This is a genomic window from Catenulispora sp. GAS73, assembly GCF_041262085.1.
Classification (GTDB): Bacteria; Actinomycetota; Actinomycetes; order Streptomycetales; family Catenulisporaceae; genus Catenulispora.
The window spans coordinates 115344-230165 of the sequence record NZ_JBGCCM010000020.1 but is presented as its reverse complement, the minus strand read 5'-3'; the positions used below and the strand labels follow the sequence as shown (position 1 = coordinate 230165).

The following is a 114822-nucleotide window of genomic DNA, read 5'->3' as shown; positions in this document are numbered from 1 at the left end:
GTTCAGGGGTGATGAGCCCGAGCTCATCGTCACCATCGATCCGAACGTGCCTTCCCGCTACGAAGCAACGGACATGATGAGCGGGATCGGAAGCGCTCCCGCCGCGACGTTGTTGCAACTTGTCGGTGACGAACGCATGCCCGACCTTATTACGTACCTGCCGCGAGGGCGGCAGGCGGCCGAGGAATGGTGGCCGAAGGCTCGTCGAATTTACGAGTACTACCTCGAAGAAGACTGGGTACGGTTCAACAAGGCTGGCCGCTCCATGCTGGGTGACAGCTGGTCTGATCCGGCAACAACCCATGAACGCGCTACAGCAGCCCACCAGGTGCTTGGAATCGTCTTGAAAGCGATTACCGATGATGACGATCCTGCAGCATCGAACTTCTTGCGTCGATGGCTGAAGAAGCATACCGGCGCATTGAATCGCACGTCATACAGGGCGTTCGCTCGTGCAGATGCTGACTCTGGCGAGCTTGCCGTGATGCAGCGACGGCTTTTCGATGTACTGGATCTATTCATCCAACGATTCGACTCGTGGCAGATGGGAATCCTTCGCAGGATCGTCCCCGATCAGCGATTGCCTCTGCTGGGCGACCTGACGCTATTTCGCGACGAGTTTGACATTCTTCGTGACCTCTATCAACAGGCCTTTGAAACGGTCTGCAAGACGCTGCGCTATCCGGTGGCTGCTCAGAACACCATCAAGCGCGGCGACCCGAGTGACTTTGGCGGCGTCGTACCGCAGACATTGACTCGCAAGGCCAACCCGAAAGACCTCGCGGCCTTCGAGAAGTTGGTGAACTACGAGAAGCTACAATACGTCGCTCAGATCCCCGGCATGGAGGGATGGGTCGGGCTGCTGGACAACAAGACCAGGAACGCCATCGGCCACGCGACCGTGCGTCACGACCTAAGGACTGGACTCGTGGTGAGCGACACGTTGCCAGCGGGCGTGCACTACCTCGACGTCGCCTCGGATGTGTTTGGCATCTTCGATGCACTCTGCATTTCGCTACAGGTCCTGCGCGGAATCCGCATCGTTTCTTCGCCGGACTTTGGCAAGGAAACCAACGACGTCGAGGCAAGCGTACGGCGAGCGCTGGGGCTGCCGTCGAGCTAAGGCCTGTTTGAGAACCCCCGGTCGTGGCTGGGGCGTTCAGGTGCTGCGCTGGGCGCGCCGGGCGGCCGGCCTGATCCTGGTTCGGCTCTGGCCGGTACGGGGTAGCCAATCGCCTGCGGCGCGGTCGCGTCGACTTCCACCTCCAGGTGAAGGTCCCCGAGTCGGGCCTGCTCGACAGCGATCAGTTGTGCGCTGGTCAGCGGGAATTGCAGCGTCGGGCGCTCGATCCGGCCGCCCGGTCAGCCCGCCACCAACAATCAGCCGGTTGAGATATCCCCCGTGGTCCCGGTCTTATGAGGCGGAGCGCAGGTAATCAGGAGCAGATTTGCTGCCGACGAGCCGGCCAGCAGGTGGTCGGTTGGGACGGTCGTGATGGCCGCTCGCTGGCCGCGGACGCGGGTCTTTGCAGCCTGCCCATCCCGCGGGCGACGCGATGGTGGCCCTGCTGCACGGGGCACAGCCGCCTAGTGGCCTGGTGGCAGGCCGCCGAGCTTCCTTAGCTCGGCGTCGATCAGCCCGATCGCGACATTTGCTAGTGGACCTTGTGCCTTGGCGAACAGTCCGCGGATCCGGGATGCGTGAGCAGCGGCGCGGGCCGGGTCAGACTCGTTCCCGAGCCTGTCGAGGGCGTCGGTGAGCGTCTTGCGCTCGTTCTCGTCGTGGAACACCAGTGAGGCGGAGCTGGCGCGCAACTGATCGGTCAGCAGGGCGATCGCCGCCGGGTCGAAGCTGACGATGAGGTTGCCGGTGCCGCTGTGCAGATTCGTGACTGAGCCGTTGATCACGGTGGAGACTGTCACTGGCGGCGCTGATTGCTCAGCGTTCTCGTCAGCGGCTGCCTCGGCCTGTTCGGCGTCATACGCCTCTTTCCAGCCTTTCACGGATCCTCCGAACTCCTCGATGCAGCGAACGCCGTCGCGGGTGAGGGTGTAGAAGCGGGCAGTCCGCTCGAGCCGCCCCGTAGGTCGCTCCTCGAACTGCACCAGGCCGGCGGCAGTGAACTCGGACAGGGTGGTCTCGACGTCTCGGCGCTCATGAAGCCATTCCCCGGCGTAGGAGCACCAAGGGCGCCGTATGCGGCCCCAGGTTTCGTCCCAGCCGAAGTCGACTTGTACGGTGCCGTCGTGGTACAGGCCATTGAGCATGATGGTTCGGCATATCTGTCGCCTGGCCGTCGGATCTAGTCGGCGGAGCTGGACCAGGTGGTCGTGGGCATCCTCGCCAGCCTTGGTGAGCCGGGTCAGCGTCTGGGGCCGGCGGAACCGGCGAGGCCGCGTTTCGCGGATGGTCAAGCTGGCCTCAGCAAGACAGCGCAGTGCTCTCCTGGCGACGAACTCGCTCGTGCCGAACAGCGCGAAAGGGCTGATGTATGAGCTGTCTGCGTCTCCGACAAACTGGATTGCCGTGCTGAGCACATCATCAAGATCCCATCCGCGCTCCAGTGCGGCTTGAACGTCCCCCACGTCTTGATGTTATCGGCCAATTCAGGGTGCTGTGTTGTACTGTTGCCGACTCCTGGGTGATCGCACGTTCCAGCGGCCACCACCGCCAGCGATGCCGCAAACCGGCAAATCGGCTGGGGGATGGTGGTGATCTACGCGGCAAGGGCGACGGAGAGGGCTGGTTTCGCCCAGGTCCGCCCCGCTATCCTGCGGCCTATATCAGGGGTCTGGGGGGAGTTACGCGATGCCCGCTTCATCGCCGTCATCCGGTTCGAGTGCTGTTGTGGGAAACGTGCTCGTCGTAGTGGCTGTTCTCGGCTACCTGGCATGGCTGCGATTCCGTTGGTACCCGCGGCGCCAGCGGGAACGGAGACTGCCGGACGAGTGGTACCGGGAGGCAGGGATGGCCGCGCTGGCCCATCTGTACCCGAACACTAACGAGGGCGGGTTCGCGGACCTGCGCGGGCGGCTTATCGATCAGAAGCTCAGCGGCTATGCCGTCGAGCGGATCATTCGGCTGCTGATGGCCGACGGTGTCCTGCACCGCCGCGTCGAGGACGGCGTGGAGCAGTTCGCTCTCAACAGCGCACAGCCCGAACCCCTCGCGGCCACCGCGCCATCGCCCGCCGTGAGCGGGCCGGCAAGCACCGCGCCCGGCCCGCCGCCGGGCATCGTCTTCAACTCCGGAACCTTGTACTACCAGCACAACGGCGGCACCATACAGTCCGGCACCGCGAACACCTCCACCCATAGCCAAGCCTCAGGCGGTGAGTCTGACATGCGGCGCCTAGCCGAGCAGATCGCCAGTGCCCTGCGCCAGGACGCCGCCGGTTCCACTGATCCGGCGATGGCCCAGGCCGCGCGCCATGCGGCAGCCGATGTCGAGCAAGCAGCCAAAACTGGCGACAAGAACCGCTGGGATGGTGCGCTGGACCGGATCCAGAAGCTGTCAACCGCGGCCGGCCCCGTCCTCACAGCCACGACGCAGGTCCTCACCCTGATTCTCGGCAACAAGGCGTAGAACTTGACCGCGACCAACCCTCGTGGCGGCCGCCAGGGCCCGCAGGCTGCGCTGCCTGATCGGTCGCGTTCGCGTGCCGTCCTCATCGGCGTCTCGGCGTTCCGCCATCCGACGCTGCCCGACGTGCCGGCCGCCGGCAACAGCCTGCACGGCATGCACGACGCGCTGGTCGACCTCGGCGGCTGGCCGCCCGAGCGCATCGAGGTTCTGGACAACCCGTCGGACTGCCGCAAGGTGGGGAGCCTCATCAGCGACCTGGCCGTCGACACGGACGAGACGCTGCTGCTGTACTACGTCGGGCACGGGCTGATCGCGTCGACTTCGGCACAGTCACTGTGCCTGGCCGTCGCGGACACCGATCCCGCTCACCCCGAGAAGTGGGGCATCGAATACTCCCTGATCAAGGAGGCGTTCCGCGGCAGTCCGGCGGCCGTTAAGATCGCCATCCTGGACTGCTGCTACTCCGGCCGGGCCATCGACGCCCTGTCCGGCGGCGGGCTCAGCACCCTCACGGAGGCATTGGGTGTCTACACGCTCACCGCCTGCGATACCGACCAGATTGCGAGGGTTCCGCCGCTGGCGGAGCAGGACACTGCGTGCACAACCTTCACCGGAGCCTTTCTGGAGGTCCTGCATGAGGGCGTCCCGAGCCAGCAGGATGTTCTGACTCTCGCGGCGATCTACCCCGAGGTGCGACGCCGGCTGCTCGCCCGCGACCTCCCCTGCCCGAACAAGAGCGCCACAGACACGGCTGAACACCTTCCCTTCGCAGTCAACAGACGACGAGCCGGACTCTCCGGTGCCCCGGCCGCGACGCCGACCGCTGTGAAGCAGCTGAAAGGCGTTGGCATGATGCCCTCTTGGCTTCGCGACTTCGCTGAACCCGGCATCGACCGTTCGACACGGCTGTTGAGCTTGGACGCAGCCGAGCGCGGGCGCACCGCCGGAGACGGCGTAAGCCGGCGGCCGCGGTTGGAAGGCGAGGTGGACGTGCGAGAACTTGCTGCGTTGTTCGGCCTGTCTCGGCGCGATACCGCGCGCCTGGCGCGCCGCCCGGAGATCATCCAGGCCCTGGGGAACCGCGCGGTCAAGGACGCCGAAGATCTGCTGCGCGACCTGGCACGGCAACGCGTGGACCTGCCGTTCGACCTGCCCTTGCTCTGGCAGCCGCAGCGGAGGGCACCGGCGGCGGCTTTAGACGAGACGCGGCTGGTGGATGGGTTCTTCATCGCTGTCTGGCGTGCCGAGCTGGGGCGGGTTTGCGTCCTGTACCGGTGCGATGACCTGGCCCCGCGGGCGCTGGACTACTCAGCGGTGCTGGCCAGCCTCGATGCGCGGCTTTTGGCTGTGGAGGCGAAGAAGTTCGAGCTGCATGGCCCGCGGCTGCTGATTGTCGAGGCTGAAGCCCCGGAGCAGACCTACTACGCCAACTGGCGCGATCTGGCAGAGGTACTTGGCCGCGACATCCCGTGGTGGCCGCGCTCGATGCGTAGACCAGCACAGATGGCCCAGTGGGAGCCTGATGGCAGCCCGGCGGCGTATGAGCCGACCACCCACCGCGATGTCGCCGCGCTCCTGGATCTGGCCGACCGCGAGCCGGAGGGTTCGCCGGCACGACTTGCCGCCGTGTCTTTGGCCGCCCAGTGGCATGACGAGGCGTTCTCCGCCGCCACCGACGAGATCGCGAACGCCCTCAACGCCCCGCAGTGGAAGGGCTGGATGCTGGCCGCCAGGCCTCTGCGACACCGGGCGCCGCATTTCATCCGCAGGATCCCCGAGGCGGAAGTTCGACGGGGATGGGGCCAGATCGCGTGCAGGACAGACCATACGGCCTGGGCTTGCGTTCAACTCGCCTCTGAGATGCACGGCGGAGGCGTCTTTCCCTTCGGCGACCACATCGAGATCGCCGCGAGTACGGGCCCGGCCGCGGAATGGGCCTCACGTCTGGTGCCGACCGAGCCGACAGCGGTCCTGGCCTACCTCGACGGCGCCAATGCCATCGACGCCTTGAAAGACCCGGCCACCGGCCTTCCCGTCGCGCAGCGACGGAACACCACAGGAGCGCCGGCAGCGATGTACAGCACGCTTGCCACACAGCGGCTGCCTACGACCAGCCCCCTAGCCCAGTTCATCGTCGATGACGTGATCTGGATCCGCACCCAGGATGGCGTGCTCTACCCGGCCCCGCGCCTATACGGCGAAACGCTGGGTTTCGGCTACCGCGGACCCGAGGCGCGGCGGCTCGCCCAACTCATTGAACGGCTGCTGCAGGACATCACCGCGCCGGCCGCCGCCCTGAGCGACCAGAGCGTGTCACTCGGCTTGCTGCAAGGAGCGACCGGCGGCTGGGACGATGGCGAAGTCCTCAGCCGTACCCAGTTGCTGCTGGCCGTCCAGAGCACCGGTCGCGTGGACCCGGCCCTGTGACCGCACAGCCCCATACTGACTCAGTATCCTGCTAGCACGCACCGCCGCGCCGGCCACCAGCCGCCGTGTCCGCAAGCGGGGAGCCGAACCGAGGTAGCACAGTCACGAACTGGGGGGATTTGCGATGGTCGCCGTCACGCTACGGACCGACGGACGCGGCAGCACCAGCATGGAGGAGCTCTACCGCTGGCTGCGCGGCGAACGGTCACTGACAGGCCTGGTCCGAACCGTCCAGGAACCGCCCGGCGAGCAGGACCTCGGTGCTGGCTCCAGCGCGCTGGAGATCGCAGTCGGCTCCAGCGGCGTATGCGTCGCATTGGTGGGGTCCCTCAACGCATGGCTGCAAAGCCGACGCTCCGAGGTGTCCATAGAGGTCACCGCAGCCGACAAGAGCGTCAAGGTCAAGGCCAGCAACGTCGATGAGGTGACAGTCCTGCTCACCGAGGCCATGCGGATCGCCGAGGGCCGTGAACCCTGACGCCGCTCGGTCCGCCGCGATCCTCATCGCCGTTGCACAATACGACGATCCCGCCTACCCGAAAATCCCGGCCGCAGCCAGCAGCCTTCAGGCCATGAAGGCGATGCTCGTCGAGGCAGGAGGGTGGACGCCAGAGTCGATCAAGCAGCTTCCGAGCCCAAGTGACAGCCGCAAGGTCATTACCTTGATCGAGGACGTCGCGAAACAGGTCACAGATACCCTCCTGCTCTACTACGTCGGCCACGGCGTGATCTCAGGAGATCAACTGTGTCTGACGCTCGCCGACACCCAATCCATCAACCCGGGCGCCTACGGAATCGAATACCCGCGCATCCGGGCCGCGCTGCGGGACAGCCCCGCTCGCGTCAAGATCGTGATCCTGGATTGCTGCTTCTCCGGGCGCGCGATCGAGGCGCTGGCCGGCTCCGACCCGCCGCCGGACATCCACGGCACCTTTGTCCTGACCGCCAGCGACGGCGATCACGGCGCCCACGTGCCGCCGCCGCACCGCCAAAGCGGGGTGTGCACGTCGTTCACCGGCGAGCTGATCAACCTAGTTCAGACCGGGATCGAGGGCGGGCCCGACCCCTTGACGCTGGATGTCATCTACCGACACCTGTACACCCGACTCGTCAACCGTGGACTGCCCAAGCCCCACTTCAGCAACGGCGGAACCGCAGCCGGCTACCCCTTCGCACGCAACCGGTCGGCTGTGCGCGCCGTGACGCCGAAGACAACAGAGACCGAGCCGGCCAGTCGTCGTCGCCGGCCGGCCCCTACTCCTCGCTGGCTGCGCGAATTCGCCGAGGCGGCCCAACCCCACACGCCGCGCGACCTGCCGTTAGAAGCCGCAGCTGGCCTAGGGAGCCAGCACGACACCGACCAGGGTCTTGAGTATTCGCATCGCCCGCAGAGGACCCTGCTCGAAGGCAAAGCATGGGGCGGCCTGACTGAGCTGGGCGAACTGCTCGACACCGGGACCGGCTATTCACAGCTGAGCTTCCATCCCGCCCTACCTGAGCCATTGCTGGGCACCGGAGGCAGAACCACCCTGGAGCCGGCGATTCGGCACCTTGCCGCGCACGATCTCTACCTCGCCGAGGAGGCGCCGCTGTTGTGGCGCCCCGCAGGCCAGGCAGAGCCAGCAACGATCGTGGCTACCGCCGTGCGCGGAAGCTTCTTCCTATGCCTGTGGCGGGCACGGGCCGGACTCATCGCCGTGGTCTACCCCTGCGACTGCGAAGACATCTACACGCAGGACCCTGCGGACTACTGGCAGCTAGCCCAGGGGCTGCCGGAGCGGCCGGACACAATCGCCTGCCTCAACACCGATTTCGGACTGTGGGGGCCGGAGTTCACCGCAGTGGATGCCCGACACCCCGGTCGCTACTACCGGGCGACATGGCCGGACTTGGCTGGCGCGCTCGGGCGCGACGTCCCCTGGTGGCCGGACACCCTACGCCGGCCCGAGCGGATGACCTCCTGGTGCGCTGCACCGGAACCTTTCACCACGCACTACTACGAGGTCACGACGAACCTTGACGTCATGGCGCTGATCGAGTTGGCGGAGGCGGAACCCGAGGATTCTGCGGCGCGGGTGGCAGTGTTGCACCTGACATCAGACATCCGCGACCGCGCCATGACCGACTGCCGGATCCAGACCAGCTCGCTCGAGGATGCCGCGGGCCGCTGGACCGGTGCGGTGCTGGCAGCCCGGCCGCGGAAACGCGGCTTCAAACAGTTCGCTGGCGTCCCCGCTGAACGCCTGCGCGAGGGATGGCAGGTCATCGCACGACGCCCCGACCATCTGGCCTGGACCAGCCTGCGCGTCGCCAAGGCCTGGAACGGCGGGGCCAACATGCCATTCGGCCGACCCGTTACCGTCCGCAGCACTTCGCCGGCCGCGAAGGAATGGGCGGCCCGCCTGGTGCAGTCCGACCCCACCGCCGCTGTCGCCTTCCTGCATGGCTACGACATCGCCACGGTCCTGACCGACCCGCGCACCGGCCTGCCCGCCGTCCACGGCGGCGGGGAGCCTCCCTTCCCCTGCCACACACTGCCCCCTGACCGCCTGCCCACCACCAGCCCGCTGGCCGAAGTCATCCTGGACGAGGTGATCTGGATCCGCACCGCAGACGGAACCCTGTACCCGGCGCCGCGGCGTCACGACTACGGCCCGGCGTTCGGGTACGACGGCACCGGCCCAAGGGTGCTCGCGGTACTGATCGATCGCCTACTCGACGACATCGGCGCCGACGGGATCGACATCATGGCCGATTCCATCTCGATCGGCCTACACGAAGGCGCGACCGGCAGATGGGCCGCCGGTGCGGTGCTCACCCGCGGCCAGCTGCTTCTGGCCAGGCAGAGCACGGGCCGATTCCGCCGATGAACGACAACCATCAGACGGTCCGCCGCAGTGCGACATCGCGCACATCGTTGGCGGCCTGCGAAATCTCGCGAACATCCCGCACGGCGGCACGCAGCTGCCGATCATCCCGCGCGGCGCGGCCGGAGCCGGAGCGTGCCGCCGGACAGTCGCCCGCCCGCCCTGGTACGGGGATGCACGGTGATGATCCTGGTCTACGTCGGCGATCGCGTCGGCCGCTGTATCGGAGATCCTGCGGGAGTACTGCGACGATTTCCCTGGAGGACTTGGTGCGCTTCGTGGCCGGTCGCCGTGCTGCCTGATCGCTTCCGCTCGAATGCCGTCATCATCGGTGTGGCGAACTACGACGACGAGGGCTTCCGCGATATCCCGGCCGCAGCCAACAGCGTCCGGGCGATGCAACACGTTTTGCACGGGCTCGGCGGCTGGCCGGCCGACCGGATCAAGGCCATGGACAGCCCCTCAGACTGCCGTGCCGTGGTCGACGAACTTCACGACATCGCCGCGAACACCGAAGACACCCTGCTCCTGTACTACGTCGGCCACGGCGTGCTCTCCTCCTCATCGATGGACCTGTGTCTCACCGTCAAGGACACCAAAAGCGGGCGCCCTGATCTCTACGGCATCGAGTACAGGCGGATCAAAGAGGCCTTCAAAGACAGCCCGGCGCGGGCGAAGATTGCCATCCTCGACTGCTGCTATTCCGGCAGGGCCATCGACGCACTGGCCGGCGACGCCCTCCAGGAGTTCACCGCAGCTGATGGCGTCTACACCCTGATCGCCAGCGACCAGATCGCACACGTGCCGCCACTAGCCGATCAGGACAATGCCTGCACCTCCTTCACCGGCGAGCTAGTAGAGATCATCCGAGCAGGCCTGCCTGTGCACGGCGACGTGCTGTCCTTGCACGACATCTACCGCGAGCTCAGAAGGCGCCTGCAAGAGCGCGGGCTGCCGAGGCCCAATCAAAGCGGCACCGACCTGATCGGGCAGGCCCCCTTCGTAATCAACCGGGACCGGGGAGAGCTCGCTCCAGGTGAAATTCCCGAATGGCTTCGTGCCTTCAGTGAAGGCGCGGTGCATGAAGACGCACTGCCAGACGTCGAGGACGGAACCTACGATCCGGGGTTCGGCGACGATGTCAGCCTGACGGAGCTGAGCTCGCTGATCGACGTCGACGTTCGGCGTCTACGCCAGGCCCTCGGACACCCCAAGACCCGGTGGTTCCGCCGGGGCAGGGACGCCGCCGACAGGGTGGTCGATCTTGAGGGTGCGCTGCGAGATCTCGCGGAGTCCGTCCCGGAACTGGCGGAGCGAGTCCCGCTGCTGTGGCGGTCCACGTCGCTGATGACGCCAGCCCGTCTGGAAGCCTCAGTAACCCGCGACGGCTGCTTCCTGTCCTTGTGGAAAACGCAGGCCGCGCGGGTGTGCATCGCCTACCCGTACAACCTTCCGGCCACGATGAGAGAGCCGCGCGACTACATGCAGTTGGCCACGGCACTTCCGGTAATGCCGGATGTCGTCGTGGTCGTTCTCTACGAGCACACGACCTACGGAGTCGACCTCCACGCCGTTGACACCGCGCATCCGGATCGCCGCTACTTTGCAAGATGGGCAGACCTGATCCGCATCCTGGGGCGGGCCCTTCCCTGGTGGCCGCCAGCGCTGCGCCGCCCGGCGGACATGGCCCGATGGGCTCCAGGCCAAGCCAAGTCGTCGACCTATGAGGTGGTGGTCCGCTCCGACGTGCCTGCCTTGATTAGGCTCGCCGACACCGAACCGGACGGATCCGCGATACGCATCGCAGCAATCGCACTCGCCGTCGAACTCCGCGACATCTTGATCGAGCAAGCCCTCACCGACATCGAGGACATGGAGACCGACGACAGCTACTGGGCCGGCACCGTCACGCCGGCCAGGCCCGAGACGCTAGGCCACAGGACGTACCCGCCCGCGCCCCCCGACGTTATACGGGAAGGATGGCTGGCCATCTCCCAGCGGAACGATCAGCTGGCCTGGGACTGCATGCAGACGGCGATGCGCGAATACGGCGAGGAGTACTTCCTGTTCGGACGGCGCTTCCATCTCGACAGTCCCGCAGCCGGAGCTGCGGCCGAATGGCTCGCGCGCCTGGTTCCGTGCCCCCGGACCGCAGCCCACGCCTTCGTCTCCGGAGAGGACGCAGCGGAGACATACCTGGACCCTGCCACAGGCATGCCGGCGGCCCGGTTCGACGGAACTCTGGCTTATCCGGATGTCATGACTTACTCCAGTGCCGCCCCGCACCGCCTGCCGACCTCGAGCCCGCTGGCCGAGGTGATACTCGATGAGGTCATCTGGGTCCGCACGCAGGACGGAGTCGTTTACCCGGCGCCGTGTTCGGACTACCGTCCCCACTTCGGATACAGCGGCAGCGGGCCCTCCGCCCTGGCCATCGTCCTGGAAGCGCTCCTGAAAGACATCGACAGCGCCCCAAGATACCGAGACACACCCACCGTCTCCGCGGGACTTTTCGCGATTGCCCAGAAGAAGTGGCGCCCCGGCACTGTGCTCACGCGCGCCCAACTACTGGCACTCCTTGAGCGCACCGGCCGCGAGCACAGCCGATAGCTCCGAGCTTCCGCCCGAGCGGGGTCCGGCGGTTATGGAGGGTGAGGGCGCTGCTATGCGGACAGGCGTCTAGTCAGGGCCTCATCGACTGACTCGACTGTCGAGAATCCCAGTCCCATCCTCCGTGCGAGCTTGTCAGCGGAGGGTCCGTGGACGGGCTTCAGGGACCGAGGAACGATGAGCTCGAGCCGCTTCTCTGGCACATTGTGCTCGGCCAGCAGGACTCTAACGGGCCAAACATCCTCGGCAGTGTGCGGAGAGAACCGCAGTTGCAGACTTCCCCGTTGTGATGCAGGGCTGCGGATCGTGGTGAGGAGTTGGTCTTCGCGGTAGCTCCAGTACACTTTGGCGTCGGCCGTCATGGCCAGGCCGACTTCAGGGTCGCACAGGGCACGGATAAGGGGACGATATCTGCTAGCCAACCCTGGGGCGAACAACATGTCGATGACCAGGTTATCGATAGTCGGTCCCTGGGCTCCATTGTTCCAGGCATTGACACAATAGGCGCCGGTACGATTCAGGGCTCCGATCCGGCGCAGCAGTCCGCTGGCGACCCACCCTGTGTTCGAGCCTTCATCGGGCTTGCGCACGATCTGGTACATGTGATCTGGCGTGTGAGGGAGGACTCCGGGCCGATAACCCGCCCAGTTGGGCCGGCCACTCGGCCAGGCGTAGTTGCGGGAAAGGACATCCAGGCCCTTGCGCCACTTACTCGGTCGTGGACCGCGGACTGTCAGACGGGCTGAGTCACGCCACGCCAAGTGGAGTCCGTCGCGGTCGACACCGTCCACTCGCAGTTCAGGGATCCCAGTGCTTGAGCAGTCGTCCGGCGAACACGTCGAGAGCAGCAGTTCGAGGAATGGCCAGACGAGATAGTCGCCGCCGAGCGTCACCGTTAGGCCGGCCTCGGTAGGAGACGCGGCTGATAGCAACGCTACGTACCCGTAGTAGTTGGCCGGATAGATCAGATTCCAGAAAACCAGCGATTCTAAAAGGAGTTGGTCGCCGACAGCGGCCGGAATCAGCGGAGAACCTGGATCTGCCGCGAGCACCCGAGCTAATGCCTCCCGGTACGGCTCTCCGGTGACGCCGCTGCGTTGCTGGGCCTTGTGACGCAGGGAGTGGTTCGTCACGTCTGTCCCCTTCGGGCGCTGCCGACCTCAGCGCACGTAAGGGCATGCGCGTAGTGCACCGCGTTGATGCGAATGGAGGGCTGAGACGTACGTCAATCTAGGGATGTGCCAGCGCTCCGGTCGGTGGTGCGCCCATCCTGGCCTGCCCTGCAACCGCGACTATGAAAACACGCCGCTGGACAGGTGGGCAAAAAACGCTAGGCCAATGGAGTGCAGCGCTGTCACGGCCCACATGTAGATCGCGGTCGATCACAGGCCTGTGGATAGCTGCCATCTGTGTGCCTCGCGGGTCGGCTTGTAGCTGTTGTGCTGCGGCGGAGCTGCGGGCTGTGGCCTTCTTCGACGGCGTGCAGCCTGTGGTAACCCTCGCCTTCACCGCAGGCTTCACCTCGCATAGTTCGCGTTTGGCCATTTGTCGCCTCGCCCGACACCGCCGACAGCCGCCCGGCCGGTGTCGGCTCGCATCAGTTGATCGATCCTGGCCATTGCCCGGGCGCCGACGCGTCCAGGAGTTTCAGTGTGAGCGGGATCCGCAGACCCCGGCACAGTCGGCCGGGACGCGTTCGCCGATCAGGGCGAGGACGATGAGGACTTTTCGGGTTCCTTGGCGCAGGGTGCTGATAAGGCCGTAGTCTAGCCCTGCCCTCCTGATGGAAAGGAGGTGGTGACAGTGGTATCCAGGTTGAAGCGAAACCAGGTCAAGCTGATCAGTCAGCTGATCCAGTTGGTTCAGACCATCCTGCTACTGCTGACGGGAAGGTAGGACCGCCGCATCACTAGTGCGGCGGTCCTACCGGCTCGGCGGACCCGGCCCAGGGGAGTGAACGCTCCGGGCCGGGTTTCGTCGTTTCGGAGAGTAGCCATAGCTGGCATGGCCTCGCGACGCCGTATGAATACAGCAAGCAAATGGTTGATAGCGGAAAGCAACGGTCGAGCAGATGGCACGCGCCCTGCTCCGCATAGAGCCTAGCCTCCCCGGCCGCATCACTGCGGCACTACACCGAAACCGCTTGCGCATCTGCACGTGCAAGAGCACGAGCGGTTCACGGAATGCCAAAGGAGTACCGCGCGAGTAGCTTTGGTGCGGACAGCCGACTCTGGTTTGTCGGTGGAGGTCAGTGAGCGGCGTTGTAGCGAGCCATCAGGTCGGTTGGGATGCGGCCCCGGTCGCTGATTTCCACACCCTCAACGTTCCGCAGCCATTCACGGACGTGCTTGGTGTCGCGGCGGACCGGGCCGGTGCCGTACTTCCGCCGGCCGGCGGCCGCAGCGTTGTGGGCGCTCACCTGGGTTGCGGCGCCGACGTACTTCTCAAGTGCCTTGCGCAACGCCTTCTCATGCGCCTCGGACAGGTCGATCTCGTAGGACTTCCCGTCGAGGCCGAACTTCACAGTGTTCGCCCCCTCGGAGCCATCGAGGTCGTCGTGGAAAACTTCAATGGTGCGCTTGGCCATGAGGTGACCCGCCCTTCTTTTCGCGTTGACCGCTTCGGTAACCAGGAGAGCGTATACAGATTGCGGAATCAAATCCAGATCAACTTTGGGGTTGGAATGCTCAAGACGGCGGATCGTCTGCCTTGCCCTCTAGGTTGTGCTGTTTACAGCGCGCCCTGTTTATCAGACGCCCACTGGGCAGTGTGGACGTTGTGAGTCGCTGCGGGGTTTTGTGCTAGATGTGTGCAGGGCGCCGAATGCGCGGCAGAGCGACGGGGCTGCTGGCTTATCGGCTCGCTCGTGGATTCGCTGCTTGTCTGCCGGACCGCTACTGAGGCTCTCACGCCACGTGAGTCCGCTGCGGATTCGCGTTCGGCCTCGACATCGCGAGGGCGCCGCTGCCACCATCCGCCGTGACCGCGGCCGGTGGATAACGGTCCCGACGGGCTTTTCGGCGCTGCCGCGCGAGGATGTGGGGGTGCAGCAACATCGCGGAGCCGGCTGCACGATTTCCCGGACACCTCGCATGGGCCCAGATTCGGTCGTAGCTACAGGCAGCACATCGGGTTGCGGCCAGCGGGGGCCGGGGGTTGTAGAAGCGTCGACCGAACCGGCGACGGCGCTGCGGTGACAGCCGCTGTTCGGCGCCCAACGCCGACGTCACGGTCTCCACCGCTCACCGGGCCAAGGGCCGGGAGTGGAATACGGTGCGCATCTTCGATGACTTCCAGCCGCCTCTGGACTCCGAAGAGTTCGACGAGGACGGAGAGCCGGTCCCTGGCCCGATCGACGATGGCGGGGACCGGCTGGCTTACGTCGCGGTCACCAGGGCTCGCCGCCGGCTCGATCTGGGCGGCTTGTCCTGGATCGATGGCCATCCTGACGGCCGCCCCGGCCAAGGGCCCACCGCGGCCGGGTCCGGCCCGGCAGCCGTGATGCCGGAGATGAACGTCTGGGAAGCGTTCGGGCGAGCCACGGAAGCATCGCGCCGGCGCCCCCGGGGCTGCCCGGGCCGGTGCCCGCAGCTACCGAAAAGGCATCGCACCCGTTGCTGTCAGTCATCATGCTGGAGTCATGGACATCGACCCGAAGAAGCTGGCAGATCTAGCGGCCAAGCTGTTCCACACCGGGAACACAGAGCTGGCAGTGCGGCTCGGCGAGGCCCTCGAACTCACAGACGCCCTGCGGGAACTGGTGCCCCTTGTCGTCGCGACCGGAACGTCTTACGAGAGCCAGTCCGCGGAGGACGTCGCGAATGCGACTCCGGCCGGCCTGCGCCTGGACCAACAGACGCGCTCCCGCCTGCAGGAAACAGCCCGTGAATGGGAAACCGCAACCTTCACGGCATTTGACTCTCTCCAGCTCAACACGACCGCCGTCGACTCACTCACTGCGGCTGAGGCCGCGGCCGACCCGGTCGGGACTCTAAACTCCTTGATCGATCTGCCGACGGCTATCGGAGCAGCCCTTGGCAGTCTGCCCGCCGCAGGCTTGGCCTCGATCGACGAGATCCTCTACCTGAGCTCGTTCATGCAGGCCAGGACCCGATCGAGCCGCACCCCGATGCTGCTCCGAGCGTTGTTTGTGAACTCGGTCGGCACGATCGAGACCCTGGTCACGCGCATGGTCCACCTTCTGCTACACCACACAGACCCGACGACCTACCCCTCGCTGACCGATCCCGCGCTGGATCTGCAGGCGCGGAAGATGTGTCGCGGCTCCGTGGACACCTGGTGCGATGTCCTGGTCAACAAGTTCAACATCGCCAAGCTGGCAGACGCCGTCGACTGGAAGGCGCTCAGCACACTCTGGGAGGACCGCAACGTCCTGGTCCACCGCGGCGCGATCGTCGATGCCAAGCACAGTGCGAAAACCGGCGCGCAGGTCGGCACGATCCTCACCCCCACAGCGGACGAGGTGGGCGAAGCGATCGACGCCATCGGCGCGGCCCGCTACGCAATCGTTCTGGCCGTCTGGGACTACATGGAGCCCGGTATGGGCGCCAAGCTGGCTGGTCAGACGCATGTGGTGGTCCTGGAGAGCCTTCACGCCGGCCGATGGCGCCAGGCTGAGGGCCTTGGCCGCGTCCAGGAGCTGTTCGCTACCGACCCACAGAGCGCAGCGACGGGACGGGTGAACCGCTGGCTCGCCCTCGACCGCCTCATGGGAGCCGAGGAAATCCGCGACGAGGTCCAGACATGGGACCTGACCGGGCTTCCCGCCACATTCCAGGTGGCCCGGCACGTCCTCCTCCACCAGGACGAGGACGCAGTTCGCCTCATTCAGGTTTTGCTCGCCGAAGAAACCCTCACCATTGTCGACCTTGCCACCTGGCCGTTGTTCGCTCGGCTGCGTGATGAGGGCCGGCTCGCAGACAGCCTCAGCAACACGCCAGCCGATTCCCTGGACCCGTGACGGAGGGAAGACGGCGATTACACCCGCGGGTCACTGGCCAGCCGCGACCGGCTCGGGACCGATCCGTGCCTGAACGTCCCTAGGGTCAATGCTTCCGACCGCAGCCTGCACCGCTTCCCATTCGACGTCCTCGGCACCGTGAATGCGTTTGGCCAGTTGGTTCAGACCGGCTGCGAGTGGCCCACGTGTTGGTCGGATACCGTGGGGGGCAACTACAGGGGAATCGGGGGAGGATACGTATATGCGTACGCGGCGTTTGCTCTCGGAGCAAGACCTGCCGCCGGGTGACGGATTAAGTTTCCATCTTGAGCTGTTGGCGAATGATGTTTGCCTCCCGCACCTACGGCCGGAGTTCTTCATCGATCAGAGCTACCAGCATGCCGGTCCGGGTCCGCAGCAGCTCGTATCGGTCGGACTTGGATGGCAGACGGCATGCCAGGTTTGACGTGATCATTTCTGCTGGCTTGTTTGAGAGGCGCTGGTCCATCCGGGACGAAAGATCTAGGCGCTTGATCCGTGAAGAACTCCGCATCCTGAAAAAGGCTTGTCCTTGGTCATACTGATTCAATCCGCAGAGAACCCGCGCTCCTCCGGGTTGAGTTCAGTACGCGGTGAGCTTCTTGATCGCGGGAGTCACAGGCCCTTGCCCTCGACGCTGATGCTTGTCCGAGCCATCGGGGCGTTGCCACAGTTGGGTCGTGACCCGCCACGAATACGAACCGACCGACTCCGGCCCTTCGGACACTCGCAGGATTCGAGTCGCCAGGAAGGCAATGGCCGACGCTGCCATCGACGAGGCTCTCAGGCTCGCTGCGTGCGCGCGTGAGTCTGGAGACCGCGATGCTGAGGCTCAAGCCGTATTGATGCTTGCCAGAGTGTTCCGCGAGGCGCGTCGGAACGCTGAGGCTTCCGCCGCCTACAGGGAAGCCCACCAATTGGGAGCAGGGACGGGAGATGACGGCTTGTTCGATTGGTTCTGGCCTGAGCGCTACTCCTCTTTTGACGAGGCACGCCACGGACAAAAGACCACTGTTCGCCTCGATCCTCTAGAGATTGAGGTCCTGGTCGGCTACGTCGCCGTGAAGACGATCGGTCCGTTCCTGGAAGCGTTCGCGAAGAAGCTCGGCGAACAGTTCGCCGAGACGCTCGGGCATGCCTTGGGCCGACTCCGCCTGCTTCTAGACCGTCGCACGAATCATCGTGAACTGGACATAGCTACCTCTAGTGGGATCACACTAGTCCTGCCTGACCCGCTTCCCGACGAGGCGCTGCTGGCTCTCCTTGATCTCGACGTGACTGATCCTGAACTCCAAAGAGCCAGGCTCTATTGGGACAAAGAAGCATGCAAGTGGCAGCAAAGCCCCCAAGAGGACCCAGACCCGACCTCTGCCGATGGGCGCCGAGGACGGCGCCAAAGACGTATCGATGACCTCTGATACTCCGGGCCACCCACGCTCTGGCGGAGGATCAACCAGAGGCATGACCGAGTTCACGTGCTGACCCGACCGGCGTGGCGAGGCGTCACCATCGCCCGATCGTGCGCCTACTTGCCTAAAGAGAGCTCGGAGTGCGGCCTGGGCGGCGTGCTAACCAAAATCAGCTGACCGTGGGCAACGCTCAGACAGGTGGCCTCGGGGGCTGCACGGATCGCTCCGCTCGGCACTCTCCCGGGCATGAAACAGACACACGACACCACGCCCGCCCACGTCAACGCCTGCGCGCTGGGCACCGAAGAACTCGTCGCCGGGTTCTTCGCCCTCACCGCCGCCACCTCATACATCCAGGCGTTCTTCAAGACCCTCGGCGAGGAATCCGCGAAGTCCACCACGCAGGCCATCAGCCGGGCCCGCCGGCGCACTCGCCACCTAGAGCTCGCGATCCCGGTCGGCATGACGTTCGTGGTCCTCGTTTGGCCGCAGGACGGCGTCACCGATGAGTCTCTCCTGGCTCTGCTCGACCTCGACATCCCGATCGAAGGTGGCACGTTCCGCTGGAACCCGGACAACCGCACCTGGGAGAAGGACCAGGCCGACGTGGCAAACGCTATTCGGTGAACGCGACGAACGAGTCAGACACCCGGTCAGCGCGCTGACCGGTCACGCCGGGTCACGACCGTCGATCGTGGCCCGGCGGACACTCTCACGACAGTCAGGGGCTTGCGGGCCAGGTAAACCCGACTTGGCTGTGCAGCTTGTTGCGGCAGGTCTCGAACCATGCTGCGCAGGTATCCAAGGTTTGACGCGCGGGCATGCCCGACAAGTACCGTTCATAGTTGGCGAGCCCGTGCGGATCCGGACGACCCGGCGCCGGAAGGGTGGCCGCCGGTCGCAACACGAACTCGAACATCCGCACGGGTGGAGTGAACGGAGGGGTGATCCCGTTGACACTTTCCACGGCGAGTGCACGCTGGTGGCCCAGACGGTTGCGCGCATAGCGGGCACCCCGAAGCACCAGCGCCCCAGTTTCACCGGACAACTTCTCATAGTCCGCTGCGCACAGCTCCGTGAAGCCCTCGTCGATACTTACGGCCCACCACATCGCCTCTGCGAGGGGGATGACCACTCTCTCGGGAAGAGCATCGGCGCCATGCTCCTGGAACCTCACCCGCGCCTGATGGAACCCAAGGATGGCCGTCTGCAGCATGAACCGCGGATCGTCGGCGGCGTCGCTCATGCGAGCAGAATACGGGCTCTGGCATCAAGGCCGGGATCGCTTTCGAAGAACCCCAGGCTGGGATCCGCAAGAGGCACTTGTCGCTGCACTCAGACGAGGAACAGCCCATCGCGGCCAACCTTTCGCACCAGACTCGATCACCCACAAACACCGAGGTCAACGCCATCTTCGAGATATGTAGCTATATATCTTGGAGGTTGCCCTACAGTGGCGTCATGCGACAGGAGCTACGCCTGACGCGGACCAGCCGAGCAGTCCTGCAAACCCTCGTCGAGGGGTTCGAGGACGATCTTTGGGGTCTGCGAATCTGCCATCTGACCAAGCTGCCATCCGGCACCGTCTATCCGCTACTGGCCCGGCTCGAAGATCTGGGCTGGGTTACGACGCACTGGGAGAACGACGAGCTCTCGGCACCCCGAACGACCGGACCGCGTCGACGTTTCTATCGGCTGACCCCAGATGGCCTGGTCGCCGCCCGCGCATCGCTCGCGGAACAGACCACGGCCGCCAAAACAACACAGCTTCGCGGTCTCGCCGTGGACGGCCCACGATGAACGACGACTTCTTTGACTACGGGCCCCAGCACAGGATCTTGGCCCACGCGGTAAGCTCCACCGGCAGTTTGTTCGCGCCTATGCTGCGCGACTTCATGCGCGACTGCGGGAAGGCGCCAATCGTGGTGCTTCCCTCCATGCCCGCTAAGGAAGCTTCCGACTGCCGCCGCTGGATCCGCGAGGCCGGCGGCACACCCCTCATGGTTGACGAGTTGGGGGCCGGGGCGGAGTTCCTTGATGACCTTCCGCTCCCCAGGACCTTGAAGACGTGGCTCGGCTTCGCCGTCTCGCATGATCTCCTGCCGCGTGTCAGCGACGAATCAGTATTCGAGATCATCGCCTTGACCGCCCGCGGTGCGATCGAAACGATCACGCTCTGTTACGACACCGAAACACGTGAACTCTGCATCCGAGGGCGCCACACAACAGCATTTACTCTGACTCCGCAAGAAGCAGGGCTGACGGAATCGGATCAGGAAGACAACATCGTCGATCAGATCGATCATCGACATGGTGCTGGCCTCCTCCGCCACGGCCAACAGGCAGGCGAAGCAACTGCAAGAGGCCTTGCCAGAGCAGCAGGCCTGATCGCCGGCAACGAATGGGCTCGCGACGCGTGGCTAGGCGACCTCGACTGCGGCCCCGTCGGTCGTGGGACGCCCTACCCCACCTGGCGAAAAGTGATCTATGCCGCGGGCCTGCTGGTCGCCACCGCCCCGGTCATGCGGTTTCGGCGACTGAGCGCCCAGATTCCCGACCTGGCAATCAGACTCTTCGACCGGTGGCTATTCTCCAACGCCGCCGGGTGCACTGTTGGTGCGGCGCTCGCCTGGCTCGGCGTCCAGAGCTTCCAATCAGCTGCGGCGGCTGGCAGCACCAAGGCTGGGATCACCGCCACAGCGACGACCCTGGGCATCGTCGGTCCCCCGATGGCTTGGACGATTGGCTGGCTCCGTCGACGGCGTCGGCCACGTCGGCCAAGGGCGCCTCGCCGCTAGTACCTACTTGTCTGCTCACCACTGATCACGGAGGGGGAGGCGGGGTCGTGGGCATGAATCGCGGGCCGGGAAGCTACGCTCACCACGGGACGATCGCGTCCACGACCAAGAAGCGAAATACCCATGCGATCTTAGGTGCGCGCGAGCCCAGAAATCGGGCTGTCGAACTCCGACGAGGTCCTGGCGAGTTCTCGGCCGGCCGTCAGGAGAAGAAGTCTTCTTGCAGGTAGATGGCAGTTTTCGGAGTTCGACCCTGGACCACACCCTGGACCATCGCTTCAGAGGGTTCGCAGGACGCCGATTCTGTGGGCCGAAAATCCACTGGAGCGGGCTCGACAGTCAGGGCCCGTATACGTCGAACCGGAACGCAGCCGGAACGCTCCCTGGACCATGCCTGGACCAAAAGATCAACGACCCGTCAGGTTGTCTAGACCACTTAAGATCCAAAATGGAAAATCCCAGCTCAGGTACCCAAGCTGGGATTCACTACGGGTGCGCCGCCAGGGACTTGAACCCCGAACCCGCGGATTAAGAGTCCGCTGCTCTGCCGATTGAGCTAGCGGCGCTTGATCTTGCCGGTGTCGTGTTGACGGGTGAAACATTAGCAGATCTCCGGGGGCGCTGGTGACCACCCGGGGGGCGTCGCGGCGGCCGGGTCCGGGGGTCCCGGGCGTGGTCGGCGGGGGCGTGGCCGGGGTGTGGGGGCGGTGCTTGGGGGTCTGCGGGGGTGCCTCAGCCCTCGGCGCGGAAGCAGCCCTTCAGGTGGTCGTCGACCATGCCGGTGGCCTGCATCAGGGCGTAGGCGGAGGTTGGGCCGATGAACTTCACGCCGGCCTTTTTGAGGGCTTTGGCCATGGCCTTCGACTCCGGGGTTTCGGTCGGGGTCTCGCCGAAGGTTTTGGGGCGGCGGTGGGTGGTGGGGGCGAAGCTCCACAGGTAGGCGTCGAGGCCGCCGGGGAGGTCGCGGACCAGGCGGGCGTTGTTGATGGCTGACTCGATCTTGGCGCGGCTGCGGATGATGCCGGGGTCGGTCAGGAGGCGTTCGACGTCGGTTTCGGTCAGGGCCGCCACGGCGTCGATCTGGAAGTTGTGGAAGGCCGCCCGGAAGGCCTCGCGCTTGCGCAGCACGGTGATCCAGGCCAGGCCGGCCTGGAAGCCCTCCAGGCTCAGGCGCTCGAACATCGCGTCGTCGCCGTGCAGGGTGCGGCCCCACTCCGTGTCGTGGTACGCCGCGTAGTCGCCGCCGGTGCCCGCCCAGCCGCAGCGGGGGAGGCCGTCTTCGCCTGTCACGAGATCTTGCACGGTGGCCATGCTAGGCGGTGGGTCCGACAAGGTGTGGACGGCGCGGTCCTCCGGGTGCCCTCGGGTGCCCTCACGCCTCCTCCGAGCTCCACTTCACCGCGTGTTCGACCAGCGCCAGCAGGACGGTGACGGTCGAGGCGCGGTCGCGGGCGTCGCAGATCAGCACCGGGGTGGACGCCGGGATGGCCAGGGCCTCGCGCAGCGCGTCCTGGCTGTAGCTGCGGGCGCCGTCGAACTGGTTCACCGCCACGACGTGCGGCAGGCCGCGGTGCTCGAAGAAGTCGATCGCGGCGAAGGCGTCGGCCAGGCGGCGGACGTCGGCCAGGACCACCGCGCCGATCGCGCCGCGGGCCAGTTCCTCCCACAGGAACCAGAAACGCTCCTGGCCGGGGGTGCCGAACAGGTACAGGATCAGGTCCTCGGCCAGGGTCAGGCGGCCGAAGTCGAAGGCGACCGTGGTCGCGGTCTTGGCCGGCACGCCGACGGTGTCGTCGATGCCGCGGCCGACCGAGGTCATCTCGGCCTCGGTGGTCAGCGGCTCGATCTCGGACACCGTACCGACCAGCGTGGTCTTGCCCACGCCGAAGCCGCCCGCGACCAGGATCTTGGCCGTTGTCTGCACGATCGTCATCGCCGCCGCCCCAGTCCCCCCGAACATAAAGATCTGGAGAATAGTAGTGGACGATGATGTTCGACAGCATATTGGCAGTCCCGCGCCGGAAGTGTAGAACGTTAGCAGGGCCGCGTCACACCGTCGCCCGGCCCGCGGTTTCGCGCAGCGCAAGGAGGGCCCGCATGCCCACGCCGATCGACTACAGCGAACGCATCCCCAACAACGTCGGGCTGGCCGGCGACCGGCGCCTGCAGAGGGCCCTGGAGGGCTGGCAGCCGAAGTTCCTGGACTGGTGGCGCGATCTGGGCCCTGCGCTGCCCACCAAGGACGTGTATCTGCGCACTGCGGTGGCCGTGGGCCGGGACGGCTGGGCCCACTTCGCGCACGTCCCGATGGAGCAGTACCGCTGGGGCATCTTCCTGGCCGAACGCGATCCACAGCGGGTCATCGGCTTCGGACGGCACAAGGGCGAGCCGGCTTGGCAGCAGGTCCCCGGCGAGCACCGCGCCGTGCTGCAGCGGCTGATCGTCATCCAGGGCGACACCGAACCCGCCTCGGTCGAGCAGCAGCGCGTCCTCGGCCGGACCGCACCGAGCCTTTACGACCTGCGCAACCTCTTCCAGGTCAACGTCGAGGAGGGACGGCACCTGTGGGCGATGGTCTACCTGCTGCACGCCTTCTTCGGCCGCGAAGGCCGCGAGGAAGCCGACCAGCTGCTGCTCCGGCACTCCGGGGACCACGACAGCCCCCGGATACTCGGGGCCTTCAACGAGGCGACCACCGACTGGCTCCAGTTCTTCATGTTCACCTACTTCACCGACCGGGACGGCAAGTACCAGCTCGGCACACTCAAGGAGTCAGGGTTCGACCCCTTGGCCCGCACCTGCGAGTTCATGCTCAAGGAAGAGGCGCACCACATGTTCGTCGGGACGACCGGCGTGCAGCGCGTGGTGGAGCGGACTGCCGAGCGGATGGCCGAGCACGACACCGAGGACGTCCTGGCGTATGGCGCCATTCCCTTGCCGATCATCCAGCGTTACCTGAACTTTCAGTTCTCCGTGTCGCTGGACCTGTTCGGATCCGAGCAGTCCACGAACGCCGGCACGTACTACAGCGCCGGCGTGAAGGGTCGCTGGCAGGAGACCCGGCGGGACGACGACCACGTCCTGATCGGCACCGAACGCCCGATGACAGTGGTCGAGGACGGACGCTTGACGACGAAGTCCGTCCCCTCCCTCAACGCCCTCAACCTGGACCTACGCGACGAATACATAGCCGACTGCGCCCGAGGCGTGAAGCGCTGGAACCAAGTGCTGGCGGAGGTCGGACTCCCGCAGCGGCTGTACTTGCCCCACGAAGGATTCCACCGCAAGGTCGGCGCCTACGCGGGACATCACCTCAGCCCCGACGGCGAAGTCCTCGACGCGGCCACGTGGCAGGCCCGCGCCGAGGACTGGCTGCCGACGCCCGAGGACCGCGCGGCCGTGGCCTCCCTGATGCGGCCGGAGTACGAGCCGGGACGCTTCGCCGCCTGGATCGCCCCGCCGCGCACCGGCATCAACGAGCAGCCGGTCGAGTTCGACTACGTGCACCTGGCCGAGGAGGGCATCGGATGACCTCTACCTCTACCTCTACCTCTACCGCTGTCGACTTCGACACCGCGCCCGACCGGTACCGGCACTGGACGCTGCGGATCGACGGCGCCGTCGCGACGCTGAGCCTGGCCGTCGCCGAGGACGCCGGGCTGGTGCCGGGCTACGCGCTGAAGCTGAACTCCTACGACCTCGGTGTCGACATCGAGCTCTACGACGCCGCGCAGCGCCTGCGCTTCGAACACCCCGAGGTCCGGGCCGTCGTGATGACCGGCGGCCCGGAGCGGATGTTCAGCGCCGGGGCGAACATCAGGATGCTGGCGCAGTCCTCCCACGAGTGGAAGGTGAACTTCTGCAAGTTCACCAACGAGACCCGGTGCGGGATCGAGGACGCGAGCGCGCACTCCGGGCAGACGTGGATCGCCGCGGTGAACGGACCGGCGGCCGGCGGCGGGTACGAGCTGGCGCTGGCGTGTGAGCACATCGTGCTGGTCGACGACGGCTCCACGACGGTGTCGTTGCCGGAGGTGCCGCTGCTCGGGGTGCTCCCCGGCACCGGCGGTCTGACGCGCCTGACGGACAAGCGGCACGTCCGGCGCGACCGCGCCGACGTCTTCGCCACGAAGACCGAGGGCTTCCGCGGCGCGACGGCGCTGGAGTGGGGATTGGTCGACACGATCGCCGCACCGGCGCGCTTCGCTTCGGAAGTGGCGCGCGTTGCCGAAGAAACGGTGAGTCGGTCGCGTCGGGCTAGAGATGTCGAGCCTGGGACAGGCACCCAGAAGGGGATCGCGCTGACACAGTTGGCGCGCGTCGTGGACGAGGACTCGCTGTCGTATCCGCATCTGACCGTGCAGATCGACCGGAACGCGCGGCGCGCGGACTTCACACTGCTCGGGCCCAGCGAGGCGCCGCCCACAGACGTCCACGCTCAGGGCGCTGATTACTGGCCGCTGGCGCTGACCCGGGCGCTCGACGACGCCGTCCTGCGCATGCGCACGAACGAGCCGGAGATCGGGACGTGGGTCCTGCGCACCCGCGGCTCGGTGGACATGGTCTCGGCGTACGACGCGCAACTGACCGAGCTGGCCGACGACTGGTTCGTGAACGAGGTCCGGCACTACTACAAGCGGACGCTCAAGCGGCTGGACGTGACCAGCCGGAGTCTGGTGGCGGTGATCGATCCGGGCAGCTGCTTCGCCGGGCTGTTGCTCGAAACGGCGCTCGCCGCGGACCGGCAGTACATGCTCGACGGAGTGTTTGAGGACGTTGACCCCGACGCCGAGCCTGCCACGCTGGTGGTGACGGCGGCGAATCTGTCCGCCTGGCCCACCGCGAACGGCTTGAGCCGCCTGGCCACGCGCTTCTCCGGACACGACGGCGGCCTGGAAGCCGCGGCCCACGTCGGGGAGCGGCTGAACGCCGCCGCGGCGATGGAGCTCGGCCTGGTCACCTACGCCCTCGACGATCTGGACTTCGAGGACGAACTCCGCGTGGCGCTGCAAGAACGCGCGGCGCTGTCCCCGGACGCGCTCACCGGTCTGGAGGCGAACCTGCGGTTCCCCGGCCCGGAGACCATGGAGACGAAGATCTTCGGCCGGCTGACCGCGTGGCAGAACTGGGTCTTCGTGCGGCCGAACGCCGCGGGTCCCGGCGGCGCCCTGGCGCGCTACGGTTCCGGAGTCGCGGCGGAGTTCGATCGCCGGCGGGTGTGACCGCGCGGCGCGGTGAAACGTGCGGTTTCATCTGTTTAGGGTCTATGCATGCCCTTTCTCAGCGATCTCGCTCGTCGTGCCAAACTCCAGTTCTTCCTCGGCCAGCTGCCGAAGGACGCACGCATCCTCGAAGTCGGCTGTGCCGACGGCTGGTTCGGGGAGTACGCCGTGCGCCACGGTTGGACCGATCTGGTCGGCGTCGACATCGTGCGGCCGAAGGCCGAGCTGGGGCACGAGTTCGTGCACGGCGACGTCAACGACTGGCGGGAGCTGGGGCTGCGGGCGGAGTCGTTCGACGCGGTCGTGGCGTTCGAGGTGATCGAGCACGGCGACTTCTTCACGGCGATGGCCGATCTGCTCAAGCCCGGTGGCAAGCTGATGGTGACCACGCCGCTGCCGCACATGGATTGGGCGTGCAAGCTGATGGAGCGGGTCGGGATGAACCAGCGCCGGTCCAGCCCGCACACCCACCTGATCTATCTGCGGGACCTGCCGACGGTGTTCCGGCCGAAGCGCTTGCAGGTCAAGGGCGGCGTGTCGCAGTGGGGCGTCTTCGAGCGGGCGTCGCATCAGCGGGGGCACTGCACCGTCGTGGTGGACATCCAGAGCATGCAGCCGATTCCGGCGGCCAGGGCGGTGAGCGGTGCGACGGTTCCGACCGAGGGGGTCCACGCACCAGCGAACGGGTCCAGCGGGGCGAACGGGCCGTTCTGAAAGCGGTTCATGGCCAGGGCCAACCAGGAGAGGTGGCAGACGGCCATCACGACGAAACTGGTGCGCAGGAACCGTTGTTCGGCCTCTGCCGGGATGGCGCCGCGCGGCACCGAGCTCGCGGCGACGATCCACATCCCCGCCACGAACGGCATGAAGTAGCGGCTGACCTGGGTCCAGCCGAGGACTTGGACGTACTTCAGGTCGAGCGCCGTGGTGAGTAGGAGCGTGGTCACGCCGATCGCGGTGACGACCAGGCGCGATCGGCGGGGCGCGGTCAGCATGGCAAGGCCGACGAGCACGGCGATGACGCTGGACCAGAGCAGGACGAGCCAGGCCGGTGCGAAGTAGTCGTACTGGCCGGCCACGGCGATCGTGCCGCGCAGCCATTCGTCGATGCGGACGTTGAACACCGCGGTGATGTTCTCCAGCAGGGTCGCGCCGATGAAATGGTGGCCGCGGTCGGCGTCGACGGTCGAGACTTTGTAGTACTCGAAGTTGCCGGAGGCCAGGTTCCAGGCCAGTCCGCCGATGGCGCCGATGGTTAGGACGGCGAGGCGGGGGCGCCATCCGCCGATCGAGCGCAGGCTTCGCAGGTGTTCACGGTTGGTCAGCACGGCGGCCAAGGCCAGGGTCGCGGCGCACCAGACCGGGCCGAGGGTGCGGGTGGTGAGGAGGATGAAGCCGGCGATTGCGGCCCAGGTGGCGGCGTGGCGGGTCTGGCGGTTGAGGGCTTCGGTCTGGTCGGCGTGGTCGGTCTTGTCGAGCTGATCGGGCTGATCGGCCTGGTCGGGCTGGTCCGGGCGGCTCAGCAGGACGACCACGCAAGTCCAGAACAGGATGCCGGCACTGATCTCCAGGCCGTTCGGATTGACGGCGCCGGCCAGGTTGAGGGCCGAGGGGGTCGCGGCGGCCAGGACCGCGAGGAGCAGGAGGCGGGAGCCGGCGAGGGCGGCCGCCAGGGTCGCGGCCGTCGCGAGGAGCGCCGCGTTCATGGCGGCTGAGACGACGCGTCCGGCGATGACGCCTGTTTCGTTCGGCCACCAGCGCATCGGGAGGCCGACCGGGAGGTAGTACAGGGGGCTGTAACGGCCGGTCCAGGAGTTGGCGGTGACCGGCTTGGCCGCCCCTGTCCAGCGTTGGCAGGAGGCGTCGACGCTCGGGTGGAACATGCACTCGCCGTTCCACGGGACCAGGCTTTCTGGGACGGTGAACATGGCGCCGGGGCGGTTGTAGATCGCGTGGCTCTGGTGGCCGAGCCATTGGCCGGTGGCCACGGCGTAGGCGCGTTCGACGTGGGCGATCTCGTCGGTGTTGCCTTCGACGGGGAGGGCGAGGGCCCAGGCGGTCGCCGTGAGGAAGAACCCTGCGAAGGTGAGGAGCCAGGTGCGGCGGCCGGTGGTTGTTTTGCGAGGCTTGGCGCCGGGTTTGCTCGGGCGGAGGCGTTCTGGACGCAGGTCGGTGGTCGTCATCGGGCGGGTCCGTCCAGTGTGATGTAGGACAGCACGCCCGGGTTCCAGGGGGAGAAGACCGGCCAGGCCATCGCGTGCCCGGTGGGGCTCGCGCTGGTGCTCATCTGGTAGGGGGTCGGGATCGGGGCGAGGTGTCGGGGCGCGTTGGCGTAGTTCAGGCGCCAGAGCCAGCCGGCGACGCCGCCTGCTTCGCGGGCCTGTTGGATCATCGGCATGACCAGGGCGCGGTCGGAGAAGGAGTCGGAGATCTGGCAGTCGCAGTAGTAGGCGATGGTGCCGACTTCGCCGGGGGTGGCCACGCCCGCGGTGCCGGCGGTGCGGCCCACGGCCTCGCCGACGGCTCGGTACTGGCCGGGCTGGCCCCAGTTCGTGGTGATCGGCATGACCGGCCAGGTGGGGCCGAGGCTGGCGAGGAAGACCAGGATCGGCATGGTCAGGGCGGTGGCCAGGGCGATGGAAGCCAGGGGTCTGCGATCCCACAGGTGCGCGATGGTGGCGGCGGTCCAGAGGCCCAGTGTCGCGATGAGCGGTGCGTAGTACCAGTGGTACGGCGCGACGCCGAGGAGGCTGTAGACGGCCCAGTGGACGACGCCGGCCAGGGCCAGGAGGGCGAACGGGCTCAGCGGGGAGGCGCGGCGTGCTTTGGGGAGCAGGCGGCGGAGCGGGTCGCCGGTGATGTGCAGGTGGCGTCGGAGGCGCGCGATGCCGAAGGCTGCAAGCGTCAGCAGGCCGACGGCGACGCTGAGCAGGGAGATCGTGGCGGCCACCGGATACATGCGCAGGTAGAGGACGAGGCCGTCGGAGAAGTACCAGTCGCGGCCGAGCTTCGGCCAGCCGCCGAGGCCCATTTTGATGAGCAGGGTGTCCGGCAGCGCCGAGCCGAGGAACAGCCAGCTCCACAGCAGCCACGGCAGGAGCAGGGCCACGGCGGCCGCGAGGAGGCGGCGCCAGCCCGGCCACAGGGCGCGGGTGCCGAGCGCGACCACGAGCGGCAGGACGGCGAGGTCGCCGCGGGTCAGGGTGAGGAGGGCCGCCACGGCGCCGAAGGTCGCGGCGCGCGCCGTCACCGCCGCGGCCAGGAGCGCGGCGATCGCGACGACGGCCACGGCCGACTCCAGGCCCGTCGAGGAGACCACGAAGGGGTTCAGGAGCGTGAGGACGACGGCGACGAGGGCGGGCCGGCGCGGCAGGCCGCGGGCGGCGAGGGTGCGCTCCAGCAGGACGGCGGTGCCGGCGGCGGCGGCGACTTGGACGACGCCGACGGCGAGCACGGGGTCGCGGACGAGCAGGGTGACCACGGCGAGGACGAGGACGTTGAGCGGGGACGTCGCGGTGTTGCTGACGCGCGAGCTGATCAGGCCCCAGTGGCCGTGCAGCGCGAGGCCGCGGGCGAAGGCGAGGGTGATGTAGCTGTCGTCGATGAGGGCGGTGTGGCAGGCCGCGAAGACGAGGGCGGCCAGCGTCGCGGCGGCGACGGCGGTGGGGAGGGCGCTGCGCGGGTCCGGGGTGGTCCTGCGGCCCGGGTCGCCGGCTCGGGGGGCGATCGGCCAGGCGGTGGTGCGGGGCGTGCGGGGGACCAGTTCGGGGACGTGCATGGGGGAGACAACGAGGTGGGGGGCCGTTGCGACACGTCGCGGCGGGCCGGTCGGGTGAGTGACCTACGGCCGGTAGCCGAGGGCCGCGTCCGGACGCAGGCTGATCAGCGCCTTCGACGCGATGGAGACGACGATCCCGGCCACACCGACGGCGAAGAGGATCACCGTCGCCGCGGTCGGACCCTTGAGCAGCAACCAGACACCGTTACTGCCGATGAGGGCGCCCGCCATGCCGATCAGGAAGTTGGCCCAGAAGCGCACGCGGCTCCGCAGAACCACGGTCTCACCCTCGGTAACGCTGACCACGAGCGTCCGCGAGGCGAACCCGGTCTGATTCACCCGCACGCGGTGCACACCCGGCTCCACCTCGAAGTGCCGGCTGTCGCCGTTGCGAACCTTGCCGACCCGTTTGTCGTCGACGCGCACCCCGAACCGAACCGTCCAGCCGCTCCACGCTGATTCCCTCATGACGACGATGCGGCCGGCCACCAATGCCTCCCCAGTTGGTGCGCACAGCATAGGGAACGAATCTGAAACCGCCATCCCCTACCCGCCGTCGAGCGCGTCCCACCCCCGCTGGGCGGCTGGGTGCCACTCGGCGTGGCGGGCGTGGAAGATCTCCACTGCCTTGGTGCCTGTCCAGTCGGTGGGCAGGAGTTCCTGGGGGAGGCGGGGGTCCAGGAAGGGGAAGCGGCGCCATTCGTGGACTAGGCGGGTTTGGGTTCGCATTGCTTGGGCGTCGGTGGTGGGGGTTGTTGTGCTGAAGGTGGTGATGAAGGCTTCGTAGTCGGCTTCCAGGGTGCTGAGGTTCCAGGCTCGGGTGACCATCGCCTGTTGGCTGCCGATGGTGCCGTGGGCTGCTGTGAACGACATCGCGCCGTGGGCCAGGTCGAGGTCTTGGAGGACTTCGCGCGCTTCCTGTTCGCGGGCGGGGTTGGGGTTGATCCAGATGCCGGGGTCGGGGGTGCCGAAGCCGGCCCAGGTGAGGCGGGTGCGGAGGCGGTGGCGGAGGTCGCGGCGGGTTTCGGGGACGGTCACCAGGAGCATCAGCCAGCGGCCGTCCCAGGGCGGGGTGTTCGGGGTGCGGCCGAAGGTGAAGATGCGGTCGGCGCCCTCGGTGAGCAGGTGGCGCCCTTCGGGGGTCAGGGTCCAGCGGACGCGGCGGCCTACGCGTTCGGAGGCGATCCAGCCTTCTGCGGACGTGCGGGCCAGCGCCTGGCGGGCCGCCTTCTCCTCGACGCCCTCGGTGCCCAGCGCCTCGACCAGGGTCGATGTCCACGGCGGCCGTTCGCGCGGCAGGACGTACTCGCCGAGCAGCGTCATCAGCAGCGAGCGTGCGCTGACCGTGTTCATCTCGCGACGCCGGGTGACGCGCGGCAACGCCTCGGACCCCTCCATGACGCACCACGGTACCGGTGCGCGGCGTCGATTTTCTGTCGAGTGCACGGGTTTCCGTTGCCTTGTGATCGAAGGCGGGGGAGAGGTTGGGCCTGTGAATGAAATGGTGATGGGAGGTGTAGGGGAGAAGTTCGTCAGGACTTGATCGAATACGCGCCTGGGGTGGTCTCGCTATGTCCGCTTTTACTGCGGATTCCGCGGCTGGGGACCCTTGACGCTCGTTACGTCCATCACTTTTCATAGCCCGAACACACGGGTTGCTCATGACCCGGGTTCCCCAGGCATGGAGGCGGTAGCGGAGTATGACCGAGATCTTGGCCCGGCCCTCCGCCTCGGAGAATTCGGAGAGCTCGGAGAGCTCGAAGAGCTCGAAGAGCTCGAAGACTCAAGCGGCCGCCGATGGCGCTCCCGCCAAGCCCGAACTCGCCCGCTCCCTCGGCCTCGTCGGCGCGGTCCTGCTCACCCTCTCCTGCCTGACCCCGGCCAGCTCCCTGTTCGTGATCGTCCCCGGCCTGTTCGCCACGCAGGGCACCGGCACCGCCCTCACCCTGGCGATAGCCGGCGTCCTGTGCGTCGGCGTCGCCTTCTGCTACTCCGAACTCGGCACCCTGATCCCCTCGGCCGGCGGCGAGTACGCGATGGTCGGTTCGCTGCTGGGCCGGGTCTCCGGCTGGCTGACCTTCTTCCTGGCCGGCGTCGCGGCGTTCATCATCCCGCCGATCATCGCCATCGGGACCGGCAAGTATCTGCACGCCGCCATCCCCGCGCTCCCCGTCAGCGGCGCCTACACCGGCGCGTTCGTAATGGCCGCCTCGACCGTCATGGGCGTCTTCGACCTGCGCGCCAACGCCTGGATCACCGGCGTCTTCCTGGTGCTGGAGGTGATCGCCGCCGGGCTGGTGGCCGTGCTCGGCTTCGCGCACACCCACCAGGGCGCCGGCGTCCTGCTGCACCCGGTGGTGTCCGACGGACAGCACTCCACCGCGCTGCCCTTCGGCACGATCATGGTCGGCCTCGCTGTCGCCTTGTTCGCCCTGCAGGGTTTCTCGACCGCCGTCTACCTCTCCGAGGAGATCCAGGAGCCGCGGCGCAACGTCTCGCGCGCCGTGCTGTGGACGCTCGGACTCGGCGCGGTCGTGGTCGTCGTCCCGACCGTCGCCATCACCCTCGGCGCGGGCGGTGCCAGTGCCCTGACCGGCGCGAACTTCGACCTGATCGGGCTGGTCAAGAGCTGGAGCGACTCCGCCGTCGGCGCCTTCGTTGCGCTGTGCATCGCCGCGGCCATCGTCAACGCGGCGATCGTCATGGTGATCCAGAACTCGCGCATCCTGTTCGCCTCGGCGCGCGACAAGGCCTGGCCGGCGCCGGTGAACCGGGCGCTCGGCACGGTCTCCGCACGCTTCGGGGCGCCGTGGGTCGCCACGCTCGCGGTCGGCGCGCCGGGCACCGCGCTGTGCTTCGCGCCGGTCGACACGCTCAACGGCATCACCGGCGTCGCGGTGACCGGCCTGTACCTGATCGTCGCCGTCGCGGCGCTGGTCGGGCGGCGCGGCGCGCACAAGGCGAAGGGCGCGTGGCGGATGCCGCTGTGGCCGGTGGTCCCGGTCCTGGTCGTGGGCAGCCTGGTCGGCATCCTGTTCGAGCTCTGGCGTACTCAGCCCTCGGATCTTTACTGGACGCTCGGCGCCACCGCGGCGGCTGCGCTCTACTGGGTGTTGTACCTGCGCCCGCGCGCCGCGACGCGCTGGCTGATCGACGCCGACCCCGGCCGGCAGTGAGCAAAATGGGAACTCCCGGAACTGGGAAAACCCATTCCGGGGGATAGCCGGATCGCTACGATGCGTAGCTGTGGGGGACGACGATCAGGTCGAGGCCGGTGCCCGAGCGCTGGCCGCGCGCATGCTGGAGCGCACCGAGGAGTTCGCGGACGCCGTCACTGCGCGGATCAACGCCCTCATCCCGGTGTACGCCGAACGGGTGCCGATCGCGGATCTGTACCGCTCCGTCACCGACCACTATCGGGTGATCTTCGACGGGCTGCTGGACCCGGACCTCGACGGCAACGCGCCGGCCGACATGGCCGGGCGTTCCCGCGCCGCCGAAGGCGTGCCGATGTCGGCGGTGTTCGAGGCCTACCAGATCTCGCTGTCCTTCATTTGGGAGCACCTGGCCGAGGCCGCCGAGCGGGACGAGGTTCCGCCGCGTGTCGCGCTGCGTGCCGCCTCCGCGCTGTGGGGGCGGCTGTCGGGGTTCACCGACGTGATGTCCGACAGCTACCGCACGGAGCTCGCGGCCCGGATCCGCAGCGAGGAGCAGCGCCGCTCGGCCCTGATCCAGGCGCTGCTGGAGGGGCACCTGTCGGAGCCGCAGGTGTGGGAGGCCGCCGACGCGCTGCGGCTGCCGCACCAGGGCCCGTACGTGGTCATCGCCGCGCGGGTGGCCGGCGCCGGCGAACACGGCGTGAGCCGCGGGATCGAGGAGGGTCTGCAGCAGCAGAGCATCACCTCGGCCTGGCGGCTCCTGCACGACGTCGAGATCGGCCTGGCCAGCCTGCCGCGCCCCGCCGACCAGCTGGACGTGCTCATCGACGCGCTGGCCACCGGCAGCGTGGGCCGGGTCGGGGTCAGCCCGCTCTACGACGATCTCACCGGCACCGCCCAGGCCCTGCGCCTGGCCCGCATCGCGCTGCGCGGCTCGGCAGGCCCCGGCAAGGTCGTGGTCTTCGGCCGCGACTCGCTGTCGGTGGCGGCGGCCAGCGCCCCGGACGTGATGGCGCGCCTGTCCCGCGCGATCCTGGCCGGCCTGGAGCCCATGCCGGCCGAGGACCGCGCCATCCTGCTGGACACCTTCGGCGCCTGGCTCGACCACGGCGGCTCCGCCGACGAGGCCGCCCGCCGGCTGTACGTCCACCCCAACACCGTGCGCTACCGCCTCCGCCGGCTGGAGGAGCGGACCGGCCGGACGCTGTCGGATCCGCGGCAGGTCGCCGAGCTGAGCCTGGCGTTCGAGGTGGATCGGGGGCGCGTGGCTTTGCTGGCGGAGGATGACGGTGAGCGGCAGGACGGGATCGGGGAGCAGCGGTGAGCAAGGTGCTCGCTTCCGCATGCAGACTCCGGCCCAGGCAGCAGCCGCCGCCGCAGTGGTGGTGGTAGCAGCAGCCGTAGCCGCATGCTCAGCGCTCACTTCCGCACGCAGACCCCGGCCCGGGCCGCTGCCGCAGGGGCTTGCTTGGTGCTTACTTCCGCAGATAGATCCCAGTCCGAGCAGCGGCCGCAGCAGCTGCAGCGCGCTCGGCGCTCACTTCCGCACGTACACGCCGGCCCGAGCCGCAGCAGCAGCCGCACGCTCGGCGCTCACTTCCGCACGTACACGCCGGCCCGAGCCGCCGCAGCAGCAGCCGAAGCCGCACGCTCGGCGCTCGCCGCGTCGAGCGCGTCGCCGCTGACCAGGAACCGGTAGTACAGCGGCGCCGACACCGCGCGGATCACCTCCGCGGCGTCAGTGTCCTGCGGCACCTCCCCGCGCGCTGCGGCCTGCTCGACGCATGGGGCCCACTCCGTGATCCGGGTCGCGTAGAAGCGGTGCAGTGCGGTGGCGGTGTCGGGGTGGCTGGCGGCTGCCGTGATGACCGCTTTGAACAGTGCGCTCGATCGTGGTTCGGTCAGTGTCTTGCGGACCAGGCGCGCGTTGGCGAGTAGGTCGCCGTCCAGGGTGCCGGTCTCGGTGCGGGGGAGGGATTGCTCCGCCATGTCGAGCAGGAGGTCCGCGACCAGTGCCGCCGGCGTGCCCCAGCGGCGGTAGACCGTGGTCTTGCCGATGTCGGCGCGGCGGGCGATGTCGGCCAGGTCCAGGGTGTCGAAGCCGGTCTCGATCAGCGCGTCCTCGGCTGCGCGCAGGGCCGCGGCGCGGGTGCGGGCGGTGCGGCCGCCGGGGCGGAGCGTGCCGGGGGCCGAGGGTTCGTCGGGCATGGCCCGCATCCTAATGAAACTGCGGGGCCATTAGGGGTGTCAGGCCGTCGGCGGCCGTTCCCCGGACCCTCGCTCGATCAGCCGTACCGGAACCGTCAGCGTCTCCGGCGCCCGCTCCGGTTCCGCCAGCCGCGCCGTCATCAGGTGCAGTGCCGCGTGTGCCATGCCCAGGCTGTCCTGCGCGATTACCGTCACCGGCGGATCCAGCAGGCCCGCCAGCGGGAAGTCGTCGAATCCGACCAGCGCCGGCCGGAGCTCGGGCGGAACCTCGGTCGCCAGGTGGGTCAGGACCGCGAACGTCGTGGTGACGTTCCCCGTCACCAGAGCCGTGACCGGCGCCGCGCCCGACAACACCGTACGAAGCGCCGCGCTGATCCGCCGTTGCTCGGTCTCCCCGGTGTGCACGAGTCCGGTCACCGCGCGGCCGTCGGCGCTCAGGCACGCCCGAAAGGCCGCCGCGCGTTCCCGTCCTGTGAAGATCCGCTCATGGTCGCCGATGTACGCGATGCGCGTGTGGCCGTGTGCGGCGAGCTGCCGGTACGCCATGCGCACGCCCGAGGCGTTGTCCGCCAGCACCGCGTCGGTCTCCGGGCCGGCGACCGGCCGGTCCACCGCCACCACCGCCAGGCCGGCGGCCATCTCCGGCGCCAGGTAGGAGTGGTCCGGGCCGATCGGCTCCACGACCACGCCGTCGAAGCCGCGGCGCGCCATCGACAGCACCACGGTGCGTTCGCGCTCGACGTCGTCGGCGGTGGAGGCGGCGAACACGGTCAGGCCCGAGGCGTACGCGCCGCGTTCGAACTCCGCCAGCAGCGGGTTGCGGGCCGACATCTCGCGGGCCGCGACGCCGATCGTGCGGCTGGTGCCGCGCCGGAGTTGCTGCGCTTGTTCGTCGGGGCGGTATCCGAGCGTGTCTATCGCGGTCTGCACGCGGCGGGCGAACTCCGGGCCGACCGTCGGGTCGTGGTTGACAACCCTCGACACGGTGCTCAGCGCGACGCCGGCCTCGCGGGCGACGTCCACCATCGTCGGGCGTCTGGACCGGCGCCCTGAAGCCTTCGTCATGGCATATCCGCTCCACGGCCTGTCGTGACCTGATCGAGACATTCGCAGGGCTTGACGATGCCCCGGACCGCGCGCCTAGATTAACGCGAAAATAACGTTTTCTCAAAGCACGGCGCCACTCGGTCCGCACTCTCCACCGCGCGCCACGCGGCGGACACGTTGTCGCGAAGGAGTCAGGATGTTGTCTAAGAGTTTACGCATAGCGTGCGCCGGTGCAGCTGCCGCGCTCGCCCTGACCGCCTGCTCGTCGTCCTCCTCCAGCGGCGGCGGCGGAGGTAAAACGCTCAAGGTCGCCTACCAGAAGTTCGGCAACGAGATCCACGTCGACGCGCACATGCAGAAGGTGAAGGCACAGTTCGAGGCCGCGCATCCGGGCATCACGGTCAAACTGGACCCGATCAACGTGTCCGAGAACGACTACTACACCAAGATCGACCTGATGATGGGTTCCAGTTCCACCGCGCCCGACGTGGTCTACGAGGACACCTTCCTCATCAACTCCGACATCCAGGCCGGCTACCTGACGCCGCTGGACTCCTACCTGTCGACCTGGTCGGACTGGTCCCAGTTCCCGGACACGGCCAAGGCCGCGGCCCGCGGGCTGGACGGCAAGACCTACGGCGTCCCGATGGGCACCGACACCCGTGCGCTCTACTACAACAAGGACTTGCTGACCAAGGCCGGGATCACCGTGCCGTGGCAGCCGAAGTCCTGGGCCGACGTCCTGGCAGCGGCTAAAGCGATCAAGGCGAACGATCCCGGCGTGATCCCGCTGAACGTCTACTCGGGCAAGCCCGACGGCGAGGGCAGCACCATGCAGGGCTTCGAGATGCTGCTGTACGGCACGCAGGACACCCTGTACGACGGCTCCAGCAAGAAGTGGATCGCCCCGAGCAAGGGCTTCACCGACTCGCTGCAGTTCCTCAAGGACGCCTACAGCGGCGGCCTGACCGTCCCGCCGCAGCAGGAGCTCGACCCCAACATCGGCAACGTGGTCGGCGGGCAGCTGCTCCCCGCGAGCAAGCTCGCCATCGACCTGGACGGCTCCTGGGTCACCAGCACCTGGACCGCGACCGGGGCCAAGCCCTGGCCGGCGTGGTCCACCGCGCTCGGCGAGGCGGCGATGCCGACCCAGGACGGCGGCGGCAAGGGCACCACCAGCATGTCCGGCGGCTGGACGCTGTCGGTCACCGCGAAGTCGAAGAACAAGGACCTGGCCGCGCAGTTCGTCGAGCTGGCGCTGAACAAGGACAACTCCGCGTCCTACGACGACGCCGACGGCCAGATCGCGGTCCGCAACGACGTGGCCTCGGACCCCGCGTACCAGAACTCCAATCCCACCACCGCCTTCTTCACCGGCCTGGTCCCGGTCACCAACTACCGCCCGGCCTACGCCGAGTACCCGAAGGTGTCCGACGCGATCCAGGTGGCGACCGAGGCGGTGATCACCGGCCAGGCGTCGCCGGCGGACGCCATGAAGACGTACACCGAGACCCTGAAGGGCATCGTCGGCTCCGGCAATGTGGCGGCGGGCAGCAGCTGATGGCGATCGGCGAAGACCTCGCGGGCGCGGTGGGGCGGATCACGGCCCCCCGCCGCGCCCGCGCCGCCCGCGCGACCCGGCACCTGCCGCTGGCGCCGGCCCTGATCATGCTCTTCCTGTTCTTCCTCGGCCCGGTGCTGTGGAGCGTCTACAGCTCGTTCACGAACGCCGCGCTGACCGGCGACGGCGCGCAGAACCCGCAGTGGGTCGGGCTGGAGAACTTCCGCCGGCTGTTCTCCGATCCCAACGTCACCAACGGGATCTGGCTGACCGTGGTGTTCGTCCTGGGCTCGGCGGTGATCGGCCAGAACCTGCTGGGGCTGGGCATCGCGCTGCTGATGCGCGGCCGGAACCGCTGGCTGCGCGGGACGGTCGGGGCGATCGTGGTCTCGGCGTGGGTGCTGCCGGAGGTGGTGAGCGCGTTCATCTGGTACGCGTTCCTCGGCCAGGACGGGACGCTGAACCAGGTGACCAGGGCGCTCGGGATCGGCTCCCAGGACTGGCTCTACAGCAGCCCGATGCTCGCCGTGATCATCGCCAACACCTGGCGCGGCACCGCGTTCTCGATGCTGGTCTACAACGCCGCGCTGGACGACGTGCCGACCGACGTGCAGGAGGCCGCCGAGCTGGACGGCGCGACCGGCTGGCGCCGGCTGTGGTCGGTGGTCCTGCCGCTGATCCGGCCCTCCATCGTGACCAACCTGATGCTGATCACCCTGCAGACGCTGTCGGTGTTCACGCTGATCTACGTCATGACCGCCGGCGGTCCCGGCTTCGCCAGCTCCACGCTGCCGGTGCTGATGTACCAGCAGGCGTTCAAGTTCTCCGAGGTCGGCTACGGCACGGCGATCTCGTTGCTGCTGCTGGCGATCGGCGCGGTGTTCTCGTTCGTGTACGTGCGCGTGTTGAAACCGGAGGCCTGAGATGGCGACGATGGGGATTGACACGCCGCGCCGCCGCGCCGCCGGCATGCTCTGCACGGGCATCCTGGTCCTGATCGCGGTGGCGTTCCTGGCGCCGCTGATCTGGCTGGTGCTGTCGTGCTTCGACAGCTCGGCCCAGACCTCGGTGAAGCTGCCGGATCATCCGAGCATCGACAACTTCCGGGCCGTGATGAACACGGACATGCTGTGGCGGCCGTTGTGGAACGGACTGCTGCTGTGCGGGGGATCGGCGCTGATCACGGTGGTGATCGCGACACTGGCGGCGTACCCGCTGTCGCGATACCAGACGCGCTTCCGCAAGCCGTTCCTCTACACGGTGCTGTTCGCGACCGGCCTGCCGATCACCGCGATCATGGTCCCGGTCTACGGCCTGTTCCTGCGGTTGCAGCTGATCGACTCGATGCCGGCCACCGCGGTGTTCCTGGCGACGACCTCGCTGCCGTTCGCGATCTGGCTGATCAAGGGCTTCATCGACAACGTGCCGATCAGCCTGGAGGAGGCCTCGTGGGTGGACGGCGCGTCGCCGATGGCTGCGCTGCGGTACATCGTGGTCCCGCTGATCGCCCCGGGCATGTCGGTGGTGCTGATCTTCACGTTCATCCAGGCGTGGGGCAACTTCTTCGTGCCCTTCATCCTGCTGCAGAGCCCTGAGAAGCTGCCCGCCTCGGTGACGGTGTTCACCTTCTTCGGGCAGTACGGCGCGGTGGCCTACGGGCAGCTCGCGGCCTACTCGGTGCTGTATTCGATGCCTGTCGTGGTGCTGTACCTGATCGTGTCGCGGGCGATGGGAGGCGCGTTCCGCTTCGCCGGCGCGGCGAAGGGGTGAGGAGCCGATCCGCCCTTCGGCGCGGCCGACGGCTAGGATCGGCACCTCAATGAGTTGTCGCCCGGCCGCCGGTCCGGGTCCTTCAGTGGAGTGAGCAGTACGGACCACCCGGTCCCCGGACCCGACGAGAGTGGCGGCGAGCCAGACCCCGCCGCCCCGCCGTCACGCGCCCGGGCGGCGGAGCTCGGATGGTTGCCGTGGGCGGTCGGTGCCGTGCTGGTGGCCACGCAGCTGGTGGTGCTCGTGTACGCGCCGGGGCGGTGGCGTTCGGCCAGTGCGGTGGTGGTCGCCGTGGCGACGCTGGCGGTGATCGGGATCGTGGTGTTCGGCGGGGACGAGACGCCCTAGAGCCGCGCTAGCCGGTCCGCTCCCTGATCACCTGTTCCACGGCGACCGCAGCGGCCATGGCGGCCGCGCCGGTCAGGACCGCGCTGTCGCCGAGTGCTGACACTTCCAGGCGCGGCGGATACGGCAGCCGCTCCTGCAGGCGCTGCGCGACCCGCTCCAGTAACAGATCGCCGTTCAGCCCGATGCCGCCGCCGAGGATGACCAGCTCGACGTCGGCGACCGCCGCCACCACGCCTATATAAGCACTGATACGCCGCGCGACCTCCTCGACGATCGCGATCGCCCGCGGATGCCCGGCGCGTGCCCGGTCGAAGATCAGCTCTGTCGTCAGGTCGCCGTCGGGCGTGAGCTCTGGCGTGAGCTCGGACGTGAGCTCGGCCGCGAACGGTTTCGCGTACTCCACGATCGCGGCCGCGCAGGGGTCGTTCGCGGCGAACCCCTCGGCGTCGAACGCGGTGTCCAGTTCCCCGGCCGCGCCGGAGTGCCCGCGGTGCAGGTGCCCGTGCAGCACCAGGCCCGCGCCGACGCCGGTGCCCACCGACAGGAACGCGAAGGTCTCGGCGGCGGCGCCGGTCCCGTGCGTGTTCTCGCCGAGGGCGGCGAGGTCGATGTCGTTCTCGACGGTGGACGGCACGCCGAGCGCCGCCTCCAGCTCTGTGGCGATCGCGAAGCCGTTCAGCGCCGGAATGTTGAGCGCCTGCCAGACCCGGCCGGTGTGCCGGTCCACGACGCCCGGCACCCCGGCCACCGCGTGCCGTACCGTCGCGGCGTCCACGCCGGCCGCGGCGACCAGCTCGCGGGCCAGTTCCGCCGCGGCCGTCACCATGCGCGGGGCGTCCATGCCGTGCACGTCCACGTCCAGCCGCGCCGCGATCGCCGCGCCCGGCCCGGCCAGCACGCCGCGCAGCCGGTGCGCGCCGAGGTCCAGGCCCAGCGCGTGCACGCCGTCCGGCTTGGGGCCGAAGAACACCGCGCCGTGCGAGGGGTCGCGCGCCGAGTCGGGGGACTGCGTCACCAGGCCGGTGGCCAGCAGTTCCTCCAGCAGCACCGACACCGTCGGCTTGGAGATCCCGGTGAGCCGCGCGATCTCGGCGCGGGAGATCGGGTGGCCGCCCTCGATCACCGACCACACCGTCCGGATGTTCATCTCCCGGAGCGTGGCCGCGGTGACCCCGGTGGTCGGGCGCACTGCGCGGATGCTCATGGACGCAGAGTACGGCTTGGGCGCCGCTTGCGGTTCAAGGGTGTCGGCGCTTCCGGGACGACTCATCGGGGCACGGCGCATTGGCACAGCGTGAGGATGCCCGAGCTGTCCGTGAGAGCTGCGTGAGAACCCATGGCCACCGCGCCGATCAGGGATTTCGCTGGAAGATGTGGCAACCTGCGTCCCCATCCTGCCCAGCGCCGATCTCGAACGGACCCGCGCCTTCTACTGCTTCCTGGGCTTCACCGTCGTGGACGCCGCCGACGAGTATCTGCGCCTGCGCTACGACGACGCGGAGGTCCACTTCTACCCGGACCCCGACATCGAGCCCGCCGCCAACCCCTCCGGGTGGTACCTGCGGGTCGAGGAGCCCGAGGAGCTACGCGAGAAGTGGCGGAACGACGGGCTGGAGTGCCCGGACGTGCCGGTCCCGGCCGTGTACGGCCCGACCGTGTTCGCGGTGACCGATCCCGACGGTGCGTTGCTGCGGGTCGGGCCGGCCGACCGGCTCTGAGGCCGCTGGTCAAAACTGCGGCTATGCGTTTTCCGGCTGCCGGAAAACGATCGCATTGTCCATGAACAGGTGGACATAGCCGCACTGTGCGGCTGACACCGGAACGGCACCGGTTGATCGTCGCCAATGCTGCCGCTGTGCGTCTCAAGGTTCCCCCCAACCCCACGCATGAAGCACATGATCGCGCGTGATACTACGCGCGCAATATGCTGCACACCAGATCCCGGGCGTGCGGACCCGGGGCGCAGCCGCGAGCCGAGGAGCCTGGGGAGGACCGATGCCGGACTTCGCACGCGCGCGCGGGTGGCGCGGACTCGTCGCGGCCTTGGTGGTGCCGCCGCTGCTGACGGCCGTGCTCACGAACCTCACCGAGCGGCTGAACCTGAGCAGCCAGGTCCTCATCTACCTGGTCGCGCTGGTCGCGATCTCGCGGGTCTGCGGGATGGTGCCGGCGCTGGTGGCCGCGGTGTGGACCGCGCTGCTGCTGGACTACTACTTCATCTCGCCGATCCACACGTTCCGCATCGCGGTGGCCAACGACGTGATCACGTTCTCGGCCTTCGTCATTGTCGCGGTGACGGTGGCTTCGGTGGTCGAGTACTCCGGCAAGCAGTTCCGGCGCGCGACCCAGGCCGCCGCCGAGGCCGCGCAGCTGGAGGCCGCCGACCGGATGCGGACCGCGCTGCTCAACGCGGTCTCGCACGACCTGCGCGCCCCGCTGGCGGCGGCGCGGGCTTCGGTGGACACGCTGCACGATCCGCGCTTCGAGCTGTCCGCCGGTGAGCGCGAGGAGTTGCTCGGCGCCGCGCAGACCTCGCTGGGCCGGCTCTCGCGGCTGGTGGAGGATCTGCTGGACATGTCGCGGTTGCAGTCCGGCGCGCTCAAGCCGCTGGTGGAGACGGTCGCGGTGGACGAGGTGATCCCGCGCGCGATCGACGACGTGCCGGCGGCCGCGGGCCGCGTCACGTTCGCGGCGAACCCGGACGGCGTGCCGCCGGTGGTGGCCGACAGCGCGTTGTTGGAACGCGTGCTGGCCAATCTGGTCGGCAACGCCGCCAAGCACACCGCCTCCCGCATCGAGCTGGTCGCGGGCGCGGCGACCCGCGCGCGCACCCCGAACATCCCGAACATCCCGAACGGCGACAGGGTGGAGATACGCGTGATCGACCACGGCCCCGGCATCCCGGCCACCGACCACGAGCGCGTCTTCCGTCCCTTCCAGCGGCTCGGCGACCGTGACAACACCGCCGGGGTCGGACTGGGCCTGGCGCTGGCGCGCGGGCTGGTCGAGGCGATGGGCGGCGAGCTGCGTCCCGAGGACACGCCGGGCGGCGGGCTCACGATGGTGGTGACCGTGCCGGCCCGGCCGGTGCCCGCACGGCCGGCGGCCGGCTCGCGGGAGGCGTCGTCCCGATGAAGCACCTGCTGGTGGTCGACGACGAGGCGCAGCTGCTGCTGGCGGTGCGCATCAACCTGCAGGCGCGCGGCTACGACGTCACGGTCGCGGCCGACGGCGCCGCCGGCCTGGCCGCCGCCGCGCGCCGGACCCCGGACCTGGTGGTCCTGGACTTGGGCCTGCCGGACATGGACGGCGTCCGGGTCATCGACGGCCTGCGCGGCTGGACCACGGTGCCGATCCTGGTGCTGTCCGGCCGTACCGACTCCTGGGACAAGGTGGAGGCGCTGGACGCCGGCGCCGACGACTTCGTCACCAAGCCGTTCGACATGGACGAGCTGGCCGCGCGCGTCAGGTCCCTGATCCGCCGCTCCGAGCCGGAGAACACCACCGGCCCGGTGATCGCCGTCGGCAACCACCTCGTCGACCTCGCGGCCCGCACGGTGAAGCGGATTCCCGAGGCGCCCGCGGACGTGCCGGAGACCGTGCGCCTGACCCGGACCGAGTGGGCCGTCCTGGAGATCCTGCTGCGCCATCCCGGCCGTCTGGTCTCCAGCAAGCAGCTGCTGGCCCACGTGTGGGGGACTGAGCACGAGCCGGAGGGCAGCTACCTCCGCTTCTACCTCGCGCGGCTGCGGCAGAAGCTGGAGCCGGAGCCCTCCAATCCGCGCCAGCTGCTGACCGAGCCGGGCATGGGGTATCGCTTCCAGCCGCTGGAGACCGCGGGGAAATCGTGAGTGGAGCGCGGTCACCGGTTTGTGAGGCGTGAGTAGTCCGTGAGAAATAAACGCCCGGACGCTAGTGCTTTCCGGGTGGCCCGGCAATAGCATCGCGGTCGTGCCAAGTGCTCTGGGGATAGCCAAACGGGTCATGGTCGGTCGGCCGATGCACAGCGAGATGCTCGGCGAGACCTTGCTCCCGAAGAAGATCGCACTCCCGGTGTTCGCCTCGGACGCGTTGTCGTCCGTGGCCTACGCCACCGAGGAGATCCTGCTGGTGCTCTCCGCCGGCGGGCTGGCCCTGCTGCACTTCACGTGGTGGATCGCCGCCGCGGTGGGCCTGCTGATGCTGGTGGTCGTCGCCTCGTACCGGCAGAACGTGCACGCCTATCCCTCCGGCGGCGGCGACTACGAGGTCGCCACCACGAACCTGGGCCCGAAGGTGGGCCTGACGGTCGCCAGCGCCCTGATGGTCGACTACATCCTCACCGTCGCGGTGTCGGTGTCCTCCGGCGTGGCGAACCTGGCCTCGGCCTTCCCGGCGCTGAACTCGCACGTGGTGTTGATCTCGGTGGTCGTCATCGCCACGATCACGCTGCTGAACCTGCGCGGCGTGCGGGAGTCGGGCACGGCGTTCGCGGTCCCGACGTACTGCTTCGTCGCGGCGGTCGGCGTGATGATCGTGACCGGACTGATCCGGGTCGCGTTCGGGCACGGGCTGCACGCCGAGAGCGAGCACTACACGATCATCAACACCACGCACTACAACGGCGTGCTGCTGATCTTCCTGCTGCTGCGGGCGTTCGCCTCCGGCTGCACCGCGCTCACCGGCGTCGAGGCGATCAGCAACGGGGTCCCGGCGTTCAAGCCGCCGAAGAGCAAGAACGCCGCGACGACCCTGGCCCTGCTCGGCGGGATCGCGGTGGCGATGTTCGCCGGCGTCACCGCGCTGGCGCTGGCCGGCCACGTGCACGCGGCGGACGCGGCGAACCTGTCGGGCCTGCCGGCCGGGCAGCAGCCGCGTACGGTCATCGCGCAGGTGGCGCGGTCTGTGTTCGGGGGCAACTCGCCGTTCTTCTTCCTCCTGCAGGTCGTCACGGCGCTGATCCTGGTGCTGGCGGCAAACACGGCGTTCAACGGCTTCCCGGTGCTCGGGTCGATCCTGGCCAAGGACGGCTACCTGCCGCGCCAGCTGCACACCCGCGGCGACCGGCTCGCGTTCTCCAACGGCATCCTGCTGCTCGCCGGGTTCGCCACCTTGCTGGTGGTGGCGTTCAACGCCTCGCCGACGCGGCTGATCCAGCTGTACATCGTGGGCGTGTTCGTGTCCTTCGTCTGTTCGCAGACCGGCATGATCCGGCACTGGAACCGGCTGCTGCGGGACACCGCGGACCCGGCCGAGCGCCGCCGGATGATGCAGTCGCGGGTGATCAACGCCGTCGGCGCCGGGGTGACGGCCGCGGTGCTGGTGATCGTGCTGGTGACGAAGTTCGCCAAGGGCGCGTGGATCGTGGTGCTGGCGATGCCGCTGATCTGGCTGGTGATGCGGGCGATCAACCGGCACTACGCGGCGGTGGCGCGGGAGCTGACGCCCTCGGACGACGCGGTGTTCAGCCTGCCGGCCAACAACCACGCGCTGGTCCTGGTCTCCAAGCTGCACCTGCCGACGCTGCGCGCGATCGGTTACGCCAGCGCCACGCGCCCCAGCACGTTGGAGGCGGTGACGGTGAACCTGGACGACGCCGAGGTGGAGGCGCTGAAGGCGGAGTGGGAACGGCGCTCGATCCCGGTTCCGCTGACCGTGATCGCCTCGCCGTACCGGGAGATCACCCGGCCGATCATCGAGTACGTCAAGCGGGTCCGGACGGAGAACCCCGATGACGTCGTGACCGTCTACATCCCGCAGTACGTGCTCGGCCACTGGTGGGAGCAGGTGCTGCACAACCAGTCCGCGCTGCGTCTGAAGAGCCGGCTGCTGTTCCAGCGGCGGGTCGTGGTCGCGGCGGTGCCGTACCAGCTGGAGTCGGCTACCGCCCGCATCGAGGCCGCGAAGGCGCAGGCACACGCGCAGGGAACCTTCCAGGGGAGTGCCATGACCAAGCCGAAGCAGCCGAAGCCGCCGCGTCAGAGGACCCGGCTGCAGTCGCTGACTCTGGAGAACCAGGAGTTGGAGGCCGCCGAGTTGTCGCAGGAGGTCTCGCCGTGCGGAGCCACGGCTATCGCCGACTGCCCGGACCGCGAGCAGGTGGTGATGGCCGGCACGCTGCGCACGGTGCGGATGCGCCCGCGCGCTGGCGTCCCGGTCCTGGAGGCCGACCTGTGGGACGGCACCGGGTCGGTGACAGTGAGCTGGCTCGGTCGGCGGCAGATACCGGGGATCGCGCCCGGGCGGCGGATCGTGGTGCGGGGGCGGATCACGACGGCCGGGGGGCAGCGGGCGGTTTACAACCCGATTTATGAGCTGCGGCCGGGGCCGGCTGACTGAGTCTGATCGAGGCTGATTGAGGTTGGGGGGCTCGGGGCCGGTTGGGCGGCTTGCCTTACCAGCGGCGCGTTTGGCTTTCCGGTCTGCGGTAATCCCTCAGCACGTGTCGACTGATACAGAACACTGCGAACCTCACGTGTTCGCCGCACCCGTCCGGCCCGGTGCAGGATCTGCAGATGATACGCGACTGCTGACGGGCTCGGCCGGAGTCGGCCCGCCCCCTCGCCGGGCGTCGCCGGGGCCGCCACGGCGACCGGGATCCGGGCGCGTGTCCAGCCGATGAGTTCGCCGGCGCTTCACCGACACGCGGCCGGCGCCCTTGGTCCGCACGATGTCGTAGTCAATGTGTTGAAATAGGCCTCGTGGCGGACACTGCCCGGTGTGCGGGGGCACACGGCGGTGCCGGCGGCGAGGCTGGCAGCGTGGTCGGCGCGGTTGCGGAGGGTGGACCCGACGCCGTACCGATCACGCTGTCGTGGGGAGCATTTGCCAAGAGGACTATCAGACGGCGGCGGACTCGGCCTCGGCAGTGCTGGCGGTCTCGGATCCGGCGCTCTCAGCCTCACGCTCGGCAAGAGCCTTGCGCACCTCGTCCATGTCCAGCGCACGAGCCTGCGCGATCAGGTCCTCCAGCGCCGACTCCGGCAGCGCGCCGGGGTGCTGGTAGAGCGTGACGCCGTCGCGCACGATCATCAGCGTCGGGATCGAGCGGATGTCGAACGCCATCGCCAACTCCTGCTCGGCCTCGGTGTCCACCTTGCCGAACACGATGTCCTCGTGCTTGCCGGCGGCCTTCTGGTACACCGGCGCGAAGGACCGGCACGGTCCACACCACTCGGCCCAGAAGTCGACAAGCGTGATGCCCTCGCCCGCCACGGTCTCGGCGAAGGTGTCCTTGGTCAGTTCCACGACGGCCACGGCCGTTTCCTCCTCGGTGCTCGACGGGGCCCTGGTCACATACAGTCGGATACCCCGCAGGGTATAACCGGCGGGGGTGGATCAGTATTCCGGCGGGCTGCGGGAGTGGGCTGTGCGATAAGTGGACCGCTGAACGCAGCGAGCCGCAGGCCCCGACCTGCGGGGACCCGCGGCTCGCTGCCGGCAGTCCTACCGCTGGTGCGCCAGCTCCAGCAGCAGCGCCGCCGACCAGCTGAACCCGCGTGAGTTCATCGCGGAGCCCGTCGCCGGGTTGTAGTTCTCCATCAGCGGTCCGTCGCCGATCATGCCCGCGGCGTTGGCGCGGAGCTTGGCCGCCAAGGCCGTCGCGTCGGCCGTGTAGCCGTACCGCTTCAGGCCTTCGAGTGCAAAGTACGCCTGGTCCATCCACACCGCGCCGCGCCAGTAGCCGGTCGGGTCGTAGTACGGCGAACTCGCCGAGACCGTCGGGAACGGCAGCTGCGTGTCGAACTCGGTCGGCGACACCAGCTTCGCGCGCACCGCCGCCGCCTGTGCCGGAGTCGCCACGCCGGCCCACAGCGGGATCGCGCCCTCGATGCCGCGCCCGCGCGCCGTCAGCGGTTGCCCGGTGCCGAGCGAGGCGTCGTAGAACCAGCCGCCGGCCGGGTCGTACATCTTCTGCCGGATCGCCGTCGCGACCGTCTTCTGCGACGCCTGGAACCGCGCCGCGTCCGACCAGTGCCCGAGCCGCAGAGCCATCTGCGCCAGGACACCGTCCTCCGCCGCGAGGTACGAGTTCAGGTCGACGGACTCCTGCGTCAGCGAGTACCCGACCACCTTCCCCGCCGCGTCCGTGTTGTCCACGACACCGGCCCCGAGAGCGGCGTCGAAGCGCGGCGCGTTGTCCATCCCGCTCTCCCAGGCAGCGGCCTGGCGCTTGTCCTCGGCGGTGACGTTCTGCGGATCCACGGTCGAGCCGTACTCCGCGAGACCGTCGTGGTTGTGGTCCCGGTTGCGATACCACCAGTCGTGGTACGCCACCAGCTTCGGGTACATCTCCTTCAGGAAACCGACGTCCCCGTTCCGCTCATACACGGACCACACCGCCCAAGCGGCCAGCGGCGGCTTGGAATTCCGCTCGTTCCAGTTCCCGCCGCCCCGTGCGGGGTCGTTGTAGAAGACGCAGTCCGGGATCATGCCGGCGTCCTGCGGCCGCTGCGGGTCGGAGGCCGTCACCTGGTAGTCGAACATCGACCGGATCTGCGACTCGGCCAGCGCCGGGTCGAACACCGCCGTGCCGACCGCCTGCTTCCACGTGTCCCAGGCCCAGAAACCGCTGAACCACTTGTTGGAGATCGACGGCGTCACCCCGTCGTGCTTCACCGCCCCGGCGGCACTGCGCCAGTTTGTCGTCAGCGTCTCGACCGACTTCACCGCCAGCGCCTGCTGCGCGGCCGGAACCCCGCGCACCGCCGACGCCACGTACCCGCGCCACCGCTGGTCGTCGGCCGCGACGACCGCGCCCGGAGCCCGCAGCGTCTTCGCGACGACCGGCTGCTCGGCGGCGTAGTCGGCACCGGTGAAGGTGTAAGACTCGGTCCACGTCAGCGTCTGCCGGCCGTGCGGCCCCAGCTTCAGGGGCCGGTCCAACGACGTCGTGTACGCGTCGCCGGCCACCGACGTGGTCACCGGCTCGGCATGCGTCACCTGGAACTTCTCGGTCCCGTCGGTGAGGTAGTCCCATGTCTGCCGCACCTTCGCGAACCCGACCGAGACACCGGTCGAGGTCGCTTGCAGAGACGGCGCGCTCTTCATCGGCTCGACGGCAGGCCGCAGCAGCGACCCGGTCCACCCGGCGCCGACGCTCCGCGCGTGCCCGGTGGTGTTGTCCACGAACGCCTGCACCAACGCGGTCCGGTTGCTCGCGTACCGCAGCTGCATCACCACCCGCAGCCCGTCCATATCAAAGCTCTGCTGCAACATCCCCGGCAGCGACGTGAACACCGGATTCGTCGCCGAAGCCAGGTCGATCGGACGGCCGTTCTCCGAGAGCGTCAGATGGCTGATTCCCTTGCTCAGCCACCAGGGATACTCCTGCGCGATGTACAGCGGCCCGGTGAAGGCGCCGTAGGAAGCCGTGTCCCCGGCCTTCGGCAGCGCGTAGGCGTGCCACGCACCCTGGTCCGCGAAGACGCCGATCGGATTGACGTCGGTCGCGGGATCGCCGGGCAGTGCCACGGTCGGCACCCCCTGCAGATCGAGGACGTTCGCGAAGGAGGGGTTCGGTGGTGGAGCAGCCCGCGCCGCCGTCACCGGAAGAACCAGGCCCACACCGACCGCCAAAGCGGCCAGGGCCCGTAACCGACGAGACATGATCACCTTCCTACCTTCAGGACCGCGACACCCTTCGCGGCCAGATGGGTGGGACGACTCCCGGTCAGCAGGTTCACCGCGCCGAACGGCACCGACGTACCCAGATCGACCGCGGTGTCGCCGTGGTTGAGCAGGAAGTAGTAGTGGTGCGACTCGGAGCTGCGGCACACTACCTCGACCCCGGTGACGGCCAGCGCCGAGGCCGGCGACGGCCACACCACGGCGGGCCGGACGGCCTCGGCGAGCACCTTCTCGATCGCCCAGCTCAGATCGCAGCTCACGTACCAGGCCCGGCCCTCGCCGAATTCGTTGCACGTGACCGCGGGGCGGTCCTTCAGCGGCCCCTCGGCGTAGTGCGCGACGGTCCGGGCCGTGGTCGTGGCGAGCCATTCGCTCCAGCCCAGCGCGGCGGGCGTGGGCTGGTAGCCGAGGCCGTAGCTCGCGCGGCTGCTGTGCTTCTTCTTCGCCTTCGCGGTCTCCTCGTCGGCGGTGAAGGTGACAGAGGTCGAATACCCCTCCGCGATCGGCCACCACTCGTCCACGGCGACGCCGAGCACCTCCCGCAGCGGACCCGGGTAGCCCCCGCCGGACCCGTCAGTGCCCTGATGGATGTGGTCGAGCTCGTCGACGATCCCGCTGAAGAACCCGACGACGAGGTACCCTCCGCCGTACACGTAGTCGGTCAGCCGGGCCGCGTTCTCGGTGCTCACCGAGTACAGGTTCGGGACGAGCACCACCTTGTACCCGCTCAGGTCGGCGTCCGGCGGGACGAAGTCGACGACGTGGTTCCACCGGTACACCACCGTGTACCAGTTCAGGATCTGGTCCTTGAGCCGGAGCCGCGTCGAGGGGTGGTCCTCGGCCTCCAGCGCCCACCACGAGTTCCAGTCCAGGACGATGGCGACCGTGCTCTCGATCCGGCTCCCGGCGACCTCCTTGAGGCTCGCCAGCTCCTCGCCGAGCCGGACCGTCTCCCGCCATCCCCGCGTCTGGGTCCCGCCATGCGGAAGCAGGGCACTGTGGAACTTCTCCGCGCCGGCCCGCGAGGCCCGCCACTGGAAGTGCATGACGCCGTCCGCGCCGCGCGCAACCGTCTGCAGCGACCACAGCCGCCGCAGCTCGGGAGTCTTGGGCACGTTCACCGCCCGCCAGCTCACCGCCGACGGCGCCTGCTCCATCAGCAGCCACGGCTTCCCGCCCCCGAGCGAGCGCATGAGGTCGTAGTTCATCGCCGCGAGCACGTGCGCCGAGCTGCTTGCCGGGTCCGGGTACGCGTCGTCGGAGACGACGTCCTCGTGTGCGGCCCACTTCCAGTAGTCGAGGTCCTTCATCATCGACATGAAGTTCGTCGTGACCGGGATCTCCGGCGTCACCTCCTTCAGAACGGCCCGCTCGCCGAGGAAGCAGGCGAGCAGGGCGTCGGAGCTGAAGCGCCGCCAGTCCAGCAGTTGTCCCGGATTGATCGGGCCTGGGGCCTTGCGCGGGGGCTCGATCTGCGAGAAGTCCGAGTAGCGCTGCGACCAGAACTCCGTGCCCCAGGCGAAGTTCAGCTGCGCGATGTCGTCGCCGTAGCGCTCCTTCAGCCAGCGGCGGAAGTCCTCGGCCGACACCTCGCAGAAGCACTCCGTGACGTGGTCGCCGTACTCGTTGTGGATGTGCCACAGCGCCAGCGCCGGGTGCTCGGCGTAGCGTTCGGCGATCGCGCGGGCCAGGCGCGTCGCCGCCGCCCTATAGATAGGAGACGAGGGGCAGTAGTGCTGCCGCGAGCCGAACTCCAAGCGCACGCCGTCGGCCGTGACCGGCAGCGTCTCCGGGTACTGACGCACGAACCAGGCCGGCGGCGAGGCCGTGGCCGTGGCGAGGTCGACGGCGATGCCGCGGCTGTGGAACAGGTCCATCAGCCCGTCCAGCCACTCGAAGTCCCACTCGTCCTCGGCGGGCTGCAACCGGGCCCAGGAGAACACACCGAGTGTCACCATCGTGACGCCGGCGTCCTTCATCAGGTTGGCGTCCTGCTTCCACACGGACTCCGGCCACTGCTCCGGGTTGTAGTCCGCTCCATACAAGAGACCTTCTACGCGTGTGATCATCCTTTGACTGCTCCTCCCAACAAGCCGGACACGAACTGCTTCTGGAAGATAAAGAAAATGAGCATCAGAGGGAGGGTTGCCAGGAAACTTCCGAGGATCAAGCCCGAATAATCCACATGCGTCCCGCCGACCAACGTGTAGAGCGCGACCGGCGCGGTGTATTTGTCCTGGGAGTCGAGCATCAGCAGCGGCCACAGGAAGGCGTTCCACTGACTCATGAAGGTGAAGATCGCCAGGGCCCCGAGTTGTGGCTTCACCACAGGAAGCAAGAAGCGAAACTGGATCACCGACAGCACGCCGATGATCAGCACCACGGTCCAGGCGATGGCGGAGGCGTAGTTGAAGTCCATCTGGTCGAAGCCGACCTTGTAGAGGTAGAGGACCGGCGTCATGGTGGCGTTGTCCGGTCCGCCCGAGGGCCTGGTTGACCATGCCGCCGTCGGTCTTGAGCAGGACGCGGAACACCACGGCGTACGCGACGAGCATCGTCACCGACCGCAGGAAGAAGGCGATGCACCAGGTAGGGGTGAGCCGCGGTCGGTCGGCGGCAGAGCCGGACGTGTCGGACTCGGCGGCGGGCTGGCGGATCGGCGTATCGGCGGGCTGGCGAGTGGCCAGTCGCCCGTGTTGGGCTGGTCGGCGAGGCGAACTGCGCCGGCGTTGCTGCGTCGCGGCGAGGCATCCTCGGCATGAATCGCGGCGCCGCAACCCGGGTCACCCGTTCTGCGCAGCCGTGTCTGCTGTCAGCAGACAAGCGGGACTCGCCTCGCCGCCTGTCCGTACGCTCACATCATGAGCGAGCTTCTGAGACTGCACGTCGTCCCCGGCGGCCACGCCGACCAGCCGCCGAAGCAGCCCGCGGCCTCCGAACCCGAGCCGTTGTGGCGCGAGGTGCTCGGCGAGCACCTGCGCGGGCTGCGGCGCGAGCATCAGGAAAGCCTCGCGGAGACCGCCCGCCGCGCCGGCATCTCGCCGCAGTACCTGTCGGAGGTGGAGCGCGGCCTCAAGGAGCCGTCGAGCGAGATGATCGCGGCGGTCGCCGGGGCGCTCGGCACGACGCTCGGCGGGCTCGCCGAGTCGGTCGCCGAGGTGCTGCGGCTGAAGCGCCAGGAGGCGGCGCTCAGCAGGGTGCGACGGGAGCTGCCGACGCGGCGGCGCAGTAGCGGCGGTCCGGTGCTGTTGGCGCTGGCGGCCTGACGGGCGGTCGGCGGTGTTCGTTCGCTCATTTGACGCAACTTTGCGGCGAATTCGGGGGGCGGGCGTTGACCGGCCGGCGGCGCGGGGCCGATCCTGGAGCGAGTCGGCTGGCGCGCGCTCCTTTTGAGGCTGGTGGACCCCCTTGGGTGGGTGGGCCCTGCGCGCGTTGACGGTCTTGCTGCCGCCGGTCAGCCCGCCCCCTACTCCCGCGGCCCCAGAACCCGGTCCGCGAGCCCGTACTCCACCGCGGCGGCGGCCGTGAAAACGCGGTCGCGGTCGGTGTCGTGGCGGAGGCGGTCGGCGGCTTGGCCGGTGTGCTGCGTCAGGATCGTCTCCAGTTCGCTGCGCATCCGGACCAGTTCGTCGGCCTGGATGATCAGGTCCGGGATCGCGCCCTGGCCGCGGGCCGCCGGCTGGTGCAGGACCACGCGGGCGTGCGGGAGGACTGAGCGGAGGCCCGGGGTGCCCGCCGCCAGGAGGACCGCGCCGACGGCGATCGCCTGGCCCACGCAGGTCGTGCGGATCGGGGACTTGATGTGCTGCATCGTGTCGTAGATCGCCAGCATGGAGGTGAGGTCGCCGCCTTCGCAGTTCACGTAGAGGCTGATCTCGCGCTCGGGGTTGTCGGACTCCAGGTGCAGCAGTTGGGCGATCAGGGCGTTGGCGACGCCGGCGTCGATGGCCGTCCCGAGGTAGATGATGCGCTCGGTCAGCAGGTGCGAGTAGATGTCCGTGACGCGCTCGCCGCGGGGGCTCTGCGTGGTCACGTAGGGGACGGTGTAGGTGCTCATGCCGTGATTCCGATCCGCTTGCGCTCGGGCGCCACCTGGCTGAACGAATCCACGATGTGGTCGATGAACCCGTAGTCCTTCGCCTGCTGCGCCGTGAACCACCGGTCGTGCAGGGAGTCCTCATAGACGCGGTCGTACGGCTGGCCGGTGTCGCCGGCGATCAGCCCGAGGACCGTGGTCACCATGTGCCGCAGGTCGTCCGCCTGCACCTCGACGTCCACCGTGCTGCCGCCGATCCCGGCGGAGCCCTGGTGCATCAGGATCCTGGCGTGCGGCAGCGCGAAGCGGCGGCCGGGCGTGCCCGCCGACAGCAGGAACTGGCCCGCGCTGGCCGCTAGGCCCAGCGCGAGGGTCGAGACCTCGCACGGGATCAGGCGCATCACGTCGCGGATCGCCAGCATCGCCGGGACGGAGCCGCCGCGCGAGTGGATCCACAGCGAGATCCCCGCGTCCGGATCTTCGGTGGCCAGGGAGAGGAACTGGGTCGTCAGCAGGGTGCCGTTGTCGTCGTCGAGATCGCCGTCGAGCACTACGATCCGCCGGCTGAACAGCTGCTCACGGGTGCGCCAACTGAACTGGGGTGTCTTTTCGTCTTCTGCCATGACTCCACCGTGCCCCGGCGGCGGACGGCTGCGAACGCCGTGCTGCTGTGGGCGGATCAGCTCACAGCAGATCAGCTGTCAGCTGACGGCGCAGCACGTCGGGGGCTTCGGCGAGCGAGGGACCGTACCAGGTGAGGTGGCGGCCGGAGACCAGGGCGGTGGGCAGTCCGGGGAACGCTTCGGGGCCGTCGGAGGCGCTGAACGCGTAGGGCTCGTCGGGGAGGACGACGAGTTCGGCGCCGCCGGCGAGAAGTTCGGGCAGCGGGATCTTCGGATAGCGCTCGGCATGGTCGGAGTAGATGTTTCGCACGCCGAGCCGCGCCAAGAGGTCGCCGGCGAACGTGTCGCGGCCGAGCACCATCCACGGCCGCCGCCAGATCGGGATGACAGCAGGGATTTCAGCCCCCGTTGCCACCGCAGCCCAAGCCGCCTCCGCCGCGTCCAACCACCCCGGCCGATCGAGCCCGCACCCGACAGTCAGCATCCGGTCCAGCTCCCGGAAGGCCTCGTCCAGCGTCCGGATCTGCGTGACCAGCACCGAGATCCCGGCCTCGCGCAGCGCGTCGAGATCGGCCGGCCGGTTCTCCTCCTCGTTCGCCACCACCAGATCCGGCGCGAGCGCGACGATCCGCGGGACGTCAGGATTCTTCGTCCCGCCGATCCGCTCGACGTCCAGGTCCGCCGGGTGCGTGCACCAGGCCGTCGCGCCGACCAGCAGCCGTGGTGCCGTCGTCGCGATCGCCTCAGTCAGCGACGGCACCAACGACACCACGCGCTGCATACCCCTGTCCTCCTAGAAGTCGTCGTCGAACGAGACGCTACCGCCGACCGCCACCTGGTACGCCGAGACGCGCCGCTCGAAGAAGTTCGACAGCTCCTGCACGTCCTGGAGCTCCATGAACCCCAGCGGGTTCGCCGTCCCGTACACCGGCTCCAGCCCCAGCTGCTCCAGCCGCCGGTCGGCGACGTGCTCCAGGTAAGCCCGCATGTCCGCCACCGGCAACCCCGACACCCCGGCGCCGAGCAGGTCCTCGGCGAACTGCGTCTCGCACTCCACGGCCTCGGCCAGCATGGCGCGCACCTGCTGCGCCATCTCGTCGTCGAACAGGTCCGGCTCCTCGGCGCGGACCGTCTCCACCACGTCGAAGGCGAAGGCCATGTGCATCGACTCGTCGCGGAACACCCAGTTGGTGCCCGACGCCAAGCCGTGCAGCAGGCCGCGCGAGCGCAGGAAGTACACGTACGCGAAGGCGCCGTAGAAGAACAGCCCCTCGATGCACGCCGCGAAGCAGATCAGGTTCAGCAGGAAGGCCCGGCGGTCGTCGCGGGTCTCCAACCGCCTCAGATCGCCCAGCGAGTCGATCCACCGGAAGCAGAACTCTGCTTTACGGCGGATCGAGGGGATGTTCTCCACCGCCGCGAACGCCTCCGTGCGCTCGTCCTCGTCCGGCACATAGGTGTCGAGCAGGTTCAGGTAGAACTGGACGTGCACGGCCTCCTCGAACAGCTGCCGCGACAGGTACAGCCGGCCCTCGGGGCTGTTGACGTGCTGGTACAGGTTCAGCACCAGGTTGTTCGCGACGATCGTGTCGCCGGTGGCGAAGAACGCGACCAGGCGGGAGACCAGGTGGCGCTCGGCCACCGAGAGCTTGTCGAGGTCGGTCAGGTCGCTGTGCAGGTCCACCTCCTCCACGGTCCAGGTGTTCTTGATCGCGTCGCGGTAGCGGTCGAAGAAGTGCGGGTAGCGCATCGGGCGCAGGGTCAGGTCGAGACCCGGGTCGAGCAGCATGAGAGGGATTTCCTTTACTGGCAGGCTTCGCAGGCTTCGGGGTTCTCCAGCGAGCAGGCGATCGCGTCGTCGTCGGCGATCACCGGCAGCTCGGCGGGGGCGGCCGTGGCGGCCGTCGTGGCGACCGTCGCCTGCTGGATCCGCGTCGCGGGCCGCGAGCGCAGGTAGTACGTGGACTTCAGCCCGGCCTTCCAGGCGTACATGTACATCGACGACAGCTTCCCGATCGTCGGCGCTGCCAGGAACAGGTTCAGCGACTGCGACTGGTCGATGAACGGCCCGCGGGCCGCCGCCAGGTCGATCAGCGCCTTCTGCGGCAGCTCCCACGCCGTCCGATACAGGGCCCTGATCTCCGCCGGCAGCGCCTCGACGCCCTGCACCGAGCCCTCAGCGCGCTTGATCGCCTCGCGCACCGCCGGGGTCCACAGCCCCAGCGCCTTCAGCTCGCCGACCAGCGCCGTGTTGATCTGCAGGAACTCCCCGGACAGCGTCTCGCGCTTGAACAGGTTCGACACCTGCGGCTCGATGCACTCGTAGCAGCCGGCGATGGAGGCGATGGTCGCGGTCGGGGCGATCGCCACCAGCAGCGAGTTGCGCAGGCCGGTGGCCGCGATCCGGCCGCGTACCGTGCTCCAGCGCGCGGCCAGTTCCGGCGCGGTGGCGACGTTCCACAGGTCCGGCTGCAGGTCGCCGCGCGCCGCGCGGGTGTCCGCGAATGCCGGGTGAGCGCCGAACTCCTCCGCCAGCCCGGCCGAGGTCTCCAGCGCGGTCAGGTAGATCTCCTCCGAGATCCGGGTCGACAGCTCCCGCGCCCGCGCGTCGTCGAAGGGCAGCCGCAGCGCGAAGAACACGTCCTGCAGCCCCATCAGGCCCAGCCCGACCGGGCGCCAGCGCGGGTTCGACGCCGCGGTCTGCTCGCTCGGGTAGTAGTTGATGTCGATGACGCGGTCCAGGAAGACCACGGCGGTGCGGACCGTGGCGCGCAGCCGGTCCCAGTCCACGGCGTCGCGGGACGGCGTCAGGTGCGCGGCCAGGTTGATCGAGCCCAGGTTGCAGACCGCGGTCTCGGCGTCGGAGGAGACCTCGATGATCTCAGTGCACAGATTCGACAGGTGAACGGTGTTACCGGGAGCGCTGGTCTGGTTGCACAGCTTGTTGGACGCGTCCTTGAACGTCATCCAGCCGTTGCCGGTCTGCGCCAGCGTGCGCATCATCTTGCCGTACAGCTCACGCGCCGAGACCTGCCGGACGTAACGGCCCTCGGCCTCGGCCGCGCGATAAGCCGCGTCGAACTCCGCACCCCACAGGTCCGGCAGCTCCGGCACCTGGTCGGGGTCCATCAGCGACCAGAGGCCGTCGGCCTCGACGCGCCGCATGAACTCGTCCGGGATCCAGTTGGCCAGGTTCAGGTTGTGCGTGCGGCGCGCGTCCTCGCCGGTGTTGTCCCGCAGCTGGAGGAACTCCTCGACGTCCGGGTGCCACGGCTCCAGGTACACGCACGCCGCGCCTTTGCGCCGGCCGCCCTGGTTGACCGCGGCGACCGAGGAGTCGAGCGTGCGCAGGAACGGGACGATGCCGTTGGAGCGGCCGTTGGTGCTGCGGATCAGGGCGCCGCGCCCGCGGACCCGGGAGAAGCCGATGCCGATGCCGCCGGCGAACTTCGACAGGCGCGCGACCTGGTGGTAGCGGTCGTAGATGGAGTCCAGCTCGTCGCGCGGGGAGTCCACCAGGTAGCAGGACGACATCTGGGTGTGCCGGGTGCCGGAGTTGAACAGCGTCGGCGAGCTGGGCAGGTAGGCCAGCGAGGACATCAGGCGGTAGAAGCCGACGGCCTCCTGCGGGTCCTGCGACAGCCCGACGGCGACGCGCAGCAGGAAGTGCTGCGGGGTCTCGATCACGCGGCGGGTCACCGGGTGCCGCAGCAGGTAGCGGTCGTAGACGGTGCGCAGGCCGAAGTACTCGAAGCGGAGGTCGCCCTCGGGGTCGATCGCGGCGTCGAACTGCCCGGCGGCCGAGTCGACCAGGGCCTGCGTCACGTCGCCGATCAGGCCCTCCCGATGCCCGACGGCGATGGACGCGCTGAAGGTGGTCGCGCCCTGGCCGGCGGCCTCGCGGGCGATGACCCCGGACAGCAGGCGGGCGGCGAGCTTCGAGTACTGCGGCTCCTCGCCGATGAGCTCGGCCGCGCTCTGGACGGCGAGGTCGGCGACCTGGTCGGCGGTGGCGTTCGGCGGCAGCCCGGCGAAGGTCTTGCGGGCCACGCGGGCCGGGTCGACGTCGGGCAGGTCCGCGGACTTGTCTGCGAGCTCTGCTTCGATCTCCGCTTCGAGCTGAGCTGCTGTCGTCGCTGTCGTGGTCACCGTCGGCAGCGCCTGCGCCCCCGCGCGCCTCGCTGCCTCTGTGGTCTCGACATGTGTGAGCGTGACCGTCACAACCTTCTCCTCGCCAGTCGTAGGTCCGAGGTCCGGACCGTTGGCGAGCAGACACCGGAGGCACGCGAAAGCCGCGACGCGCTCCGCCGTCAGCCGTCCCACGCGGCCTCGGACCAGCCGTACCCCACGTCCGGGCACGGCACGGCTGGCAGGTCTTCGGACTCGTGGGCGCTCGCGGGCCCGGGGAGGACCGCGCGAACCTACTGGCCGTCACTTCCCAGGCCGGCGCCTTCCGGCGCCACTCGGCCCAGTGTGTACGACGGCTGTCGTTCCCACTCACCGCTGCGGGGCAGTCCCGGTCTCGCACCGGGTTCCCTCTTGCCTCGACCGCCGCCCTTGTGCGGGGCGGTGGTCGAACCAGCTGCGTCGGACACCATATCTTGTGGCGGCGCTCAAATTCCAATCAACATGCTGTATGTCAGGGGACTACTGGAAGGTGGCGTGCGTCGGCCGCAGGTAGATCCGTACGCGGGTCGGCGCGTCGCCGACGGGACCGTCCATCGGCAGCGCGTAGCGGTCGGCCAGGACGGCGAAGAAGTCACCCTCCGGGTCCGGCTCGATGCGGTCCACGGTCCCGCGCAGCTCCAGGTAACGGTACGGGGCGTCGGGGTCGTTGATGGAGACCGCGGCGTGCGGGCGCTCGCTGAGCTCCTTGTACTTCGCGCGCTTGGTCGAGGTGGTGAAGGACAGGAACTCGCCGTCCCACAGGAACCACATCGGGTTCACGTGCGGGGTGCCGTCGGCGCGGACGGTCGCCAGGTGGCAGAAGACGGGGCGGTCGAGCAGATCGGCGTGTGATGCGGGGATGACGGACATGGGTCTACTCCAGTCGGAGACGGGATTGCGGACAAGGGGAGATGTCGACTGGCAGCGATCAGGAAACGTGATCGTCGGAAGCGGCGGCGATGCCGGCCCGCATGACCGACCACCACTCGGCGACTCGGTCGGCGACGTCGGCGTGGCCGGACAGGATGCCCGAGACGTGCTGAACTCCCTGGAAGCCGGCGACCGAGGCCCGGGCCAGTGTGCCGGGATCGGCTCCGGGCCGGAGCTCGCCGCGTTCGGCGGCGCTGCGGAACAGGTCGGTGGAGGTGGCGATCCAGTCCACGAACGGCATGTGGACCGGCTCGGAGATCTGTGCGCGCTCGGCTTGCAGGCGGACTGTCGCGCGGACGATCGGGTCCTCGCGGATCTGCGCCGCGATGCGGGCGAAGACCTCGCCGAGGAGGTCGAGTACCCGGTCGTGCGCCGGCGTCGCTTCGGCGACCAGCGAGGGCCACTGCTCGTAGCATTCCTCGACGATGGCCGCCGCGACGGCGGCCTTCGCCGGGAAGTGGAAGGCGAGTGCGCCTTTGGTGACGCCGGCGCGGGCCGCGATCTCGCTGGTGGTGGCCGCTGCGTAGCCGACCTCTGCGAAGCACTCGGACGCGGCCAGCAGGATCGCGCGGCGGGTGCGGCGCGCGCGCTCCTGCGTGGGCTCGCTCGGGGTCCGGGGCTCGGCCGAGCCCCGGGAGCCGGCCGAGCCTCGCGAGTCGACGCGGGAGTCGGCCGAGCCTCGCGAGCCGGCTGGCGGCGGCGTCACGCGGTCAGCCCCGGACCGCGACGACGGTCTTGCCGGGGCTGCGGTTCTCGGCCTGCGCGATGTGCGCCTCGGCGGCCTCGCTCCAACCGATGACGCGCGGCGCCGGGATGGCCAGCCCCTCGGCGGTGAGGGCGAAGACCGCGGCGATGAGGTCGCCGACCGCGGCGGCGTCGCCCCGGGCCCGGTTGATGATGCTGAAGCCGGAGGTCGTCCAGTTGTTGCGGCGCAGGTCCGCCAGGGTCGGGGCGGCGGGGTCCGGCTGGCCGGCGGCGGCGCCGTAGCTGACCAGGCGGCCGCCGGGGGCGAGCAGCGCGGGCATCGCGGCGGACACGTCGCCGCCGATGGATTCCAGGACCACGTCGAACAGCGAGTCGTCGGCGGCTTTGCGCGCGTTCGCGGCGAACTCGGCGTCGCGGATCGCGGGGCGGTAAGCGGCCGCGAGGGTGGCGGCGGAGCGTGCGCTCGTGCCGCCGACCAGCGCCGTGGGGTGGCGCAGGGCCAGGACCGCGGCGAGTGCGTCGCCGACGCCGCCGCCGGCTCCGGTGACCAGGACGCGGTCGGCGGCGGCGACGTGAGCGGCGCAGGCCAGGCCGACGGCGGTGGCCCAGGTGAGGGGGACCGTCGTGGCGGCTTCGAGGGCGAGGCCGTCGGGAACGCGCGCGGCCAGGCCGGCCTCGGCGACGACGGTTTCGGCCAGGCCGCCGCCGTCGACGGTGAACGCCACGACGGTGTCGCCGACGGCGAAGCCGCTCACGCCCTCCCCGAGCGCGGTCACCTCGCCGCCGACTTCCATGCCCGGCACGAAGGGCCAAGCGCTGGCGTAGCCGGGCGCTCCGCGCCGGGCCAAGACGTCGACGAAGTTCAGGCCGGCGAAGCGGACCGCGATCGCGAGCTGTCCGGGCGCCGGGGTCGGCGCGGGGATGTCGACCTCTGCGACGTTCTCCGGACCGCCTGGTGCGCTGAACTCGATGGCTTTCATGATGGGTTCCCCTCCCAGGATGGTGCTGCGGCGGGTGCCGTGGGAGAAAAATACCGGCTGGCCGGTTTCTTGTCGACCGGACCGACGGGGACCAGCCGTTCGACGGGGACCAGCCGGTCGATCGGGCATCAGCCGAACGCCGCCGCGTTCCGCACCGCCCAAGCGCTGAACGGCGCCGCCGGCCGGCCCAGGATCCGCTCGACGTCCGGGCTCACGGCCCGCTCCTCGGCCGTGGGCTCGCCGAGGATCGCCAGCGTGCCCTCGACCACCTCCGGCGCCATGATCTGCGCCATCTGCGCCCGCGCCTCCTCGCGCGTCATCTCGACGAACCGCACCGGCGCCCCGATCGCCTCCGCGATGGCCGCGGCCCGCTCGCGCGGCGTGGTCGGTGCCGGGCCGGTCAGCACGTAGGTCGCGCCGTCGTGGCCGTCCTCGGTGAGCACCGCCGCGGCGACCGCGGCCACGTCGTCCGGGTCCACGAACGGCAGCCCGACCTCGGCGAACGGTGCCGGCGCGATGCCCTGCGCGCGGATCGGCTCGACCCAGGCGAACGCGTTGGAGTCCAGGCCGCCCGATCGCAGGATCGTGTATTCGAGCCCGGAGTCGGCGACGGCCTGCTCGAAGTCGGCCGCGTGGGCGTAGGCGCCGCCGGGCCGGGTGCCGACGCCCTGCGAGGACACCAGCACCACCCTGGTGACGCCGGCAGCCTTGGCCCGGGCCAGCACGCCGGCCGGGTCGTCGCCCGCGACCAGCAGGAACAGCGCCTTCGCGCCCTGCAACGCGGGCTCCAGGCCGGCCGGTTCGGCGAGGTCTGCGGCGACCGCGCGGACGCCGGCCGGGACGTCGGATTCCTGGACGTGCCGCGCCACGGCAGTCACCGCGTGCCCGGCGGCCGACAGCCTGCGCACCAGAGTCCGGCCGACGTTCCCGGTGGCACCTGTCACGACGATCATGATTCTCCCCAATCCGAATTCAGAGCAAGAAACACCAGCTGGAGCTGTGAGTTAGTCGGCTAACTGAGTTGAACGCTAGCCGACGGCGGCCCCGGTTGTCTATCCTCAGTTAGGTGACTGACTCAGAAGCCGGGAAGGCCAAATCCCGGGGCGGCAAGCGCGAGCGGCTGGCGTCCGCCGCCGCCGAGGTGTTCCACCACCAGGGCGTCGAGCGCACCACGCTCAACGACATCGCGCAGGCGGCCGACGTCCCGCTGGGCAACGTCTACTACTACTTCAAGACCAAGGACCAGCTGGTCGAGGCCGCCCTCGGCGCGCACCGGGACCGGCTTGCCGACATCACCGGGCAGCTCGACCAACTGCCCGATCCGGCCGCGCGGCTCAAGGCCCTGATCGCCGGGTGGGTCGAGCAGCGCGACGTCGCGGCCCGCTACGGCTGCCCCTTCGGGACCCTGGCCACCGAGCTCGACAAGCGCGAGGACGGCCTGGACCAGACGGCCGCCGGAGTGCTGCGCGCGCTGATCGACTGGACCGAGGAGCAGTTCCGCCAGCTCGGCCGTGCCGACGCGCACGATCTCGCCCTCGAACTCGTCGCGGCCTACCAGGGCATGTCGGTGCTGGCCAACGCGCTGCGCGATCCGGAGGTGATGACCGCGCGCGGCGGTCGTCTCGCGGATTGGATCGACACCCTCGCCTGATCGGGTCCCGTCGCGGGAAGATCGGATGTTCACATCGGCAAGCGCACCGGAGGGCGAGACCCGTGTTCTTCAAGGACGGCCAGCACATCCTTCTCATCGGCGACAGCATCACTGACTGCGGACGCCGCGAAGAGAACGCCCCCTACGGCAACGGGTACGTCAGCCTGCTGCGGGCGTTCACCACCGCCCGGCACCCCGAGGCACGCCTGACCTGGACCAACCGCGGCATAAGCGGCAACACCGTGCGGCACCTGGCCCAGCGCTGGGAGGCCGACGCGCTGGCCCCGCGCCCGGACTGGCTGTCGGTGATGATCGGCATCAACGACGTCTGGCGCGCCTTCGACGGCCACCCGGAGAACGCCGTCCCGCTCCCGGAGCACGTCGAGACCCTGCGCACGCTGCTGCGCCGCGCGGTGGAGGAGACCGGCTGCCGCCTGATCCTGGCCGACCCGTACATCATCGAGCCGGACCTCACCGAGCCGCAGCGCGCGGCCAGCGACACGTTCGTGACCGCGGTCGCGGGCCTGGCCGAGGAGTTCGACGCGGTGCACATCCCGACGCAGCGGGTGTTCGACGGCGCGCTGGTGACCACGGCGTCGACGGACTGGGCCGGCGACCGCATCCACCCGAACCTGGCCGGGCACGCGCTGATCGCCGACGCGTTCATGAAGGAGCTGGAGATCTGACGACGCGCGGGTAAATCACCGCCGATGGGGCGCAACCGGGATGAAATGGTCCGCGTGACGAATGCGAACCTTGATGATCCCGGTGTATCGCGGCGCCGGCTGTTGACGTCCGTCGGCGCCGCTGCGGTGGTGAGTATCGCGGGCGTCAGGCCGGCACATGCGAATTCAGTGCCCGCGCCCCGGCCGGCCCTGGACGTCCCGGCGCTACCGGTCGCATCCGGCTTGGACTACGCCTGGACTCCGCACCCCTCGATCGGCGCGATGACCGCCGCCGGCTACAAGTTCGCCGTCCGGTACCTCAGCCACAGCCCGGCGAAGAACCTCACGCAGGACGAGGCCGAGACGTTGACCGCGGCTGGGATCGCAGTGGTCTGCAACTGGGAGGCCGCGCTCGACGGGCCGCGCAAGGGCTTCGGCCAGGGCGCCATGGACGCCAGCGAGGCGGCGCGGCTGGCGGCGGCGTGCGGGATGCCGGGGGACCGGCCGATCTACTTCAGCGTGGACTGGGACGTGCAGTCCTCTGATATGGAGGCGGTCAACGCGTACTTCGACGGCGTCGCCTCGGTCATCGGGGTCGCCCGCACCGGCGCCTACTCCAGCTACGACGCGCTCGGCTGGCTGCTGGCGTCCGGTCGCATCCGGTGGGCCTGGCAGTCGTGTTCGGCCGCGTTCTCCAACGGCCGCAACCGCTCGCCGTACCCCGGCATCCAGCTGTGGCAGAACCGGACGCCGTTCACGTTCGACGGCGCCGACGTGGACGGTGACCTGGCGCTGACGCCGGACTTCGGGCAGTGGGGCGCCAGCGGGTTCCCGTATCCGCTGGGGAGCGGCGGCCGGATGGCCGGGGGCGTGCACAGCGATGGCCGGATCGAGCTGTTCGCGGTGACGCCGTCGGGCGGGATCGCGAACCGTTTCGAGACGGCGCCGAATGCCTCGTGGTCCGGCTGGGGCGACTTCAGCCCGGCCAAGGGGTTCGGGTTCGCCGCTCGTACGAACTCGGTGGCGACCGGACGGCACGCCGACGGCCGGTTGGAGGTCTTCGCCGTGATGAGCGACGGCTCCGTCCAGAATCGGTTCGAGACCACGGCGAACGGCGCGTGGTCGGGCTGGAACGCGTTCGCGCCGTCCGGGACGATGAAGTCATTGACTGTCGGGGCGCATGCCGACGGTCGGATCGAGCTGTTCGGGGTGACACCGCGCGGCGGGATCGCGAGCCGTTTCGAGGCGACGCCGAACGGCGCGTGGTCCGGCTGGAACGCGTTCGGGCCGCAGGGCGGCGTCACGGACGCGGTGACAGTGGCCGGCCATGCCGACGGACGCCTGGAGGTGTTCGCGGCGATGAGCGACGGCTCGATGCGGAACAGGTTCGAGACGGCGGTGAACGGTTCGTGGTCCGACCGGACCGTCTACGGCCCGACCGGCGGCGTGAACGGCTACGGCGCTCCCGGCGCGGTGACGGCCGGGGTGCATCAGGACGGACGCGTGGAGGTCTTCGCGGTCACGCCGACCGGCGGGATCCGGAACCGGTTCGAGACCGCGCCCGGCGCCGCTTGGTCGGGGTGGGGCGACGGCTTCGGTCCTGACGGCCTCGGACCCGGCGGTGCGGTCACCGCCGCCTCGGTGAGTCGCCATGCCGACGGCCGGTTGGAGATCTTCGCGGTGCTGGCCGACGGTTCGGTCCGGAGCCGGGTCGAGACCGTGGCGAACGGGGCGTGGTCGGAGTGGAGCGAGTTCGCTGGGGTCGGGACGGTGAAGGTCTGAGCTGGCTGGACTCCGCGCGTCACATCGTCGCGAGGTCGAACACCAGCGCCGCGGCGATCGCGATTCCGTAGGCGGAGGCGGCCAGCTTCACCGTCCGCGTCCGCTTCTGCTCCGGCCAGGAGGTCAGCGTCAGGGCCCAGGCCAGCGTGGGGAGGACCAGGACGCCGTGCAGGCTGATGCCGTGCACCAGCTTGAGGAAGCCGAGGTCGTGGTAGGCCTGCAGCTGGTGGCCGGTCTTGGCCTCCGAGGTGCCGCGGGCGATCATCGCCGCGCCGGAGAGCAGGCCGATCAGCAGAGTCGCGAAGCCGGCGCGCAGGGCCAGGCGCATCGACGGGGCCTGGCTCGGATCGCCGCGGAACGCTGCGACGGCCAGGCGTCCGAGCACGAGGACCAGGATTCCGCCGCCGACGGCCAGGGTCATCGAGACGCCGGTGTTGAAGGAGCCTTGCATGTCGATGTGCGAGGGGACGTGGCGCCAGGCCTGGAGCGTGATGCCGCCGACCTCGACGAAGCAGTCGGCGGCGAAGATGCCGAGGGCCAGCGCGCGGGTGCGTTCGGAGAGCTTGAGGTAGGAGGCGACCCAGGCGACAGCGATGAGGGTGAGACCGAAGGACAGGCCGAAGGTCGTCGGCTTGCGCCAGGAGACCGGGCCCTCCCACGGTCCGCCGCGCACGAAGAACAGGGCGAAGTGGAACACGCCGGAGGCGATCAGGACCAGGCCGAGGACGTAGCAGACGCGCTCGATCCGTCGGCCGCGGGTCCAGATCTCGCGGACCGCCGTCCACCAGGTCGGCGGGGCTGGGCTGAGCGGAGCGGCTGACGTCGCGGCGGTCACGATGACTCCCGGCGGGGTGGATGGCGGCTGTGACACCTTCATCCTCGGGACCGGGGGTGACGTTGCCATCCGGCGTGGAGAGACACCGGTACTACGCCCGGGGGAGTAGGGGAACGTGCCGGAATTGCGCGGAGTATGCGCCATATGTCATCTGCTGAGTCGACGTCCACTGAGCCAACGGGCTGATGTTCGGCCCCGGTTCGGCGCCGCGCGCGTGGCGAATCGCCGGAATACCTCGTCGCTTCGCAATGATTTCCGCGAATGGTCCCATTGTTGGCGAAAGGTATGAATTCCCCATGCGTCTCCGAATCGGGCTGCGTGCGTGCGGCATGACCGCCGCGCTGATCGGCACCACGCTGGGCGTCGTCTCGCCCTCGCAGGCCTGCAACATGACCCCCCAGGCGGAGGCGTACGTCGTCTCCGCGCAGGCGCTCGGCGGCCTGGTCAACGTGCCGCCGACGCCGGACTCGAAGTTCCCGCCCGGCGGCACCAAGACGCTGCCGACCCTGAACCTCGGGCCGATCAACGTCGACGCCCTGCTCACCGCGACCACCGCCGGCGACCCCAAGGCCGGCACCGCCTCGTCGTCGGCGACCGCGGCGCACCTGATCCTGACCATCCCGCTCGTCGGCGCGCTCGACATCACCGGGATCAAGGCCACCTGCACCGCCCCGGCCACCCCGGGCACTGCCACCGGCACCTCGACCATCGCCACGGCGGTCTTCACCCCGGTCGCGCCGCCGGCGCCGCTCCCCCCGCTGCCGCCGGTGACGATCACCATCCCGACCGGCGTGAACCAGACCGTCGCCGTGCCGGCCCTGGGCAGCATCGTGTTCAACAAGCAGACCACGGACAACGACGGCAACCTGACCGTCGAGGCCGCGGACATCACGCTGGTCGGCGGCCAGGAGGTCGTCCTCGGCTACGCGGAGTGCGGCGGCGCGGCGCCGAGCACGAGCAGCCCGCAGCACCACATGCACTGAAGCGGGCACTCCGGGTCTGAGGTACTCAGGCCCTGAGGGCTTCAGCGGCGGGTCCCGACTCAGGCCACTGGGTCGGGACCTGTTGTTTTTGCCGGTTTGCGAGGGCTCATCGGGGCGGACCGGCGCTCACTGGCCGACGGCGTTGGCGTTGGCGGCGATGACGGCGGCGATGACGGCGATGGCGCCGGCGAGGAGGTCGCGGGGGAGCCGGTGGTGGGGATATTGCCGTTACTACTGCTTAGCCCACTTCTCGTTCGGCCCACCGTTGCACGGCCACGCCGTCACGTTCGCCCCCGCGTGGATCGGCACCGGCCCGGCGGCGTCCAGGCACAGCGTGGTGTTCGCCACCGGCGAGACCGTGCCGTTGGCGTTCCAGACCCAGTCCTGGTTCGGGCCGCCGTGGCAGGTCCAGGCGGAGACCTGGGCGCCGTTCAGGACCTTGCCGGTCGGGGCGGCCGCGTCCAGGCAGAGGTTCGCGACGGCCATGGAGTGGATCGTGCCGTCCGGCTGGATCTGCCACGCCTGGTTCGGGCTGCCTTGGCAGGTCGCGGCGGTGACCTTCGCGCCGGAGTGGACGCCGCCGGCGTCGGAGGCCGCGTCCAGGCACAGTGTCATCGAGACCAGGGTGGTCGAGTTCGCGGCCGTCGTGGTGGAGGGCGGGGTCGGGGTGCCGGCGGTCGTGGTCGGGGCCGAGGTGGCCGCGGCCGGAGTGGTCGGCACCGACGTCGAGCCGGCCGCCGCGCCGGGGACGGTCGAGACGCTGTTGTCCGTCCGGTGCCACGGCTTGGCCACGCCTAGCGCGATCCCGCCGATGAGCACCACCGCCGTGACGACGCCGCCGATCACGAGCGGCTTGCGCCGCGTCGGAGGATGGGCCTCGTACGCCGGATAGCCGGAAGCCAACGGTCTGGCAGGGCCGAGCGGCGGACCGGCAGGTCCGGCAGGTCCGGCAGGCTCAGTCGGCACCGGCGGTAGCAGCGAAGTGTCATCCGAAGTTTTGCTGTCCCGGCCGACCCCGGCCGGCCCGGCCCCCGCCTGCACCTTCGGCAGCGTGCTCGTCTCGGTGGCGTCCGCCGCAGCCGCCGCAGCAGCATCCGCGGCTGCCGCCGAAGCCGCAGCAGCCTCCGCACTCGCCTTCAAAACCCCCAGCGCCCCCGCGGCATCGACCCGCCGCGCCGGATCCGGCTCCGTCAGCGCCTCGATCAGCGGCCCGAGTGCCCCCGCGTTCCGCATCGCCGGGAGCGCCTCGGCCGGGTGCGGGGCGTAGCCCTCCACCGCCTCGAACAGCGCCATGCCCAGCGCGAAGACGTCGTTCGCCGGCGTGGCCCCCGGGGCGACGCGGTCGCCGACCAGCAGCGCGGTGCCGTCGTCGGTCAGCAGGATGGTGTACGGGTTGATGTAGCCGTGCACCGCACCGGCCGCCAGCGACGTCAGGATCGCGTGCGCGATCAGCGCCACCCGGCTCGGGTCCAGCGGGATCACCGCCTGCTGCGCGATGCCGGTGCCCGGATCGTGCAGCACGTCGTGCAGCGAACGTCCGCGGACCTGGCGTCCGCCGCCCTGATGACCGGGCTGGGACCCGCTCGCGTCCATAGAAGCTCGACACCCCCGCTATATTGCTGTGAGGGAACAGAATACTGACCCCCGCCACGCTCGTTACGCCGCCCGGGTGATCCCCATCCGGCCCTGTCAACCTGCGTCTCCGCCCCGATCCCGCGATGATCGCCTCTGAGTGAGCGATCGATCATCGGGAGCGACGTTGGTGGGCAGTCCGGACGGCGGCAGCACGGGGACCGGCAGTGGGACCGATTACGCGGCACCCCGAGAAGACGACTACGAAGACCCGCCCCCCACACGCCGCGACCGTCTCAAAGCCTGGGGCCCCCTCCTGGTCCCGCTGGTCGTGTTCGGCGGCATCGCGGTGTTCGTCTTCGCGAGCATCGCCGGGATGATGAAGACGAAACACGCCCCCGACTACTCCGCCGCCAGCTGCGCCCCCAACGACCCGCACAAGGTCCTGGTCGAGGTGAACACCGGAGCGACCGGCAAAGCCATTGGCGACGCCCTGTTCAACGCCGGCGTCGTCCGCAGCACCCAGGCCTTCATCGACGCCGCCGGCCACAACCAGGCCTCGCGCGACATCAGCACCGGCACCTACCGCGTCTGCCCCAAGATCAGCGCCGCGACCGCCATCACCGAACTGCTGAACTCCGCCAACCTCTCCCCGGACTCCCTCGTCGAGGTCCGCCCCGGCGACTACAGCTGGGAGACGCTGAAGACGCTGGTCAAGAAGCGCGACTGGGACAAGGACGACCTCCAGCAGCTCGTCGACACCAACCAGATCGGCCTGCCGCCCTGGTCGAAGAGCGCTGACGACCACTGGACGGTCGAAGGCATGCTGGAGCCCGGCCGCTACACCCTCACCAGCTCCGACACGCCGCAGGGCGTGCTGACCTCCATGGTCAAGGCGCGGGTCGACGAGCTCACCAAGCTCGGCCTGACCTCGAAGGCCTCGACGCTCCACTGCGCCCCGGCCCGCCAGTGCACGCCCGAAGAGGCCCTGACCATCGCCTCCCTCGCCGAGGCCGAGGTCACCAAGGCCGACCCGGACGGCCGCGAGGTCTCCGAGGCGGTCCAGAACCGGCTCAGCCGCGGCGACTTCCTCGGCGTGGACGCGACCACGAAGTACTGGCTGAGCCTGCAGGCCGGCAAGCGGATCGGCGTCACGGCCCGCGAGGTCTCCGACCCGACCGACCCCTACGCCACCGGCGGTCACAAGGGCCTGCCGCCGACCCCGGTCAGCATCCCCTCCAATCAGATGATCGCAGCGGTCCTCACCCCGGCGACGGAGCGTTGGTACTACTGGTGCGCCAGCGGGGCCGGTACGAAGTTCTTCAAGGAATCCGAGAAGACCCAGTTCGAGCAGACCTGCCTGTCCCACTGAACGAGACGAGATCGAGGTGAGATGACGATGCCGATGGAGGAGACCGACCAGGCGCAGGCGATCGCCGCCGGCTACACCTTCGACACCCCGACCCTGGACCTCGGCGCCCTGATGGCCGACGGCACCCCGGACCCGGACGTCCAGATCCGCATCCCGCTGGCCATGCTCACCCGGCACGGCCTGGTCGCCGGGGCCACCGGCACCGGCAAGACCAAGACCCTCCAGGGCCTGGCCGAGCAGCTGTCGGCGGCGGGCGTCCCGGTGTTCCTGGCCGACATGAAGGGCGACCTGTCCGGCATGGCCGCGCCCGGCGAGGGCGGCGAGAAGCTGACCGCCCGGACCAAGGCCCTGGGCCAGCAGTGGTCTGCGAAGGCCTTCCCCTGCGAGTTCTACGCGCTCGGCGGCGAGGGCACCGGCATCCCGGTCCGCGCGACCGTCTCGGCGTTCGGGCCGACGATGCTGGCCAAGGTGCTCGGTCTGAACAGCACCCAGGAGTCGTCCCTCGGCCTGGTCTTCCACTTCGCCGACACCAAGGGCTGGCTGCTGCTGGACCTGAAGGACCTGCGCAGCGTCCTGCTCTACCTGACCGGCGACGAGGGGAAGGCGGAGCTGAAGGCGATCGGCGGGCTGTCGCCGCAGACCGCCGGTGTGATCCTGCGCGAGCTGACGGCGTTCCAGGCCAAGGGCGCCGAGCCCTTCTTCGGCGAGACCGAGTTCGACGCCCTCGACCTCATCCGGACCACGCCTGACGGCCGCGGCGTGGTGTCGCTGCTGGAGCTGCCCGGTGTGGCCAGCCGTCCGGAGCTGTTCTCCACGTTCCTCATGTGGCTGGTCGCCGAGCTCTTCGAGCGGCTGCCGGAGGTCGGCGACGTGGACCGGCCCAAGCTCGTGTTCTTCTTCGACGAGGCGCACCTGCTGTTCAACGGCGCCTCCAAGCCCTTCGTCGCGGCGATCACGCAGGCCGTGCGGCTGATCCGCTCCAAGGGCGTCGGCATCTTCTTTGTCACGCAGACGCCGAAGGACGTGCCCGGCGACGTCCTGGCGCAGCTCGGCAACCGGGTCCAGCACGCGCTGCGCGCCTACACCCCCGACGACGCGAAGGCGCTGAAGGCGACGGTGTCGACGTTTCCGAAGTCGCCGTACGACCTCGCCGAGGTGCTGCAGAACCTCGGCATCGGCGAGGCGGTGGTGACCGTGCTGTCGGAGAACGGCGCGCCGACGCCGGTGGCCTGGACCCGGCTGCGGGCCCCGGAGTCGCTGATGGCGGCTGCGGACCCGGCGGTCGTGCAGGCGATCGTCGACGCCTCGCCGATGCTGGCGAAGTACGGTCCGGCGATCGACCGGGAGTCGGCGTACGAGATCCTCGCCGCGCACGAGCTGGAGGCGCAGCTGGCGGCCGAGGACCAGCGCCGCGATGCTGATGCGGCGCAGGCCGAGCGCGAGGCCTCGCGGAGCCGTACGAGTACTACGGCCAAGGCGCCGCCGAACCTCATCGACCAGTACCTGGGGTCGGGGACCGTCAAGCAGGCCGTGAACACTGCGGTGCGCGAGCTCACCCGAAGTATTTTCGGAACGCGCAAACGGGGGTAACGGAGCAACACAGCCCCGGCGTTTGTGTGGGACGCCGGGGCCCTGAAGTCCTCAACTGACAGCGCTGGTCAGAACCTTGCCCTTGCCGTTGTCCGGCTCGGTCACCCGCTGCGTGCCCCGCTCAAGCGCGGCCGACCAGATCGCCAGGAGCAGCGCCGATCCCGCGAGCACCGCCCCGACCCAGTTCGGCGCGGTGTAGCCGAAGCCGGCGGAGATGACGACGCCGCCGAGCCACGCCGACAGCGCGTTGCCCAGGTTGAAGGCGCCGATGTTGACGGCCGAGGCCAGCGTCGGCGCGCCGTGCGCCTGGTCCAGGACCCGCTTCTGCAGCGGCGGGACGGTCGCGAAGCCCAGTGCCCCGATGAGCAGGACGGTGACCGCGGCCAGGCCCTTGTTATGCGCGGTGACGGTGAACAGCGCCAGGACCACGGCCAGCCCGCCGAGCGCGGTGAACAGCATCGGCATCAGCTTGCGGTCCGCGTACCGGCCGCCGATCAGGTTCCCGAGGAACATACCGACGCCGAAGAGCACCAGCAGCCAGGTGACGGCGCCGTCGGAGTAGCCGGCGACCTTGGTCATCATCGGCGCGATGTAGGTGATCGCGGCGAAGACGCCGCCGAAGCCCAGGACGGTCATCGCCATGGCCAGCACGACCTGCTTGTTGCGGAAGGCGGCCAGCTCGTGCCGCAGGTGCGTGCCCTCGGGGCGGGGCAGCGGCGGCACCAGCTTGGCGATGCCGAGCAGGCCGGCGACGCCGAGCGCGGCGACGACGGCGAACGTCACGCGCCAGCCGACGGCCTGCCCGACGAACGTGCCGAGCGGCACGCCGACGATGTTCGCGACGGTCAGTCCGGTGAACATCGCGGCTATCGCGCCGGCCTTCTTCTCCGGCGCGACCAGTTCGGCGGCGACGACGGAGCCGATGCCGAAGAAGGCGCCGTGCGCCAGCGCGGTGACGATGCGTCCGACCAGCATCAGCTCGAAGGACGGGGCCACGGCCGAGATCAGGTTGCCGAGCACGAACAGGCCCATGAGCAGCATGAGCATGGTCTTGCGGCCGAGCTTGGTGCCGAGCGCGGTCATCACCGGGGCGCCGGCGACGACGCCGAGCGCGTAGCCGGTGACCAGCAGGCCTGCCGAGGGGATCGAGACGCCGTAGTCGCCGGCGATCTCCGGGAGCAGGCCCATCGGGACGAATTCGGTGGTGCCGATGCCGAAGGCGCCGATGGCCAGGGCTAGGAGCGCGAGAGGCATGGGGTGGCCCTCCAGGCGGGTGAGCGGGTTGGGCGGTTGTTGGAGCGGCTTACGAGCTTCAACAATAATTGCAAACGCATGTACTTGCAAGCACAACGATTGCACGCGCGGTATATTGCTCTGTGAGACAGGAAGGAGCGGACAGCGATGACTGTCGCGACTGGAGACACGGGTACAGACACGGGCACGTGCCCCCCCGACGTCGCTGTGGTCGACGCCGTCATGACCGGCCCGGCCAAGGGCTGGTACGCGCTCTCGCTCCTGCAGGGCCGTATCGAGACGCACATCGAGCGTGCTTTGCAGGCGCGCCACGACTTGAGCGCCCGGGAGTACTCGCTGCTGGACGTGCTGAGCTACCAGCACGACGGCGAGGGCGGGCACCTGCGGATGACGCAGGTCGCGGAGGCGGTCGTGCTGAGCCAGAGCGCGACGACGCGCCTGGTGACGCGGCTCGAAGACCGGGGGCTGCTGGAGCGGTACCTGTGCCTGACCGACCGGCGCGGGATCTACACGAACGTGACGGCAGCCGGGTTGGCGTTGCTGGCCGAGGCTCGGCCGACGCATGACGTCGCGCTGCACGAGGCGTTGGACGCCGCGAGCGCGGATCCGCGGCTGGCGCCGCTGGTGGCGACGGTCGTGGAGCTGAACCGGTCGGGGAGCTGCTGAACCGGGGAGTTGCTGGGGTCTGCCGGCTGTTGAGGGCGGCGAGTTGCTAGGTATCCGGTCACTGCGGCTGAACGTGCCCTTTCGTGGGCTGCGGCACATTGACGATCAACTTAGGTTTGCCTAACCTAACCCCTGCCAGATCGTTCCGACCCAGGGGGTTCCTTGCTGTCCGCACCCGTCCTCGCCGCCGCCCCGGCGTACCTCGCCGCCCCGGCGCCCTCCACCCCGCTCGGCCCCTTCGAGGACAGCGCCGTCTCCTGGGCGAGTTGGGTGACCCTGATGTCCTTCGTCGGGCTGCTCGCTCTCGCCGTCGCGGTCGCCGCGCCGGCCCGCGCCCTCGACGACCGCGCCGCGCGCCTCGTTCGCGGCCGCCTGACCTGGGCCGCCGTCGTCGCCGGAGTCCTGGCGTTCCCGGCGGTCCTCACCGACCGGGCCCGCAGCGGCTCCGGCTACGACTACTCCGGCGCCTGGCACAAGCTCTTCGACGGCTCGACCGCCGGCCTGCTCGCCGGCTTCGAAGCCGTGCTGCCGCTCATCGCGGCCCTGATACTCCTGCCGGTGGTGCTCCGCCGGGGCCTCGCGTCGCGACTGATCACCAGCCTCCGGCTGACAGCCCTGCTCCTCGGCGTCGTCGCCCTCGCCGCGACCCGCATCCCGGCCAAGGCGCCCGCGCCGGCCGACCGGGCCCGCACCGCGTTCCAGACCTTCATGTGGATGCTGCACCTCGTCGGCGGCGCGGTGTGGGTCGGCGGCCTCATCGGCCTGGTCGTCCTCGCCGTCCGCAGCGCCCTGGACTCCGGCTTCTGGTCGGCGGCGATCCGCCGGTTCGCCGCCGCCGCGATGGGCTGCGTCGCCGCCATCACCCTGTCCGGCCTGTTCCTCTACTGGTCGCACGTCGACGGCCCGACCCAGCTGTTCACCACCATGTACGGCCGCGTCCTCGGCGTGAAGATCCTGCTGTTCGGGAGCCTGCTGGTCCTCGGCGCCGTCAACCAGTTCTGGCTGCATCCCCGCATCGACGCGCTGCGCGCCGCCGGCGACGACCGTCCGCTGCGCACCGTCCTGGCGCGCCGGTTCCCCGCCGTGGTCGGCGTCGAAGTGGCGCTGATCCTGGCCCTGCTGTTCGTCGCGCCGTTCCTGCACGGCTCGGCGCGCAACCAGGCGTACCAGGCCGATGTGGCCGAGCACACGACGAACCCGAAGGCCAAGCTGCCGAAGCTGCCGCAGAAGGAGGTCTCGGCCTCCACCTGGATCGAGGGCACCGCCGAGACGGCCGCGGTGCTGGTCGTGACGGTCGCGGGCTACCGCTTCTCCGGCCGGCTGGCCCGGCGGCGGGCCGATCGGGCCGGTCAGGCTGGCCAGGCCGGTCAGGCCAGCCTCGCGAACCAGAGTGCTCAGGGCGTTCAGCCCGGTCAACCCGGCGCCGCGACCACCTGACAGGATTCCCCGCGGAAACCGTGCAACCGAACCACCGCCCCGGGAGTGTCTTCCGGACCCGGCGTAAGGAAGCCGGGCTGATCGGAGCGAGGGGTGCTGTGGCCGAAGAGGCTGAGTCGATCGATTTCGCGGGGTTCTACACGGCGACGGCCACCCGCGTCGTGGGCTATCTGTACGTGGTCCTGGGCAGCGTCGCGGAGGCGGAGGACGCGGCGCAGGAGGCGTACACGCGCGCCTGGCTGCGCTGGAACAAGGTCCGGGGCTACGAGGACCCCGAGGCCTGGGTCCGCACGGTCGGGTTCCGCGTCGCGATGAGCTCGTGGCGCAAGACCCGGAACCGGCTGAGCGCGCACCGGACAAGCGGCGCCGGCGCCTCCGGCGCGCACGTCCCGGAGATGTCGCCGGACCGGCTGGTCGTGGTGGAGGCGCTGCGCCGCATCCCGGCCGAGCAGCGGCGCGCGCTCGTGCTGTTCCACCTGCTGGGCCTGACGATCGCCGAGATCGCCGAGGAGATCGGCGCGCCGGTCGGGACGGTCAAGGCGCGGCTGTCCCGCGGCCGCAAGGCGCTCGCGCCCTACGTGTCGGAGTTCGCCGACGACGAAGACGCCCCACCCGGTGCCGCGTCCTCCTCACCGCCGCCCTCGCTTCCTTCGTTTCCGTCCTCGGGAGACTCGGCTGCGCGCTTCGCGAAGAAGGGTATGGTTTCCGGTGCCTGAGAACTTCTCCTCCCTGCTCGAAGCCCTGAACAACGAAGGCCGCGAGCTCGCCAGGCCGGTCCCGGCCGGCGTGATCGAAGGCCTCGGCCGGGGTCGGCGCCGCCGGAACCGGTTCACCGCGGCCGGCTCGGCGCTCGCGGTCTGCGCGCTGGCGGCCGGCGTCGCGTTGAGCACCGGAGGGGCCAAGCATGCTCCGGCGCCGACCCGGCCGAATCCGACCCCGACCGCGCCGTCGGCGACGGCATCGGCTTCGGCGTCCCACGAGGCCGGCGGCAAGAAGAACCGCACCGGAACGAGCGCGCTCATGCTTGCCTCCGAGCCTCCGCAGCCGAACCTGTACCAGTGGCAGGTCACCGATACCCGGGACCGACCCATTTCCTTCATCGAGTTCCCGCTCTGCGACTTCGACATGACCGGGCCGAACGGAGCACCGCAGCAGCCGCCGAAGACCCTTTCGACGAGCCAGTCCCTGGCGGACTACAAGTCCACCACCGACGCCTCGACCGGGACCGAGGTGGTCTACCACTTCCCCTCGGCGGCGGCGGCCCAGCACGACTACGACCTGCTCAAGCCAAACCCGGCCACCTGCAAGGACGCCCATGTGGTCGCCACGCAGCCCAACGGCTTCGCCTGGGGGGACGGCGGCGACCAGGGGAACCTGCACCGGATGATCGTGCTGTCCGGAACGGACATCGCGTACTGGTTCTACCAGGGCGGCGGCAGCACCACGCCGTACGACACCTCCGACGACAAGGCCGCGTTGCAGCGCATGGCCGACCGGCTCGACGGCGGCACCCCGGTGCCGGACACGAACCCCATGCCGGCCGGCGTGCTCCCAGGTTCGGCGTGGCTGGACGCGAAGCAGATCCCGTTCGGCACCGCCGACAAGTCGCACGGCTGGTTCCAGATGAACGGCCAGCAGTCCAGCCCCGGCGCCGCGCCCGCCACGGATCTGTGCGCCTCGGCCGACCGCGGCCTCGTCAACGGAACCGACGCCACCGACGCTTCCCGCACCTACCACGGGACGCCGCCGACCACGCCGGTGTATCCGGGCTCGAACTACCTGTACTCAGGGGCGACCCAGGACATCTTCACGTTCCCGTCGGCAGCCCGGGCGCAGAGCGCGTTCGACCACGCCCACCAGGTGACCGGGAAGACCGGCTGCCAGTTCAAGGACTACTCCGGTTCCGACACCACGCGCACGATCACGGTCGGGGCCACCACCGCGTCCGGGTTCTCGCTGCTGCTCACCGACAAGCCGGGGCCGTCGTACGAGCACGTGTACATCGTGGTCAAGGGCGTGCATGTGAGCACGCTGATGGTTGACTTCGAGCAGGGCGACACCTCCACCGGCGGTGACGCCGCGATCCTCGCGGCCCTGGCGGCGCACCTGCCGTAGCCGGGAAGGTATCGTCGAGGGGTCGGCCCGGCGGGCCGACCCCTCGACGCTCGTGCGTCAGCTCAGGCAGCCGACGTGCGCCAGGGCCTGCCGCAGCAGCGTCCCCTGGCCGCCGTGCATGTCCTGCAGCACGCCGTCCGAACTCGCCTCCCGCGGCGTCAGCCACACCAGGTCGAGCGCGTCCTGCCGCGGCTGGCAGTCCCCGTTCACCGGCACCACGTACGCCAGCGCCACCGCGTGCTGGCGCGGGTCGTGGTACGGCGTGACGCCGGCCGTGGGGAAGTACTCGGCGACCGTGAACGGCTGGAGCGAGGCCGGGACGTTCGGCAGCGCGACCGGGCCGAGGTCCTTCTCCAGGTGCCGCAGCAGGGCGTCGCGCAGCCGCTCGTGGTGCAGCACGCGTCCGGAGACCAGGCTGCGGGTGATCTCGCCGTCCGGCGAGATGCGCAGGAGCAAGCCCACGCTGGTCACCTCGCCGGCCGCGTCCACGCGCACCGGCACCGCCTGGACGTAGACGATCGGCAGGTGGGCGCGGATCTGCGCCAGTTCGCCCGGGGGGAACCAGCCCGGGGTCGTCTCGATCATTTCGGACATTCGTTGATCGTACTAGCGCGGAGGTTCAAGCGGCCTCCCCCTGTTCAGGATCTGAGCGGGGATCGCGGTCGGTTCGCGCCGCCGAGCGGGAGCGAGCGGACCACAGTGCTCGCTCCGCTCCAGCGGGTCGTCGCCGGTGGCGATCAGCCGGTCGGCGCGATGTTCGACAGGCCGCCCAGCAGGCCCGACAGTGCGTCGTCGACGCCGGACAGGACCGCCTGCACCACCGGGCCGAGCTGCCCCAGGACGTCGTTGAGCAGCTGGTCGACGACGCCGGGGTCGATCGGCGCGGGGACCGTCTGCTGGTGGCGCACGTGGCTGTGCGCCGTCGTGGTCGCGCTGACGGGACCGGCGATCGCGGTGAACGTTAGGGCTGTGAGGAGTGCGACTCTGCGCACGGTTCTGATCATGTTCTAGTCGTATGTCGGTCGCGGTCCGGCGACACGCGGGCTGGTCCGTTAGAGCCGGAAGCTGCTCCGTTAGAGATCGGTTGGAGACCGGTCACCGCGTCAGCGCTCGTGTCAGGTCCGTGTCAGGAGCGCGTCAGCCCAGCTCGCGATGGTTGAGCCATGGAAAACACAGCCATAGCGGTCACGGGACTGCGCAAGACGTACGGCGACAAGGTCGTGCTCGACGGCATCGGCTTCGAGGTCGCCCGGGGATCGGTCTTCTCCATGCTCGGCCCGAACGGCGCCGGCAAGACGACCACGGTGAACGTCCTGACGACGCTGCTCAAGGCGGACGCCGGGACGGTACGGGTGGCCGGTCACGACGTGGCCGCCCAGACCGCGAAGGTGCGCTCCGCCATCGGCGTCACCGGGCAGTTCGCCGCGGTCGACGAGCTGCTGACCGGCCGCGAGAACCTGCGGATGATGGCGGACCTGAAGCGGATCCGGCCGGCCGCGCCGCTGGTCTCGCGGCTGCTGGAGCGCTTCGAGCTGTCCGAGGCCGCGGACAAGCAGGCCTCCACCTACTCCGGCGGCATGCGGCGCAAGCTCGACCTGGCGATGACCCTGGTCGGCAGTCCGCAGATCATCTTCCTGGACGAGCCGACCACCGGGCTGGACCCGCGCAGCAGGCGCACCATGTGGGACATCGTCCGCGAGCTGGTGGCCGAGGGCACGACCATCTTCCTGACCACGCAGTACCTGGAGGAGGCCGACCAGCTCGCCGACCGGATCGCGGTGCTGGACGGCGGGCGGATCGTCGCCGAGGGCACCGCCGAGGAGCTCAAGCGCCAGATCCCCGGCACCCACGTGCGGCTCAAGTTCGCCACCCTCGCCGAGTTGGACAGCGCGGCGCGGGTCCTGGACACCGGGACGCGCGACGAGGCCGAGCTCACCCTGCGGGTGCCCAGCGACGGCACCTCGCGCTCGCTGCGGGCCCTGCTGGACCGGCTCGACGAGTACTCGCTGAACTCCGAGGAGTTCTCCGTGCACACGCCGGACCTCGACGACGTCTTCCTGGCCCTGACCGGCCACGCGACCACTGACACCGCTACCGAAAACGCCCCCGCCGCCAACGCCGCCCCCGCCGCCCCCGCCGCCAACGTCACCGTCACCACCGAGGAGAACTGATCATGAGCACCGCGTCCACCGCCCTCGGCGACTCCGCGATCATGCTGCGCCGCAACTTCCGCCACACCGTCCGCAACCCCGTCACCGTCTTCAACGCCATCCTGTTCCCCATCGTCATGATGCTGATGTTCGTGTACGTCTTCGGCGGCGCGTTCAAGGTCCCCGGCAGCTACGTCGACTACGCGGTCCCCGGCCTGATCGTCATGGCCATCACCTACGGCCTCGGCCCGACCGCGGCCTCGGTGAACGACGACATGACCAAGGGCATCATCAACCGGTTCAAGACCATGGACGTCTCCCGCGGCGCGGTGCTCACCGGCCACGTGGTCGCCACCACGGTGCGGGCCCTGATCGCCGTCGGAGCCATCATCGGCGTCGGCTTCGCGATGGGCTTCCGCTCCCACGGCAGCGCGCTGGACTGGCTCGCCGCGCTCGGCCTGGTGCTGCTGCTGGCCTTCGCGACCAGCTGGCTGACCGTCGCCATGGGGCTGTCCGCCAAGTCGGTGGAATCCGCCGGACTGGCCACCGTGCCGCTGATCATGCTGCCCTTCCTGAGCAGCGCGTTCGTCCCGGCCGCGACCATGAAGACCGGGGTGAAGCAGTTCGCCGAGTACCAGCCCTTCACCCCGATCATCGAGGTGCTGCGCGGGCTGCTCTCCGGCGGCCACGTCTCGACCAGCCACACCGTCCAGGCCCTGGCCTGGTGCGTCGGCTTCGCGCTCCTCGGCTACGTCTGGGCGGTGTCGACCTTCAAGAAGCGAGCGTGACCTGAGTGAGCTCGGCGAGCTCGGTCCGCGTCCCCTCCAGAACCGCCTCGGCGAACCTCGTGTCGCCGAGGCGGTTCCGCGTCTCCTGCTCGATGTGCGCGACGTCCGGATGCTCGTCGTCCGGCAGCCCGCGCAGGGCGGCCGCCGCGCCGATCAGCCGGGCCGCCTGCTCCGGCTGATCCTGCCGCAGCGCCAGGTCCGCCAACCCGACGACCACCGAGGCGACCAGCAACGGAAGTCCCACCTCGGCCGCCGCCTCGAAGGCCTCCGCGCAGTGGCCGCGCGCCTCGTCCAGGTCGGGGGTGATGCGGGAGAGCAGGTCGTGCCGCAGCGCGCGGTAGTTCCCGCGCTCGGCTTCCTCACCCAGCAGCGACGTCGCCAGGGCGAGCTGCTCCCGGGCCTGCTCCGCGTCACCGGCCCAGCGGGCCAGATCCACCTTCGCCAGCGCCAGCTCGGCCAGCGCGTTGGGCCACGTGACGCGCTGCGCCCGGCGCTCGGCCTCGGCGATCGACGCCGCCGCGCCGTCCCGGTCCCCGGCCATCCAGTACAGCAGCGCCTGCCGGGCCCGCATCCGGATGACCTCCTCCGGGGCGCCGGCCTCGGCGACGGCCACGACCGCCTGCTCATAGAGCTCACAGGCCCGCACGTACTCGCCGCGGACGGCGATCCGGTCGGCCAGCTCGGTCAGCGCGAACGAGATCCCGAACCGCTCGCCGAGCGCTTGGAACTCCGCGAGCGCCGTCTCCAGATACGCGTCGGCGTCCATCCCGCTCTGGCCGAACATGACGCGGATCTTGCCCATCTGGAGCCGGGCCAGCGCACGCACCCACGGATCGGCGTCGTCCAGCTGCGGTTCGAACGCTGACAACGCCTCCTGCGGCGCCTGCAACATGCGCTCCAGCGGCTCGACCAGCGCCATCCCCGGATGCCGGCGCGCGCCGGGCTCGACCTGGTGGCTGGCCTGGTACGCCTGGTGGATCCAGTCCTCGGCGGCGTGCTCGTCACCGCGTCCGGAGGTCGCGAACATCACGATCACCGAGTAGACGACGGCCCGCACCTCGGCGGTGGTCTCGCCCGGCACCTTGGCCGCGGCGGTCAGCAGTTCCAGGCCCTCGGTCCGGTGCCCGGCCAGCCACCAGAACCAGCCCGAGGCCGCCCCGAGCCGCATCGCGGCCTGCGCCTGCCCGGCCGCCAGCGCGCCGCGCATCGCCGCGGCGATGTTGTGGTGCTCGGCGTTCAGCGTGGCCAGCCACTCCACCTGGTCACGCATCCGCAGATGCGGTTCGGCGGTCTCGGTCAGAGAGATGAAGTAGGCCAGGTGCGCCTCGCGTGCCGCGTCCTGCTCGCCGGCCTCGGCGAGGCGCTGCGCGGCGTACTCCCGGATCGTGCCGCTCATCCGGTAGCGCGGGGCGTCGCCGTCACTATCGCTGTCGCCGATCAGCAGCGACTTCTCGGTCAGCGAGGTCAGCAGCTCAAGGATCAGATACGGCTCGATGTCCGGGCCCGCGCAGACCTGCTCGGCGGCCTCCAGACCGGCGCCGCCGACGAACACCGAGAGCCTTCGCAGCACCCTGCGTTCGTCGTCGGAAAGCAGCTCCCAGCTCCAGTCGACCACCGCGCGCAGCGTCCGGTGCCGGGGCAGCGCGATCCGGCTGCCGCCGGTGAGCAGCCGGAAGCGGTCGTCCAGACGGTTCGCGAGCTGGTCCACGGACATCGTCCGCAGCCGCGCCGCGGCAAGCTCGATCGCCAGCGGCATCCCGTCCAGGGCCCGGCAGGCCCGGGCCATCGTCGCCAGCTGCTGCGCGTCGACGGTCTGGTTCCCCGTCGGCATCAGATCCCGGCGCACCGCCTGGGCACGGTCCCGCAGCAGCCGCACGGCCGGGGAGGCCTCGATCTCGCTCGGCGCCGCGCCCTCGTCCGGCAGCGCCAGCGGCGTCACCGGCCACAGCGCCTCGCCGGTGATGCCCAGCGGTTCGCGGCTGGTCGCCAGGATCCGCAGGGCCCGGCACTCGCCGAGCACACGGTGCGCGAACAGTGCCGCGGACTCGATCACGTGCTCGCAGTTGTCCAGGACGATCAGGGCCCGGCGATCGCGCATCGCGGCGACGAAACGGTCTGTGGGCCCGGCGTTCGGGTTCTCGCCGAGCAGGGTGTCGCGCAGGCCCAAGCTGATCAGCGCGGCCTGCGCCACGTCGCCCTCCGGGCCGATCGCCGCGAGCTCCACCAGCCACGCGCCGTCGGACAGCTCACCGTCGGACAGTTCGCAGTCGGCCAGGGCGCCGTCGCCGAGCAGCGTACGGGCCGTCTCCACCGCCAGCCGGGTTTTCCCGGCACCGCCCGGGCCGGTGATCGTGGTCAGCCGCTGAGCGTCGACCAGTTCGCGCACCGAGGCGACATCGGCCTGGCGCCCGACGAAGCTGGTCAGCTCCGTACGCAGGTTCGTCTTGCGGGTCTGCTCGCGGCGCCCGCCGAGCTCGCCGCGCAGGAGCGAGACGTGCAGCGCCGACAGCTCCGCCGACGGATCGGCGCCGAGCTCGTCGGCCAGGGTCTCCCTGGTGCGCTGGTACAGCTGAAGCGCCTCGTTGTCGCGGCCGGCCGCGTTGAGCGCGCGCATCAGCGCCGCGACCAGGCGCTCGCGCGTCGGATGCGCAGCGACCAGATCGGTCAGTTCGGTGACCAGCTCCGCACCGCCGCCGAGGGCGAGCTCGGCGTCGAAGCGCTCCTCGGCGGCGGTCAGGCGCAGGCCTTCCAGCCGGACCACGACCGCGTCGAAGGCGCCGCTCTCCTGGAGGCCGACGTCCTGCATGGCCTCGCCCCGCCACAGCCCGAACGCCTCGCGCAGCAGGCGGGCCCGCTCCGAGACGTCCTGACCGGCGGCCTGGCTCGCGCTGACGAGGCGCTCGAAGCGCACCGCGTCCACGGCGTCCGGATCGACCGTCAGCCGGTAGCCGTCGGTGAGCCCGTCGATAGCGGCGTCCGGCAGGGCCTTGCGGAGCCGGGACATCAGGCGCTGCAAGGCGTTGGCGGCGTCGGCCGGCGGGTTCTCGCCCCAGACCCAGTCCACCAGCGAGCCCTTGGGGACCACCTGGTTCGGCCGGAGCGCGAGCGCGATCAGCACCGCGCGCAGGCGCGCGCCGGGCACGTCGGCCAAGGTTCCGCCCTGGTGGCGGACCTCCAGAGGTCCCAACATCGCGATCTGCACGCGCCGATCCTGCCATGCGCGCACTCTGGAGGCATCCAGCGCTTGGCACCGAGCGGTTCAGCTCGCGCGGGCCTTCGCCGCCGGGGCCGGCGTGGGACCGGTTGCCGGAGCGGTCAGCGCGGCGCGCGCCAGATCGCGGAGCCAGGCGTGCGCGCGATCGGTGTCATAGCGCTGATGCCAGGACAGGAACACCGGCGCCGGCGGCAGATCGAGCGGCAGCGGCAGCGCGACCAGCCCGAGGTCGGCGAGCGCATGGCGGGTGGTGGATTCAGGCGCGGTGACCACGAGGTCCGAACCGCGCACGAACTCCAGCGCCGCTGCCTCGCCGGGCGCGGTCGCCACCACGCGCCGGGCGAGCCCGAGCTCGGCGAGGGCTTCGTCGATGACTCCGGCCAGGTTCCCCCGGCGGGAGACGGCGACATGGTCGGCGGCGGCGTACTCCTCGACGGTCATCGTCCCGCCGGCGCTGAGCGGATGGCCGGCGCGCAGGACGACCACCTGCGCCGTCTCGGCCACCCGCTCCGCGCGCACGTCCGCGGCGGTCGGCAGGTTCGCGTTCGCTTCGAGGTCCACCTCGCCGCGGCGCAGCCCCGGGGTGTCGCCGCTGGACTCGGCGATGAACCGCAGCCGCACCCCCGGCGCCTGCTCGCGCACGGCTGCCAGAAGCGCCGGGCCGGCGAGCGCCACCAGCGAGTCGTGCCAGCGGAGCGTGAAGGTGCGCTCCAGGGTCGCCAGGTCCAGCTCGCGGCTCGGCGCCAGTACGCCCCGGACCTGCTGCAGCAGCGCGTGCACCTGCTCGCGGACGGCGAGCGCGTAGGGCGTCGGGGTCATCGTGCGGCCGGTGCGGACCAGGATCTGGTCGCCGGTGGTGCGCCGGATCCGGCCCAGGCTGCGGCTCATCGCGGGCGCGGTGACGTGCAGGCGGTCGGCGGCGCCGGCCACGCTGCCCTCTTCGAGCAGGGCGTCGAGGGCGGCGAGCAGGTTCAGGTCCAATTGCATGGGAGTCATTCTAGAGCTGCCTGACATGCACTTGAAGTTAACGATGAGCGTTCCTACCGTCGTAGCCATGACTGAGATGACGGAAACGAAGAACCAGGTCGTGCTTGCTCAGACCGCGCTCGCCGTCCGCGATGCGGGAGCCGTGCTCCGCGAGCGCTTCGGCGCCGTGGCGAGCTATCAGAGCCGTGAGGAGCTGATGCGGTTGCTCGCCGTCAACGACGACGCGGCGCTGGCGGTCCTGCGGCCGCGCCTGTCGTCGCTGCGGCCGGGAGCGCGCTGGGTCGAGGAGGAACTCGCCGGGGGCGCCCTGCCGGACGGCGAGTGGTGGGTCGTCGATCCGGCCGAGGGCAACGTCAACCACCTGCACGGGCTGCCGGAGTGGGCCGTGACCGCGACCCTCGTGCGGGACAACGAGCCCGTGGTCACCGCTGTGCACCTGCCGCTGACCGGCCAGACGTACACCGCGCTGGCCGGCGGCGGCGCGTACCTCGACGGCTCGCCGCTGCACGTGTCCGGCTCGGCCGACCTCGGCCTGAGCCTGGTCGCCACCAGCCAGGCCCGGCCGGACGAGGACGAGGCGGTGGTGCGGCGGGTCGGCGACTCGATCGGCGCGATGCTGCGCGCCGCGCTCGTGGTGCGCACCTCGGTTCCGGCGACGCTGCATCTGCTCGACGTGGCCGCCGGCCGCGTCGACGCCTTCTGGCAGTTCGCCGGGGCCCGCGCGGACCTGCTGCCCGGCGCGCTGCTCGTCACCGAGGCCGGCGGACGCGTCTCCGACGCCGAGGGCCGGCCGTGGACCCCGGAGAGCGCCGGATTCCTGGCTGCCGCACCCGGAATCCACTCCGCTGCCGTTGCCGCGCTCTCCCACTGACCGCTCACGACGTATACAAGCCCACGTATACAAGCAAAGGAAAAGACTCATGACCGCGATCGCAGTATTCGGCAACGGCCGCGTCGGCAGCGCCTTGGCCGCAGGACTCATCGGAGCCGGGCATCAGGTGACTGTCGCGGACCGCACGCCGGGCTCGGCGGCCGACGCCGCGCGCACCGCGCAGGTCGTCATCAATGCCACGCCGGGGGACAGCACGCTGGAGCGCCTGTCGGCGCTGCGCGAACCGCTCCGCGGCAAGATCCTCGTCGACGTCTCCAACGCCACGCTCGACGGCCCGGACGGGCTGCCGGCCGACCTGCTGTACCCGGATTCGAGCCTGGCCGAACGCTTGCAGGCGGCGCTTCCGGACACGCGGGTCGTCAAGACGCTGAACACGATGCTCTACTCGGTGATGGCCGCCCCCGGCTCGCTGGCCCAGCCGCCGACCGCCTTCCTGTCCGGTACGGATCCGCGGGCCAAGCAGGTCGTGCGCGGGCTGCTCGCGGACCTCGGATGGCATCAGGACTGGATCGCCGACCTCGGCGGGATCCAGACCGCGCGGGCCACCGAGGCCGTGATGCTGCTGGTGCCGCACGTGATCCGCTCCGCCGGGTTCGCGCCGTTCGCCGTCTCGATCGCCCGATAAGGCTCGACCGAGGCGCCGCCGACCGACGACTACCCGACCGGGATCCCGACCCGCGCGTCTTCCAGCGCCTGTCGGAGCACCGCGAGCGTCGCCCCGACCGCGGCGACCTGCTCGGCGCCGATGGCGGCGGTGATCAGCTCCTCCAGCTGGCCGTGGAAGGTCTGCTCGGCCTCGGCGACCAGCGCGGCGCCGCGCTCGGTGAGGCTGATCAGCGACGAGCGCCGGTCGGCCGGGTTCGGCAGCCGCGCGACCCAGCCCTGCGCCTCGTGCCGGTCGACGCCCTTGCTGGCCGCGCCGATGCCGATGGCGAACGCGGTGGCGATGTCGGCGACCCGGGAGCCGGGGTGGTCGCGCAGGTAGCGCAGCATCTCGTACTGCGAGGCGACGATCCCGTGCTCCGCGCGCAGCCGGTCGCTGACCGCGTTGTAGATCCGGGTCTCGCTGCGCACCAGGTCGTCGAAGAAGGCCGCGAGGCCGCCGGTTGCCGAAGTAGTTGCCACGGCATATAGTTTCTCATACATGCCGAGGAATGTACTTCCTGGGCATGTACATGGCGACCACCTCTTGGGAGACACAGATGACCAGGGCACAACGACGTGAGTTGGACGCGATGCTGCGGAAGGAGGCACAGGGCTTCGTGCCGCTGCCGATCGAGCAGATGCGCCAGGGATTCGCCGCGCTGATGGCGCAGTTCCCGGTCTCGGCCGACGTGCGGCGTACCCCGACCGAGCTGGCCGGGCGTCCCGCGCTGCTGGTCGAGCCGGCGGGGCTGGCGCAGGAGGCGCGGCCGGGGACCATCCTTTACTTCCACGGCGGCTCGTTCGCGCTCGGATCGCCGGACACCGGCCTGGTCAACACGGCCAACCTGGTCCGGCGCACCGGCGTGCGCGCCATTTCGCTGGACTACCGGCTGGCGCCGGAACACCCGTTCCCGGCCGCGATCGAGGACTGCCTCGCCGCCTACCGCGCTCTGCTCGACGCCGGCACCGACGCGGCCTCGATCGTCCTCGCCGGAGACTCGGCCGGCGGCGGTCTGAGCGTGACCACCAGCCTCTTGGCCCGTGACGCCGGACTGCCGCTCCCCGCGGCGATCATCGCGTTCTCCCCGGGCGTCGACGCCACCCGTACCGGACGGTCGATGACCACGAAGCAGGGCATCGACCCCTACTTCGTCCCCGAGGGCATGGCCCACACCGCCGAGATGTACCTCGCGGGCCAGGACCCGGCGCAGCCGCTGCTCTCGCCGGCCGTGTACGCCGACCTCACCGGCCTGCCGCCGATGCTGCTCCAGGTCGGCACGAACGAGCTGCTGCTCGACGACGCGGTGCGGCTCGCGGCGCGCGCGACCGAGGCGGAGGTCGACGTGATCCTCGACATCACGGCCGGGGTGCCGCACGTGTTCCAGGCCTTCGACGGCACGCTCGCGCTCGACGAGGCGGGTCAGGCCCTTGACCGCGCGGCACTGTTCCTCACGCAGCACCTCGGGGTACCGGTCGGGTAGCTCCCGACCCGTTCGGAGTACCGGTTGGTGTGCTGTGCGCACGGGTGTGGAAGCCCTCACGTGACTGGTTCACGACAGCGCGTCCGCGTCCGAGTTACGGAGGCACACCATGCCGGGCTCTGTGCGAACGCGCCGCTCGTGCTTGCTCGTCGGCGTGGGTGTGAGCGCCGCGCTCGGGACTGCGCTCGGAGTAAAGGCTGACGAAGCGCTCGCACGACATACCCGCGTGTATGGCTACCAATTCAGCGACGAGAACGCGCCTCAGCGTTACCTGCCTCCGGCAGGATTTCCGTACGGAGCCTCACATGCTTCCGCACTGTCCTACTTGTTCGATGTGAAGGCGCCATTCCCGGGGAATCTGTCCGGAGCACAGCCTACCGGCGCGCGCTCGCGTGCAATTGGGCCCCAATGCGAGCCGCAGATAACGGGAGAGCTGGCGCCGAAGCCAGAAATGTATTTAAGTACTCCTCAGATTTCCTGGCTACGGTCCCTCGCATCGCCGTCGCCGGTTCAGCGGCGTGCCTCTCTTGTGACGGATCGGTATGACGGGTATTCGTGAGCCCAGCAGCGGTGAGCCCAGCGCCGCGACGGTGGTCAGCGTTCCCGCAGGTTCCGAACCGAGCCCGGCGCCGGCGGGAACGCGGGGCGTTGCGCGCGTCGCGGCGTTGCGCGGCTGGGGCGGCCGGATCTGGAAGCGGCGGCCGCGGGCGCTGACCGCGGTGGCCGTGGTGGGGGTGACGCTGTTCGCGCTGTGGGGCATCGGCGGGCCGCTGGCCGGCGAGTCGACGCTCGCCCCGACCGACGAGATGGTCAGCCAGGGCCCGTGGCTGAACGCCGGGTTCGTCGGGACCGTGCCGCAGAACACCTTCCTGGACGACATCTACACCTCGCAGCTGCCCAGCGAGATCCTGTTCTCGCGGCAGCTGCGGCACGGCAAGGTGGCCCAGTGGAACCCCTACGGGGCCGCCGGGAGTCCGCTGGGCGCGATTCCGGACTACGCGTTCTACTCGCCGCTGAGCGTGCCGTTTTACGTGCTGCCGGACTGGCTCGCGCCGGCCTACGAGCGGTTGCTGGAGATCGTGTGCTCGGTCGGCGGGGGCTTCCTGTTCCTGCGGCGCGTCTCGCTCTCGCGGCCGGCCGCGCTGGTCGGCGGGCTCACCTTCGCCGGCACCGGGTTCATGGTGGCGTGGCTGGGGTTCCCGCAGACCCGGGTGGCGGCCTTCATCCCCGCGCTGTTCTGGGTGGTCGAGCGCTTCATCCAGGAGCGGCGGCCCAGAGACGCGGCGTTGGCGGCGGTGCCGGTGGCGGCGCTGTTGCTCGGCGGGTTCCCGTCGGTCGCGGGGTACACGTTGCTGACCGGGGGTGCTTACGCGCTGGTGCGGTTGATCGGCGAGCATCGTGACGATGTGCGGCGGCTGGTGCGGCCGGTGCTGTATCTGTGCGGTTCGCTCGCCGCGGGGTTCGGGCTGGCGTTCTTCCAGCTGCTGCCGTTCCTCCGGTTCTTCGGGACGTGGCTGATCCAGGGCCGGAACCAGACGTCGACGCAGACGTTGCCGGTGGCGAGTCTGCTGACGGCCGTGGCTCCGTTTTCGTTCGGGACCGTCAACGCCATGGACCCCATTCAGTTTCTGTTGGTGAACACCAACCTCGTCGAGGCCGTCTCGTACCTCGGTGCCGCGGCAGTCGTGCTGCTGCTGGCGGCGGTGGCGATGCCCCGCCGGGGGCGAGGCCTGGTGCCGCGCGGTGCGTGGGTGTTTTTTATCGCTGCCGCGCTTGCGTGGATTGAGCTGATCTACGTCGGGGGTCCGCCGCTGGGGCTGTTTCAGAAGCTGCCGGTGCTGCGGTCGCTGTTTGAGCAGAACTTCGTTGGGCGGGCTCGGAGCATTCTGGGCTTTTTGCTCGCGGTGCTGGTGGCGGTCGGGTTCGAGCTGCTGCTGCGGGTGCGTGCGGCGCGGGTTGAGGGGGTTGAGCGGGCTGAGCGGGCCGAGGGTGTTTCGGAGGCAGCGGGGACGGCGTGGGCTGGGGCTGGGGCTGTCCGGCGGGGCTGGGCTGTGGCTGGCGTCAGGCGGTGGGGGTGGCCGGCGGTGGTCGTGCTCGGTGCCGTGGCCGGGGCTACCGCGCTGGTGTGTCACGGCCGGAACGCGGTGCGCGTCGACGCGATGCTTTCGGAGCAGGACCTGTCGAAGGCCCTGGACGGGTATTGGAGCCAGCTGCGGGGCGCGGCGGTCATCGTCGCGATCGCCGTCGCCTGTGTTGTTGCGTTGGGGATCGCGGGGCGGCACGGCTTCGGTGACCGGAAGCAGGCGACGGTCGTGCGGTTCGGTGCGGCGGCGACGCTGATCGTGCTGATCGCCGTTCAGGGTGCGCAGTTCATGGAGAACTACTATCCGAGGTCCGCTAAGGACACGTTCTATCCGGTTACCGATACCCATACATTCCTTGCGGACAACCTCGGCGGCCAGCGTTTCGCGTCCACATATGACGCGATGGCTTTCGGAACGAGTACCGCATACGATCTGCGGTCGGTGAATGGCCACAACTTCCTGAATGCCAATTTCGGTGAGCTGCTGCAGGGGATGCCCGACGGCGTCGTCCCGTATCCGACGTATGTCAATTTCCTGCCTAACAATCTGAAGCAGGCGACGAGTCCGGTGCTGGACCGGCTGGGGACCAAGTACTGGGTGGCGGCGCCGACTGACGACGTCTTCGGCACGCTCAACCAGGTGCCGCGTCATGGGCAGACGCAGCTGGTCCCGGGGCAGCCGGTGACCGTGCCGATCACCGGGCCGGTGCGGGGGATCGGGTTCACGCCGGAGGGGGCGGTTCCCTGGGATATCGCGGGCTTTACTAAGGGCACGAGCGTTGATGTCGTGATTCGCGACGCGGGTGGGAAGCAGATCGCGCAGTCCAGCCGGCTGACCGGGGCCACGGCCGGGAGTCAGTTCCAGGTCGCGGTCGACGCTGACACGGTGCCCGCCGGGACGCCGCTCACCGCGACCATCACGTTGCACGCGCAGGCGCCGCTGACGGTGGATGCCGACGGTGCGCTGCCGGCCGTGGACAGTATCACCGACGCTGATGACGGGCTGAGGTTGGCTTATGTCGGGTCGACGGTCGTCTACGAGCGGATGAACGCGCTGCCGCGGATCCGATGGGCTTCGCAGAGCACTGTGACGGCGTCCGCGGACCGGCGGATCGCGATGCTCAATGCGGGGTCGGTGCCGGGGGACACGGTGGTGTTGTCGGATCCGGGGCCGGCCGGGTCGGGGCAGGCGGCGGCGGTGCGGGTGGTGAGGGACGGGATGGATTCCGTTACGGCTGATGTCACGGCGCAGGGGTCGGGTTATCTCGTGGTCGCCGACGCTGATCAGGTCGGGTGGGCGGCGGCGGTTGACGGGCGGTCGGCTGGGCTGGTGAAGGCGGATCAGGGGGTGGTGGCGGTCAACGTGTCGGCTGGCGCGCATGAGGTGACGGTGCGGTACAGCATGCCGCAGCAGGGGTTGGCGACGTGGGGGTCGGTTTTTGTGGGGGTGTCGCTGCTTGCGGTGCCTGCGGGGGAGTGGTGGTGGGGGCGGCGGCGTGGGGATGGTGCGGGCGGGGATGGCGTGGTTTGAGACGCGGATCTCTGAGCACTTCTTTGGCTTGAATCGAGTTTTCGTATATAGGAAGGGTAAACACCGTGATACTTGCAGACTTGAACTCGCCGAATGCGCTGATTGATCTGGACCGTCACGAGGAGCCCGTTGCCGCCGCGGCCGGTGCGGAATCCGACGGCGGTCCGGCGCCCCATGTCAGTGTGGTTCTGCCGTGTTACAACGAGGAGGCGCATGTTCTGCTGGAGATTCAGCGGATTTGCGCGGCGTTGGATGCCACGGGGTACCCCTATGAGGTGCTGGCGATCGATGACGCCTCCACGGATGGGACGTTGGAGGTGTTGCGGAAGGCTGAGATCGAGTATCCGTCGGTGAAGGTGGTGGCGTTCAACCGGAACGGTGGGGCCGGGACGGTGCGGCGGATCGGGTCGAAGATGGCCCGGGGTGAGATCGTGGTGTGGACGGATGCGGATATGTCGTATCCGAATGAGCGGATCCCCGAGTTGGTGGAGATGCTTGATTTCGACGCGGACATCGATCAGGTGGTGGGGGCGCGTCGGGCGGAGATGGGGTCGCATCGGTTGTTGCGGATCCCGGCGAAGTGGGTGATCCGGAAGATCGCCGAGAAGTTGACGAATCAGAAGATTCCGGATTTGAACTCGGGGTTGCGGGCGATGCGGCGTGAGGTGGCGTTGCCGTATCTGCGGTTGTTGCCGCCCGGGTTCTCGTGTGTGACGACGATCACGTTGGCGTTCATGTCGAATCAGCATCCTGTGGTGTATGTGCCGATCGATTATGCGAAGCGGGCGGGGAAGTCGAAGTTCCGGTTTGTGACGGATGCGTATCGGTACATCCTTCAGGTGTTGCGGATGGTGATGTATTTCAATCCGTTGAAGGTGTTGATGCCGCCGGCGTTGTGGTTGGTGGGGATCGGTGCGGTGAAGGCGGTGTTCGATCTGGTGGTGCATCCGTTCCGGTTCGCGCAGAACACGGCGTTGTTGTTGCTGTCGGGGCTGATCATCGCCTCGATGGCGTTGCTTGCTGACCTCATCGTGCGGTCTCGGCCGGAGTGAGGGGTTGGGGTGGGGGGTGGTGGTTTTGGTGGGCAGACCGCGCGGCGGGTTCGGGTCTCTGCGGTAGTGCGCTGGCGGCTGGCGGTTGTGTGGGTGCAAGACCACGCGCCGGTCCGAGTCACTGCGCATGTCGTAGGCGGCAATCGTCGTGCGTGGTGGGCGCCTTGAGGCCTCCGGCGGGCGCTCTACAGCGAGGGGGCGACCCGCGCGTCCGGCTGTTTGGCGGCGGTCCGCGACTGGTCGGCTTTGTATCCGCTGTTGCCTGCGTTGCGTTGTTGGGCGGCGGTGTTGCTTGTGGTCGCCGAGGTTCTGTGCCCCTCGCCACGTCGTCGCCTTACGGAACCAGCCCGGTCCGGTGGCGTCAAGCCGCATCGCTGCTGCTGTGGTGCAGCCTCGTCCGGCTGGACACCACCAAACCGGCCAGGTTGGCTTCGCCCGCCGACGCGGCGAGGGACCCAGAACCAACACCCCGCATGGTCCTTCGGACCCCCTCACCGCGTCGCCGGTTGCGCTGACCCGTCACCACCGCTCGTCGTCGTGTGCGTCCTCCACGAACACCACTGCGATCGCCTCCGCGTGCTCCGGCTCCTCGGGGTCCGCGACGACCTTTGCCATGATCGTGGCCTCGTAGTTCTCCGGGTCCAGCTCCAGGATCTGCGCCAGGACCTCGGCGGCTTCCGGTAGGGCGCCGTACTTCACCAGGGTGAAGGCTGCCAGGCGGAGCTTCTGGATCGTCACTGGTTCGGCGGGGGTGCCGTCGGCGCGGATGGCGATGCATCTGTCGAGCAGTGGCTGGAAGCGCTTCGGGGGGCCGAAGAGTTGGAGGCCGAGGATGATTCCCGGGACCGTCACCGGGTCGCGCATCGGGGTGGCTAGGGCGGTCTCGAAGTCGGTGAGGGCCTGGTCCCACTTGCCGAGTTGGAAGCGGATCTGGCCGAGGACGGCGGTGCGGTCGCCGCCGACGTCGGGGAGGTCGATGCGCTGGATCAGGCGTTCGGCGGCGCGGTGGTCCTGGTAGGCCAGCATGTAGAGGGAGCCGAGTTGGAACAGGGTGGTGGTCTGGTTCGGGGCGACGCGGAGGATGGCTTTGTACGCTGCCTTCGCTTCGTCCTTCATTCCTAGCCGCTTGTAGATGTTCGCGGCGGAGGTCAGGGCTCCGGGGTCGTTGTCTGCCAGTGCTACCGCGGCTTCGGCGGCGGCTACGGCCTCGTCGTGGCGTCCCAGCTCGGCGAGGATTCGGCCCTGCAGTGACACGGATTCGCTTGCGGCGCGGAAGCGGTGTCGTGCCTCGGTGGCGAGTTCGAGGGCTTCGTCGAGACGTTCTAAGTCCTCTAGCGCGTACACGGTCCAGCGGAACAGTGCGCGGGTGGCCTCGTGCTCGGCGATCAGCGGTTTCGCCAGGGCCACCAGGTCCTCGTAGCGGTCGTCGTCGCTGGCGATCTCGGCGGCCAGTAGTCGGGCGGGCACCAGGCTTGGGTCCGCGTCCAACATCGCCGTCACCAGTGCGCGGCAGCGGTCGCGCGAGTCCTTCGACCACGCGTGGTTGTACACCGCCGCGCGCCACATCGATGTGGCGATCCGTGCCTGCGTTCGCAGCAGCTCCGGGTCGGTGCCGGCGGTGCCCGGCGTGCCCAGGTCGGGGATGTCCAGGGCCTGGCAGCCGAGGGTGTAGACGTCGAGCATGGGTGCCGGCAGGCCCTGCGTCTCCAGCGTGTCCAGTACCTCGCGCACTCGGTACGGCTTCGGCTTCAGCCGCAGCGCCGACGTGAACGCCTCCCGGGCTCGCTCGATCGCGCCCAACCGCAGCTTCACGATTCCGGCCTGGATCAGGAACGTGCTGTTCGTCGGCTCCAACTGCAGAGCCTGCTCCATCGCGCCGTCCGCTTCCCGCCACCGGTACTCGTCCACGAGCACCATCGCGCGCGTCTGGAAGCTGTCGCCGACTTCCGGATCCACCTCGATGGCGCGGTCCGCCACCGCCAGGGCCTCCGCACGCCGCTCCGGGAAACGCCCGAGCACCTGCGCGTACTGCCGTAGCACGCGGCCCTCGTCCGGTGCGATCTCCAAAGCCCGCTGGAGCAGCGCCAGCGCCTCGTCGAACTCCTTGTCCTGCTTGTGGATCAGCGCGGCTCGGTAGAAGCCCTCGGTGTCCTGCGGCCAGCGCGCGATCACCAGCCGCGCGGTCTGCAGCGCCTCGTCTCGGCGGTCGACGAGGTCGAGCAGCCATGCCAGGTTCACCAGCGCCCCGTAGTGCTCGGGCTCGGCCGCCAGGACCGTCCGCAGCATCGGCTCGGCCTCGGTGTAGCGCTCCAGGCGGATTAGGGCGATGGCACGCTGGACCGAGGCCCGCAGCGACTCCTCGTCCGCCATCAGAGCCCCTTCGTGCCCTTGCGGTTCTTGAAGTACGCCGCGAGGTCGTCGTACGTGCCGCCCTCGTTGGCGAACAGCGCGACCGAGCGTGCGGCGTCGAACCACGGCCCGGTCGAAGGGTGCACGTCCTTCAGCGCGGCGTCGAAGTCGTCCATCCCCATCAATCGCACCTCCCCGCTGCGCACCGCGTCCATCAGTGCCTTCTCCGTGGCCGACTCGCACAGGTAGGCGAGGTCCGCGCCGGAGAACCCGTCGGTGCGCTCCACCAGCGACTCCAGGTTGATCTCGGCGATCGGCCGGTCGCGCAGGTGGTAGCGCAGGATCTCCTCGCGGGCCGGCGCGTCCGGGGGGAGGACCAGGACGGTGCGGTCGAAGCGCCCCGGGCGCCGCAGGGCCGGATCGACGTCCCACGGGGCGTTCGTCGCGCCGAGTACGAACACGCCCTCGTTGTCCGAGCCCACCGAGTCCAGTTCGGCCAGGAACTGATTGACCACCGTGCGCATGGACGAGCTGCGGGTCAGGCTGCGCCGCTGCCCCAGGGCGTCCAGCTCGTCGAAGAACAGCACGCACGGGGCCTGCCGCCGTGCCAGCTCGAACAGCTCGGTCAGGTTCTTCTCCGACGCGCCGAACCACAGGTCCAGCACCTCGGAGATGCCCACCGAGATCAAGGCCGCGCCGATCTCGCCGGCGACCGCGCGGGCGATGAAGGTCTTGCCGCAGCCGGGCGGGCCGTAGAGGAGCAGGCCGCCGCGCAGGGACTTGCCGTAGAGCTTGCGGAGCTCCGGGTTCCGCATCGGCGCGAGGAACGACAGCTGAAGGCGTTCCTTCACTTCAGCCATGCCGCCGACGTCGGCGAGGCTGAGGGCCGGGCGTTCGACGTCGTGCGCCGGGCTGCCTTCGGGGTCCTCGCCGTCGTCGTCGGCGGACACCGGCTTGGGGGAGGAGGTGAAGCGGGGCGGTTGGGGGAAGTCGAGCTCGGCTTCGGCGGCGGACCAGTCGAAGCCGGGGTCCTGGTCCGCGGCGGGATCCGTTTCGCTTGCCGGGCTTGGAGGTCCGGCTGCCGTCGCGCCGCCGCTGAGCGCCGCGAGCATCAGCTCCCGGGCCCGTGCCGAATCCGGGTCCAGCCGTAGTGCCTCACCGAGCTCGACGATCGCGTCCTGCGTGTCGCCGGCGTCGATCAGTGCCTCGGCGAGCGCGACGCGGAACTCGGCCTGCTCCGGCGCGGAGCGAACCGCCTGCCGCAACGCGTTGATCAGCGGGCTTTCCCCGTCGGACATGGCTCTCCCCTCCCGGCGAACTTCCCGCGAGCATAGTCGTTGCGCGCGGTCGCACGGCTCAGGGATTGACGAACTCCCACGTGACGTCGATGACCCCGAGGTTCGGGTCGGCCAGCGACTGGAAGGCCGGCAGGCTCAGGTCGATGTGCGAGGGGTCGCAGGTCGGGCACTTGTCCTGGACCGGCACCGTGATCGTGGTGCCGTTGTACGTCACCTGCACCGACAGCCCGCAGACCGGGTCGTTGTTCGGGTTCGGCGTGGTCCAGTACGCGGCGGGCACGGCGACCAGCCAGTCGGTCGCGGCGTTGATCTGGTTGCCGCAGGCGCCGTAGCCGGCGTCGTTGTAGTACGTGGAGGTGCCGTCGATCGGCTGGCCGATGGGGATGTCCGCGGCGGCGGGACCGATGCCCAGGACCGTGAACGTGCCAGCGGTGGCCAGGACGGCGAGGACGGGGCGTGCGTACTTGGGGAGGTGCACGGCTTTGTCCCTCTCTGGAGGAGTACTTGTGAGTACCCTGAGGCATGGTGACAAAACGGTCAAGGGCGCCGGGATCGCCCCTTGAGATACTCGGTGTCATCCTCATGTCATCAGGGCTTTGATTCTCGGAGCTCTGCCTCCAACAGGCCCATCAACGCCCTCGCCGCCGGACTGGTCGCCTCCGGAAGCGGGAGCAGCGCCGCGGTCTCGTACGTGACGTCGCCGTAGTCCTTCAGCGGCAACGCGACCAGGCTGGCCCGCTTGCACCGGAAGTGCCGCGGTACGACTGCGACACCGAGTCCTTCGTCCACCAGGTCCAGCAGGCTGTGCACGTCGTTCACCTCCAGGGTCACGGTCCGGCGCACGCCCAGCGCGGCGAACGCGGCGTCCGTCACGCGGCGCGGTCCCCAGTCCGGGTGGAAGTCGACGAACACCTCGCCGCCGAGGTCGTGCGGGGTCGCCACGGCGCCGGCGGCCGCCAGCGCGTGATCGGGATGGCAGAGCACGTACATGGGCTCGCTGGTCAGCGACACCGACCGCAGCCGCTCCGGATCCTCCTCCGTCCGATACGCGAAGGCCATGTCCAGGCGCCCCGATGCGACCTGTTCGGCCAGCGCCGCCGATCCCCACTGCCGCAACCGGATCTCCACCTGCGGATGCAGCCGCCGGAAGGCGGCCAGCAGCCCGGCCACGTGCACCCCGGCGACGCACTGCTCGGCGCCCAGCGTCAGCGTTCCGCGCAGCACGCCCTGCACCGCGGCCACCGCCTCCCGCGCCGCACGCTCCTGCGCCAGGATCCGCTCGGCCTCCACCAGCAGCGCCCGGCCGGCTTCGGTGAGCGTCACCGTGCGCGTCGTGCGCACGAACAGCGGCGCCTGCAACTCCCGCTCCAGCGCCCGGATCGAGGCCGACAGCCCGGACTGGGAAACCATCAGCCGAGCCGCCGCGCGGGTGAAGTGCTGCTCCTCGGCGACGGACACGAAGTGCTGAAGCTGGCGTATCTCCATGGTGCGGGAGCCTAGCGATTGAGAAGGAAAGCCGCTGAATCCCAGCAGATTCTCCTGTTGGACTTCTGCTCGCCGCTCGCGGAAAAGTAGCCGCGGGCCCCGCGGAACCGGGGCCCGAACCACCCACCGCATTGGGAGTCGCGATGTACACCGCCCACCCCGACCGCTACGCCTCCATGCCCTACCGGCGCTCCGGTAACAGCGGCCTGTGCCTGCCGGCCGTCTCGCTCGGCCTCTGGCAGAACTTCGGTCCCAGCCGCCCCGCGGAGGTCCAGCGCGCCATCCTGCGCCGCGCCTTCGACCTCGGCGTCACGCACTTCGACCTCGCCGACAACTACGGCCCGCCCGGCGGCGCCGCCGAATCAGCCCTCGGAGAAGCGCTGCGGACGGACTTCGTGCATCACCGGGACGAGCTGGTGATCTCGACGAAGGCCGGCTACCGGATGTGGGACGGCCCGTACGGCGAGTGGGGCTCGCGCAAGCACCTGATCTCCTCGCTCGACCAGGGTCTGGGGCGGATGGGGATCGAGTACGTCGACATCTTCTACTCGCACCGCTTCGACCCCGACACGCCGCTCGAAGAGACGATGCGGGCGTTGCACACGGCCGTTCAGCAGGGCAAGGCGCTGTATGTCGGTGTCTCCAACTACTCCGCCGAGCAGACGCGGGAAGCCGCGCGGATCCTCGGTGAACTCGGCACTCCGCTGCTGATCCATCAGCCGAAGTACTCGATGCTCGACCGCGGCCCGGAGGAGCGCGGCCTGCTCGACGCTCTCGGCGAACTCGGTGTCGGCTCCATCGCCTTCTCGCCGTTGGAGCAGGGCCTGTTGACGGCTCGCTACCTCGACGGTGTCCCGGACGGATCTCGGGCCGCGCGGGACGGATCCTCGCTGAACAGCGACCGGCTCACCGAGGAACTGCTGACGCAGCTGCGCGATCTGAACGACATCGCGAAGTCGCGCGGGCAGAGCCTGGCTCAGCTGGCGTTGGCGTGGGTGCTGCGCGGAGGCCGGGTCACCTCCGCGCTCATCGGCGCCAGCAGCCCCGAGCAGTTGGAGGACAACGTCGCTGCTGTGCGGAACCTCGACTTCGACGCCGATGAGCTGGCGCGGATCGATGCGGTGATCAGGCGGTAGCCATGTCCACGGTCACGGTCACGTCGTCGTAGTCGCCGGTAAGTAGCGCGTCGATCGCGACCGGCCGCTTCAGGGTCGAGGACACGTAGACCGCGCGGACGATGGCCAGCGCCATCAGGCCGTCCTGGAACGTGACCGTCGGCGGGCGGCCGGTCTCGATGGCGTCGAGCACGTCCTCGTACTGGCGCAGGTGGCTGAGGATGAAGGTGTCGGCGGGCTTGGGGTTGCCGCGCAGTTCCGCTTCGGGGACCACGTGGGAGGCCTGGTTGTCGGGCTCGGCGCCGCCGTAGGGCCCGCCGGTTTCCCCGGTGCCGTGCTGCGCGACGTGGAAGTACTCCAACTGGTCGTCGTGCAGGACGGCCGATCCGGTGCTGCCGTGGATCTGGAGGCGGACCGACAGGCCGGGGTAGGCGGCGGTGGTGGCGTGCAGGACCGCGAGGGCTCCGGACGCGAAGCGGACCGTGGCGACCGCGACGTCCTCGACCTCGATGGACTCGTGGGCCAGCGTGGCGGCGTGCGCGGAGACCTCGACGGGACGGCCGAGGAACCAGGCCAGGAGGTCGACGGTGTGGACGCCCTGGTTCATCAGGGCTCCGCCGCCGTCCAGGGCCCAGGTGCCGCGCCACTGCGCGGAGTCGTAGTACTCCTGGCTGCGCCACCACGCGACGGAGGCCACGGCTGAGGTGAGGCGGCCCATGCGGCCGTCGGCGATCGCCGACGCGACGGCTGTGCTCGCCGGGTCGAAGCGGTGCTGGCTGATGACGCTGCTGACGATGCCGCGGCGCGCCGCGTCCTCGGCGAGCGCGGCGAGGCGGCGGGCTTCTGGGAGCGAGACGTCGATCGGCTTCTCGACGAGGACGTGGACACCGGCGGCCAGGGTCTCGGCGACGGCGGCGGCGTGCAGGCCGGTGGGGACGCAGACGGCGACGAGGTCGATGTTGTCGGTGGCGAGGGCTTCGGCGAGGGAGTCGAATTCGGCGGGTCGGGCGATTGGGGCGCGCTCGCCGTTCTCGTAGGCCTCGCCGGGGGCGGCGGGCTCGGCGCTCGTGCTTGCCGTGATGTGCTCGGCGAGCTTGTGCCGCGCGGCGACGTCGGGGTCGACGATCGCCGCGACGCGGAGCCGGGGATGCCGCCCGACGGCCTCGGCGTGGATTCGGCCGATCGTGCCCGCGCCGACGATGGCGACGGCCAGGGTGTTGGTGGTGTGGTCGTCGTGGGTCATGCGGTTGCCACTCCGATCGTGTCGAGCAGGCTGGCGAGGGCGCGGGCCGCGCGGCCGAACAGCTCGGGGCCGGAGAATCCGCCGGTCGCGTGGCCGAGGGCCAGGTGCGGTTCGAGCGAGGCGAAACCGGTGTAGCCGTCGTCGCGCAGCGCGGTCAGCGTGTCGAGCAACTGGCCGTCGCCCTCGCCGGCGGGGACTACTTCGCCGGTTGCGGCGATGGCGTCCTTTACTTGTAGGTATTCGATGTGCGGCCGCAGCATCGCGTAGGCGTCGGTGAACGGCGCCACGCCGACCTGGACGAAGTTGGCGCTGTCCCACGCCATTCGTAGTGCGTCGGAGCCCACCGACTCGATGAGGTCCAGGACGCGCTCGGGGATGTCGCCGTAGATGTCCTTCTCGTTCTCGTGCACCAGCACCACGTCCTCGCGCTCGGCGAGCCGCGTCAGGGCACTGATCTGCTTGAGCACCGGATCGCGCACGTCCGCCGCGCTCACCCCCTCCGGCCGGTAGAAGGAGAACATCCGGATGTAGCGGGTGCCGAAGCGGTGCGCCACCGTGATGGCGCGGGCCAATCGGCGAAGCTCGTCCTCGGGATCCCCGACGATGTTCACCTTGCCGATGGGGGAGGCGATGGCGGAGACGCCCATGCCCCAGCGGTTCAAGGTCGCGGCGAAGGTGTCGACTTGGTCGTCGGTCAGATCGACGACGTTGGTGTCCCAGGCTCCGCGCATCTCGATGTGGCGGGCGCCTAGGGCCTGCAGCACTGCGATTTGGACTTCGGGGTCGGGGCTGATTTCGTCGCCGAACCCGCTGAGGGTCCAGGTTATGGGGTTCGGTTTGTCAGTTCGGCTCATCGCAGCTCCTCTGGTGGAGAGCCCTGCGTCTTCCACCTTGGCGCGGGTGATGGACGGGAGTCCAACAGGGGGAGACGATGGGATTCAGCAGGAGCGCCTCTTAATCCGAACCCGTCACAGCTCAGGCCGCCCGGCCGAAGACCGGATCGTCGCCCGACAGAATGCTCTGATGTACCCGGGTCATCTCCGGGCCGGGTTCCACGCCGAGCTCGTCGATGAGGATGCGGCGGGCCGTTCGGTAGGCGTCCAGTGCCTCGACGCGGCGGCCGGTTCGGGACAGTGACAGCATCAGTTGTGCGTGGAAGCGTTCGTGCAGCGGGTGGACTGCTACGAGTGACTGAAGTTGAGGTACCAGGACGTGGTCTCGTCCCAGCCGTAGTGCTGCCTCGAAGCGGTACTCCAGTAGCTGGAGTCGCAAGTACTCCAAGCGCGGCAGCATGGTTCTGGCGAGCAGGTGCGAGGACACGTCCAATAGTGGCTGCGCGCGCCACAGTCCCAACGCACGCTCCGTCGTGTCGTCGACTTCGCTCCAGGCGCCGGCGCGTAGGTGTTCGCCGGCCTCGCGGCATAGGATCTCGAAGCGGTGCGTGTCGAGATCGGACTCCGGAACCTCCAGGGTGTAGCCGGGGGCGCGGGTCTGGAGGCGTGCCGCGTCCTGCTCCTGGAGGCTGCGGCGTAGGCGCATGACGTGGCTGCGTAGCGTCTGTGCGTAGCCGGCCGGGGGTACGCCGTCCCAGACCGTCTCAGCGAGCTGATCCACTGAGACCGGAGTGCTGGCGTGAAGGAGCAGTGTCGCCAGTAGGATCCGTTGGCGTGGGCCTGCGACGGGTTGCCATTGGCCGGCGACGTCGACGACTTCCAAGGGACCAAGAAGCCTGAACCGCATAGGTAACTCCCCGTGTGGTGGAGGCTCCAGCCTCGCCGGTTGTCCTCCCACCGGGCTAAGATCCGGATAACATCGCCTGGTCAAGGGCCTGACGGACGCGGTGATCCGCGATCGGTGGAAACATTCACCATTCGGCAAGCACCGCATGGAGTATCGGCTCCCAGAATTGGAGAGTCTTACCTTGTGTCGATGCCACTCATCAGCCCCTCGCGCTTCGACGGGCCACTAGTGGAACGGGACGCCGAGGTCGCGCGTCTGGAGCAGGTCGTGAGCCTGCTGCGCTCGGGGCGCGGGACCATCCTGGAGGTCGTCGGCGATCCTGGAATGGGGAAGACCAGCCTGCTGGCCGTCCTCGCGGGTATGGTCACCGGATCCGGCGCGCGGTTGGCCCGCGGGCACGCGGTCCGGGGCGATGCCGCCCCCGGCCAGATCTTCCGCAGCGCCTGGGAGGAACATCCGGAGCTGCGCGCCGTGGATCTCGGCGGGGCGTTAGATCCGCAGGCGGCCAGAACGCTCGCGACTGCCTGGGCCGCTGGGCCCGGCGGTGCGGTGCTGCTCGACGACGTGCAGTGGTGCGACCCGATGTCGGTCGAGATCGCGATGCGGTTGGTGCGTAATCCGGTGCCGGGGCCGTTCTTGTTGGTTGTGTCGCACCGGCCGCGGCAGACCAACCCGGCGCTGCTGGACGCGCTGGACGACGGTGTCCGCATCGGAACTGTGACCCGCGTCGTGCTCTCGCCGCTGAACGCGGACTCCATGCGCGGGCTCGCCGGCCGCTGGACCGGTGCCTCGGCGGGGAGCGCTAGCGGGACCGATGACATCCACGACCGCAGGCTCGGCGACGCGGCCGGCGGTAGCCCCCGCAATCTCAGGATCCTGCTGGCGGCCGGCTGGGATCCGGTGCTGTGGCCGTTCCAGGCTGGCGGCGACCCGGGTGGACTGCTGCGCGAGGCCGCGGCGCTGACCTCGGAACTCGACCTGCTCTCGCCGGAAGCCGGGGCGGTGTTGCGCGCCGCCGCGATTCTGGGCGATCCGTTCCGGCCCGGCGACGTCACGGAAGTCAGTGCGCTGCAGGCCGATCGGGTCCTGACCGCTCTCGGCGAGCTGTCGCAGGCCGACCTGATCAGGCGGCGCGGCAACGGCGAGTTCACGTTCCGCGATCCGGTGCTGGCGCACGTCGCCCACGAGCACTCCAGCCTGTCCGAACAGTCGGCGGGCCACCGGCGAGCTCTGGACCTGCTCGCGGCGCGGCAGGTCGCCGCGTCGGTGCTGGCCCGGCACGCCGAGCACCTGTTGGGCACCGACTCCGCGACCGCCGCACCGATCCTGGCCCGGGCCGCCGCCGAGGTGGTGGCGAGCGATCCGGCCGCCGCGGCGCATTGGTCGGGTCTGGCGCTGGACTACATCCCGCACGGCGGCCGGGAGCGCGCCGAGACGGAGATCCTGCGCTGCCGCGCGCTGATCGCCGTGGGGCGGCTGGACGAGGCCAGGACCCTGGTCCACGAGGTGCTGGGCCGCGTCGCGGACCTGCCGTGGCAGCTCGCGCTCCGGGCGTACGGGGCCGCGGCGGACGTCGAGCGGCTGCTGTGCCGGTACTCCGAGGCCGAGGCCATCGCCGCCACCGCGTTGGGACTCCTGCCGGCCCTGCGGGAAGACGGCGCGCTGCCGATGGAAGCTGTGATGATGGTCTACGAGTACGCGCTGGTGCAGTCGCTGCGCGGGGACCACATTCAAGCGCGCGAGATGATTCGCTCGGCGGTGGACACCACCGTCCGCCCCCAGCACACGACTGAGATCGCGATCCGTTGCCTGGCAGTATGTCAGGATGCTTATGTTGGAGATGTGGCTGTCGCCCTGGAAGGCGTGCGACTGTGCACTGGCGCGGTGGACGCGCTGGCAGATCCCCAGGCGGGTCAGTCTCCTGAGATGTTTGTGACGCTCGGCGTCGCAGAGCTCTACCTTGAGCGGTTCGAGGACGCCTCGCGACACGTGAAGCGTGGACTGAAGGTCGCCGGCGGCGGTACGCAGCTGCATGTGGTCCTGCACCAGCTCCTGTGCATCGCCAGCGTGGACCTGTTCACCGGCCGGCTGGAGACGGCCACCGAGTGGGCCGTCCAGGCCGAACAACTCGCCGCCGCCGTCGGGTCCCAGGAAGGTGTCGGCCTGGCCAAGGCGATCCGGGCGTCGGCGATGATCTGGACGCACGGTCGGCGCGACCTGGGGGAGATCCTGACGCTCGTCGAGTCCGCGATCGCCGACGTCGAGACGCACCGCAGCTGGTGGGCGCTGAGCGCGCTCGGCCTCGCGGCCCAGGTGCAGATCCTCGGCGGCGATCCCGACGGCGCGTTGCGCACGATGTTGGAGCGCGCCGACGGTCAGGACGTGGCGGTCGCGCAGCCCGCGCTCGAACCCTCACTCAAGGCCCTGATGGCCATGGCCGCGCTGCGCCTGGGCGACCTGGCGGCGGCGCGCGGCTGGACCGAGGACGCGGAGGCCGCCGCGTCACGGCTCGGGCTGACCGGGCAGACCGCGAGCGCGATGCGCGCCCGCGCGGCGCTGCATCTGGCCGACGGCCGCCCGGACCTGGCCGTGGACGTCTTCGAGCAGGCCACGGACCGGTTCGAGCGCGCCGGGATGCCGATCCAGCGGGCCTGGACCCAGGCGATGGGTGCGGCCGCGGCGGACGCAGCCCAGGGCCACGACGCGGCGCTGGTCTGGCTGGACGCGGCGTCGGCGGCGGCGGACGCGCTGGGCGCGCTGTGGGTGCAGGAGGACACCGCTCGCGCGCGGGCCGAGTTGGAGACCGTGGCGCGGGACGGCGGCACACCGGCGCGCTCGGAGGACGCTGACGGCGCTGACAATGCCGGGGCCGGGGTCGGCGCCGACGGGTCCGGGTCCGGACCGCTCGGCATGCTCAGCGACCGGGAGCGCGAGATCGCGGCGCTGGCCGCAGCGGGCCTGCGGTCGAGGGAGATAGCGCAGCGCCTGTTCCTGAGCCCGCGGACCGTCGAGGCGCATCTGGGGCGGGTGTACCGCCGCCTCGGGGTGTCGTCGCGAGGGGAGCTGCCGCGGATCATCGGCAACCGTGGTGGGAGCGAGGCGGTCGAAGACGCGGGGCGGTGAGCTCCTTTATCAGGATGCCTATATCAGGGCACCTCGTCAGTCGAGACCGTGCCGCTGCGCGTAGCGGATCGCGGCGACCCGGTCGCGGGAACCGGTTTTGGCGAAGATCCGGTTGATGTGCGTCTTGACGGTGTTGGCGCTCAGGAAGAGCGTCGCGGCGATCTCAGAGTTCGATGAACCGCGCGCCATCAGCGTCAGGATCTCGCCTTCCCGCGCTGTCAGACCGTCCGTGAGCGTGGGCTCGGCGGATGCGGTGCCGTTGCCCGAGGTCGTCGCGGACAGCAGCATCTCCTGAACCCGCGGGTCCAGGACCGTCAGTCCGTCGGCGGCGCTGTGCAGGGTGCGGGCGATGTGCCGGCGGTCGGCGTTCTTGGTCAGGTAGGCGCGGGCTCCGGCGCGGAGGGTGTCGAGCACTGAGGTGTCGTTCGCGTAGGTGGTGAGCACGACGATCGCGACGTCCGGGTGCGAGGCGGCCAGGCGCCGGGTCACTTCGAGGCCGTCGAGGACCGGCATGTGCAGATCCAGCAGGATGGCGTCGGGGCGGTGCTCGGCGACTTGGGCGATGGCCTGCTCGCCGTCCGCGGCGGAGCCGACGACCTGGATGTCCGGCAGGAGGTCGAGCATCAGGACCAGCCCTTCGCGGATGGTCGCCTGGTCGTCGGCCACCACGATGCGCAGCGGGGCGTCGGGGCGGGGATCGGACTGGGGATCGGTCATCGGGGGACCTTCGCGACGACGGTCCAGCGGCCGTCGTCGACGCCTGCGGTCAGGGTGCCGCCGAGCAGGAGGAGGCGTTCGCGCATGCCGGTGAGGCCGTAGCCGCCGTTCACGGTGGCGAATCCGACAGTGGTGAATCCGGCTGTGGGGGCGTCGGCGCCGTCGGGCGCGAGCGCGTTGGCGACGGTCAGCGTTACAGCCTCTTCCTCGTACAGCACGACGATCTGGATCTCCCGGTGGGGTGCGTGCTTGGCGGCGTTAGTCAGCGACTCCTGCGCGACGCGTGCGACGGCGAGCGTCTGCTCCGACTGTAGCGGGGCGGCGTCGCCGTCGATCCGGAGGCGCACCGCGCTGCGGTGGAGGCGGCGGTGTTCCTGCGCCATGGTCGCGAGTTGCCGGTCCAGCGAGGCGGTGTCCGTGCGCAGGGCGTTGACGGCGCGGCGGGTCTCGGTCAGGCCGTCGCCTGCCATCCGCTGGGCCACGGCCAGGACCTCGTCGGCCCGCTCGACGCCGGCGTGGCAGTGGCCGTTGCCGTCGCTATCGCTGCAGTCGTGGTCCTCCAACAGCGCGCGTGCCGCCTGGATCTGGATGCCCAGCGCGCCGAGCGAGTGCGCCAGCACGTCGTGGATCTCGCGGGCGATCCGGGCGCGCTCGTCCAGCACCGCGACGCGCCGCTGCTCCGCGCGGAGCTGTTCGACCTGCTGGAGCAACAGCGCCGACTGCTCGGCCTGGACGCGGTAGGAGCGGCGCTGGTGTCCGGCGAGCAGCGAGACCAGCACGATCAGCAGGTAGCCCAGGACACTGCCGGTGTCCGCGTCGGTCGCCAGGCCGCCGGCCGCGATGGCCACGGCCGCGGCACTGGCGATGTACCAGCTGGTCGCGAGTTCCGTCTGGGTTCCGGCTGCGACGACGGCCACGACGGCGACACCGATCATGGAGCTGCCGTGCTGGGTCGAGACGCTTCCGGCGGCGACCGCGATCACGGTCAACAGCAGCGCCAGCACGGTGCCGCGGCGGGCCCGCAGCTCGCCTCGGGCTTCGAGAAGCGCCCACAGAGCCAGGGCGATGCAGGACACTGCGAGCGCCGTCGCGGTCGCGGCGTCGGCCGTCGCACTCCGGTCTCGGCCGAAGGCGAGGGTCTCGACGCCGATCACGATGACCGCGGTGGTCCTCAGCAGCCATTGGGTGGTGCGCAGCACACCGGGAGAGTACCGGCGCCGGGTCACGACGGCCTGTTCAGGCGCGACGTCAGGCCGGAGGCCGCGCCGCTCTCGGGGGCGAACGGGATGCCCATCGCCTGGGCCCGCAGGACGATCACGCCCGCCATGGCGAGGCGGTTGGCGCCGAGCGTCAGGAGGATCGGCGCGGAGGACGCGGCGACCTTGGCGTCCAGTCCGGCGGCGATGACGGTGAAGAGCAGGCGCGAGAGGACGAGCCCGAGCCACAGCCACAGCCCGGCCTTCGGCATCCGGCCCCACAGGACGTCGTCACGCGATTCCAGCCGCATCACGATGCCCTGGGCCAGGCCGATCGCGGCGGCGACGGCGGCTCCGGTCGCGATGCACGCGTAGTCGGTGGAGGTCGGGTGTCTGGCGCCGTGGTGCAGGCCCGAGATCCCGATCACGAGCAGGACCGCGGGCAGGACGATCACGCGCTTGGCGCGCAGCGTCTCGCCGAGGAACTGGCGGGCGATGACGTAGGCGACGATCACGATCGCGGCCAGGACTTCCAGCAGGCTCATCTTCTTCTCCCCGGTGTCGGGCCTTCTCGTGGGCCTCGGTGACGGCGCCGCCAACGCTAGGGACGGCCGGGGTGGTGGAGCGTCACACCAGGAGGTGACTCCCGGGTTGATTGACGCAGCTCAGGCTTAGTACCGGGAGTCACCCCGCGCTGTGACGACGGTGCGGGGGCCGAGGACGGAACTTGGACGGGACCCGACCGACTCATTCGTCTCGTCCAACCAGGGGGAAAGCAGCATGAACGGCCTCACCCAGGCGATGCTCATCAACGGGATCGTCCTCTTCGCCGTCCTCGAAGCAGACCTGGGACCGCACCGCAAGGTCGGCGCCTTCCGCGTCCTGCGCCCGGTGCTCACCAGCGCCGCGATCGTCCCGCTGTTCCTCAAGGGCTTCGCCGGCTCCGGCTCCGGTCTGGTCCTCGAACTTGCGGCGGCCGCCGCCGGCCTGGTGCTGGGCCTGCTCGCGGCGAGCCAGACCACGGTGTATCGCAGCCCCCGTACCGGCAAGGCGGCCTCGCGCGCGGGGCTCGGCTACGCGGCGGTCTGGGTCGTCGTGATCGGCGCCCGCGCGGCGTTCTCCTACGGATCAGTGCACTGGTTCCCGCACCAGCTCGGCCGCTGGATGGTGACGAACCAGATCACTGCCGACGCCCTCACTGACGCGCTGATCTTCATGGCCGTGGCGATGATGCTCACGCGGACGGCGTCGCTGGCTGGCCGGGCGGCGCGGGTGTGAGGGCTATCGCTGGATCGCGCGCTGGGCCGTCGGCGTCTCCGTTCTCGGGGACGCCGACGTGCTGTTCCGCCGTCACGCCGGGTCGGTGAAGCCCATCCGCAGGTGGTCGGCGTGGTAGATGGCCTGGTCGAGCAGTTCGGCCACGTGGTTGTCGTAGAGCGCGTAGATCATCGACTTGCCGCGGCGTTCGGCGGTGACCAGGCCGAGGTTGCGCAGCAGGCGCAGCTGGTGCGAGCAGGCCGACTGCTCCATGCCGACCTCGGCGGCCAGTGCGGTCGCGGCCAGGGGCCCTTCTCGCAGCCGGGCCAGGATCAGTAGGCGCGACGGCGTGGCGAGGGCCTGGAGCGTGGTCGCCACCCGGGCCGCGCTGGCGGCGTCCAGGCGGACGCGCGGGACGGCTTCGGCGGGGGGAGCTCCATGACCCATGCTCGCATTCTACCCGCGCGAACGCATGAACCATTATTCATTTGTTCCTGTAGGGTGGGCGGGTCGGATCGTCCGCCATGTCGTGATCAAGGATTTGCCGCTGATGTCTCCCTTCACCCTGCCCGAGGTCCGGTGGGCCTCCGCGGCGCTGCTGCTGTTCCTGGTCGCGTTGCCGTTGCAGCTGACGGGGACGCCCGCGTGGGTCTGGGGCCCGCTCTACGCCGTGGTCTACGGCGCCGGCGGCTGGGAGCCGGGCTGGGCCGGGCTTCAGGCGCTGCGGGAGAAGACCCTGGACGTCGACCTCCTGATGGTGGTCGCGGCGTTGGGCGCGGCGGCCATCGGCCAGGTCCTGGACGGCGCCCTGCTGATCGTCATCTTCGCCACCTCCGGCGCGCTGGAGGCGGTCGCCACCCACCGCACCGAACAGGCTGTTCGCGGGCTGCTGGATCTGGCGCCCGAGCGTGCCACCCGGATCGCCGCCGAGGGCTCCGAAGAAGTCGTGGACGCCGTCGCGCTTCGGGTCGGCGACACCATCCTGGTCCGGCCCGGCGAGCGCGTCGCCGCCGACGGCCAGGTGGTCCGGGGCGCCTCCGACGTGGACCAGGCCACGATCACCGGTGAGCCGCTGCCGGTGGCGAAGAACGCCGGCGACGAGGTGTTCGCCGGGACGCTCAACGGCGTCGGCGCGCTGACCGTGCGGGTCGATCGGGCCGCCGCCGACACCGTCGTGGCGCGGATCGTGGCGATGGTCGAGGAAGCCTCGGCCACCAAGGCCCGGACGCAGTTGTTCATCGAGAAGGTGGAACAGCGCTACTCGATCGGCATGGTCGCCGCGACGCTCCTGCTGTTCGTCGTCCCGCTGCTGGCCGGCGCCGCCTTCCAGCCGAGCCTGCTGCGCGCCATGACCTTCATGATCGTCGCCTCGCCGTGCGCGGTGGTGCTGGCCACGATGCCGCCGCTGCTGGCCTCGATGGCCAACGCCGGGCGCCACGGCGTGCTGGTGAAGTCCGCGGTGGTGATGGAACACCTCGGGACCACGACCCGCGTCGCCTTCGACAAGACCGGGACGCTGACCGAGGGACGCCCGCGCCTCGCCGACATCGCGGTCCTGCCGGGCGGCGGATACGACGAGAAGCAGATCCTGGCGCTCGCTGCCGCCGCCGAGAATCTCTCGGAGCATCCGCTGGCCCGCGCGGTCGTGAACGCGGCAAAGGACGCCGGTCTGGAGCTGTCGCACGCGGAGGACTTCGCGGCCGCGCCGGGGCGTGGTGTCAGTGCCCTGATCGAGGGTCGTCGGGTCGAGGTCGGGAGCCCGGCGTACCTGCTCACCGAGGACGCCGGTGCGGCGACCATGAGTGCCGCGACCACGAGTACCGTGACCACGAGTGCCGCGACAGCCGACGCCGTCACCGCGATGCAGGAGTCCGGCCAGACCGCCACAGTCGTCCGCATCGACGGCACGCCGGTCGGGCTGCTGGGCATCGCCGACCGAGTCCGTCCGGCTGCCGCCCGCACGGTCGCCAAGATCACAGCGCTGACCGGCACCGCGCCGATCGTCCTCACCGGCGACAACGCCGCCGCCGCACACCGCCTGGCCGCCGAGGTCGGCATCACCGACGTCCGCGCGGGCCTGCTGCCCGAGGACAAGGTCAGCGCGGTCCGCGCATGGGAGGCGGCAGGGGAGCGGGTGCTGCTGGTCGGCGACGGCGTCAACGACGCCCCGGCGCTGGCCGCCGCGCACACCGGCGTCGCCATGGGCCGGGCCGGCTCGGACCTCGCGCTCGACACGGCCGACGCCGTCGTGATGCGCGACGATTTGGCGACCGTGCCCGCGGCGATCGCCCTGTCCCGGGGCGCGCGCCGCGTCGTGGTCGCGAACCTGGTGATCGCGGGCGCCATCATCGCCGGCCTGGTGACCTGGGACCTGGCCGGCACGCTGCCGCTGCCGCTGGGCGTGCTCGGACACGAGGGTTCGACCGTCATCGTGGGACTCAACGGTCTGCGACTGCTGCGAAAGAGCGTGTGGGGCAAGGCGCTGAACGCCGGGACTGCGACCTGAACAGCGTGTTCTGTGCTCAGGCAGGCATCGGCAGCAGCATGACCGGCGTCGTCGTGGGCTGAACCGACCCGCCGGCCGGCTCCACCGTGAGCCCGATGGTCTGCGCGTCGCCCAGGCCGTGCGCCAGCACCGGTCCGGAGGAGCCGTCGGCGCCGGTGGCCAGCAGGCCGCCCGAGCGGGTGCCGGAGGGCCCGATCATCCACAGCTGGTAGGCCTTGCCCGGGGGCAGCTTCGCGAGCCCGTCGACGGTGATCGCGGCCGCGTCGTGCGAGCGGGACACGAGCACGGTGCCGACGCCGCCGGTGCGGACGTTCGCGGTGTCGGTGCGGGCGTCGGGCGCGGCCAGCAGCGCCGTGATGCCAGTGCTCTGCTGATGTGCCTGATCGAGCTGGTGCTGTTGGTCACCCGCCTGGACGCCCAGGACCGCCACGGCCGCGGCCAGACCCGTGGCCAGCCCCCAGCCGAGCGTGGTGAACCAACGGCGGCGGCCAGCGCCAGGATCCTGGCGGTTCTTTTCGGGTGCGTCATCGTGCTTTCCTCCAGCTAGCGGTACAGCTCCGGATGACGTCTCTGATCTGCGGGTCAGCGAGTGACCACGAGGTGCAGGGACTGAAGGACGACGTGCGTCGGGGGTCTGGGAGCGCATCGGCTCGACCTTCTGGGGGCGATTCGGAGCCGTCGGCCCGTCGGATTGGCGGAAGATATGTCCGGAATACACCTTTTCCTCGAAGCAGGAGTATGATGAGGCCATCCGAGGAAGCGTTTTCGCACTAACATCCGCGCTGGTGTCGCCCCTGGGTCATGGCAGGTCCGTTCGCGGACCGGATCGGCGGCGTGGCGTGGCGATTCCCACCTTCATCCCTCCACCCCTCCGAGGCGACGCCTGCGGTGCCCCGCTGCTGCCGCGGCTGGTCCTGGAGCCGACGCTGTCGCAGACCGGGGTGTTCGACGGCGCCTGGTGGCCGCGCTCGAACGACGTCATGGCCGAGCTGCCGGACCTGATCACGGCGCTGACCGTGCATCTGGGCCGGATCGTGCGGGTCGGACTCGACGCCGATGCCTGGGACGACGTCCCGCGCAGTGTCACCGTGGACGGTCAAGTGATCAGGATCAGCTGGTTCCCGGGTAGTGACCGGACCATCAGCCTCAGCCTCGGATTCCAGAACCACTTCCTGCTCCTGGTCGTCCCGCCGGAGACCGGCCTCGGAACGGCGCGGACCGCCATGGCCGAGGCCGCCGGGCGCGACAACAACGCGACCGCTGCCGAACTTCTGCCGTGAGGACGAGGCCGTGAGGACGAGGCCGTGAAGGCACGGCCGAGCCCCGCCTCCGGCAGTTGAATCCGAGCTCTTATACGGTCCGGGCGCGGTCCGGGCAGGGTCCCGGTCCAGCACGAGGCCGGCCGCACGTCGTCTCCCACGAGCGAACCGGCTGGTACTGTCGACAGTGACACCGTCGTCCAGTGACGGTGCAGCCCACCGGCACAGCGCAGCCACCTGCTCCGCGTCTTGGTCCCCGGTCAGGGTCGTGGTCGCCCAGAACAGCGCGACCGTCTCGAATGGCTTTTTTTGCTTTTTCTCGTCTTTTTCCGCGAGCAGCCGCGATACCGCCTGCCCGCCTTCCGGCCGATCGACGAAGTGAGGGCTCCGCGATGACCAGCTTCGGCTTTCTGAGCACCTACCCGCCCACCCGGTGCGGACTGGCGACGTTCAGCGCGGCCCTGCTGCGCCACCTGACCGGCCAGGACTCCGGCGACCGGGCCGGTGTGGTCCGGGTCGTCGACGCCGCGCAGCCGGCCGTCTATCCCGATGTCGTCGCGCAGCTGGTCAACGGCTCGCCGACCGGTCCGGCCACGGCCGCGGCGGTGCTGAACCGCTGTGACATCGCCATCGTGCAGCACGAATACGGGATCTACGGCGGCCGGGACGGCGAGGACGTGCTGCGGGTCCTGGCGCAGACCTCCAAACCGGTGATCGTGGTCCTGCACACCGTCCTGGCCGCCCCCACCGCGCACCAGCGTCAGGTCCTGGAACGGGTCGCCGACGCCGCGGCCGCGGTCGTGGTGATGTCCCAGACCGCCGCCGACCGGCTGCGCGAGGGCTACCTCGTCGACGCCGCCAAGATCTCGGTCATCCCGCACGGTGCCTACAGCAGCCGCCGCATGTCGCCGCTGGCGTCCCACAACCCGTTCGCCCCGCCGGCGCCGGTCGCCCCGCCGCGGCGCCCGGTGGTCCTCACCTGGGGCCTGCTCGGTCCGGGCAAGGGCATCGAGCGGGGGATCGAGGCGTTCGCCGGGCTCGGCGACCTGAGCCCGGCGCCGCGGTATGTGATCGCCGGTCAGACGCATCCCAAGGTTCTGGCGCGCGAAGGCGAGGCCTACCGCGACTCCCTGCGCGCCCGCGCCGAGGAGCTCGGCGTCTCGGCCGACGTGGAATTCGATCCCGAGTTCCGCAATCCCGAAGTCCTGATGGACCTGGCGCGCAGCGCCGACGCCGTGCTCCTGCCGTACGACTCGACCGAGCAGGCGACCTCCGGCGTGCTCATCGAGGCGGTCGCCGCCGGCCGGCCGATCATCGCGACCCGCTTCCCGCACGCCGAGGAACTGCTCGCCGACGGCGCCGGGCTGCTGGTGCCGCACCACGACGTCCCGGCCATGACCGAGGCGCTGCGCCGGGCGCTGACCCGGCCGGCCCTGGCCGAGTCCATGGCGCAGGCCTGTGCCCGCCTCGCACCCGACCTGGCCTGGTCCTCCGTCGCGGACGCCTACCGGGCCCTGGCCGAATCGCTTCTTGAGACCCGGGTCACGGCAGCGGTATGAGACCCGAGATCTCCTTCGCCCACCTACGCCGGCTCAGCGACGACACGGGCCTGTTCGAGCACGCGCGCGGCGCGGTGCCTCGCCGGGAGCACGGATACTGTCTCGACGACGTCGCCCGCGGCCTGCTCGTCGTCTGCCGCGAACCGGAACCGGACGCCGACCTGATCGCGCTGGCCGACACCTACCTGGCTTTCGTCGCCCACGCTCAGGACCCTGACGGGTCGTTCCACAACCGGCTCGGCCTCGACCGGCTCTGGCACGACGAACCCGGCGTGGGCGACTGGTGGGGACGTGCGCTGTGGAGCCTGGGCACCGCCGCGGCCCGCGGCCCGGCGCCGTGGATCCGCAGCGCGGCGCTGGCGATGTTCGACAGCAGCGCGGTCCTGCGCTCGCCCTGGTCGCGCAGCAACACCTTCGCGGCGCTGGGCGCGGCGGAGATCCTGGCCACCGATCCAGAGCACGAACTCGCGCGGGCCCTGCTCGCCGACGCCGCCGAACTCATCGGAGCACCGCGCCCCGACCCCGCGTGGCCCTGGCCCGAGCCATGGCTCAGCTACGCCAACGCCGCCCCCGCCGAGGTCCTCATCGCCGCCGGCCACCTGCTGGACGACGAGCGCCTGCTCGCCGACGGCCTGGCCCTGCTGGGCTGGCTGCTGGACGAGCAGACCCGGGACGGCCACCTGTCCCTGACCCCGGCCGGCGGCCACGGCCGGGGCTGGACCGGCCCCGGCTTCGACCAGCAGCCGATCGAGGCCGCCGCGCTGGCCGACGCCTGCGCCCGGGCCCTGGCCGTCACCGGTGCCGACCGCTGGGAGGCGGGCCTGGCTTCGGCGATGGCCTGGTTCCTGGGGATGAACGACGCGGGCGTCCGGCTCGCGGACGAGAGCACCGGCGGCTGCTGCGACGGCCTGGAGCGCGACGGACGCAACGAGAACCAGGGCGCGGAATCGACGCTCGCGCTGATCTCGACTTTTCAGCACAGCCGCAAACAGCACAGCAGCAAACAAACGAAGGGGCATTTTGCGTAACCTCGAACTCGGCATCGTCGCGCACTCCCGCAAGGAGAACGAGCACCGGCTGCCCATCCATCCGGCGCATTTCGAGCGCATCGACGCCGACCTGCGGGCCCGCATTCACCTGGAGCAGGGCTACGGCGAGCACTTCGGTGTCCCGGACAGCCGGCTGGCCCCGTTCGTCGGCGGGATCCGGACGCGGGCCGAGCTCGTGGCGTCGTGCGACGTCATACTGCTGGCCAAGCCGATGCTCGAAGACGTCTCAGAGCTGCGCGAAGGCCAGATCCTGTGGGGCTGGCCGCACTGCGTGCAGGACACGAAGCTGACGCAGACGGCCATCGATCGGCGGCTGACACTGATCGCGTTCGAGGCGATGAACCACTGGGGCGGCGACGGGTCGTTCAACCTGCACGTGTTCCACAAGAACAACGAGATGGCCGGGTACTCCTCGGTGCTGCACGCGATGCAGCTGCGGGGCTCGACCGGGGACTACGGCCGGCGGCTGCGCGCGGTCGTGATCGGCTTCGGCGCGACGGCGCGCGGCGCGGTGACGGCGCTGAACGCGCTCGGGGTCCACGACGTCGACGTCCTCACCGGCCGCGGCGTCACCGCGGTCGCCTCGCCGATTCACTCCGCGCGCATCGTCCAGTTCGACCACGACGACGCCGACGACACCGACGACCCGCGCCGCAGCCACGCGCTCACCGAGACCGGACGCCAGCCGCTCGCGGAGTTCCTGGCCGGGCACGACATCATCGTGAACTGCGTCCTGCAGGACACCGCCGCGCCGCTGACCTTCCTGATCGACGAGGACCTCCCGACGCTGACTCCCGGGACGCTGGTCATCGACGTGTCCTGCGACGAGGGCATGGGCTTCAGCTGGGCGCGCCCGACGACGTTCACCGAGCCGATGTTCACCGTCGGGGACGGGGTGCACTACTACGGCGTCGACCACAGCCCGTCATATCTGTGGAACTCGGCGACCTGGGAGAACAGCGAGGCCGTGATTCCGTTTTTGCGCCCGGTTCTGGACGGCCCGGACGCCTGGGACGCCGACGAGACCGTTCTGCGGGCGATCGAGATCCGGGACGGCAGGATCCAGAATCCGGCCATTCTGGCGTTCCAGCACCGGGCGGAGGAGTTTCCGCATCTGGCGCAGGCTGTCTGATGCTGCTGTCCGAGGATTTCGGCGCGGGTTTTCGCCCAACGGACCCGCGCGGATTTCCGCCTGGGTGTTTTCGCCCTCGGATCTGTGCTACAGTGATCTTGTTGCAGTAGTGGTACCCATGAACTTAGTGTGCGCCTGATGCTTTGCGGCTCAGGCGTCTTTTGTTTTACCGGAGGACCTCCGGTTGGGGACATTTCAGCGGCCGGGACTC

The 114822-nt window shown here is 69.6% G+C and carries 95 protein-coding genes, 1 tRNA gene, 2 pseudogenes and 1 riboswitch (1 of these 99 cut by a window edge); of the genes and pseudogenes, 51 read left to right on the top strand and 47 right to left on the bottom strand.

All coding sequences use genetic code 11. From position 1 onward, the window contains the following. Window positions 1-1123 carry the 3' portion of a hypothetical protein gene (locus ABH935_RS29065; protein WP_370381109.1) on the top strand. The gene continues 41 nt to the left of window position 1, outside the view, so 1123 of the gene's 1164 nt are visible here — the last part of the coding sequence; its start codon lies off the left edge, out of view; it ends in the stop codon at window positions 1121-1123. Window positions 1124-1587: 464 nt separating this feature from the next. On the opposite strand, the gene ABH935_RS29060 is transcribed toward ABH935_RS29065, so the two are convergent. Next, window positions 1588-2586, bottom strand: coding sequence for a hypothetical protein (locus ABH935_RS29060; RefSeq protein WP_370381108.1), 999 nt, complete (start codon window positions 2584-2586; stop codon window positions 1588-1590). A gap of 382 nt (window positions 2587-2968) precedes the next feature. Between ABH935_RS29060 and ABH935_RS29055 the strand changes: the two genes are divergently transcribed. The 5 genes from ABH935_RS29055 to ABH935_RS29035 all read left to right on the top strand — a co-directional run bounded on the left by ABH935_RS29055 (window position 2969) and on the right by ABH935_RS29035 (window position 11490). Further along, entirely contained in the window at window positions 2969-3586 is a 618-nt protein-coding gene (locus ABH935_RS29055) for a hypothetical protein (RefSeq protein WP_370381107.1), read from the top strand. A 3-nt stretch (window positions 3587-3589) separates the two neighbouring features. Then, window positions 3590-6013 carry a hypothetical protein gene (locus ABH935_RS29050; RefSeq protein ID WP_370381106.1) on the top strand — a complete coding sequence of 808 codons (2424 nt, stop codon included), beginning with the start codon at window positions 3590-3592 and terminating at the stop codon, window positions 6011-6013. A 124-nt stretch (window positions 6014-6137) separates the two neighbouring features. Then, window positions 6138-6491 carry a hypothetical protein gene (locus ABH935_RS29045; RefSeq protein WP_370381105.1) on the top strand — a complete coding sequence of 118 codons (354 nt, stop codon included), beginning with the start codon at window positions 6138-6140 and terminating at the stop codon, window positions 6489-6491. Further along, window positions 6481-8883, top strand: a complete 2403-nt coding sequence (locus ABH935_RS29040) for a hypothetical protein (RefSeq protein WP_370381104.1) — start codon at window positions 6481-6483, stop codon at window positions 8881-8883. The genes ABH935_RS29045 and ABH935_RS29040 overlap by 11 nt, the downstream gene beginning before the upstream one ends. Before the next feature lie 180 nt (window positions 8884-9063). Continuing rightward, on the top strand, window positions 9064-11490 hold the full coding sequence (locus tag ABH935_RS29035) for a caspase domain-containing protein (RefSeq protein WP_370381103.1): 2427 nt from the start codon (window positions 9064-9066) through the stop codon (window positions 11488-11490). 53 nt (window positions 11491-11543) lie between these two features. On the opposite strand, the gene ABH935_RS29030 is transcribed toward ABH935_RS29035, so the two are convergent. Then, a complete protein-coding gene (locus tag ABH935_RS29030) occupies window positions 11544-12623 on the bottom strand; it encodes a hypothetical protein (protein WP_370381102.1) in 1080 nt (359 codons plus the stop codon). Window positions 12624-13738: 1115 nt separating this feature from the next. After that, a complete protein-coding gene (locus ABH935_RS29025; protein ID WP_370381101.1) occupies window positions 13739-14077 on the bottom strand; it encodes an Lsr2 family protein in 339 nt (112 codons plus the stop codon). A 632-nt stretch (window positions 14078-14709) separates the two neighbouring features. Between ABH935_RS29025 and ABH935_RS29020 the strand changes: the two are divergent. From ABH935_RS29020 to ABH935_RS29005, 4 genes and pseudogenes are all read left to right on the top strand, one after another. Further along, window positions 14710-14949, top strand: a pseudogene (locus ABH935_RS29020) (3'-5' exonuclease); the annotation flags it as partial. Between the two features lie 181 nt (window positions 14950-15130). Then, on the top strand, window positions 15131-16471 hold the full coding sequence (locus tag ABH935_RS29015; RefSeq protein WP_370381100.1) for a hypothetical protein: 1341 nt from the start codon (window positions 15131-15133) through the stop codon (window positions 16469-16471). A gap of 698 nt (window positions 16472-17169) precedes the next feature. Further along, window positions 17170-17907, top strand: a complete 738-nt coding sequence (locus ABH935_RS29010; RefSeq protein ID WP_370381099.1) for a hypothetical protein — start codon at window positions 17170-17172, stop codon at window positions 17905-17907. A 237-nt stretch (window positions 17908-18144) separates the two neighbouring features. Beyond that, window positions 18145-18525 carry a hypothetical protein gene (locus ABH935_RS29005; protein ID WP_370381098.1) on the top strand — a complete coding sequence of 127 codons (381 nt, stop codon included), beginning with the start codon at window positions 18145-18147 and terminating at the stop codon, window positions 18523-18525. 94 nt (window positions 18526-18619) lie between these two features. On the opposite strand, the gene ABH935_RS29000 is transcribed toward ABH935_RS29005, so the two are convergent. Beyond that, a complete protein-coding gene (locus ABH935_RS29000; RefSeq protein WP_370381097.1) occupies window positions 18620-19144 on the bottom strand; it encodes a hypothetical protein in 525 nt (174 codons plus the stop codon). A gap of 215 nt (window positions 19145-19359) precedes the next feature. Here ABH935_RS29000 and ABH935_RS28995 point away from each other — a divergent pair, with 215 nt between their 5' ends. After that, window positions 19360-19698, top strand: a complete 339-nt coding sequence (locus tag ABH935_RS28995) for a PadR family transcriptional regulator (protein ID WP_370381096.1) — start codon at window positions 19360-19362, stop codon at window positions 19696-19698. Beyond that, window positions 19695-20696 (top strand): hypothetical protein, encoded by a 1002-nt coding sequence (locus tag ABH935_RS28990; RefSeq protein ID WP_370381095.1) that lies wholly within the window; start codon window positions 19695-19697, stop codon window positions 20694-20696. The genes ABH935_RS28995 and ABH935_RS28990 overlap by 4 nt, the downstream gene beginning before the upstream one ends. A gap of 493 nt (window positions 20697-21189) precedes the next feature. Here the strand turns inward: ABH935_RS28990 and ABH935_RS28985 are convergent. The 3 genes from ABH935_RS28985 to ABH935_RS28975 all read right to left on the bottom strand — a co-directional run bounded on the left by ABH935_RS28985 (window position 21190) and on the right by ABH935_RS28975 (window position 22629). Further along, a tRNA-Lys gene (locus ABH935_RS28985) sits at window positions 21190-21262 on the bottom strand. A gap of 166 nt (window positions 21263-21428) precedes the next feature. Next, window positions 21429-21998, bottom strand: a complete 570-nt coding sequence (locus tag ABH935_RS28980) for a DNA-3-methyladenine glycosylase I (RefSeq protein ID WP_370381094.1) — start codon at window positions 21996-21998, stop codon at window positions 21429-21431. 70 nt (window positions 21999-22068) lie between these two features. Then, a complete protein-coding gene (locus tag ABH935_RS28975) occupies window positions 22069-22629 on the bottom strand; it encodes an ATP/GTP-binding protein (RefSeq protein ID WP_370381093.1) in 561 nt (186 codons plus the stop codon). Window positions 22630-22793: 164 nt separating this feature from the next. Here ABH935_RS28975 and boxB point away from each other — a divergent pair, with 164 nt between their 5' ends. The 3 genes and pseudogenes from boxB to ABH935_RS28960 form a co-directional block, all read left to right on the top strand. Next, window positions 22794-24227 carry a benzoyl-CoA 2,3-epoxidase subunit BoxB gene (boxB, locus tag ABH935_RS28970; protein ID WP_370381092.1) on the top strand — a complete coding sequence of 478 codons (1434 nt, stop codon included), beginning with the start codon at window positions 22794-22796 and terminating at the stop codon, window positions 24225-24227. Then, the gene (boxC, locus tag ABH935_RS28965) at window positions 24224-25918 is read left to right on the top strand and encodes a 2,3-epoxybenzoyl-CoA dihydrolase (protein WP_370381091.1); all 1695 of its coding nucleotides are present in this window, start codon (window positions 24224-24226) and stop codon (window positions 25916-25918) included. Before boxB ends, boxC begins: the two co-directional genes overlap by 4 nt. Window positions 25919-25966: 48 nt before the next feature. Then, window positions 25967-26380 (top strand): annotated as a pseudogene (locus ABH935_RS28960) (class I SAM-dependent methyltransferase); the annotation flags it as partial. Between the two features lie 107 nt (window positions 26381-26487). Here ABH935_RS28960 and ABH935_RS28955 read toward each other — a convergent pair. The 4 genes from ABH935_RS28955 to ABH935_RS28940 all read right to left on the bottom strand — a co-directional run bounded on the left by ABH935_RS28955 (window position 26488) and on the right by ABH935_RS28940 (window position 31094). Then, window positions 26488-28101: a DUF2142 domain-containing protein gene (locus ABH935_RS28955; RefSeq protein WP_370381090.1), complete on the bottom strand. Its 1614-nt coding sequence runs from the start codon at window positions 28099-28101 to the stop codon at window positions 26488-26490. Then, entirely contained in the window at window positions 28098-29696 is a 1599-nt protein-coding gene (locus tag ABH935_RS28950) for a hypothetical protein (RefSeq protein WP_370381089.1), read from the bottom strand. The genes ABH935_RS28955 and ABH935_RS28950 overlap by 4 nt, the downstream gene beginning before the upstream one ends. Window positions 29697-29759: 63 nt before the next feature. Next, a complete protein-coding gene (locus ABH935_RS28945) occupies window positions 29760-30122 on the bottom strand; it encodes a hypothetical protein (RefSeq protein WP_370381088.1) in 363 nt (120 codons plus the stop codon). A 120-nt stretch (window positions 30123-30242) separates the two neighbouring features. After that, window positions 30243-31094, bottom strand: coding sequence for a PaaX family transcriptional regulator C-terminal domain-containing protein (locus ABH935_RS28940; RefSeq protein ID WP_370381087.1), 852 nt, complete (start codon window positions 31092-31094; stop codon window positions 30243-30245). Between the two features lie 302 nt (window positions 31095-31396). On the opposite strand from ABH935_RS28940, the gene ABH935_RS28935 reads away from it, so the two are divergent. Together ABH935_RS28935 and ABH935_RS28930 are read left to right on the top strand one after the other, a co-directional pair. After that, window positions 31397-32872, top strand: coding sequence for an APC family permease (locus ABH935_RS28935; protein ID WP_370381086.1), 1476 nt, complete (start codon window positions 31397-31399; stop codon window positions 32870-32872). Window positions 32873-32942: 70 nt separating this feature from the next. Continuing rightward, window positions 32943-34178, top strand: a complete 1236-nt coding sequence (locus ABH935_RS28930; protein WP_370381085.1) for a PucR family transcriptional regulator — start codon at window positions 32943-32945, stop codon at window positions 34176-34178. A 269-nt stretch (window positions 34179-34447) separates the two neighbouring features. Here the strand turns inward: ABH935_RS28930 and ABH935_RS28925 are convergent, their stop codons facing one another. Together ABH935_RS28925 and ABH935_RS28920 are read right to left on the bottom strand one after the other, a co-directional pair. Continuing rightward, window positions 34448-35062 carry a TetR/AcrR family transcriptional regulator C-terminal ligand-binding domain-containing protein gene (locus ABH935_RS28925; RefSeq protein ID WP_370381084.1) on the bottom strand — a complete coding sequence of 205 codons (615 nt, stop codon included), beginning with the start codon at window positions 35060-35062 and terminating at the stop codon, window positions 34448-34450. Window positions 35063-35101: 39 nt separating this feature from the next. Further along, window positions 35102-36127: a LacI family DNA-binding transcriptional regulator gene (locus ABH935_RS28920; protein ID WP_370381083.1), complete on the bottom strand. Its 1026-nt coding sequence runs from the start codon at window positions 36125-36127 to the stop codon at window positions 35102-35104. Window positions 36128-36305: 178 nt separating this feature from the next. Here ABH935_RS28920 and ABH935_RS28915 point away from each other — a divergent pair, with 178 nt between their 5' ends. The 4 genes from ABH935_RS28915 (at window position 36306) to ABH935_RS28900 (ending at window position 39788) form a co-directional block, all read left to right on the top strand. Next, on the top strand, window positions 36306-37670 hold the full coding sequence (locus ABH935_RS28915) for an extracellular solute-binding protein (protein ID WP_370381082.1): 1365 nt from the start codon (window positions 36306-36308) through the stop codon (window positions 37668-37670). Beyond that, window positions 37670-38593: a carbohydrate ABC transporter permease gene (locus ABH935_RS28910; protein WP_370381081.1), complete on the top strand. Its 924-nt coding sequence runs from the start codon at window positions 37670-37672 to the stop codon at window positions 38591-38593. Before ABH935_RS28915 ends, ABH935_RS28910 begins: the two co-directional genes overlap by 1 nt. 1 nt (window position 38594) lies before the next feature. Further along, window positions 38595-39440: a carbohydrate ABC transporter permease gene (locus tag ABH935_RS28905; protein WP_370381080.1), complete on the top strand. Its 846-nt coding sequence runs from the start codon at window positions 38595-38597 to the stop codon at window positions 39438-39440. Between the two features lie 90 nt (window positions 39441-39530). Then, entirely contained in the window at window positions 39531-39788 is a 258-nt protein-coding gene (locus tag ABH935_RS28900) for a hypothetical protein (protein ID WP_370381079.1), read from the top strand. A gap of 7 nt (window positions 39789-39795) precedes the next feature. Here ABH935_RS28900 and ABH935_RS28895 read toward each other — a convergent pair whose 3' ends face one another. Continuing rightward, the gene (locus tag ABH935_RS28895; RefSeq protein ID WP_370381078.1) at window positions 39796-40992 is read right to left on the bottom strand and encodes an ROK family protein; all 1197 of its coding nucleotides are present in this window, start codon (window positions 40990-40992) and stop codon (window positions 39796-39798) included. Window positions 40993-41161: 169 nt separating this feature from the next. Here ABH935_RS28895 and ABH935_RS28890 point away from each other — a divergent pair, with 169 nt between their 5' ends. The 4 genes from ABH935_RS28890 (at window position 41162) to ABH935_RS28875 (ending at window position 46106) form a co-directional block, all read left to right on the top strand. Continuing rightward, window positions 41162-41506 carry a VOC family protein gene (locus ABH935_RS28890; protein WP_370381077.1) on the top strand — a complete coding sequence of 115 codons (345 nt, stop codon included), beginning with the start codon at window positions 41162-41164 and terminating at the stop codon, window positions 41504-41506. Between the two features lie 277 nt (window positions 41507-41783). Further along, a complete protein-coding gene (locus ABH935_RS28885; RefSeq protein ID WP_370381076.1) occupies window positions 41784-42923 on the top strand; it encodes an ATP-binding protein in 1140 nt (379 codons plus the stop codon). Next, window positions 42920-43639, top strand: coding sequence for a response regulator (locus tag ABH935_RS28880; RefSeq protein WP_370381075.1), 720 nt, complete (start codon window positions 42920-42922; stop codon window positions 43637-43639). The genes ABH935_RS28885 and ABH935_RS28880 overlap by 4 nt, the downstream gene beginning before the upstream one ends. Before the next feature lie 133 nt (window positions 43640-43772). Next, window positions 43773-46106: an amino acid permease gene (locus ABH935_RS28875; protein WP_370381122.1), complete on the top strand. Its 2334-nt coding sequence runs from the start codon at window positions 43773-43775 to the stop codon at window positions 46104-46106. Between the two features lie 501 nt (window positions 46107-46607). On the opposite strand, the gene trxA is transcribed toward ABH935_RS28875, so the two are convergent. The 4 genes from trxA to ABH935_RS28855 form a co-directional block, all read right to left on the bottom strand. After that, window positions 46608-47024, bottom strand: coding sequence for a thioredoxin (trxA, locus tag ABH935_RS28870; RefSeq protein WP_370381074.1), 417 nt, complete (start codon window positions 47022-47024; stop codon window positions 46608-46610). 189 nt (window positions 47025-47213) lie between these two features. After that, on the bottom strand, window positions 47214-49376 hold the full coding sequence (locus ABH935_RS28865; RefSeq protein WP_370381073.1) for a trehalase family glycosidase: 2163 nt from the start codon (window positions 49374-49376) through the stop codon (window positions 47214-47216). A 2-nt stretch (window positions 49377-49378) separates the two neighbouring features. Further along, entirely contained in the window at window positions 49379-51466 is a 2088-nt protein-coding gene (locus tag ABH935_RS28860; protein WP_370381072.1) for a beta-galactosidase, read from the bottom strand. Further along, window positions 51463-51858, bottom strand: coding sequence for a hypothetical protein (locus ABH935_RS28855; protein ID WP_370381071.1), 396 nt, complete (start codon window positions 51856-51858; stop codon window positions 51463-51465). Before ABH935_RS28855 ends, ABH935_RS28860 begins: the two co-directional genes overlap by 4 nt. 400 nt (window positions 51859-52258) lie before the next feature. Between ABH935_RS28855 and ABH935_RS28850 the strand changes: the two genes are divergently transcribed. Then, on the top strand, window positions 52259-52663 hold the full coding sequence (locus ABH935_RS28850) for a helix-turn-helix domain-containing protein (protein WP_370381070.1): 405 nt from the start codon (window positions 52259-52261) through the stop codon (window positions 52661-52663). A 200-nt stretch (window positions 52664-52863) separates the two neighbouring features. Here ABH935_RS28850 and ABH935_RS28845 read toward each other — a convergent pair whose 3' ends face one another. The 9 genes from ABH935_RS28845 to ABH935_RS28805 form a co-directional block, all read right to left on the bottom strand. After that, on the bottom strand, window positions 52864-53454 hold the full coding sequence (locus ABH935_RS28845; protein ID WP_370381069.1) for a ClpP family protease: 591 nt from the start codon (window positions 53452-53454) through the stop codon (window positions 52864-52866). After that, the gene (locus ABH935_RS28840; protein WP_370381068.1) at window positions 53451-54056 is read right to left on the bottom strand and encodes a ClpP family protease; all 606 of its coding nucleotides are present in this window, start codon (window positions 54054-54056) and stop codon (window positions 53451-53453) included. The genes ABH935_RS28845 and ABH935_RS28840 overlap by 4 nt, the downstream gene beginning before the upstream one ends. 61 nt (window positions 54057-54117) lie before the next feature. Beyond that, window positions 54118-54837: a helical backbone metal receptor gene (locus ABH935_RS28835; protein WP_370381067.1), complete on the bottom strand. Its 720-nt coding sequence runs from the start codon at window positions 54835-54837 to the stop codon at window positions 54118-54120. Between the two features lie 12 nt (window positions 54838-54849). Beyond that, window positions 54850-55845, bottom strand: a complete 996-nt coding sequence (locus ABH935_RS28830) for a ribonucleotide-diphosphate reductase subunit beta (protein ID WP_370381066.1) — start codon at window positions 55843-55845, stop codon at window positions 54850-54852. A gap of 14 nt (window positions 55846-55859) precedes the next feature. Next, the gene (locus tag ABH935_RS28825; protein ID WP_370381121.1) at window positions 55860-58163 is read right to left on the bottom strand and encodes a ribonucleoside-diphosphate reductase subunit alpha; all 2304 of its coding nucleotides are present in this window, start codon (window positions 58161-58163) and stop codon (window positions 55860-55862) included. Between the two features lie 243 nt (window positions 58164-58406). Continuing rightward, a riboswitch (cobalamin riboswitch) is annotated at window positions 58407-58654 on the bottom strand. Between the two features lie 49 nt (window positions 58655-58703). After that, window positions 58704-59093: a PPOX class F420-dependent oxidoreductase gene (locus ABH935_RS28820; RefSeq protein ID WP_370381065.1), complete on the bottom strand. Its 390-nt coding sequence runs from the start codon at window positions 59091-59093 to the stop codon at window positions 58704-58706. 58 nt (window positions 59094-59151) lie between these two features. Continuing rightward, on the bottom strand, window positions 59152-59859 hold the full coding sequence (locus ABH935_RS28815; protein WP_370381064.1) for a ScbR family autoregulator-binding transcription factor: 708 nt from the start codon (window positions 59857-59859) through the stop codon (window positions 59152-59154). A 4-nt stretch (window positions 59860-59863) separates the two neighbouring features. Continuing rightward, window positions 59864-60838, bottom strand: a complete 975-nt coding sequence (locus ABH935_RS28810; RefSeq protein ID WP_370381063.1) for a zinc-binding alcohol dehydrogenase family protein — start codon at window positions 60836-60838, stop codon at window positions 59864-59866. A gap of 128 nt (window positions 60839-60966) precedes the next feature. Next, complete coding sequence (locus ABH935_RS28805) at window positions 60967-61791, bottom strand: SDR family oxidoreductase (RefSeq protein ID WP_370381062.1); 825 nt, start codon at window positions 61789-61791, stop codon at window positions 60967-60969. Window positions 61792-61904: 113 nt separating this feature from the next. On the opposite strand from ABH935_RS28805, the gene ABH935_RS28800 reads away from it, so the two are divergent. The 3 genes from ABH935_RS28800 to ABH935_RS28790 all read left to right on the top strand — a co-directional run bounded on the left by ABH935_RS28800 (window position 61905) and on the right by ABH935_RS28790 (window position 64936). After that, entirely contained in the window at window positions 61905-62489 is a 585-nt protein-coding gene (locus ABH935_RS28800; protein WP_370381061.1) for a TetR/AcrR family transcriptional regulator, read from the top strand. A gap of 62 nt (window positions 62490-62551) precedes the next feature. Next, complete coding sequence (locus tag ABH935_RS28795; RefSeq protein ID WP_370381060.1) at window positions 62552-63175, top strand: SGNH/GDSL hydrolase family protein; 624 nt, start codon at window positions 62552-62554, stop codon at window positions 63173-63175. Between the two features lie 168 nt (window positions 63176-63343). Then, window positions 63344-64936 carry a glycoside hydrolase domain-containing protein gene (locus tag ABH935_RS28790; protein WP_370381059.1) on the top strand — a complete coding sequence of 531 codons (1593 nt, stop codon included), beginning with the start codon at window positions 63344-63346 and terminating at the stop codon, window positions 64934-64936. Between the two features lie 19 nt (window positions 64937-64955). On the opposite strand, the gene ABH935_RS28785 is transcribed toward ABH935_RS28790, so the two are convergent. Further along, window positions 64956-65771 (bottom strand): hypothetical protein, encoded by an 816-nt coding sequence (locus ABH935_RS28785; RefSeq protein ID WP_370381058.1) that lies wholly within the window; start codon window positions 65769-65771, stop codon window positions 64956-64958. A gap of 296 nt (window positions 65772-66067) precedes the next feature. Between ABH935_RS28785 and ABH935_RS28780 the strand changes: the two genes are divergently transcribed. Continuing rightward, a complete protein-coding gene (locus ABH935_RS28780; RefSeq protein ID WP_370381057.1) occupies window positions 66068-66754 on the top strand; it encodes a choice-of-anchor P family protein in 687 nt (228 codons plus the stop codon). A gap of 231 nt (window positions 66755-66985) precedes the next feature. On the opposite strand, the gene ABH935_RS28775 is transcribed toward ABH935_RS28780, so the two are convergent. Beyond that, complete coding sequence (locus ABH935_RS28775) at window positions 66986-68347, bottom strand: ricin-type beta-trefoil lectin domain protein (protein WP_370381056.1); 1362 nt, start codon at window positions 68345-68347, stop codon at window positions 66986-66988. A gap of 169 nt (window positions 68348-68516) precedes the next feature. Here ABH935_RS28775 and mltG point away from each other — a divergent pair, with 169 nt between their 5' ends. Together mltG and ABH935_RS28765 are read left to right on the top strand one after the other, a co-directional pair. Beyond that, window positions 68517-69698, top strand: a complete 1182-nt coding sequence (mltG, locus tag ABH935_RS28770; RefSeq protein ID WP_370381055.1) for an endolytic transglycosylase MltG — start codon at window positions 68517-68519, stop codon at window positions 69696-69698. Between the two features lie 21 nt (window positions 69699-69719). After that, entirely contained in the window at window positions 69720-71288 is a 1569-nt protein-coding gene (locus ABH935_RS28765) for a helicase HerA-like domain-containing protein (RefSeq protein ID WP_370381054.1), read from the top strand. A 51-nt stretch (window positions 71289-71339) separates the two neighbouring features. Here the strand turns inward: ABH935_RS28765 and ABH935_RS28760 are convergent, their stop codons facing one another. After that, window positions 71340-72542 (bottom strand): MFS transporter, encoded by a 1203-nt coding sequence (locus ABH935_RS28760; protein ID WP_370381053.1) that lies wholly within the window; start codon window positions 72540-72542, stop codon window positions 71340-71342. Window positions 72543-72764: 222 nt separating this feature from the next. On the opposite strand from ABH935_RS28760, the gene ABH935_RS28755 reads away from it, so the two are divergent. The 4 genes from ABH935_RS28755 (at window position 72765) to ABH935_RS28740 (ending at window position 76760) form a co-directional block, all read left to right on the top strand. After that, window positions 72765-73208, top strand: a complete 444-nt coding sequence (locus ABH935_RS28755; RefSeq protein ID WP_370381120.1) for a MarR family winged helix-turn-helix transcriptional regulator — start codon at window positions 72765-72767, stop codon at window positions 73206-73208. Window positions 73209-73370: 162 nt separating this feature from the next. After that, entirely contained in the window at window positions 73371-74645 is a 1275-nt protein-coding gene (locus ABH935_RS28750; RefSeq protein ID WP_370381052.1) for a CopD family protein, read from the top strand. Between the two features lie 98 nt (window positions 74646-74743). Next, the gene (locus ABH935_RS28745) at window positions 74744-75361 is read left to right on the top strand and encodes a sigma-70 family RNA polymerase sigma factor (RefSeq protein ID WP_370381051.1); all 618 of its coding nucleotides are present in this window, start codon (window positions 74744-74746) and stop codon (window positions 75359-75361) included. Then, window positions 75354-76760 carry a hypothetical protein gene (locus ABH935_RS28740; RefSeq protein WP_370381050.1) on the top strand — a complete coding sequence of 469 codons (1407 nt, stop codon included), beginning with the start codon at window positions 75354-75356 and terminating at the stop codon, window positions 76758-76760. The genes ABH935_RS28745 and ABH935_RS28740 overlap by 8 nt, the downstream gene beginning before the upstream one ends. Before the next feature lie 57 nt (window positions 76761-76817). Here ABH935_RS28740 and ABH935_RS28735 read toward each other — a convergent pair whose 3' ends face one another. Both ABH935_RS28735 and ABH935_RS28730 read right to left on the bottom strand, forming a co-directional pair. Continuing rightward, window positions 76818-77354 carry an NUDIX hydrolase family protein gene (locus tag ABH935_RS28735; RefSeq protein ID WP_370354022.1) on the bottom strand — a complete coding sequence of 179 codons (537 nt, stop codon included), beginning with the start codon at window positions 77352-77354 and terminating at the stop codon, window positions 76818-76820. Window positions 77355-77497: 143 nt separating this feature from the next. Further along, a complete protein-coding gene (locus tag ABH935_RS28730) occupies window positions 77498-77764 on the bottom strand; it encodes a hypothetical protein (protein ID WP_370381049.1) in 267 nt (88 codons plus the stop codon). A 159-nt stretch (window positions 77765-77923) separates the two neighbouring features. Between ABH935_RS28730 and ABH935_RS28725 the strand changes: the two genes are divergently transcribed. Together ABH935_RS28725 and ABH935_RS28720 are read left to right on the top strand one after the other, a co-directional pair. Beyond that, window positions 77924-78931 carry an ATP-binding cassette domain-containing protein gene (locus ABH935_RS28725; RefSeq protein ID WP_370381048.1) on the top strand — a complete coding sequence of 336 codons (1008 nt, stop codon included), beginning with the start codon at window positions 77924-77926 and terminating at the stop codon, window positions 78929-78931. Between the two features lie 2 nt (window positions 78932-78933). Then, window positions 78934-79698 (top strand): ABC transporter permease, encoded by a 765-nt coding sequence (locus tag ABH935_RS28720; protein ID WP_370381047.1) that lies wholly within the window; start codon window positions 78934-78936, stop codon window positions 79696-79698. Here the strand turns inward: ABH935_RS28720 and ABH935_RS28715 are convergent. Next, entirely contained in the window at window positions 79682-82900 is a 3219-nt protein-coding gene (locus ABH935_RS28715; RefSeq protein WP_370381046.1) for a BTAD domain-containing putative transcriptional regulator, read from the bottom strand. The two genes, ABH935_RS28720 and ABH935_RS28715, sit on opposite strands and share 17 nt — an antisense overlap. Window positions 82901-82957: 57 nt before the next feature. Beyond that, complete coding sequence (locus tag ABH935_RS28710; protein ID WP_370381045.1) at window positions 82958-83899, bottom strand: LysR family transcriptional regulator; 942 nt, start codon at window positions 83897-83899, stop codon at window positions 82958-82960. Window positions 83900-83975: 76 nt separating this feature from the next. Here ABH935_RS28710 and ABH935_RS28705 point away from each other — a divergent pair, with 76 nt between their 5' ends. Together ABH935_RS28705 and ABH935_RS28700 are read left to right on the top strand one after the other, a co-directional pair. After that, entirely contained in the window at window positions 83976-84770 is a 795-nt protein-coding gene (locus ABH935_RS28705; RefSeq protein ID WP_370381119.1) for an inositol monophosphatase, read from the top strand. A 49-nt stretch (window positions 84771-84819) separates the two neighbouring features. Beyond that, window positions 84820-85416 carry an NADPH-dependent F420 reductase gene (locus ABH935_RS28700; protein WP_370381044.1) on the top strand — a complete coding sequence of 199 codons (597 nt, stop codon included), beginning with the start codon at window positions 84820-84822 and terminating at the stop codon, window positions 85414-85416. Between the two features lie 29 nt (window positions 85417-85445). Here ABH935_RS28700 and ABH935_RS28695 read toward each other — a convergent pair whose 3' ends face one another. Further along, window positions 85446-85937, bottom strand: a complete 492-nt coding sequence (locus ABH935_RS28695) for a MarR family winged helix-turn-helix transcriptional regulator (RefSeq protein WP_370381043.1) — start codon at window positions 85935-85937, stop codon at window positions 85446-85448. Window positions 85938-85993: 56 nt separating this feature from the next. On the opposite strand from ABH935_RS28695, the gene ABH935_RS28690 reads away from it, so the two are divergent. From ABH935_RS28690 to ABH935_RS28680, 3 genes are all read left to right on the top strand, one after another. Beyond that, window positions 85994-86917, top strand: coding sequence for an alpha/beta hydrolase (locus tag ABH935_RS28690; protein WP_370381042.1), 924 nt, complete (start codon window positions 85994-85996; stop codon window positions 86915-86917). 542 nt (window positions 86918-87459) lie between these two features. Beyond that, window positions 87460-90531, top strand: coding sequence for a hypothetical protein (locus tag ABH935_RS28685; protein WP_370381041.1), 3072 nt, complete (start codon window positions 87460-87462; stop codon window positions 90529-90531). A gap of 182 nt (window positions 90532-90713) precedes the next feature. After that, the gene (locus tag ABH935_RS28680; RefSeq protein ID WP_370381118.1) at window positions 90714-91583 is read left to right on the top strand and encodes a glycosyltransferase family 2 protein; all 870 of its coding nucleotides are present in this window, start codon (window positions 90714-90716) and stop codon (window positions 91581-91583) included. Window positions 91584-92102: 519 nt separating this feature from the next. On the opposite strand, the gene ABH935_RS28675 is transcribed toward ABH935_RS28680, so the two are convergent. From ABH935_RS28675 to ABH935_RS28660, 4 genes are all read right to left on the bottom strand, one after another. After that, window positions 92103-93953: a tetratricopeptide repeat protein gene (locus ABH935_RS28675; RefSeq protein WP_370381040.1), complete on the bottom strand. Its 1851-nt coding sequence runs from the start codon at window positions 93951-93953 to the stop codon at window positions 92103-92105. Beyond that, window positions 93953-95230: a tetratricopeptide repeat protein gene (locus ABH935_RS28670; RefSeq protein WP_370381039.1), complete on the bottom strand. Its 1278-nt coding sequence runs from the start codon at window positions 95228-95230 to the stop codon at window positions 93953-93955. The genes ABH935_RS28675 and ABH935_RS28670 overlap by 1 nt, the downstream gene beginning before the upstream one ends. A gap of 58 nt (window positions 95231-95288) precedes the next feature. Then, window positions 95289-95708, bottom strand: a complete 420-nt coding sequence (locus ABH935_RS28665; protein WP_370381038.1) for a cysteine/serine endopeptidase inhibitor — start codon at window positions 95706-95708, stop codon at window positions 95289-95291. Between the two features lie 110 nt (window positions 95709-95818). Further along, a complete protein-coding gene (locus ABH935_RS28660) occupies window positions 95819-96715 on the bottom strand; it encodes a LysR family transcriptional regulator (protein ID WP_370381037.1) in 897 nt (298 codons plus the stop codon). A 143-nt stretch (window positions 96716-96858) separates the two neighbouring features. Between ABH935_RS28660 and mgrA the strand changes: the two genes are divergently transcribed. Next, window positions 96859-97851: an L-glyceraldehyde 3-phosphate reductase gene (gene mgrA, locus ABH935_RS28655; RefSeq protein ID WP_370381036.1), complete on the top strand. Its 993-nt coding sequence runs from the start codon at window positions 96859-96861 to the stop codon at window positions 97849-97851. Here the strand turns inward: mgrA and ABH935_RS28650 are convergent. The 3 genes from ABH935_RS28650 to ABH935_RS28640 form a co-directional block, all read right to left on the bottom strand. Then, window positions 97841-99073 (bottom strand): Gfo/Idh/MocA family protein, encoded by a 1233-nt coding sequence (locus ABH935_RS28650; RefSeq protein ID WP_370381035.1) that lies wholly within the window; start codon window positions 99071-99073, stop codon window positions 97841-97843. The genes mgrA and ABH935_RS28650 overlap by 11 nt on opposite strands. Beyond that, a complete protein-coding gene (locus tag ABH935_RS28645) occupies window positions 99070-99927 on the bottom strand; it encodes a sugar phosphate isomerase/epimerase family protein (protein ID WP_370381034.1) in 858 nt (285 codons plus the stop codon). Before ABH935_RS28645 ends, ABH935_RS28650 begins: the two co-directional genes overlap by 4 nt. Before the next feature lie 121 nt (window positions 99928-100048). Beyond that, a complete protein-coding gene (locus tag ABH935_RS28640) occupies window positions 100049-100813 on the bottom strand; it encodes a BTAD domain-containing putative transcriptional regulator (protein WP_370381033.1) in 765 nt (254 codons plus the stop codon). Window positions 100814-101002: 189 nt separating this feature from the next. On the opposite strand from ABH935_RS28640, the gene ABH935_RS28635 reads away from it, so the two are divergent. Beyond that, a complete protein-coding gene (locus ABH935_RS28635; RefSeq protein ID WP_370381032.1) occupies window positions 101003-103936 on the top strand; it encodes a LuxR C-terminal-related transcriptional regulator in 2934 nt (977 codons plus the stop codon). 36 nt (window positions 103937-103972) lie between these two features. Here the strand turns inward: ABH935_RS28635 and ABH935_RS28630 are convergent, their stop codons facing one another. The 3 genes from ABH935_RS28630 to ABH935_RS28620 are packed head-to-tail and all read right to left on the bottom strand — an operon-like array spanning window position 103973 to window position 106394. Beyond that, window positions 103973-104653: a response regulator gene (locus ABH935_RS28630; protein WP_370381031.1), complete on the bottom strand. Its 681-nt coding sequence runs from the start codon at window positions 104651-104653 to the stop codon at window positions 103973-103975. After that, window positions 104650-105852: a sensor histidine kinase gene (locus ABH935_RS28625; RefSeq protein WP_370381030.1), complete on the bottom strand. Its 1203-nt coding sequence runs from the start codon at window positions 105850-105852 to the stop codon at window positions 104650-104652. The genes ABH935_RS28630 and ABH935_RS28625 overlap by 4 nt, the downstream gene beginning before the upstream one ends. Window positions 105853-105875: 23 nt before the next feature. Beyond that, window positions 105876-106394, bottom strand: coding sequence for a hypothetical protein (locus ABH935_RS28620; RefSeq protein ID WP_370381029.1), 519 nt, complete (start codon window positions 106392-106394; stop codon window positions 105876-105878). A gap of 235 nt (window positions 106395-106629) precedes the next feature. On the opposite strand from ABH935_RS28620, the gene ABH935_RS28615 reads away from it, so the two are divergent. Then, entirely contained in the window at window positions 106630-107127 is a 498-nt protein-coding gene (locus ABH935_RS28615; RefSeq protein ID WP_370381028.1) for a hypothetical protein, read from the top strand. A 72-nt stretch (window positions 107128-107199) separates the two neighbouring features. Here ABH935_RS28615 and ABH935_RS28610 read toward each other — a convergent pair whose 3' ends face one another. Beyond that, on the bottom strand, window positions 107200-107553 hold the full coding sequence (locus ABH935_RS28610; RefSeq protein ID WP_194908577.1) for a metalloregulator ArsR/SmtB family transcription factor: 354 nt from the start codon (window positions 107551-107553) through the stop codon (window positions 107200-107202). A 103-nt stretch (window positions 107554-107656) separates the two neighbouring features. Between ABH935_RS28610 and ABH935_RS28605 the strand changes: the two genes are divergently transcribed. Then, complete coding sequence (locus ABH935_RS28605) at window positions 107657-109612, top strand: heavy metal translocating P-type ATPase (protein WP_370381027.1); 1956 nt, start codon at window positions 107657-107659, stop codon at window positions 109610-109612. A 16-nt stretch (window positions 109613-109628) separates the two neighbouring features. Here the strand turns inward: ABH935_RS28605 and ABH935_RS28600 are convergent, their stop codons facing one another. Next, a complete protein-coding gene (locus ABH935_RS28600; protein ID WP_370381026.1) occupies window positions 109629-110258 on the bottom strand; it encodes an anti-sigma factor domain-containing protein in 630 nt (209 codons plus the stop codon). Between the two features lie 193 nt (window positions 110259-110451). On the opposite strand from ABH935_RS28600, the gene ABH935_RS28595 reads away from it, so the two are divergent. From ABH935_RS28595 to ABH935_RS28580, 4 genes are all read left to right on the top strand, one after another. After that, entirely contained in the window at window positions 110452-110892 is a 441-nt protein-coding gene (locus ABH935_RS28595; RefSeq protein ID WP_370381025.1) for a DUF5994 family protein, read from the top strand. A 371-nt stretch (window positions 110893-111263) separates the two neighbouring features. Then, complete coding sequence (locus tag ABH935_RS28590; RefSeq protein ID WP_370381024.1) at window positions 111264-112430, top strand: glycosyltransferase; 1167 nt, start codon at window positions 111264-111266, stop codon at window positions 112428-112430. Continuing rightward, window positions 112427-113458, top strand: a complete 1032-nt coding sequence (locus tag ABH935_RS28585; protein ID WP_370381023.1) for a glycosyltransferase — start codon at window positions 112427-112429, stop codon at window positions 113456-113458. Before ABH935_RS28590 ends, ABH935_RS28585 begins: the two co-directional genes overlap by 4 nt. Continuing rightward, a complete protein-coding gene (locus tag ABH935_RS28580; RefSeq protein ID WP_370381022.1) occupies window positions 113451-114611 on the top strand; it encodes a N(5)-(carboxyethyl)ornithine synthase in 1161 nt (386 codons plus the stop codon). Before ABH935_RS28585 ends, ABH935_RS28580 begins: the two co-directional genes overlap by 8 nt. The last annotated feature ends 211 nt before the right edge of the window (window positions 114612-114822 follow it).

Coding starts and splice junctions, on each gene's coding strand:
- ABH935_RS29055 (WP_370381107.1), top strand. CDS start 2,969: ATGGCCGCGCTGGCCCATCTGTACCCGAACACTAACGAGGGCGGGTTC.
- ABH935_RS29045 (WP_370381105.1), top strand. CDS start 6,138: ATGGTCGCCGTCACGCTACGGACCGACGGACGCGGCAGCACCAGCATG.
- ABH935_RS29035 (WP_370381103.1), top strand. CDS start 9,064: ATGATCCTGGTCTACGTCGGCGATCGCGTCGGCCGCTGTATCGGAGAT.
- ABH935_RS29025 (WP_370381101.1), bottom strand. CDS start 14,077: ATGGCCAAGCGCACCATTGAAGTTTTCCACGACGACCTCGATGGCTCC.
- ABH935_RS29015 (WP_370381100.1), top strand. CDS start 15,131: ATGGACATCGACCCGAAGAAGCTGGCAGATCTAGCGGCCAAGCTGTTC.
- ABH935_RS29005 (WP_370381098.1), top strand. CDS start 18,145: ATGAAACAGACACACGACACCACGCCCGCCCACGTCAACGCCTGCGCG.
- ABH935_RS29000 (WP_370381097.1), bottom strand. CDS start 19,144: ATGAGCGACGCCGCCGACGATCCGCGGTTCATGCTGCAGACGGCCATC.
- ABH935_RS28995 (WP_370381096.1), top strand. CDS start 19,360: ATGCGACAGGAGCTACGCCTGACGCGGACCAGCCGAGCAGTCCTGCAA.
- ABH935_RS28990 (WP_370381095.1), top strand. CDS start 19,695: ATGAACGACGACTTCTTTGACTACGGGCCCCAGCACAGGATCTTGGCC.
- ABH935_RS28975 (WP_370381093.1), bottom strand. CDS start 22,629: ATGACGATCGTGCAGACAACGGCCAAGATCCTGGTCGCGGGCGGCTTC.
- boxB (WP_370381092.1), top strand. CDS start 22,794: ATGCCCACGCCGATCGACTACAGCGAACGCATCCCCAACAACGTCGGG.
- boxC (WP_370381091.1), top strand. CDS start 24,224: ATGACCTCTACCTCTACCTCTACCTCTACCGCTGTCGACTTCGACACC.
- ABH935_RS28955 (WP_370381090.1), bottom strand. CDS start 28,101: ATGACGACCACCGACCTGCGTCCAGAACGCCTCCGCCCGAGCAAACCC.
- ABH935_RS28950 (WP_370381089.1), bottom strand. CDS start 29,696: ATGCACGTCCCCGAACTGGTCCCCCGCACGCCCCGCACCACCGCCTGG.
- ABH935_RS28940 (WP_370381087.1), bottom strand. CDS start 31,094: ATGGAGGGGTCCGAGGCGTTGCCGCGCGTCACCCGGCGTCGCGAGATG.
- ABH935_RS28935 (WP_370381086.1), top strand. CDS start 31,397: ATGACCGAGATCTTGGCCCGGCCCTCCGCCTCGGAGAATTCGGAGAGC.
- ABH935_RS28925 (WP_370381084.1), bottom strand. CDS start 35,062: ATGCCCGACGAACCCTCGGCCCCCGGCACGCTCCGCCCCGGCGGCCGC.
- ABH935_RS28920 (WP_370381083.1), bottom strand. CDS start 36,127: ATGACGAAGGCTTCAGGGCGCCGGTCCAGACGCCCGACGATGGTGGAC.
- ABH935_RS28915 (WP_370381082.1), top strand. CDS start 36,306: ATGTTGTCTAAGAGTTTACGCATAGCGTGCGCCGGTGCAGCTGCCGCG.
- ABH935_RS28910 (WP_370381081.1), top strand. CDS start 37,670: ATGGCGATCGGCGAAGACCTCGCGGGCGCGGTGGGGCGGATCACGGCC.
- ABH935_RS28905 (WP_370381080.1), top strand. CDS start 38,595: ATGGCGACGATGGGGATTGACACGCCGCGCCGCCGCGCCGCCGGCATG.
- ABH935_RS28895 (WP_370381078.1), bottom strand. CDS start 40,992: ATGAGCATCCGCGCAGTGCGCCCGACCACCGGGGTCACCGCGGCCACG.
- ABH935_RS28885 (WP_370381076.1), top strand. CDS start 41,784: ATGCCGGACTTCGCACGCGCGCGCGGGTGGCGCGGACTCGTCGCGGCC.
- ABH935_RS28880 (WP_370381075.1), top strand. CDS start 42,920: ATGAAGCACCTGCTGGTGGTCGACGACGAGGCGCAGCTGCTGCTGGCG.
- ABH935_RS28875 (WP_370381122.1), top strand. CDS start 43,773: ATGGTCGGTCGGCCGATGCACAGCGAGATGCTCGGCGAGACCTTGCTC.
- ABH935_RS28865 (WP_370381073.1), bottom strand. CDS start 49,376: ATGTCTCGTCGGTTACGGGCCCTGGCCGCTTTGGCGGTCGGTGTGGGC.
- ABH935_RS28860 (WP_370381072.1), bottom strand. CDS start 51,466: ATGATCACACGCGTAGAAGGTCTCTTGTATGGAGCGGACTACAACCCG.
- ABH935_RS28855 (WP_370381071.1), bottom strand. CDS start 51,858: ATGACGCCGGTCCTCTACCTCTACAAGGTCGGCTTCGACCAGATGGAC.
- ABH935_RS28850 (WP_370381070.1), top strand. CDS start 52,259: ATGAGCGAGCTTCTGAGACTGCACGTCGTCCCCGGCGGCCACGCCGAC.
- ABH935_RS28845 (WP_370381069.1), bottom strand. CDS start 53,454: ATGAGCACCTACACCGTCCCCTACGTGACCACGCAGAGCCCCCGCGGC.
- ABH935_RS28840 (WP_370381068.1), bottom strand. CDS start 54,056: ATGGCAGAAGACGAAAAGACACCCCAGTTCAGTTGGCGCACCCGTGAG.
- ABH935_RS28835 (WP_370381067.1), bottom strand. CDS start 54,837: ATGCAGCGCGTGGTGTCGTTGGTGCCGTCGCTGACTGAGGCGATCGCG.
- ABH935_RS28830 (WP_370381066.1), bottom strand. CDS start 55,845: ATGCTGCTCGACCCGGGTCTCGACCTGACCCTGCGCCCGATGCGCTAC.
- ABH935_RS28820 (WP_370381065.1), bottom strand. CDS start 59,093: ATGTCCGTCATCCCCGCATCACACGCCGATCTGCTCGACCGCCCCGTC.
- ABH935_RS28810 (WP_370381063.1), bottom strand. CDS start 60,838: ATGAAAGCCATCGAGTTCAGCGCACCAGGCGGTCCGGAGAACGTCGCA.
- ABH935_RS28805 (WP_370381062.1), bottom strand. CDS start 61,791: ATGATCGTCGTGACAGGTGCCACCGGGAACGTCGGCCGGACTCTGGTG.
- ABH935_RS28780 (WP_370381057.1), top strand. CDS start 66,068: ATGCGTCTCCGAATCGGGCTGCGTGCGTGCGGCATGACCGCCGCGCTG.
- ABH935_RS28775 (WP_370381056.1), bottom strand. CDS start 68,347: ATGGACGCGAGCGGGTCCCAGCCCGGTCATCAGGGCGGCGGACGCCAG.
- ABH935_RS28765 (WP_370381054.1), top strand. CDS start 69,720: ATGACGATGCCGATGGAGGAGACCGACCAGGCGCAGGCGATCGCCGCC.
- ABH935_RS28760 (WP_370381053.1), bottom strand. CDS start 72,542: ATGCCTCTCGCGCTCCTAGCCCTGGCCATCGGCGCCTTCGGCATCGGC.
- ABH935_RS28755 (WP_370381120.1), top strand. CDS start 72,765: ATGACCGGCCCGGCCAAGGGCTGGTACGCGCTCTCGCTCCTGCAGGGC.
- ABH935_RS28735 (WP_370354022.1), bottom strand. CDS start 77,354: ATGTCCGAAATGATCGAGACGACCCCGGGCTGGTTCCCCCCGGGCGAA.
- ABH935_RS28730 (WP_370381049.1), bottom strand. CDS start 77,764: ATGATCAGAACCGTGCGCAGAGTCGCACTCCTCACAGCCCTAACGTTC.
- ABH935_RS28725 (WP_370381048.1), top strand. CDS start 77,924: ATGGAAAACACAGCCATAGCGGTCACGGGACTGCGCAAGACGTACGGC.
- ABH935_RS28720 (WP_370381047.1), top strand. CDS start 78,934: ATGAGCACCGCGTCCACCGCCCTCGGCGACTCCGCGATCATGCTGCGC.
- ABH935_RS28710 (WP_370381045.1), bottom strand. CDS start 83,899: ATGCAATTGGACCTGAACCTGCTCGCCGCCCTCGACGCCCTGCTCGAA.
- ABH935_RS28705 (WP_370381119.1), top strand. CDS start 83,976: ATGACGGAAACGAAGAACCAGGTCGTGCTTGCTCAGACCGCGCTCGCC.
- ABH935_RS28700 (WP_370381044.1), top strand. CDS start 84,820: ATGACCGCGATCGCAGTATTCGGCAACGGCCGCGTCGGCAGCGCCTTG.
- ABH935_RS28695 (WP_370381043.1), bottom strand. CDS start 85,937: ATGTATGAGAAACTATATGCCGTGGCAACTACTTCGGCAACCGGCGGC.
- ABH935_RS28690 (WP_370381042.1), top strand. CDS start 85,994: ATGACCAGGGCACAACGACGTGAGTTGGACGCGATGCTGCGGAAGGAG.
- ABH935_RS28685 (WP_370381041.1), top strand. CDS start 87,460: ATGACGGGTATTCGTGAGCCCAGCAGCGGTGAGCCCAGCGCCGCGACG.
- ABH935_RS28675 (WP_370381040.1), bottom strand. CDS start 93,953: ATGGCGGACGAGGAGTCGCTGCGGGCCTCGGTCCAGCGTGCCATCGCC.
- ABH935_RS28670 (WP_370381039.1), bottom strand. CDS start 95,230: ATGTCCGACGGGGAAAGCCCGCTGATCAACGCGTTGCGGCAGGCGGTT.
- ABH935_RS28660 (WP_370381037.1), bottom strand. CDS start 96,715: ATGGAGATACGCCAGCTTCAGCACTTCGTGTCCGTCGCCGAGGAGCAG.
- mgrA (WP_370381036.1), top strand. CDS start 96,859: ATGTACACCGCCCACCCCGACCGCTACGCCTCCATGCCCTACCGGCGC.
- ABH935_RS28650 (WP_370381035.1), bottom strand. CDS start 99,073: ATGACCCACGACGACCACACCACCAACACCCTGGCCGTCGCCATCGTC.
- ABH935_RS28645 (WP_370381034.1), bottom strand. CDS start 99,927: ATGAGCCGAACTGACAAACCGAACCCCATAACCTGGACCCTCAGCGGG.
- ABH935_RS28640 (WP_370381033.1), bottom strand. CDS start 100,813: ATGCGGTTCAGGCTTCTTGGTCCCTTGGAAGTCGTCGACGTCGCCGGC.
- ABH935_RS28635 (WP_370381032.1), top strand. CDS start 101,003: ATGCCACTCATCAGCCCCTCGCGCTTCGACGGGCCACTAGTGGAACGG.
- ABH935_RS28630 (WP_370381031.1), bottom strand. CDS start 104,653: ATGACCGATCCCCAGTCCGATCCCCGCCCCGACGCCCCGCTGCGCATC.
- ABH935_RS28620 (WP_370381029.1), bottom strand. CDS start 106,394: ATGAGCCTGCTGGAAGTCCTGGCCGCGATCGTGATCGTCGCCTACGTC.
- ABH935_RS28615 (WP_370381028.1), top strand. CDS start 106,630: ATGAACGGCCTCACCCAGGCGATGCTCATCAACGGGATCGTCCTCTTC.
- ABH935_RS28610 (WP_194908577.1), bottom strand. CDS start 107,553: ATGGGTCATGGAGCTCCCCCCGCCGAAGCCGTCCCGCGCGTCCGCCTG.
- ABH935_RS28605 (WP_370381027.1), top strand. CDS start 107,657: ATGTCTCCCTTCACCCTGCCCGAGGTCCGGTGGGCCTCCGCGGCGCTG.
- ABH935_RS28600 (WP_370381026.1), bottom strand. CDS start 110,258: ATGCGCTCCCAGACCCCCGACGCACGTCGTCCTTCAGTCCCTGCACCT.
- ABH935_RS28590 (WP_370381024.1), top strand. CDS start 111,264: ATGACCAGCTTCGGCTTTCTGAGCACCTACCCGCCCACCCGGTGCGGA.
- ABH935_RS28585 (WP_370381023.1), top strand. CDS start 112,427: ATGAGACCCGAGATCTCCTTCGCCCACCTACGCCGGCTCAGCGACGAC.